General features: G+C 59.0%; 87 protein-coding genes and 35 pseudogenes (2 of these 122 cut by a window edge). 53 read left to right on the plus strand and 69 right to left on the minus strand.

Annotation, left to right across the window (positions count from 1 at the left end; genetic code table 11):
• From ACKWRH_RS45485 to ACKWRH_RS45495, 3 genes and pseudogenes are all read left to right on the plus strand, one after another.
• On the plus strand, window positions 1–1,728 hold the 3' portion of the coding sequence (locus ACKWRH_RS45485) for a DEAD/DEAH box helicase (RefSeq protein WP_445222813.1). It extends 978 nt beyond the left edge of the window; 1,728 of the gene's 2,706 nt are visible here — the last part of the coding sequence; its start codon lies off the left edge, out of view; its stop codon occupies window positions 1,726–1,728.
• Window positions 1,729–1,731: 3 nt separating this feature from the next.
• A complete protein-coding gene (locus ACKWRH_RS45490) occupies window positions 1,732–2,643 on the plus strand; it encodes an SWIM zinc finger family protein (protein WP_445222814.1) in 912 nt (303 codons plus the stop codon).
• A gap of 3 nt (window positions 2,644–2,646) precedes the next feature.
• A pseudogene (locus ACKWRH_RS45495) lies at window positions 2,647–2,751 on the plus strand (IS66 family transposase); the annotation flags it as partial.
• Here ACKWRH_RS45495 and ACKWRH_RS45500 read toward each other — a convergent pair.
• On the minus strand, window positions 2,747–4,417 hold the full coding sequence (locus ACKWRH_RS45500) for a recombinase family protein (RefSeq protein ID WP_445222815.1): 1,671 nt from the start codon (window positions 4,415–4,417) through the stop codon (window positions 2,747–2,749). The pseudogene ACKWRH_RS45495 and the gene ACKWRH_RS45500 sit on opposite strands and share 5 nt — an antisense overlap.
• A gap of 511 nt (window positions 4,418–4,928) precedes the next feature.
• Between ACKWRH_RS45500 and ACKWRH_RS45505 the strand changes: the two genes are divergently transcribed.
• Both ACKWRH_RS45505 and ACKWRH_RS45510 read left to right on the plus strand, forming a co-directional pair.
• Window positions 4,929–5,696, plus strand: a complete 768-nt coding sequence (locus ACKWRH_RS45505) for a recombinase family protein (protein ID WP_445222816.1) — start codon at window positions 4,929–4,931, stop codon at window positions 5,694–5,696.
• A 13-nt stretch (window positions 5,697–5,709) separates the two neighbouring features.
• Complete coding sequence (locus ACKWRH_RS45510) at window positions 5,710–6,864, plus strand: zinc ribbon domain-containing protein (RefSeq protein WP_445222817.1); 1,155 nt, start codon at window positions 5,710–5,712, stop codon at window positions 6,862–6,864.
• A 17-nt stretch (window positions 6,865–6,881) separates the two neighbouring features.
• Here the strand turns inward: ACKWRH_RS45510 and ACKWRH_RS45515 are convergent.
• Window positions 6,882–7,085 (minus strand): annotated as a pseudogene (locus ACKWRH_RS45515) (recombinase family protein); the annotation flags it as partial.
• Window positions 7,084–8,179 (minus strand): IS630 family transposase gene (locus ACKWRH_RS45520; protein WP_445222818.1). Its coding sequence is split into 2 segments (ribosomal slippage): window positions 7,084–7,134 and window positions 7,136–8,179, totalling 1,095 coding nucleotides; the frame shifts between segments, so codons are not numbered across the junction. The pseudogene ACKWRH_RS45515 and the gene ACKWRH_RS45520, both read right to left, overlap by 2 nt.
• Before the next feature lie 38 nt (window positions 8,180–8,217).
• Between ACKWRH_RS45520 and ACKWRH_RS45525 the strand changes: the two genes are divergently transcribed.
• Window positions 8,218–8,502 (plus strand): LexA family protein, encoded by a 285-nt coding sequence (locus ACKWRH_RS45525; protein WP_445222819.1) that lies wholly within the window; start codon window positions 8,218–8,220, stop codon window positions 8,500–8,502.
• Window positions 8,503–8,536: 34 nt separating this feature from the next.
• On the opposite strand, the pseudogene ACKWRH_RS45530 reads toward ACKWRH_RS45525, so the two are convergent.
• Window positions 8,537–8,800 (minus strand): annotated as a pseudogene (locus ACKWRH_RS45530) (hypothetical protein); the annotation flags it as partial.
• 106 nt (window positions 8,801–8,906) lie between these two features.
• Here ACKWRH_RS45530 and tnpA point away from each other — a divergent pair.
• From tnpA to tnpC, 3 genes and pseudogenes are all read left to right on the plus strand, one after another.
• A complete protein-coding gene (gene tnpA / locus ACKWRH_RS45535) occupies window positions 8,907–9,329 on the plus strand; it encodes an IS66-like element accessory protein TnpA (protein WP_445222820.1) in 423 nt (140 codons plus the stop codon).
• The gene (gene tnpB / locus ACKWRH_RS45540) at window positions 9,323–9,640 is read left to right on the plus strand and encodes an IS66 family insertion sequence element accessory protein TnpB (protein ID WP_445222821.1); all 318 of its coding nucleotides are present in this window, start codon (window positions 9,323–9,325) and stop codon (window positions 9,638–9,640) included. Before tnpA ends, tnpB begins: the two co-directional genes overlap by 7 nt.
• A gap of 51 nt (window positions 9,641–9,691) precedes the next feature.
• A pseudogene (tnpC, locus tag ACKWRH_RS45545) lies at window positions 9,692–11,110 on the plus strand (IS66 family transposase); the annotation flags it as partial.
• A gap of 271 nt (window positions 11,111–11,381) precedes the next feature.
• On the opposite strand, the gene ACKWRH_RS45550 reads toward tnpC, so the two are convergent.
• Window positions 11,382–12,395, minus strand: a complete 1,014-nt coding sequence (locus ACKWRH_RS45550; RefSeq protein WP_445222741.1) for an IS110 family transposase — start codon at window positions 12,393–12,395, stop codon at window positions 11,382–11,384.
• 72 nt (window positions 12,396–12,467) lie between these two features.
• Here ACKWRH_RS45550 and ACKWRH_RS45555 point away from each other — a divergent pair.
• Both ACKWRH_RS45555 and ACKWRH_RS45560 read left to right on the plus strand, forming a co-directional pair.
• A pseudogene (locus ACKWRH_RS45555) lies at window positions 12,468–12,620 on the plus strand (transposase domain-containing protein); the annotation flags it as partial.
• Window positions 12,617–13,057, plus strand: a complete 441-nt coding sequence (locus ACKWRH_RS45560; protein WP_445222822.1) for a plasmid pRiA4b ORF-3 family protein — start codon at window positions 12,617–12,619, stop codon at window positions 13,055–13,057. The pseudogene ACKWRH_RS45555 and the gene ACKWRH_RS45560, both read left to right, overlap by 4 nt.
• 90 nt (window positions 13,058–13,147) lie before the next feature.
• On the opposite strand, the gene ACKWRH_RS45565 is transcribed toward ACKWRH_RS45560, so the two are convergent.
• Window positions 13,148–14,247, minus strand: a protein-coding gene (locus ACKWRH_RS45565) for an IS3 family transposase (protein WP_439372663.1) whose coding sequence is annotated in 2 segments (ribosomal slippage) — window positions 13,148–13,995 and window positions 13,995–14,247 — 1,101 coding nt in all. Because the reading frame shifts where the segments join, the coding sequence is not laid out codon by codon here.
• A gap of 73 nt (window positions 14,248–14,320) precedes the next feature.
• On the opposite strand from ACKWRH_RS45565, the pseudogene ACKWRH_RS45570 reads away from it, so the two are divergent.
• A pseudogene (locus ACKWRH_RS45570) lies at window positions 14,321–15,350 on the plus strand (IS3 family transposase); the annotation flags it as partial.
• Window positions 15,351–15,545: 195 nt separating this feature from the next.
• Here ACKWRH_RS45570 and ACKWRH_RS45575 read toward each other — a convergent pair.
• The 9 genes and pseudogenes from ACKWRH_RS45575 to ACKWRH_RS45615 form a co-directional block, all read right to left on the minus strand.
• Window positions 15,546–16,169, minus strand: a complete 624-nt coding sequence (locus tag ACKWRH_RS45575) for a phosphatase domain-containing protein (RefSeq protein ID WP_445222823.1) — start codon at window positions 16,167–16,169, stop codon at window positions 15,546–15,548.
• A gap of 778 nt (window positions 16,170–16,947) precedes the next feature.
• A complete protein-coding gene (locus ACKWRH_RS45580) occupies window positions 16,948–18,243 on the minus strand; it encodes a hypothetical protein (protein WP_445222824.1) in 1,296 nt (431 codons plus the stop codon).
• Between the two features lie 384 nt (window positions 18,244–18,627).
• The gene (locus ACKWRH_RS45585; RefSeq protein ID WP_445222825.1) at window positions 18,628–18,951 is read right to left on the minus strand and encodes a hypothetical protein; all 324 of its coding nucleotides are present in this window, start codon (window positions 18,949–18,951) and stop codon (window positions 18,628–18,630) included.
• Window positions 18,952–19,022: 71 nt separating this feature from the next.
• On the minus strand, window positions 19,023–19,175 hold the full coding sequence (locus tag ACKWRH_RS45590) for a ribbon-helix-helix protein, CopG family (RefSeq protein WP_445222826.1): 153 nt from the start codon (window positions 19,173–19,175) through the stop codon (window positions 19,023–19,025).
• Between the two features lie 67 nt (window positions 19,176–19,242).
• A pseudogene (locus ACKWRH_RS45595) lies at window positions 19,243–19,880 on the minus strand (transposase); the annotation flags it as partial.
• 15 nt (window positions 19,881–19,895) lie between these two features.
• Window positions 19,896–20,339, minus strand: a complete 444-nt coding sequence (locus ACKWRH_RS45600) for a helix-turn-helix domain-containing protein (RefSeq protein ID WP_445222827.1) — start codon at window positions 20,337–20,339, stop codon at window positions 19,896–19,898.
• Entirely contained in the window at window positions 20,315–21,889 is a 1,575-nt protein-coding gene (locus ACKWRH_RS45605) for an alpha,alpha-trehalose-phosphate synthase (UDP-forming) (protein ID WP_445222828.1), read from the minus strand. The genes ACKWRH_RS45600 and ACKWRH_RS45605 overlap by 25 nt, the downstream gene beginning before the upstream one ends.
• Window positions 21,890–21,958: 69 nt before the next feature.
• Window positions 21,959–22,348 (minus strand): hypothetical protein, encoded by a 390-nt coding sequence (locus ACKWRH_RS45610; protein WP_445222829.1) that lies wholly within the window; start codon window positions 22,346–22,348, stop codon window positions 21,959–21,961.
• A gap of 9 nt (window positions 22,349–22,357) precedes the next feature.
• Window positions 22,358–22,972 carry a hypothetical protein gene (locus ACKWRH_RS45615; RefSeq protein WP_445222830.1) on the minus strand — a complete coding sequence of 205 codons (615 nt, stop codon included), beginning with the start codon at window positions 22,970–22,972 and terminating at the stop codon, window positions 22,358–22,360.
• 851 nt (window positions 22,973–23,823) lie between these two features.
• Between ACKWRH_RS45615 and ACKWRH_RS45620 the strand changes: the two are divergent.
• The 3 genes and pseudogenes from ACKWRH_RS45620 to ACKWRH_RS45630 all read left to right on the plus strand — a co-directional run.
• Window positions 23,824–24,500: pseudogene (locus tag ACKWRH_RS45620) on the plus strand (IS3 family transposase); the annotation flags it as partial.
• A gap of 658 nt (window positions 24,501–25,158) precedes the next feature.
• Window positions 25,159–26,688 carry a group II intron reverse transcriptase/maturase gene (gene ltrA, locus ACKWRH_RS45625; RefSeq protein ID WP_445222706.1) on the plus strand — a complete coding sequence of 510 codons (1,530 nt, stop codon included), beginning with the start codon at window positions 25,159–25,161 and terminating at the stop codon, window positions 26,686–26,688.
• Between the two features lie 64 nt (window positions 26,689–26,752).
• Window positions 26,753–27,220 (plus strand): annotated as a pseudogene (locus ACKWRH_RS45630) (transposase); the annotation flags it as partial.
• A 264-nt stretch (window positions 27,221–27,484) separates the two neighbouring features.
• Here ACKWRH_RS45630 and ACKWRH_RS45635 read toward each other — a convergent pair.
• Window positions 27,485–27,769 carry a LexA family protein gene (locus ACKWRH_RS45635; protein ID WP_445222819.1) on the minus strand — a complete coding sequence of 95 codons (285 nt, stop codon included), beginning with the start codon at window positions 27,767–27,769 and terminating at the stop codon, window positions 27,485–27,487.
• 38 nt (window positions 27,770–27,807) lie between these two features.
• Between ACKWRH_RS45635 and ACKWRH_RS45640 the strand changes: the two genes are divergently transcribed.
• Window positions 27,808–28,903 (plus strand): IS630 family transposase gene (locus tag ACKWRH_RS45640; protein ID WP_445222818.1). Its coding sequence is split into 2 segments (ribosomal slippage): window positions 27,808–28,851 and window positions 28,853–28,903, totalling 1,095 coding nucleotides; the frame shifts between segments, so codons are not numbered across the junction.
• 355 nt (window positions 28,904–29,258) lie between these two features.
• On the opposite strand, the gene ACKWRH_RS45645 is transcribed toward ACKWRH_RS45640, so the two are convergent.
• The 5 genes from ACKWRH_RS45645 to ACKWRH_RS45665 all read right to left on the minus strand — a co-directional run bounded on the left by ACKWRH_RS45645 (window position 29,259) and on the right by ACKWRH_RS45665 (window position 31,819).
• Window positions 29,259–29,867: a hypothetical protein gene (locus tag ACKWRH_RS45645; RefSeq protein ID WP_445222831.1), complete on the minus strand. Its 609-nt coding sequence runs from the start codon at window positions 29,865–29,867 to the stop codon at window positions 29,259–29,261.
• 54 nt (window positions 29,868–29,921) lie between these two features.
• Entirely contained in the window at window positions 29,922–30,113 is a 192-nt protein-coding gene (locus tag ACKWRH_RS45650; RefSeq protein WP_445222832.1) for a hypothetical protein, read from the minus strand.
• 123 nt (window positions 30,114–30,236) lie between these two features.
• Window positions 30,237–31,031, minus strand: a complete 795-nt coding sequence (locus ACKWRH_RS45655; RefSeq protein WP_445222833.1) for a hypothetical protein — start codon at window positions 31,029–31,031, stop codon at window positions 30,237–30,239.
• Window positions 31,024–31,542: a SycD/LcrH family type III secretion system chaperone gene (locus ACKWRH_RS45660; protein WP_445222834.1), complete on the minus strand. Its 519-nt coding sequence runs from the start codon at window positions 31,540–31,542 to the stop codon at window positions 31,024–31,026. Before ACKWRH_RS45660 ends, ACKWRH_RS45655 begins: the two co-directional genes overlap by 8 nt.
• Before the next feature lies 1 nt (window position 31,543).
• A complete protein-coding gene (locus tag ACKWRH_RS45665) occupies window positions 31,544–31,819 on the minus strand; it encodes a hypothetical protein (protein WP_445222835.1) in 276 nt (91 codons plus the stop codon).
• Window positions 31,820–33,147: 1,328 nt separating this feature from the next.
• Here ACKWRH_RS45665 and ACKWRH_RS45670 point away from each other — a divergent pair.
• The 6 genes from ACKWRH_RS45670 to sctO all read left to right on the plus strand — a co-directional run bounded on the left by ACKWRH_RS45670 (window position 33,148) and on the right by sctO (window position 37,478).
• Window positions 33,148–33,591: an EscI/YscI/HrpB family type III secretion system inner rod protein gene (locus ACKWRH_RS45670; RefSeq protein ID WP_445222836.1), complete on the plus strand. Its 444-nt coding sequence runs from the start codon at window positions 33,148–33,150 to the stop codon at window positions 33,589–33,591.
• Between the two features lie 16 nt (window positions 33,592–33,607).
• Window positions 33,608–34,441, plus strand: a complete 834-nt coding sequence (gene sctJ / locus ACKWRH_RS45675; RefSeq protein WP_445222837.1) for a type III secretion system inner membrane ring lipoprotein SctJ — start codon at window positions 33,608–33,610, stop codon at window positions 34,439–34,441.
• A 19-nt stretch (window positions 34,442–34,460) separates the two neighbouring features.
• Window positions 34,461–35,093 carry a hypothetical protein gene (locus ACKWRH_RS45680; RefSeq protein WP_445222838.1) on the plus strand — a complete coding sequence of 211 codons (633 nt, stop codon included), beginning with the start codon at window positions 34,461–34,463 and terminating at the stop codon, window positions 35,091–35,093.
• Window positions 35,072–35,686: a FliH/SctL family protein gene (locus tag ACKWRH_RS45685; protein WP_445222839.1), complete on the plus strand. Its 615-nt coding sequence runs from the start codon at window positions 35,072–35,074 to the stop codon at window positions 35,684–35,686. Before ACKWRH_RS45680 ends, ACKWRH_RS45685 begins: the two co-directional genes overlap by 22 nt.
• Window positions 35,687–35,790: 104 nt before the next feature.
• Window positions 35,791–37,056 carry a type III secretion system ATPase SctN gene (gene sctN / locus ACKWRH_RS45690; protein WP_445222890.1) on the plus strand — a complete coding sequence of 422 codons (1,266 nt, stop codon included), beginning with the start codon at window positions 35,791–35,793 and terminating at the stop codon, window positions 37,054–37,056.
• Window positions 37,044–37,478 carry a type III secretion system stalk subunit SctO gene (gene sctO, locus ACKWRH_RS45695; RefSeq protein WP_445222840.1) on the plus strand — a complete coding sequence of 145 codons (435 nt, stop codon included), beginning with the start codon at window positions 37,044–37,046 and terminating at the stop codon, window positions 37,476–37,478. Before sctN ends, sctO begins: the two co-directional genes overlap by 13 nt.
• Before the next feature lie 161 nt (window positions 37,479–37,639).
• On the opposite strand, the pseudogene ACKWRH_RS45700 reads toward sctO, so the two are convergent.
• A pseudogene (locus ACKWRH_RS45700) lies at window positions 37,640–38,083 on the minus strand (transposase family protein); the annotation flags it as partial.
• A gap of 90 nt (window positions 38,084–38,173) precedes the next feature.
• Between ACKWRH_RS45700 and ACKWRH_RS45705 the strand changes: the two are divergent.
• Window positions 38,174–39,311: pseudogene (locus ACKWRH_RS45705) on the plus strand (IS3 family transposase).
• Window positions 39,312–39,455: 144 nt separating this feature from the next.
• Here ACKWRH_RS45705 and ACKWRH_RS45710 read toward each other — a convergent pair.
• Window positions 39,456–40,210, minus strand: a pseudogene (locus ACKWRH_RS45710) (transposase); the annotation flags it as partial.
• Between the two features lie 93 nt (window positions 40,211–40,303).
• On the opposite strand from ACKWRH_RS45710, the gene ACKWRH_RS45715 reads away from it, so the two are divergent.
• Window positions 40,304–41,403 (plus strand): IS3 family transposase gene (locus ACKWRH_RS45715; RefSeq protein ID WP_439372663.1). Its coding sequence is split into 2 segments (ribosomal slippage): window positions 40,304–40,556 and window positions 40,556–41,403, totalling 1,101 coding nucleotides; the frame shifts between segments, so codons are not numbered across the junction.
• A gap of 205 nt (window positions 41,404–41,608) precedes the next feature.
• On the opposite strand, the gene ACKWRH_RS45720 is transcribed toward ACKWRH_RS45715, so the two are convergent.
• From ACKWRH_RS45720 to ACKWRH_RS45745, 6 genes and pseudogenes are all read right to left on the minus strand, one after another.
• Window positions 41,609–42,541, minus strand: coding sequence for a LysR family transcriptional regulator (locus ACKWRH_RS45720; protein WP_445222841.1), 933 nt, complete (start codon window positions 42,539–42,541; stop codon window positions 41,609–41,611).
• Window positions 42,542–42,726: 185 nt separating this feature from the next.
• Window positions 42,727–42,975, minus strand: a complete 249-nt coding sequence (locus ACKWRH_RS45725; RefSeq protein ID WP_445222842.1) for an EscF/YscF/HrpA family type III secretion system needle major subunit — start codon at window positions 42,973–42,975, stop codon at window positions 42,727–42,729.
• Window positions 42,976–43,197: 222 nt separating this feature from the next.
• Window positions 43,198–44,577, minus strand: a complete 1,380-nt coding sequence (locus ACKWRH_RS45730) for an FHA domain-containing protein (protein ID WP_445222843.1) — start codon at window positions 44,575–44,577, stop codon at window positions 43,198–43,200.
• Window positions 44,574–46,664, minus strand: coding sequence for a type III secretion system export apparatus subunit SctV (sctV, locus tag ACKWRH_RS45735; RefSeq protein WP_445222844.1), 2,091 nt, complete (start codon window positions 46,662–46,664; stop codon window positions 44,574–44,576). Before sctV ends, ACKWRH_RS45730 begins: the two co-directional genes overlap by 4 nt.
• Window positions 46,665–48,281: 1,617 nt before the next feature.
• A pseudogene (locus ACKWRH_RS45740) lies at window positions 48,282–48,749 on the minus strand (transposase); the annotation flags it as partial.
• 64 nt (window positions 48,750–48,813) lie between these two features.
• A pseudogene (locus ACKWRH_RS45745) lies at window positions 48,814–49,254 on the minus strand (group II intron maturase-specific domain-containing protein); the annotation flags it as partial.
• Between the two features lie 173 nt (window positions 49,255–49,427).
• Between ACKWRH_RS45745 and istA (ACKWRH_RS45750) the strand changes: the two are divergent.
• The 4 genes and pseudogenes from istA (ACKWRH_RS45750) to ACKWRH_RS45765 all read left to right on the plus strand — a co-directional run.
• Window positions 49,428–50,909 (plus strand): annotated as a pseudogene (gene istA, locus ACKWRH_RS45750) (IS21 family transposase); the annotation flags it as partial.
• Window positions 50,904–51,143 (plus strand): annotated as a pseudogene (locus ACKWRH_RS45755) (IS3 family transposase); the annotation flags it as partial. The pseudogenes istA (ACKWRH_RS45750) and ACKWRH_RS45755, both read left to right, overlap by 6 nt.
• 657 nt (window positions 51,144–51,800) lie before the next feature.
• Window positions 51,801–53,330 carry a group II intron reverse transcriptase/maturase gene (gene ltrA, locus ACKWRH_RS45760; RefSeq protein WP_445222706.1) on the plus strand — a complete coding sequence of 510 codons (1,530 nt, stop codon included), beginning with the start codon at window positions 51,801–51,803 and terminating at the stop codon, window positions 53,328–53,330.
• A gap of 67 nt (window positions 53,331–53,397) precedes the next feature.
• Window positions 53,398–53,946 (plus strand): annotated as a pseudogene (locus ACKWRH_RS45765) (transposase); the annotation flags it as partial.
• A gap of 124 nt (window positions 53,947–54,070) precedes the next feature.
• Here the strand turns inward: ACKWRH_RS45765 and sctU are convergent.
• The 6 genes from sctU to ACKWRH_RS45795 form a co-directional block, all read right to left on the minus strand.
• Window positions 54,071–55,129, minus strand: a complete 1,059-nt coding sequence (sctU, locus tag ACKWRH_RS45770) for a type III secretion system export apparatus subunit SctU (protein ID WP_445222845.1) — start codon at window positions 55,127–55,129, stop codon at window positions 54,071–54,073.
• A gap of 5 nt (window positions 55,130–55,134) precedes the next feature.
• The gene (sctT, locus tag ACKWRH_RS45775) at window positions 55,135–55,923 is read right to left on the minus strand and encodes a type III secretion system export apparatus subunit SctT (protein ID WP_445222846.1); all 789 of its coding nucleotides are present in this window, start codon (window positions 55,921–55,923) and stop codon (window positions 55,135–55,137) included.
• A gap of 104 nt (window positions 55,924–56,027) precedes the next feature.
• The gene (sctS, locus tag ACKWRH_RS45780) at window positions 56,028–56,288 is read right to left on the minus strand and encodes a type III secretion system export apparatus subunit SctS (RefSeq protein ID WP_445222847.1); all 261 of its coding nucleotides are present in this window, start codon (window positions 56,286–56,288) and stop codon (window positions 56,028–56,030) included.
• On the minus strand, window positions 56,285–56,947 hold the full coding sequence (gene sctR, locus ACKWRH_RS45785) for a type III secretion system export apparatus subunit SctR (protein ID WP_445222848.1): 663 nt from the start codon (window positions 56,945–56,947) through the stop codon (window positions 56,285–56,287). Before sctR ends, sctS begins: the two co-directional genes overlap by 4 nt.
• Window positions 56,944–57,930: a type III secretion system cytoplasmic ring protein SctQ gene (gene sctQ / locus ACKWRH_RS45790; protein WP_445222849.1), complete on the minus strand. Its 987-nt coding sequence runs from the start codon at window positions 57,928–57,930 to the stop codon at window positions 56,944–56,946. The genes sctR and sctQ overlap by 4 nt, the downstream gene beginning before the upstream one ends.
• Window positions 57,927–58,595, minus strand: a complete 669-nt coding sequence (locus ACKWRH_RS45795) for a hypothetical protein (RefSeq protein WP_445222850.1) — start codon at window positions 58,593–58,595, stop codon at window positions 57,927–57,929. The genes sctQ and ACKWRH_RS45795 overlap by 4 nt, the downstream gene beginning before the upstream one ends.
• 737 nt (window positions 58,596–59,332) lie before the next feature.
• On the opposite strand from ACKWRH_RS45795, the gene istA (ACKWRH_RS45800) reads away from it, so the two are divergent.
• From istA (ACKWRH_RS45800) to ACKWRH_RS45810, 3 genes are all read left to right on the plus strand, one after another.
• Window positions 59,333–60,865 carry an IS21 family transposase gene (istA, locus tag ACKWRH_RS45800; protein WP_445220984.1) on the plus strand — a complete coding sequence of 511 codons (1,533 nt, stop codon included), beginning with the start codon at window positions 59,333–59,335 and terminating at the stop codon, window positions 60,863–60,865.
• On the plus strand, window positions 60,862–61,704 hold the full coding sequence (istB, locus tag ACKWRH_RS45805) for an IS21-like element helper ATPase IstB (RefSeq protein ID WP_445219607.1): 843 nt from the start codon (window positions 60,862–60,864) through the stop codon (window positions 61,702–61,704). Before istA (ACKWRH_RS45800) ends, istB begins: the two co-directional genes overlap by 4 nt.
• 949 nt (window positions 61,705–62,653) lie before the next feature.
• A complete protein-coding gene (locus ACKWRH_RS45810; protein WP_445222851.1) occupies window positions 62,654–64,018 on the plus strand; it encodes a hypothetical protein in 1,365 nt (454 codons plus the stop codon).
• 287 nt (window positions 64,019–64,305) lie between these two features.
• Here ACKWRH_RS45810 and ACKWRH_RS45815 read toward each other — a convergent pair.
• From ACKWRH_RS45815 to ACKWRH_RS45825, 3 genes and pseudogenes are all read right to left on the minus strand, one after another.
• A pseudogene (locus tag ACKWRH_RS45815) lies at window positions 64,306–64,556 on the minus strand (integrase core domain-containing protein); the annotation flags it as partial.
• 279 nt (window positions 64,557–64,835) lie between these two features.
• Entirely contained in the window at window positions 64,836–65,207 is a 372-nt protein-coding gene (locus tag ACKWRH_RS45820) for a hypothetical protein (RefSeq protein ID WP_445222852.1), read from the minus strand.
• Between the two features lie 516 nt (window positions 65,208–65,723).
• The gene (locus tag ACKWRH_RS45825) at window positions 65,724–66,533 is read right to left on the minus strand and encodes an IS5 family transposase (RefSeq protein ID WP_445222853.1); all 810 of its coding nucleotides are present in this window, start codon (window positions 66,531–66,533) and stop codon (window positions 65,724–65,726) included.
• A gap of 105 nt (window positions 66,534–66,638) precedes the next feature.
• Here ACKWRH_RS45825 and ACKWRH_RS45830 point away from each other — a divergent pair.
• The 4 genes and pseudogenes from ACKWRH_RS45830 to ACKWRH_RS45845 form a co-directional block, all read left to right on the plus strand.
• Window positions 66,639–67,160, plus strand: a pseudogene (locus ACKWRH_RS45830) (transposase); the annotation flags it as partial.
• A gap of 594 nt (window positions 67,161–67,754) precedes the next feature.
• A pseudogene (locus ACKWRH_RS45835) lies at window positions 67,755–68,867 on the plus strand (FAD-dependent oxidoreductase); the annotation flags it as partial.
• A 336-nt stretch (window positions 68,868–69,203) separates the two neighbouring features.
• Window positions 69,204–70,537: pseudogene (locus tag ACKWRH_RS45840) on the plus strand (IS5 family transposase).
• 385 nt (window positions 70,538–70,922) lie between these two features.
• Window positions 70,923–71,288 carry a hypothetical protein gene (locus ACKWRH_RS45845; RefSeq protein ID WP_445222854.1) on the plus strand — a complete coding sequence of 122 codons (366 nt, stop codon included), beginning with the start codon at window positions 70,923–70,925 and terminating at the stop codon, window positions 71,286–71,288.
• Here ACKWRH_RS45845 and ACKWRH_RS45850 read toward each other — a convergent pair.
• From ACKWRH_RS45850 to ACKWRH_RS45860, 3 genes and pseudogenes are all read right to left on the minus strand, one after another.
• Window positions 71,280–71,849, minus strand: a complete 570-nt coding sequence (locus ACKWRH_RS45850) for a hypothetical protein (protein WP_445222855.1) — start codon at window positions 71,847–71,849, stop codon at window positions 71,280–71,282. The two genes, ACKWRH_RS45845 and ACKWRH_RS45850, sit on opposite strands and share 9 nt — an antisense overlap.
• A 229-nt stretch (window positions 71,850–72,078) precedes the next feature.
• Entirely contained in the window at window positions 72,079–72,921 is an 843-nt protein-coding gene (locus ACKWRH_RS45855; RefSeq protein ID WP_445222856.1) for an IS5 family transposase, read from the minus strand.
• A gap of 124 nt (window positions 72,922–73,045) precedes the next feature.
• A pseudogene (locus ACKWRH_RS45860) lies at window positions 73,046–73,461 on the minus strand (NEL-type E3 ubiquitin ligase domain-containing protein); the annotation flags it as partial.
• Window positions 73,462–73,522: 61 nt separating this feature from the next.
• Here ACKWRH_RS45860 and ACKWRH_RS45865 point away from each other — a divergent pair.
• Window positions 73,523–75,760, plus strand: coding sequence for a hypothetical protein (locus ACKWRH_RS45865; RefSeq protein WP_445222857.1), 2,238 nt, complete (start codon window positions 73,523–73,525; stop codon window positions 75,758–75,760).
• Between the two features lie 29 nt (window positions 75,761–75,789).
• Here ACKWRH_RS45865 and xopAG read toward each other — a convergent pair whose 3' ends face one another.
• The 3 genes and pseudogenes from xopAG to ACKWRH_RS45880 form a co-directional block, all read right to left on the minus strand.
• Entirely contained in the window at window positions 75,790–76,632 is an 843-nt protein-coding gene (gene xopAG / locus ACKWRH_RS45870; protein ID WP_445222858.1) for a XopAG/AvrGf1 family type III secretion system effector, read from the minus strand.
• Complete coding sequence (locus ACKWRH_RS45875; RefSeq protein ID WP_445222859.1) at window positions 76,568–77,125, minus strand: hypothetical protein; 558 nt, start codon at window positions 77,123–77,125, stop codon at window positions 76,568–76,570. Before ACKWRH_RS45875 ends, xopAG begins: the two co-directional genes overlap by 65 nt.
• Before the next feature lie 758 nt (window positions 77,126–77,883).
• A pseudogene (locus ACKWRH_RS45880) lies at window positions 77,884–78,229 on the minus strand (transposase); the annotation flags it as partial.
• Window positions 78,230–78,358: 129 nt separating this feature from the next.
• Here ACKWRH_RS45880 and ACKWRH_RS45885 point away from each other — a divergent pair.
• Window positions 78,359–78,517: a hypothetical protein gene (locus ACKWRH_RS45885; protein WP_445222860.1), complete on the plus strand. Its 159-nt coding sequence runs from the start codon at window positions 78,359–78,361 to the stop codon at window positions 78,515–78,517.
• A 118-nt stretch (window positions 78,518–78,635) separates the two neighbouring features.
• Here ACKWRH_RS45885 and ACKWRH_RS45890 read toward each other — a convergent pair.
• The 5 genes and pseudogenes from ACKWRH_RS45890 to ACKWRH_RS45910 form a co-directional block, all read right to left on the minus strand.
• Window positions 78,636–79,731, minus strand: a pseudogene (locus tag ACKWRH_RS45890) (hypothetical protein).
• 59 nt (window positions 79,732–79,790) lie between these two features.
• Window positions 79,791–80,052 (minus strand): annotated as a pseudogene (locus ACKWRH_RS45895) (Fic family protein); the annotation flags it as partial.
• Between the two features lie 147 nt (window positions 80,053–80,199).
• Window positions 80,200–81,337: pseudogene (locus ACKWRH_RS45900) on the minus strand (IS3 family transposase).
• A 54-nt stretch (window positions 81,338–81,391) separates the two neighbouring features.
• Window positions 81,392–81,535: a hypothetical protein gene (locus ACKWRH_RS45905; RefSeq protein ID WP_445222861.1), complete on the minus strand. Its 144-nt coding sequence runs from the start codon at window positions 81,533–81,535 to the stop codon at window positions 81,392–81,394.
• A gap of 557 nt (window positions 81,536–82,092) precedes the next feature.
• Entirely contained in the window at window positions 82,093–82,680 is a 588-nt protein-coding gene (locus tag ACKWRH_RS45910) for an ImmA/IrrE family metallo-endopeptidase (protein WP_445222862.1), read from the minus strand.
• On the opposite strand from ACKWRH_RS45910, the gene ACKWRH_RS45915 reads away from it, so the two are divergent.
• Window positions 82,597–82,995 (plus strand): group II intron maturase-specific domain-containing protein, encoded by a 399-nt coding sequence (locus tag ACKWRH_RS45915; protein WP_445222863.1) that lies wholly within the window; start codon window positions 82,597–82,599, stop codon window positions 82,993–82,995. The genes ACKWRH_RS45910 and ACKWRH_RS45915 overlap by 84 nt on opposite strands.
• 189 nt (window positions 82,996–83,184) lie before the next feature.
• Here the strand turns inward: ACKWRH_RS45915 and ACKWRH_RS45920 are convergent, their stop codons facing one another.
• The 5 genes from ACKWRH_RS45920 to ACKWRH_RS45940 all read right to left on the minus strand — a co-directional run bounded on the left by ACKWRH_RS45920 (window position 83,185) and on the right by ACKWRH_RS45940 (window position 88,822).
• A complete protein-coding gene (locus tag ACKWRH_RS45920) occupies window positions 83,185–85,086 on the minus strand; it encodes a secretin N-terminal domain-containing protein (RefSeq protein ID WP_445222864.1) in 1,902 nt (633 codons plus the stop codon).
• Window positions 85,087–85,471: 385 nt separating this feature from the next.
• Complete coding sequence (locus ACKWRH_RS45925) at window positions 85,472–86,008, minus strand: hypothetical protein (protein ID WP_445222865.1); 537 nt, start codon at window positions 86,006–86,008, stop codon at window positions 85,472–85,474.
• 54 nt (window positions 86,009–86,062) lie between these two features.
• Complete coding sequence (locus ACKWRH_RS45930) at window positions 86,063–87,136, minus strand: hypothetical protein (protein ID WP_445222866.1); 1,074 nt, start codon at window positions 87,134–87,136, stop codon at window positions 86,063–86,065.
• A gap of 44 nt (window positions 87,137–87,180) precedes the next feature.
• Window positions 87,181–88,311 carry a type III secretion system translocon subunit SctE gene (sctE, locus tag ACKWRH_RS45935; RefSeq protein WP_445222867.1) on the minus strand — a complete coding sequence of 377 codons (1,131 nt, stop codon included), beginning with the start codon at window positions 88,309–88,311 and terminating at the stop codon, window positions 87,181–87,183.
• Window positions 88,304–88,822 carry a SycD/LcrH family type III secretion system chaperone gene (locus ACKWRH_RS45940; RefSeq protein ID WP_445222868.1) on the minus strand — a complete coding sequence of 173 codons (519 nt, stop codon included), beginning with the start codon at window positions 88,820–88,822 and terminating at the stop codon, window positions 88,304–88,306. Before ACKWRH_RS45940 ends, sctE begins: the two co-directional genes overlap by 8 nt.
• Before the next feature lie 928 nt (window positions 88,823–89,750).
• Between ACKWRH_RS45940 and ACKWRH_RS45945 the strand changes: the two genes are divergently transcribed.
• The 9 genes and pseudogenes from ACKWRH_RS45945 to ACKWRH_RS45985 all read left to right on the plus strand — a co-directional run bounded on the left by ACKWRH_RS45945 (window position 89,751) and on the right by ACKWRH_RS45985 (window position 98,155).
• Window positions 89,751–89,876 (plus strand): hypothetical protein, encoded by a 126-nt coding sequence (locus ACKWRH_RS45945; RefSeq protein ID WP_445222869.1) that lies wholly within the window; start codon window positions 89,751–89,753, stop codon window positions 89,874–89,876.
• Between the two features lie 75 nt (window positions 89,877–89,951).
• Complete coding sequence (locus tag ACKWRH_RS45950; RefSeq protein ID WP_445222870.1) at window positions 89,952–91,127, plus strand: nitrilase-related carbon-nitrogen hydrolase; 1,176 nt, start codon at window positions 89,952–89,954, stop codon at window positions 91,125–91,127.
• Window positions 91,128–91,254: 127 nt separating this feature from the next.
• A pseudogene (locus ACKWRH_RS45955) lies at window positions 91,255–92,101 on the plus strand (helix-turn-helix domain-containing protein); the annotation flags it as partial.
• 657 nt (window positions 92,102–92,758) lie between these two features.
• A complete protein-coding gene (ltrA, locus tag ACKWRH_RS45960; protein ID WP_445222706.1) occupies window positions 92,759–94,288 on the plus strand; it encodes a group II intron reverse transcriptase/maturase in 1,530 nt (509 codons plus the stop codon).
• A gap of 64 nt (window positions 94,289–94,352) precedes the next feature.
• Window positions 94,353–94,820 (plus strand): annotated as a pseudogene (locus ACKWRH_RS45965) (transposase); the annotation flags it as partial.
• Window positions 94,759–95,325, plus strand: a complete 567-nt coding sequence (locus ACKWRH_RS45970; protein ID WP_445222871.1) for a group II intron maturase-specific domain-containing protein — start codon at window positions 94,759–94,761, stop codon at window positions 95,323–95,325. The pseudogene ACKWRH_RS45965 and the gene ACKWRH_RS45970, both read left to right, overlap by 62 nt.
• 67 nt (window positions 95,326–95,392) lie before the next feature.
• Window positions 95,393–95,935: pseudogene (locus ACKWRH_RS45975) on the plus strand (transposase); the annotation flags it as partial.
• Between the two features lie 74 nt (window positions 95,936–96,009).
• Window positions 96,010–96,713 (plus strand): annotated as a pseudogene (locus ACKWRH_RS45980) (IS3 family transposase); the annotation flags it as partial.
• Window positions 96,714–97,894: 1,181 nt separating this feature from the next.
• Entirely contained in the window at window positions 97,895–98,155 is a 261-nt protein-coding gene (locus tag ACKWRH_RS45985; protein WP_445222872.1) for a hypothetical protein, read from the plus strand.
• Between the two features lie 195 nt (window positions 98,156–98,350).
• Here the strand turns inward: ACKWRH_RS45985 and ACKWRH_RS45990 are convergent, their stop codons facing one another.
• Both ACKWRH_RS45990 and ACKWRH_RS45995 read right to left on the minus strand, forming a co-directional pair.
• Window positions 98,351–99,193: an IS5 family transposase gene (locus ACKWRH_RS45990; RefSeq protein WP_445222856.1), complete on the minus strand. Its 843-nt coding sequence runs from the start codon at window positions 99,191–99,193 to the stop codon at window positions 98,351–98,353.
• A 79-nt stretch (window positions 99,194–99,272) separates the two neighbouring features.
• Window positions 99,273–99,812, minus strand: a pseudogene (locus tag ACKWRH_RS45995) (transposase); the annotation flags it as partial.
• Between ACKWRH_RS45995 and ACKWRH_RS46000 the strand changes: the two are divergent.
• Window positions 99,787–99,969 carry a hypothetical protein gene (locus ACKWRH_RS46000; protein ID WP_445222896.1) on the plus strand — a complete coding sequence of 61 codons (183 nt, stop codon included), beginning with the start codon at window positions 99,787–99,789 and terminating at the stop codon, window positions 99,967–99,969. The pseudogene ACKWRH_RS45995 and the gene ACKWRH_RS46000 overlap by 26 nt on opposite strands.
• Window positions 99,970–100,250: 281 nt before the next feature.
• Here ACKWRH_RS46000 and ACKWRH_RS46005 read toward each other — a convergent pair.
• The 4 genes and pseudogenes from ACKWRH_RS46005 to ACKWRH_RS46020 all read right to left on the minus strand — a co-directional run.
• Window positions 100,251–101,087 (minus strand): annotated as a pseudogene (locus tag ACKWRH_RS46005) (ISNCY family transposase); the annotation flags it as partial.
• Between the two features lie 203 nt (window positions 101,088–101,290).
• Entirely contained in the window at window positions 101,291–101,581 is a 291-nt protein-coding gene (locus tag ACKWRH_RS46010) for a WGR domain-containing protein (RefSeq protein ID WP_445222873.1), read from the minus strand.
• Window positions 101,582–101,782: 201 nt separating this feature from the next.
• The gene (locus ACKWRH_RS46015) at window positions 101,783–102,046 is read right to left on the minus strand and encodes a hypothetical protein (RefSeq protein WP_445222874.1); all 264 of its coding nucleotides are present in this window, start codon (window positions 102,044–102,046) and stop codon (window positions 101,783–101,785) included.
• 93 nt (window positions 102,047–102,139) lie between these two features.
• Window positions 102,140–102,937 carry a type IV toxin-antitoxin system AbiEi family antitoxin domain-containing protein gene (locus ACKWRH_RS46020; RefSeq protein ID WP_445222875.1) on the minus strand — a complete coding sequence of 266 codons (798 nt, stop codon included), beginning with the start codon at window positions 102,935–102,937 and terminating at the stop codon, window positions 102,140–102,142.
• A 299-nt stretch (window positions 102,938–103,236) separates the two neighbouring features.
• Here ACKWRH_RS46020 and ACKWRH_RS46025 point away from each other — a divergent pair, with 299 nt between their 5' ends.
• A complete protein-coding gene (locus ACKWRH_RS46025; protein WP_445222876.1) occupies window positions 103,237–104,544 on the plus strand; it encodes a DUF2130 domain-containing protein in 1,308 nt (435 codons plus the stop codon).
• 292 nt (window positions 104,545–104,836) lie between these two features.
• Here ACKWRH_RS46025 and ACKWRH_RS46030 read toward each other — a convergent pair whose 3' ends face one another.
• Entirely contained in the window at window positions 104,837–105,709 is an 873-nt protein-coding gene (locus ACKWRH_RS46030) for a hypothetical protein (RefSeq protein WP_445222877.1), read from the minus strand.
• 69 nt (window positions 105,710–105,778) lie between these two features.
• On the minus strand, window positions 105,779–107,947 hold the full coding sequence (locus tag ACKWRH_RS46035) for a metallophosphoesterase (protein WP_445222878.1): 2,169 nt from the start codon (window positions 107,945–107,947) through the stop codon (window positions 105,779–105,781).
• An 81-nt stretch (window positions 107,948–108,028) separates the two neighbouring features.
• Here ACKWRH_RS46035 and acpS point away from each other — a divergent pair, with 81 nt between their 5' ends.
• The gene (gene acpS, locus ACKWRH_RS46040) at window positions 108,029–108,433 is read left to right on the plus strand and encodes a holo-ACP synthase (protein WP_254114072.1); all 405 of its coding nucleotides are present in this window, start codon (window positions 108,029–108,031) and stop codon (window positions 108,431–108,433) included.
• Here the strand turns inward: acpS and ACKWRH_RS46045 are convergent.
• The 6 genes from ACKWRH_RS46045 to ACKWRH_RS46070 form a co-directional block, all read right to left on the minus strand.
• Window positions 108,415–109,320, minus strand: coding sequence for a nucleoside triphosphate pyrophosphohydrolase family protein (locus ACKWRH_RS46045; protein WP_445222879.1), 906 nt, complete (start codon window positions 109,318–109,320; stop codon window positions 108,415–108,417). The two genes, acpS and ACKWRH_RS46045, sit on opposite strands and share 19 nt — an antisense overlap.
• Before the next feature lie 17 nt (window positions 109,321–109,337).
• Complete coding sequence (locus ACKWRH_RS46050) at window positions 109,338–110,402, minus strand: nucleotide kinase domain-containing protein (protein ID WP_254114070.1); 1,065 nt, start codon at window positions 110,400–110,402, stop codon at window positions 109,338–109,340.
• A gap of 86 nt (window positions 110,403–110,488) precedes the next feature.
• Window positions 110,489–111,340, minus strand: coding sequence for a thymidylate synthase (locus ACKWRH_RS46055; protein ID WP_445222880.1), 852 nt, complete (start codon window positions 111,338–111,340; stop codon window positions 110,489–110,491).
• Window positions 111,333–112,226: an ImmA/IrrE family metallo-endopeptidase gene (locus tag ACKWRH_RS46060; RefSeq protein WP_254114069.1), complete on the minus strand. Its 894-nt coding sequence runs from the start codon at window positions 112,224–112,226 to the stop codon at window positions 111,333–111,335. Before ACKWRH_RS46060 ends, ACKWRH_RS46055 begins: the two co-directional genes overlap by 8 nt.
• A gap of 8 nt (window positions 112,227–112,234) precedes the next feature.
• A complete protein-coding gene (locus tag ACKWRH_RS46065; protein ID WP_254114068.1) occupies window positions 112,235–112,600 on the minus strand; it encodes a helix-turn-helix domain-containing protein in 366 nt (121 codons plus the stop codon).
• A complete protein-coding gene (locus ACKWRH_RS46070) occupies window positions 112,597–112,902 on the minus strand; it encodes a hypothetical protein (RefSeq protein ID WP_254114067.1) in 306 nt (101 codons plus the stop codon). Before ACKWRH_RS46070 ends, ACKWRH_RS46065 begins: the two co-directional genes overlap by 4 nt.
• Before the next feature lie 173 nt (window positions 112,903–113,075).
• Here ACKWRH_RS46070 and ACKWRH_RS46075 point away from each other — a divergent pair.
• From ACKWRH_RS46075 to ACKWRH_RS46085, 3 pseudogenes are all read left to right on the plus strand, one after another.
• Window positions 113,076–113,406: pseudogene (locus ACKWRH_RS46075) on the plus strand (hypothetical protein).
• Window positions 113,399–113,515 (plus strand): annotated as a pseudogene (locus ACKWRH_RS46080) (type II toxin-antitoxin system HipA family toxin); the annotation flags it as partial. The pseudogenes ACKWRH_RS46075 and ACKWRH_RS46080, both read left to right, overlap by 8 nt.
• A gap of 1 nt (window position 113,516) precedes the next feature.
• Window positions 113,517–113,723, plus strand: a pseudogene (locus tag ACKWRH_RS46085) (winged helix-turn-helix transcriptional regulator); the annotation flags it as partial.
• Window positions 113,724–113,746: 23 nt separating this feature from the next.
• Here the strand turns inward: ACKWRH_RS46085 and ACKWRH_RS46090 are convergent.
• Window positions 113,747–115,343, minus strand: partial view of a caspase family protein gene (locus ACKWRH_RS46090; RefSeq protein WP_445222881.1) — the 3' portion only. Its footprint extends 1,043 nt past the window's final position; the window shows 1,597 of its 2,640 coding nt (coding positions 1,044–2,640); its start codon lies beyond the right edge, outside the window — the gene reads right to left on this strand; its stop codon occupies window positions 113,747–113,749.

The following is a 115,343-nucleotide window of genomic DNA, read 5'->3' on the forward strand; positions in this document are numbered from 1 at the left end:
TTGGCCTTCATCCGCGGCAAGTGGGTGGAGGTCGATCATGAACGACTGAATCGCACGCTTGAGCAATTTGAGGCCATCGAGTGCCGCGCCGCTGCCCATGGTCTTTCGTTCGGTGAGGCGATGCGCATGCTGGCTGGGGCTGGCATTGTCGGAGATGAGACTGCTGGACCAGCCGGCGTTGACTTGAGCCAGACCGTGGCCGGCCCCTGGTTGGCGGAGAAGCTGGCCTCCTTGCGCCATCCCGATCGGTTGTTGCGGGTCGGTCCCGGTCAAAATCTTCGGGGCACGCTGCGACCCTATCAGCAGTCGGGTGTGCAATGGCTCTATCTGCTGACGCAGCTCAAGCTTGGGGCCTGTCTTGCCGACGATATGGGGCTCGGCAAAACCATCCAGGTCTTGTCGCTGCTGCTGGTGCTCAAGAACGAGGCGAAGGAAAATTGCAAGCCGAGCCTGCTCGTAGCCCCCGCCTCTTTGTTAGCCAATTGGGCCGCGGAGATTGGTCGATTTGCGCCAAGCTTGAAAACAGTCGTGGTCCATCCATCGGCTGCCCCGTCCGAGAAACTGAACACATACAGTGCGGACGAATTCGCAGACGTCGATCTCGTAATCACAAGCTACGGCTTTCTGACGCGCACGCCTTGGCTAGAAGCTACACCGTGGCGGTTTGTGGTGCTCGATGAAGCACAGGCCATCAAGAACCAGGCTGCCAAGCAGACAAAATCGGTCAAGAGGCTCAAGGCAGAAATGCGCATTGCGCTGACCGGCACGCCCATCGAGAATCGGCTCGGTGACCTTTGGTCGATCTTTGACTTCATCAATCCTGGCTTGCTGGGATCGTCGAAGGAATTTTCGGCATTCGTCAAACGCCTCGCCGACCGGCCACATAACTCTTACGGTCCGCTCCGCGATCTGGTGCGCCCCTATATCCTGCGACGGCTGAAGACCGATAAGAGCATCATTGCCAACCTGCCCGACAAGACCGAGGTGAAAACCTTCTGCCCATTGAGCCGCAAGCAGGCGGCGCTTTATCAGCAAGCGGTGGCAGAGCTGGCCAGCCATCTCGAAGAGGTCGATGGAATAAAACGAAAAGGCATCGTCCTGGCTTTTCTCATGCGGTTGAAGCAGATCTGCAACCATCCATCGCAGTGGCTCGGGGACGGCCGGTGGTCCGAGCACGACAGCGGCAAGCTCGGGCGTCTGCGCGACATCGCGGAAGTGGTTGCTTCTCGGCAGGAAAAGGCACTTGTCTTCACCCAATTCAGGGAGACAACGGCGCCGCTTGCGGCGTTCCTCGGGTCCGTATTGGGAAGGCCCGGCCTTGTCCTGCATGGCGAGACGGAGGTTAAGAAACGTAAGGATCTGGTGCGCCAATTTCAGGAAGACGAAAACGTTCCGTTCTTCGTGCTCTCGGTCAAAGCAGGCGGCACCGGGCTCAATCTTACCGCAGCCTCGCACGTCATCCATTTCGACAGGTGGTGGAATCCGGCTGTCGAAAATCAAGCCACCGACCGTGCCTTCCGGATCGGACAGACCAAGAATGTACTCGTACATAAGTTCCTTTGTCGTGGCACCGTGGAAGAAAAGATCGACCAAATGATCGATTCAAAGAAACAATTGGCTGGGGATTTCCTCAACGGCGGAGCCGACATCCTGTTGACTGAGATGAGGGACGAGGAGTTTCTTAAACTCGTGGCTCTCGATCTGGGCGCCGCGATGAAGGAGGGGTGATGAATGAGCTACTACGAGTGGCGCCCTTACGTGCCGGTGGCCGAGAAGCGGCGGCAAGCTGAACGCAAGCTGGTCAAGCTCAAAAAACACGGGCGATCCGTTGCGCCCGTGAAGGTCGATGGCCGCACAATTGCCAAGAGCTTCTGGGGCAAGTCGTGGTGCGCTAACCTCGAGCGATACAGCGACTATGAGAACCGCTTGCCGCGCGGTCGAACCTATGTCCGAAACGGCTCTGTTATCGATCTGCAAATTGCCAAGGGCGAGATCTCGGCAATGGTAGCCGGGTCTGAGCTCTACCAAGTCACGATTGCCATTGCGCCAGTTACGCGGGGACGCTGGAAATCCATCTGTCAGGACTGCGCCGGCACCATCGATTCGCTGGTTGAACTCCTGCAGGGCCGCTTGGCGAAAGGCGTGATGGACCGGGTCTGTCGAGAGGGTGACGGCCTGTTTCCGTCGCCGACGGAAATCAAGCTGTCCTGCAGCTGTCCAGATTGGGCAGACATGTGCAAGCACGTTGCGGCAGCACTGTATGGCGTCGGCACCAGGCTAGATGAAAAGCCTCAGCTTCTTTTTGTGCTGCGTGATGTGGAGGAAACTGAAATGCTCGCCAGCGCTGGACAGGATTCTCCGCTAACAACGGCGCCCGGCGCGGCGAAGGTGCTTGATGAAAGCGATGTCGCCGCTCTATTCGGGCTGGAGATGGCCGAAACTCCCGATACCCCAAATCCTGCCTTCACAGTCCCAAAGCGTCCCCAACACTTCAAGGCGCAAAAAGGCAAGATAGCTGCCGGAAAGACCAAGCCAGCAGAGAAGACCGATGTCGCTTTACATCGTGCGACTCGGGCCAGTCCGGGAACGAAAAAGACAACCTGCGCAAGTGCCAAGAAACGGCGCACTCGGCGGCGACGATAGTACATCGTCGAACGCGCCATCAGGCCGAAAACAATTACGAGAAAAAATAGTCTCTTCGCGGGTAGCGACGAGGGCGCTTCATACTACCCATCTGTCTATCTCCTTATAACTCAAGGCATTTCTGGTTGGCGTCGCAAGAGGGCGGACTACGGCGCGATCGCCTGCGAGAGGCATCCTGGCGCACGTCCGGTCGCGTGAGATCAGATTGTTTGATGATCCATGTCGAACCCTTGCATAAATGCTCCGCGGGCAATCGTCCCTCAACGATCATGCGACGTATGGTTGATGGACTGACGTCGAGCATCTCCGCTGCTTCGATTAACGAGAGCTCGCCTCGATCCTGGCGTTCCCCCTCACGATAACGCGCGATCTCGCGCGTTCTGCGCAACGAACATACGCTCGTCCTCGTCCAGGACGCCCCGCGCGGGGTTGTTTTTCCGGAGCGATTGAGCAAGGCGGCGATCGCGTAGTCAGGCATTTGACGTGCGAGCGCGCGCACAAGATCAACTACTTCGGTGTCGGTCGTCCGACGCGTCACGCCGACACGGTTCTTCTTAACCTTCAAGCGGGTGTGATCGCCACCTTGCCAATGGATGACGAGGTCAAGATGCTCATTGTCCTGATCCACGTCGACGACGATTTCCGATAGCACTTTACGCAGGATCTTCTTTTTGATCTCCGACGTAACACCGGGGCGTTGCCAGGCTCTATTCAGATCGTCCCCGAGCTTAAGCAGCGCTTCGCGATCGCCGGCGCTGAGTCCAGGGGAAGGTGAACTGGTCAGGCCCTCGAGTTCGCGCTCAATTGTACGCGCAGCTTGGATGCGCTCGTTCCAGCGACGCTCAAGCTCACCAGCGACGTGACGATTGTCGGGGTCGACCGCGTCGTATTGACGATACGCCCGGTTCGCTTCGTACTGCGCCTGTTCCAGAGACCTTTGCAGCTGACGCAATTTTTCCGACTGTTCGGCGCCCTGAGTTTTCATTGCATTTAGCGCAGCCCCAACGCCAAGCGGTTGAAGCCGCTCCAGCACCTCTCTCGCCACCATCCGATCGAGGCGCATTCCACCGAAGCCAAGACAGGCTGCGACGGCCGCTTTGTTGAAGTCTCCGCGGCAGATATATCTCTGCGTGTCGCCGCCTCTACCAGAATACTGAACGTATAACCGCCGACCACATCGCGCGCAGCGCAGAAGCCCAGGGAGAAGTGCTTCGCCGCGTCGGACGGCTCCTCGACCCAGATAGCTCTTGCCGTTGGCATTGTCCGCAATGAGCCGCTGGTTTCGAACAAACTCATCCCAGGAGATATAGCCCTCGTGATGGTCGCGGAGCAGCACGTCCCAGACTTTCCAATCTCGTTGGGGATTTCGCTTCACCTTCTTCCGGCCGTTCTCAATCGTCGTCCGGACACCCCGTCGTCCGAACGCGTACGCACCGGCATAAACAGGGTTGGTGAGCATGTGATTCAAGGTCGTGTAGCTTGGTATGCGCCATTCGATTGTCGGATCGTTCGAACCTCCAACGGCGAAGGGTAGCGCGATCTTCTCTTGGGTCAACCAGAGCAAGATCTGCCGGATCGATTGCAACTCCACAAACTTCCTGAAGACGAGATCCAGCGCCTCGCGGACACGTACGTCCGGGTTTTTCTCGATTCGGTCATCTTTCGTCTTCACGTACCCGATGGCGACCGTCGTGAAGTGCTCGCCGCGCCGAGCCTTTTGTTTGACGGCTTCAACTGATCGCTGTCGAATGACGCTGAGCTCCAGCTCGCTCATCGTTCCCTTCATCCCCAAGAGCAATCGATCGTTGATCGACCGCGAACATACGACCACACAGCAGGATGCCCCCTATTCGGGAGCCATCTGATCGGTTGGAGCAGATTACCGTAACCGACCCGACCCATCCACTATACGGACGGCGCTTTGATTTGGTATCGGCCGGAAGCTCGCTCCGACCCGGCGGCTGCGTTCTCGTTCATTATCGCGACGGCATTTTGCTGAGAATTCGAGCTGCAGCAACCAACCTCTATGGCGAGCGGCTGTCTGTCCCGTCAAGCAAGCTTTCGCTCGAAAGCATTCGACACTTGCTCCGGCTTTCAAGGGACGTGGTGCCGAGGAGCTTGGCGAATCAGCCGACAAGTGATTCTTTAGGGCACGGCTCCGAATCACAATTCGCAAGCTCGCGTGGTTCGCTGGGAGGAGAGCCATGAGGTCGGATCTCGTGACGGGGAGCCACCTGTGTCGCAGAGCCGTAATTTACATTCGGCAGTCCACGCCTCATCAGGTGATGACCAACCAGGAAAGCCTGCGGCTGCAGTATGCACTGCGACAGCGAGCCACCGATCTCGGTTGGGATGATACCAACATTGACGTCGTTGATGCCGACCTCGGGTTGAGTGGATCGACAGCAGCGCATCGCGAGGGTTTCAAGGACGTTATCGCCCGCGTCACGTTGGGTGAAATCGGAATCGTTCTCTCCTACGAGGTGACGCGTCTCGCGCGCAACTGCTCTGATTGGTACCCGCTACTCGATCTTTGCGGCTACCGGCAATGCCTCATTGCGGATCGCGACGGCGTTTACGATCCTGGCTCAACCAATGGGCGCCTGTTACTCGGCCTAAAGGGCACAATCTCCGAAGTGGAGTTGCACACACTGCGCGGCCGTCTGACGGCGGGGCTGCGCGCCAAGGCCGAGCGCGGCGAGTTGACGTTGCTGTTACCGGCGGGTTTGGAACGTGACGCCAATGGCGTGGCATCGAAGGATCCAAGCAGGGAGGTGCAGCAGCGGATATCACTGGTTTTCACGACATTTCTGGAGGGCGGTTCGGTAGGCAAGGTCATCCGGTCATTCCGAGATCGTGCGCTCTTCATACCGCGGCGGGACCGGTTCGGCGATATTGCGTGGCGGACACCATCGGCCAGCATGATTTCCGGAATTTTGAGGAATCCGGCCTATGCTGGCGCTTTCGTCTATGGCCGTACCAAGTCCTGCCGCACGACCTATGCAAGTGGTAAACTAAAGACGGCCCGCTGCCCTCGATTGGGATGGCTTTGAGCGGATCCAGGCCATGTTGCGCGATAACCATGCCGAATACCAACGCAATCAAACGCGTGGCGTGCCCCGAGAGGGGGCAGCTATCTTGCAGGGCATCACCTGGTGCGGCCGGTGCGGCCACAAGATGTCGATACAATACAAGGGCGGGTCTCGCTACGTCTGCAATTCCCTGTTGAACCACCAAGGCAAGACGCTATGCCAGCATCTTCCCGCCGATCCAATCGACGCGCAGGTGGTGGCTGCATTCTTTGCAGCGATCGCTCCCGCTGAAGTGGAGGCCTGGAGGGGTGCGCTCAATGCGCGGCAGCAGACTGACGAAGCGCTTGATCGCGCCGAAGAACAGCAGGTTGAACGACTACGCTATCAGGCACTCCTGGCCGAACGACAGTATAATCGGGTCGATCCTGACAATCGCCTCATCGCCGCTGAGCTGGAGCGGCGATGGGAAAGAGCGCTACGCGAACTCCGGCAGGCTGAAGAGGCGCTGACCACCCGCCGGGCCACGAAGAGCAAATCAGCCATGTTGACCCCAGAGGAGCAGAATGAGTTTCTTGCGCTTGGTCCACACTTGCCTGAGCTCTGGCGGCGGGCTGGTGTGAGCCGGGCAGATAAGAAGCAGTTATTACGAACGCTGATTGATAAGGTTGTTCTCCACCGCGTCACGCGCGATCGAATCGCGGTCCGGATCGTCTGGTGTGGTGGCGAGATATCCGAATTGGAAGTCGAGCCGAGGGTCCATGCACTGCATGCTCTAACTCGAGGGACTGAGATGCAAGCAAGGATCCTTGAGCTGGCCCGCCAGGGTTTTGATGATGCCGAAATCGCCAATACCTTGACCCAGGAGGGGCACCGCTCACCGCGCCGAAATTATGTTCCAGCACGAACCGTTCAGATCGTGCGGCAGCGCTATCGCGTACTGCAGGACGGCGTCGCAACGCGTGCTCGTCACATTGCTGGCTGGCTGCCGGTGACCGCAATGGCAAAGCGTTTGGGAGTTTCGAGTTCTTGGATCAAGCGACGTATCCGCAGCGGCACCATTAATATCCAGCGCGATCCCTGGGACAAGCGATTCCTCTTTCCTGATACGGAAGCCAGCATTGTTGCGTTGCGAGAGCTTAAGGCAGGAGCTCGAGATCACCTCGTTTTCGACCCGAGAGCAAACAAATGAAGGTATCAACATGATCGATCGTAGACGCCATCTTCATCGACAATGAGCGTGCCGACCAAGCCGCAAAACTCCAACAACGTGTGCCAGTCTCGACCGTTTCGAGCGAGGCGGGAAGCCTCGATCGAAAACACCGCGCCGACACGGCCCTCGCAGATTAACGCCAACAACCGCTCAAATCCACGTCTTGCAACGCCGCCACCAGACTTGCCTAGTGGTTCATCACAGTGGTTTTGACTCTTTGGCGGCAGCTGGATAGGCGCGGCCGAGTTTGCGCGCGAGCTTTGTCGGTTGTGAACATCCATTTGATGCGGTCTCGCGTTTCATTTCGCTGCCGTTGCCATGCAGCGATCTCTTTTCGGAGCCTTTTGGGATCGTCGATGCGGCGGCCGAGACATTGGCGTTGTAGTACGCTGATCTCGCACTCGACCATGTTGAGCCAACTGGCGTGTTTCGGGGTGTAGTGGAATTCGAGGCGGCGCAGGATGCGGCGGGCCTCGGCAGGCGCAAATGCTTGATACAGCGCGCCGGCAGTATGGATCGACAGATTGTCCTGCACGACACGGATGCAGGGGGCATCGGGATAATGGACGTCGACGAGTTCGCGCATGCAGTACGCGTAGTCTACGGCAGCGCGGCGGTCTGTAACCTTGACGTTGCGCCAGCCGCGATGCGGATCGAAGGTGACGAAGAGATTGACGGTGCCGTTGCGGCGATATTCGTAGTCGTAGCGCTCGCGCTGTCCCGATTGGGCCGGGATCGGCTGACGCACCTGGCCGATCAGCTGGACGGGGGTCTCTTCAGCATAGAGGTCGAGCACGTCCTCCATGCGGGCGACGTATTCGCCGTCGACACGGGGAATGCACCACATGTCCCTGCGCCACGGCTTGAGGTCGTTGTCGGCCAGCCGGCGGCGCACGGTCTCGCCCGACAGGCTGTCGTGATCGGTGAGCTTGACCATTGCGTCGGCCAGCAGCGTCAGCGTCCAGCGTTTGCGGCCGGCCGGCGGCTTGGCGCATGCCGTCGCCACCAGCAGGGCCTCTTCCTTGCCTGTCAGCTTGCGTTCCGCGCCCGGCCGCGGCTCCTCGCTCAAGGCCCGCTCCAGATTGCCTTCTACGAAGCGGCGCTTGGTCCGGCCGACGGTGGAAAGGCTGACCCGGACGGTTCGGACAATCTCCGCGTCGCAGCTGCCGGCATCGGCCGCCAGCAAAATCTGCGCCCGTTTGAGTTTGCGGGCGGCATGTTTGCCGCCGCCGAGCATCGCCGTCAGTTCGTCCCGCTCGGCTTGGCTCAATTCGACCCGATAACGTACATTCATGCTTCGCCTCCTTGTCGGAGGCCGGGACGAATCCAGCGATGAGTCAAAAATCAGGCGCGCACTTGACCGAGAAGCAGGGTCACTATCTCGCTTTCATCCATACCTATTCGTACATGTTCGGACAGCCGCCCGCCGAGGCCGACATCCAGCGCCATTTCCGCGTCAGCCCGCCGTCAGTCCACCAGATGATCGTTACGCTCGAACGGAACGGCTTCATTCGCCGGCAGCCCGGCGTCGCGCGAAGCATTGAGATCCTCTTGCCACCTGAAAACTTGCCCATCCTCGAATGGCTCGGTATCAAAACGTCAAAATCACTGCGATGAACCACTAGTGCGCTCCGCTCACAGCGGGGCGCCACTACTCAATCACGTAGCCCAGCGCGCGATAACCCGTGCGTCGCTTCGCAGCCATCCGGGCCAGAACGGGGACTGCATTATCGATATAGTCGACGACCAACACATCTCTCTTACCATCACGGAGGCGATGGAGACGACCGACATACTGCGCCAGGGTTCCTTTCCAGGCGATCGGCATCGTCAGGAACAACGTATCGAGCCTGGCGTCATCGAAGCCTTCACCGATGTAGCGGCCTATCGCAAGGATCAGGCGCTCATCATCGTCAGCGGCATTCAATTGACCGTAAGCGTAGCGCCGAGGCCCTTTGGATTGTTTGTGCGGAGTCTTGAGAGCACCGTTAGAAGAGTCATCTTCTGGAAGGGTGCTCACAATGGACGACCATTCTGACGACATAAGACGACCGTTGTCACCGCGAATTGAAGTGTTCGCTGGCGCAGGTCGCAAGCGCTGGCCGGATGATTTGAAGGCACAGATTGCCGCGGAAAGCCTCGAGCCGGAGGCGGTTGTCACAGACGTCGCCCGTCGCCATGGCTGCCGGCCCCAGCAGGTGCATGACTGGCGGCGCAGGGCGCGTTTGGGCCAGTTGGTGCTGCTGGCTTCGGCGGAGACGCTGTCGTTCGTGCCGGTGCTGTCGGAATCGGCGCTACCGGCGTCCGCAGAGCCTGCCGGGTCGCCGGAAGCAGCCATTGTGACGGTTGAACTCCAGGGGGCACGAGTGGAGGTGCGAGGGACGCCTGGCCTTGCTGTGTTGAGTGATGTGTTCTTGGCGCTTCGACGGACACGTTCATGCTGACGCCGCCCGCGAGCCTTACGATTTACGTGGCGACGCAACCTGTGGACTTCAGAAAAGGTGCGGAGGGCTTGGCGCTGTTGGCGCAGGAGACGCTGGGCCATGACCCGATGAAGGGCGTGGCGGTGGTGTTCCGTGCGAAGCGCGCTGATCGGGTGAAGATTGTCGTCTGGGATGGCAGCGGCTTCAAATGGCCTCCCATCGTGGCCGGTGTGATGCGGATGAATGCCGCCCAGCTGTCCGCGCTTCTGGCCGGCATGGATTGGACGCGGATGCACGCGCCTCGAATCCCGCAGCCGAAAGCGCTTGCGTAAAGATACAAATCTTCGCTGCATCGGGGCGCGAAGCATGGCAGACTTGGGCCTATGAGTGATTTGCCTGATGAGCTGCCGAGCGATCCAGCCGAGCTGCGTGTCTTTGCCGCGGCTCTGCTGGATCGCTGCGCCAGGCTCGAGCGGTTGTTCAAGCTTGCGAAGGATGCGCAGTTCGGTCGATCGTCGGAAAAGCTGGACGCTGATCAGCTACAGCTTGTTCTGGAGGACATCGAAGAGGCCGTCGCGACTCTCGAAGCAGCTGAGGATCGCGCCAATCCCAGAGCCCGCGAGAAGAGAACTGCCAAGCGCAGAGCCAACCGTGGTCAGCTTCCGGAGCATTTGCCGCGCATCGTCGAAACCCTGCTGCCGGCTGCAACCTGCTGCCCGTGCTGCAAAGGCGATCTCGTTGAGATTGGTCACGATGAGAGCCAGAGGCTCGACGTCGTTCCGGTGCAATACAGGGTGATCGTCACCCGCCGGCCCAAGCTGGCCTGCCGCGCCTGTCATGGCATCGTCCTCCAGCACGCTGCGCCCGAGCGATTGATCAAGGGGGGATTGCCGACCGAGCGTCTCGTCGCGCATGTAATTGACGCCAAGTATCATTGGCATTTGCCGCTCTATCGTCAGGCGCAGATGCTGGCGACCCACGGTATCGCCATCGACCGTTCCACGCTCGCCTTCTGGGTCGGCTACGCCGCCCAGGAATTGAAGCCCTTGTGGCATCGTCTGCGCGAGCTTCTGCTCGCCTCTTCGAAGCTCTGTGCCGATGAGGCCCCCGCACCGGTGTTGGATCCGGGACGCGGCAGGACAAAAACCGGCTACTTCTGGGCGCTATCGCGCGATGACAGGCCGTGGGCCGGACCTGACCCACCTGGCGTGGTCTATGCCTATGCGCCGGGCCGTGGGGCCGTCCATGGCTTGCGCTTGCTCGAGGGCTATCGCGGCATCATCCATTGCGACGGCTATCAGGCTTACAAGACCATGACCCGAGAGACGCGTGCGGACGCCCTGTCCGGGACGCTCGCCTTCTACTGGTCGCATCTGAGGCGCCAGTTTGTGAAGATCGAGCGCGAGGCTGCTCCGGCGCCAGCTCCGGTTGCCCGCGAGGCTCTCGAGCGCATCGCCCAGCTTTACGCGATCGAGAAGACCCTCCGCGGCCGATCGGATGCCGAGCGCCGTGCTGGCAGGCAGGCGCATGCCCGACCTCTGGCTACAGCCTTGAAGCAGTGGTTTGAGGCCAAGCTTGATCACCTTGCACAGAAGAGCGACACGGCGAAGGCCCTGCGTTACGCGCTGCGTCATTGGGACGGCCTGACGCTCTACCTTGATGACGGGCGCATCGAGATGGACACGAATGCTGTCGAGCGTGCGATGCGGCCGATCAAGCTCAACGCCAAGAACTCCCTTTTTGTCGGTTGCGACGAGGGCGCCGAGAATTGGGCAGTTCTGGCTTCGCTAATCGAGACCTGTATGTGTGGATGGCTCCCGTGGTGCAAGGGTTTTGTTTGAGCAATGCGCGAAAAGTTGGCGGCTTGCATGTGTCCGGCCTACGTAAGAGGCGGCACGTTTGGCCGCCGGCCCAGATGAGATCCGCGGATCGGGTCCATAACAAACTGACGCGCTTAAGGCGCCTACAGGTCTACTGGGTGTCCCGATCTCGTCTATCACTGTCGCGTCATCTTCCCATTCAGCGCCGATGCACCACGACCGCCAGAACCCGGCTGGTCCTGGTGGCCGATACTTATGCCGTGCGGTAGGTCTCCTCTCGCGTCATCACTGCCCAGATGATCCTTGCCATTTTGTTGGCCAAGGCGACGGCAGCGAGTTTGATCGGCTTGCGAGCGATAATGCGCCCCAGCCAACTTTGAGCGAAGTTCTGCTTACCCCGCGACCAGCGTATCGTGGACATGGCGCCAATGACGAGGAGCCGGCGGATAGTGCGATCGCCCATCTTGGTGATGCGGCCCAACCGTTCTTTGCCACCGCTCGAGTTCTGACGTGGCACAAGGCCAAGCCATGCCGCGAAGTCGCGGCCTGATCGGAAACCGCGGATATCCGGCACTCCAGCTAATATCGCGCTGACGGTGATTGGGCCGACGCCCGGAACGCTGAGCAACCTGGCAGCTTCGGGTTCCGCACGGCAATGCCTTCGCATTTGAGCTTCGAGAGCATTGATCTGAGCAATTAAGGCGACGAGCTGGTCAGCCAGGATATTCAACGGTGCTCGTACCGTATCGGGGATCAGTGTCGCCGGATCGGATATCCTCTTGATGAGAGAACCGACGTGCTGAGGGCCTGCCGCTGCGATTACACCGAACTCCGCCATATGGCTCCGAATTGCGTTGATCAGCGAAACACGCTGCCGCGAAAGGAGTTCATGCGTGCGATGTGCCACCCGCGCCGCCTGTTGCGCCAATGACTTCAGGGGAGCGGAGCGAACCGCCGGTCGCGTCACCGCTTCGCAGATCGCAGCGGCGTCCGCAGCGTCGTTCTTTTGCCGCGCGACATAGGGCTTCACGTACGAAGCCGGAATCATCTTGGTGTCATGGCCAAGAGCGCGAATCTCGCGTGCCCAGTAATGCGATGATGCACATGCTTCCATGCCGACAACACAAGGCGGCAACTTGGCGAAAAAGCTCAGAACCTCCTCACGGCGAAGCTTCTTCTGGAGAACAGGGCGGCCCTTTGCATCCGCCCCATGAACCTGAAAAACACGCTTTGCCAAATCGAGCCCGACCGTCGTTACCTCGTTCATGGATGGCATCTCCTTTACGGCGATCACCGCGACCGCTTCTAGACTATGGCGCCGGAGGCGGGAGCCATCCACCTCATCAAGCTCAATGGCGTCAGTGCCGAGCACTGGCTCGCTGATGTTCTGGCGAAGCTCGTCAATGGTTGGCCTGCGGCGCGACTGGACGAACTGCTCCCTTGGGCGTCGATCTACACGATGCATGCACACGATCCGAGGCTGGCGGCATGAGCCTGAACACGACCGCGGTCCGGATCAAGGTGACCCTCAAGGACGTGAAACCAGAGGTGATGCGTCGCCTTGTCGTACCCGTCACTCTGCGCCTTGATCGGCTACATCTGACGCTTCAGGAGGCATTTGGCTGGACGAATAGCCACCTCTTCGAGTTCTTCGCTGGTGAGGTCCGTTGGGGGATTCCTGATCCCCACAACGATTACGGCCACCAGCCCATGGATGCCAGCAAAGCGCGGCTCTCCGATATCGTTCGCGAGACCGGCGCCAAGACGATCCATTATCTCTATGACTTCGGCGACAGCTGGGACCATGTGATCAAGCTCGAGAAATGGTTCGACAACACCACGACAGAGGGCCTGCCCCTCCTGCTCGAGGCAGCCGGTCGTTGTCCTCCGGAAGACGTCGGCGGTGCGCCGCATTTGACCTGCCACTGAATTGTCATCCAGCAGCGGTTAGAGTCTCGGGGTTTTTTGAAACGCTCCCCAAAACTAGGCCAGCTGGAGCTGGAATTTTCCGGGTTCGGCTCATGCCGGCGGGGGCGCCGATGAGCCATTCAACAGCGATATCGGCGCCTTGTTGCCAATCGCGCTGTGTGGGCGGACTTCGTTGTAGTCTCTACGCCAATCCTCCATTTTCTGCCGAGCGTCGTCAAGACCGAGGAACCAGTGCGTGTTCAGGCATTCGTTTCTGAACTTGCCGTTGAAGGATTCGATGAAGCTGTTGTCCGTCGGCTTGCCCGGCCTGGAGAAGTCGAGAACGACATTCTTCTGGTAAGCCCAGATGTCGAGATCGCGGGAGACGAACTCCGACCCCTGGTCGACGCGAATGGTCTTGGGGTAGCCGACGGTTTTGCACACGCGTTCCAAAGTCAGCACGACATCCTCGCCTCGATAGCTGAAGCGCGGATCGACGGCTGGAGAGAAGCGACTGAAGATATCGACAATGGTAAGCACACGAATCTTGCGACCGGTGGCGAGCTGGTCATGAACGAAGTCCATCGCCCAGGTCTCATTGATTTGACCTGCTTCCATCCTATCCTCGCGTAGCTTGGCCTTCACACGACGCTTCGGCGTTTTGTTGCGCAATTGCAGGCGCAACTCCCTGTAAAGGCGATAGACACGTTTGACGTTGACTGCCCAACCGTCACGTTGCAGCAGGACATGGACGCGGCGGTAGCCGTATCTCACCCGCGTCTCGCAGATGTCCTTGATCCGATTTTTGAGGGCGGCCTGGTCACCGCGCTTCGACTTGTAGACGTAAAGTGCGCGATCGATACGAAGGGTCGAACAGGCCCGCCTGATCGACACCTTCCAGTCACTCCGCACCTTGTCGACAAGCTCCCGCTTGCGGCCAGGCCTCAGAGCTTTTTTGAGAGCACGTCCTGCAGCATGGCCTTGTCCAAGGACAGGTCGGCGACAATCCGCTTCAGCTTGGCATTCTCCTCCTCAAGCTGGCGCAGTCGCTTCATCTCGGAGGGCATCAGCCCCGCATACTTCTTCTTCCAATTGAAATACGTCGCCTGACTGATCCCGGCCTTGCGGCAGACCTCCGCCACCGCCGCCCCATCTTCCGCCTGCTTCAAAACGAACGCGATCTGCGCTTCCGAAAACTTCGATGCCTTCATGGAACTCTCCTCGTCCCGGTGGGATCTTAATTGGAAAATTCCAGTTCAGACTGGCCTCATTTGGCGGGAGCAGGTCAATCCGAACCAGATCACGACCTGGAAGACCCAGCTTCTGGAAGGCGCCGCCGGCGTGTTTGGGCAGGACAAGGGATTGGCCGAGGCGCCGGTCGATTTGAAGGCGCTTCATGCCAAGATAGGCGAGCTTGCGTTGGAGAACGATTTTTTGTCCGGCGCGCTCACCAAGGCGGGGCTGCTGAGCGCAAAGCGATGATCGACCGCGACCATGATCTGCCTGTTGTGCGCCAGGCGAAGGTCCTGAACCTCGCCCGCAGCACGGTCTACTATGAACCTCGGCCGGTTTCGGCCGAGGACCTTGCCTTGATGCGTCGGCTCGATGAGCTGCACCTCGATTATCCTTTCGCGGGGGCACGCATGCTGCGATCGCTGTTGCGGCGTGAGGGCGCGCAGATTGGCCGCCGCCACGTCGCGACGCTGATGAAGCGCATGGGGATCGAGGCGATCTATCGTCGGCCGAATACGAGCAAGCCCGGGCTGGGCCACAAGATCTACCCGTATTTGTTGCGCGGATTGAAGATCGAGCGGCCGAACCAGGTCTGGGCCATGGACATCAGCTACGTTCCGATGCGGCGTGGCTTCGTCTACCTCGCCGCGGTCGTCGATGTGTTCAGCCGGCGGGTCCTGGCCCAACGCGTATCGATCACGATGGAGACGGTGTTCTGCGTCGAAGCGTCGAAGCGCTCCAGGAGGCGCTGGCGAAGCACGGCAGGCCCGAGATGTTCAACACGGATCAGGGCAGCCAGTTCACCAGCCTCGACTTCACCAGTGTGCTGCTGGACGCAAAGATTGCCATCAGCATGGACGGCAAGGGCGCCTGGCGCGACAACGTGTTCGTCGAGCGGCTCTGGCGCACGGTCAAATACGAGGAAGTCTACCTGCGCGCCTACGACAGCGTGTCCGAGGCGCGAGCATCGATCTCCAGATATCTGGCGTTCTACAATCAGGGACGCCCGCACTCGAGCCTTGACGAACGCACCCCCGACGAGGCCTACTTCGGCACGCAAGCGATGGTGATGGCCGCATGACCGTCGCCGACGATTTTGTCGTTGCTCTGGTCGGGCTACGCCCTCCCGACGCAACGACAAAATCGCAAAGCCCCGCATTCAGTGTAACCTGGCAGGAATCCACTTAATTTCCGCGGGGCACTGTCCAAACAACCGGGGCCAGCTCTCAATGGCCGTATCCGTCCGCAGCACAGTTTACGAGTCATAGACGCGGGATCATGCTCCTGATGCTTTCCAAGCTAACCATTCTGTCCAGGAAATCGCATCTACCTTCTCCAGAGGTTGTTCTTTTGTATACTGAAAAAAGGTGCTCATTAACTCTCTTTTCTCGTTCCGGAACACCTCCTTTGCAGCCTTGGTTGTTGTAGATTCGTCATGCCTTCTTAATCTTATTTGGCGCTCGATAATATGCTCACTCTGTACCTTGCCGGAATTCTGCAGCATGTCCGCCAAGACCATGAACAGCGTTGTGCGCCCCATGCCGCCCCGGCAATGAAAATGCAAATGAACATCACGCTTGTGACCAACTTTTCGCAACTCCGATACAAGTCTATCTATTTCATCATCAGTCGGACGCGCATGATCTGGGGTCGGAATGCGCAGATAAGCCGCCCCCTTTCTTTTGACGAGATCCTCTTCTGATTCTATTTTTGCTTCGCCGGAGTTGGGAATTTTTAATGGCGGCGCCGAAGAAGCCCTCCCTTTTGCGACGGTTCCGGATTCTATAATCATCCCAAAGGGAAATTTGGTCGGTAATTTTGCGAGCTTCTTTAATTCCTTCGCGGGAATAATGCCCGCCGGCTTTTCCACATTGCCCCAATTGTAATTGTCTGCAGCCAACCAAGATATGGGTTTCCCATTGACGAACCCATGAAACTCTTGCCTAGTATCTATAATTACGAGCAATTTTGGATGTGTCAGTTTGATTATTTCGTCTAGCTGTTCCTCCGAAAACTGTTCACTCCCAGACATGCTTAAACTGGAAATCCCGGTTAAATCGCATCCCCCCAACCCAGCTGTATCGGACGTAATGCGAAATCTAGTAGAGTCGATCTTGTCATATACAAGTTTCGGCGGGGTCTGGTCTGGTCTTTTCTTCGGTATTGTTGTCGGTGGAATTCTAAATGCCCGCTGTGACTCAGCGCCTGATGGGATTGTGGCGCTGCTTGGAAGGGAGCGACGAGATTCGCCGAGATCGGCATCTGACGGCCGCAGATGGTATGCGGCACAATTCCCGCCGATAGTCTTGCTGGGACCACACGTCATAGGTTTTTCCTTTGAATAGCAAGATTGCGCGATAGCGAGGTCGATTTCATATGCAGAAGCGTATGTTTTCCTTTGATGCGTGGCTCAGATTGTGGCGTTCACGCTGGCCGCCAGATCCCGCGGGACAGGTCGTATCGAAGAGGCCGTCATCTGCATTTCCCGGCGTACCCACTCGAGAGCATCGAGCACAGGTTGGCGTGCTTGTTGTTCGAGCGGAATTCCAGGACGCCCGGCGCCGCCGGCAGCATGACGCGGTCGTCATATTCGTGTTGAACGTTTGCGTGTTGATACTCTACGGGTCTTTTTGCGTCCGCCGCGGATGAAAACTCAGTGGCAGGCCATGTAGATGCCCTCACATTTGAGCAGTGCAAAAAGTTGACTTTGTTTGAGTTTCGAAAAGTTCAGTAAGGAGATCCGTTGCAGCACCCGCTCCGAATAAATGGGCAGCATCCTCTGTGAGCGGATCGGTAAGCACGCTTCGTACATCTTGCCCGGTATATTTGAGCGCGCTTTCCGCAACTTCTACCGCACTATGATGCCCTACGCCGATCTCCATCGCGCAAGCGCCGGCAACACGAGCGAGCCGTGCTGCCCATTCTTCTGCACTGAAATGGTCCATTGGGAGCGCAGAGCTAAGGCCTGCATTAATCGCATTCCAATGCGCATCAAGGGCTGCAGTGTATATGCCCTCGGCACGACCGCGCAGCATATCCCATACCATCAATATTTCACTGGGGGAGCCTGACATATGAGCAACGAGGGGTTCTTGGACGTTCAACAGCCGTGTTGCCTTGATAAGCATCGGCCTCCAAATGATCGGAGGAATTCGCATCTGTTCCGGCACGCCAAGCTTTTGGTCAATTTCGTCGCCAAGGTTGTAGAGACTTCGCCGTGTAGAAAAGGCGTCTATTCTTTTTCTTTCCCTTTTCTTATTCGGCCCCACGACTCCTGTTCCCGCGGAGATTTTTGCTATCCTTTCTAGAACTTCATCAGAGATGGGGGTGAGCTCCTCTTCAGCGATTAAGTCTGACAACCTACTAAGAAACACTTGCTTCTGTTCTGCAGACAACGAAAATGACGCGCTGCTTTTCTTAGAATCAGCGTAAAGGGCTCCGATATCACCTAGGAAGGATATAAAGGCCGTTCGGTCTATTGCGCTTGCACGGCTTGCTTCGCATCGCGCGTCATCAATCAGTCGCTCAAGAATTTCCATTAATACGTTCGGTGATTTTTCGGCAAGCAGGCAACCCGAGGAAACTAAGCGCGTCGACAATGTGGTTAATTCAGCACCTGTCAATTTCATCACAATGCGTAAGAGTGGCTCTGCTGCTTTCGCAATTTCCTGTCGAAACGCATCGCCTGGATGGTATAAAAGTTGTCTTGCTGCGGACGCTTGTTTGAAGGCCAAGCTGTTGGCATTGCCTTGGTCTGCGAGATCTGCGGGATAAACGAACTCTGCTCCCTCAAAACGCTTGAGTACAGATTGTGCGCTGCGTTCTTGTAACGTTGGCGACAGTGATGATGGCAACTGAGACTGCTCAACCGATGACGAGATTGTTGCATCATGAGAGGCTTCGTCGGGTAATTTACTTGCGCAGTGCAGTAAGAGAGGTTGAGTTGGGCGGATGTGGTGCATGGTTAAGGCCATTCTAGTTCTGTCTCAGCTTGTGCTGTGTAGCAGCCGCGATGTCTCGTTACGTTAAACGATGCCGACACTGCTGGTGAGCTGAGATCGATTTTCAGGTGGTGCTTGTCGCATTCCTCCACTCAGCCATAGCCGATAGTTTGGTAAAGGTCTCTGAAAGGCGGAACGTGTGCGGCGAAACAGGTAGCGACATTGGGCAGCGACGATTTCTCTCCTAAGTGCGTGACAAATAGAAGTCCGCTATGTCCCGGACAAATAGTTTTTCGTTATGAAGGAGTACTTCGTTGACCTTGCCCCATCGGGACGCCGTCCTTCTCAGGCATAATTCCGGGTCTATAACTCGCAAACAAGCTGTGCCTTGCCTCAATCTTGACCACGAAGCCGGGATTAGGCAGCCAGCTTGTTGCGGATCCCGAGATGCTTTTCAATCGTCGCGATGCGTTCGAGCGCGTGGTCGATCTCTATGCGATATCCCTCGATGTTCTCAACCTTTATTCTAAGGGCATCGAGATCGCGATGGACTTCGCGAAGCTCGCGTTCGATGCCGTTCGCCTGTTCGCGCAGGTCGGCAATCTCCTTCACGAGCCTGTTTTCAGCGCCTGCAATTGTGCCCTCCACACCGGCGAGACCGTCTGCGAGATCAGTCTTCGTCGCCATGTGCGCGATGATAAAATCGAGACTTTCCTGAACGCCATTCGGCTTCGCATTCATACTATACTTCTATCTTATCCTGCTTCACGACCTGCGCAACTGGAGTGCCGCACGCCGCATTGTGCGGACAGTCAGGAGCTGCAGTGCGAGCCAACTTCCCGACGCCGCAACGCTTCGCGAATTAACTCAGAGCGAGTCCGGCGCTCTCGCACTCTCACCCGCTCGATTTCAGCGAGCATCTCGGGTGGCAGAGAGACCGAAAATATTGACGTGGTGCGCGACATAATCGAAATCTAGCGTCCACACCTTTTTGATGCACGATAGGTGCTTGTGCCAAATCGGCAAAATATGACTCAGCTGCGAGCTATTCTCGTTTTCCGTACTAAGCGCCAGGTCGACGATCTGGCCGCGAACGTCGTCGGGAATGCGGTTCCAGACCCGATCCGGCCGCGATCGATGATCGGGCAGCGCCTCAACACCGCCGTCCCGATAACGATCGTACCTGCGATAGAACGTGGCTGGTGGGATACCGAGCTTCTCCAGCGTGCGCCTGGCCGGCAAGTGCGACTGCTCGACCAGCTTGATAATCTCGGCCTTCTCGGAGGCGGGATACCTCATGCCTCGTCCTCCCCATCCCCGTTCATGCTTTTTTTCAGCAGGCGGTTCTCCAGGGTCAGATCGGCCACGACCTCCTTCAGCGCTGCGGCCTCACGGCGCAGATCCTTGACCTCGCCGGAGGTCGCAGCACGGGCCGTGTCGCCAGCCAGGCGACGCTTGCCGGCTTCCACGAATTCCTTGGACCAACCGTAATACATCGAGGCGGCGATGCCTTCGCGGCGGCAGAGCTCGGAGATGTTCTCCTCGCCCCGCAGCCCCTCCAGCACAATACGGATCTTCTCTTCCGCAGAGTAATGCCGACGGGTCTGGCGCCGGATGTCCTTCAACACTTGTTCAGCCGCCGGCTTACGCGGCCCGGATTTCTGCTTCATCTTCGCTCCTGGTGGCTACGATGAACCAGAAATCCTCCTTCCGGAAAACCCTTCAATCTGTCTCAAGAGTGCTGACGGCGAACACGGATCTCGAGATATCGGACGACGCGATCGTCTGGCATCGGCTTCGCGGCACACAGCGTCTCGCTGCAGGTCGGCGAGCTGGATAATCCAGGGTGCCCCGCCGCACAGCTGCCGGGCCGGAAGAGTGCCACTGCTGATCATCCGATAGGCCGTCGTGCGGCTTACCCTCAGAATGTCGGCGGCTTCATCCAACGTCACTTCGGCGCGCTCGGCTCGTTCACCTTCGCGGTAGACAGGAATGCCGTTGGTGCTCCGGAGCCTGCAAACGTGGGATCGTGTCCAACTCGCACCATGTGCAGTCAGTTTGCCGGACCGGTTGAGGATCGCAGCAATTGCCGTGTCCGAAGTGATCAGCCGGAACGGTGACCCGGGCATTTGTCCAGCTCTCGAAGGTAGTCTGCTGACCAGCTATGGATTGTATATGCCTCGAGTTTATCCATCATCGATCGCCAGCGCTTCATACGATCCTTAAGCAGCATCTCGGCCGCCTTGGATATTGCAGCCGCGATATCTTCAGGGCGGGTTGGATCCACCAGCAGCGCCTCGTTCTCATTGAAGTCCTCAGCCGCCCCTGCAAACTTCGACAAGACCAGAACGCCGGGATTGTCCGGATCTTGTGCAGCAACATACTCTTTCGCCACCAGGTTCATGCCGTCAGCGAGCGGCGTCACGACACAAACATCGGCGGCGCGGTAAAGACGCGCGAGTGCAGCTTGACTGAGAGATTCGTTCATGTAGTGGATCGGGCTCCATTTTTCCGTGCCATGCTCGGCATTGACCCGATTGATCACTTTCTCGACGTCGTCCTTATACTTCTGATACTCTTCGACGTCGGCGCGCGATAAGGGGGCGATCTGCAAGAGGGAGATGCTGCGCGGCTTGGTCGCCAACACGTGATTGAAAGCTTCAACCCGCTTATCGATCCCTTTGGTATAATCGAGCCGGTCGACGCCGATCGCAAGCTTGAACCCCTTGAGCGTCTTCAGCAAAGACGAGATGTTTTCTTCCTCCTCTGCAGGCAGCTTTGTAGCAAGACGTTCTGCGAACTGCTTCGGATCGATGCCGATTGGAAACTTTTGAAGTCGCGTCTGGCGCCCCCCCTCCGAGGTCACGACGCCATCCTTGCTCTCCAGGCCGAAATGGGATTGGAGATAGGCCAAGAAATTGTTAAGATCCCTGTTTGTTTGAAAGCCGAGCAAATCGTACTCCAGCATCGACTTGATCAGTTCACGATGATGGGGCACTCGCTCTATCATGTCAGGCGTCGGCCACGGCGTATGTAGGAAAAAGCCGGTCGGCCGCTCGATGCCGAGTTTATGCAGATCGGCCCCGAGCGGAAGCAAATGATAATCATGCACCCAGAATGCGTCCCGATCCCGTAAGCCGAACGCCGCACGCGCCATAAAGTCGTTGATCTCGCGATAGCTGCCATAATCTCCTTCCCTGCCCGACATCCTATCGGGCAGGGAGTGCAATGCCGGCCACAACGTCGAATTCGAAAATCCTCGATAGTAGCCAGGATAGTGCTCGGCCGGCAGATCGAGCCTGGCCACATAGCCTTCACCAGTCTTCACGAGCGGCACGGGCCGCTCAATCCCATCACCCCGGTTGTCCGAGGAGCCCATCCAGACCGCGCCGGAACGTTCCACGACGGGCTCAAGGGCCGCAGCAAGGCCGCCAGTCTGGGGCTTATTTGGGTCGAAGAGCGCAACGCGGTTCGAGATGACGACAAGCTTCATGTTTGGTTGCTGAGCTACCGTATCGAAGCGATCCTCCGAGTCGCCTGAGACAACAGGATGGCAAGGGCCTGCACCGGCTTGTTGCTCCAGCTTCAGCGGCATTTCATCCAGGTGTAGGTCGAAGGCCCCATGGTCTGCATGTTGCTGAGGGACGTGTGATGTACCACCGAATTGAATTCGATCCATTTTATGTCCGCGGAATACCTTTACTCGTCAGAAGCAGCCACGAACCAAAACTCGACCGCTTTCTGGTTGTCAGAACACCCGCCGTAGCGCCGTCTCGCACCCGATAATTTGACAATACCGTCCCTGCTCAATCATCGTTGGCGTCCGGCCGTCAGTGCGCGCGCTTTTTAGGCGGCCCGAAACTCTTCTGGCTATCGACCGGTGCCAAAAATTGTTAGTCGCCGCATAGCCCTTTTGCTGCCGTGCCCCAGTCGTAGTGACCGCATCATCGTCCCATGTCGTGGAGGAAATGCCGAAGCTCGCCCCCAAAGATGGGATTTTCGCCTCCAGGTCGAGATACTCGCACACCACATCATTGTGGATGCGCACCGCATTCGTGATGGCTTCCTGTTCGACATGCCCTGTGCAATCAGGATGTTCGGCGGATTCCAGATTATCGATTTCGCGCGGAAATGACATGACGTCGTTTCATACACTGAGCGCGATTGCCGCGAGGAAGCTGTATAGAAAATAAAAGGTCAGGGCGTCCATCCATCGCACGTATTGCATCGGACTGCTGACCTTCGCGATGCGTTGTGCCATGTCGGCGGTCGGTTTCCCCGTCCTGATGCAGAGTTCGGCATATTCGGCAGGGAGACTGCAGACAATCTTCCGGAACATCGACCGCCAGCCGCATCCGCGCGGATCGCTCAAGATCGCCCTCAGCCAGAGATGGAATTGTGCAAGTCCGTTCGGCGATCCATGATACGCGCCGACCTCGCAGAAGTGCGCGTCCACTAGGAACATCCACGCGCTCCGAATCGATGAAGCAAGGAAGGCTTCGCGGTCCATACGGTAATACATCCGACCGATTATGTCGGCCGGGCCGAGGCTGCGCAGCATGGCTTCACCCTTGCCGCCGCGCCGGACGAGCGCATGACGGACCGCCCATCCCAGTACTTCCGTTTCTACGGACGTCGGTATTCGGATCCCGCAACTCCGGAAACGGATAGTGAAACGCTGGAAGAAGCAGCTTGCGGCCGAGCAGTGCGCTGTTGGGGAGGAGCCTGCTTTCGGGATTGCGAAATGTGCCGATTGATTCATGTGCGATCTCCGGGAAGTATCGTTGCTTCCGATACTGTCGCTTCTACGCTGGTGGCGAGCCCGCGTGGCAATGCCACATGTATAGGAGGCCGTTGTCGTCGTGCACAGGCCAGCGGCGCGCCCGAGCGACACGCGCCGCGTACGTGCGCATGCGCCTTGCTTGTCGCATGCAAATGCGCGGAACAGACAGACGAGATCTGTCGCCGCCGGCGGAACCGTCGTGGCCCAAATGCGGCGGACAGTACGACTCACACACCCGCGCGTCGGCGGACTGCCCACGATTGGAACATGACGCCCTTGTCCATCAGCAGCGCAGCAACTTCGCTCGGCCCGATCTCGTCGCTGGTCAAGATCGCGAACCACCACACCTCTTGATAGTCTAAGTCTTTGCATCGAACTAACGCGACACTCACTGCAACTACGAAGGAAGGTCTCCTTCGGCAGAGTCGGCGGCCTCCATCTCTCAATCTGCTCAGGACTGACGAGAATCAAATAAGATTTCGATATCGGGCCAGCCGATGAAATTATGTCTTTCAGTGGCCGCTGGTAGCGTAACAACACGCCGAGCGGATGGTGGCGGACATCTGCCTCGGTAAAAGGGGTGCGATTGGCCGTCAGTGAGGGCGCGCACCTCGCTCGCAATGACCCTGTGACCTGCCACTGACGTTTCATCTAGCAGCGGGTAGAGTCTCGGTTTTTTTCAGCGAGACCGAAGTTTGGACCACCCAGAACTAGAGTTTTGCGCTTCTTTCACGGTGGCGGGCAGAGCCGGCCCCGGAATTCTGCACAGGGCGATAAGTGGAGTTTCTGCCTGACAGCGGGCACGCTGTGCCTGCAAATCAGGAGCGACAATGAGCAGAAGAACGCGCCGGAACCACACACCCGCCTTCAAGGCGAAGGTGGCGCTCGCCGCCGTGAAGGGCGATCGAACGTTGGCTCAGCTTGCCGAGCAGTTCGACGTCCACCCCAATCAGATCACGACGTGGAAGGCTCAGCTTGAAAGCAAGGCCGCCGATGCGTTCGGTCCTGGCGGCGGCTCTGGAGCGGAGCAAGCAGCCGTCGACGTGAAGTCGCTGCACGCCAAGATCGGCGAACTGACGCTGGAGAACGATTTTTTAGAAGGAGCGCTCACCAAGGCGGGATTGCTGAGCGCAAAGCGATGATCGACCGTGAGCACGAGCTGCCGATCACCAGGCAGGCGGAGGCTTTGAACATCAGCCGCGGCAGCGTGTACTACCTGCCGCGGCCGGTGCCGGACGCCGACCTTGCGATCATGCAGCGCCTCGACCGGCTGCATCTGGAGTTCCCTTTTGCCGGCTCTCGCATGTTGCGAGGGCTGCTGGCTGCCGAGGGGTGCAAGATCGGCCGTCGGCATGTGAAGACGCTGATGCGGCGGATGGGGATAGAAGCGCTCTATCGCCGTCCACGGACGACAAAGCCCGAGCCGGGCCACAAGATCTACCCGTACCTGCTGCGCGGGATGGAGATCACGCGGCCGAACCAGGTGTGGGCGATGGACATCACCTACAGTGCGCCTCGCCCCACATTTGGGGAAGCGCGTATGACTGGAATGCAAAAGCGAAAGGAGGAAGAAAAAAAAATGACTTGTCCCCTGCTGTGAGGGGACACGAGCCCAAGCGGCGGTGACCTGTCGTCAACTGGCAGGGTGACGTAGCCCGCAGGTAAAGGGGATTGAGGCGAAGCCGTTAAGCCGAGATGGTCCCCGAGGCTGAAGTATTGGAAGGTTGAGGAACACGAACCGGTTCACCCGCATCTGAGGGCTGAAATGTCGCCTCCGCCTACACGGCTTAACAGGTGGAATGCTGATGATGTCGCCGGACAGATATGACGGCCGGCATCCGAACGCGAGCCCAGATGTAAGGACGCTCGCGAGGGGTCATGGGGAGAACGCAGCCAGACCATGGCATCGGCATCGACTTGCGGAAAGCAAGGGAAAAGACTGCGACCGGCAGCCTCACCAATACGATGACGTCCAGCATATGAACGAGGGAAGGCATGATGGAATACCCACGATGCTTTGTGTCGCAAGGGAGTTGACCCTGACGTCCACCATGCTGGCGGAGTTTCCGTAGTAGTCCGCGGCAGGGAAAGCCTGCCACATGGCGAAGGGGAACAGTTCAAACTGCTTGGAGTGCAAACTACCTGACCCAATGAGGTGAAGACCTTTGATAATCAGTGAAATGCAGCACAAGCTCGCGACATGGGCCGGGAGCGATCCGAACCGAAGGTTCGATCGCCTCCTTCGGCTGATTGCCAACCGGGAATGGCTTGCCGAGGCCGCTCGGATTGTTCTGGCGTCAAGTGGCGCACGAACACCGGGCATCGACGGAATAGATAAGCAACGACTGCAGGTCAGATTGGATCAGCATCTGGATGACCTGCGGAAAAGCCTGCTGGAGGAGAGTTATCGCCCCCAGCCGGTGAAGCGAATCTATATCCCGAAAACCAACGGCAAGCTACGCCCACTGGGCATTCCGACTCTGACGGATCGCATCGTCCAACGAGCCATGCTCATGGCCATGGAGCCAATCTGGGAAAGCGACTTCCATCGCCTATCCTATGGCTTCCGGCCTGAACGGAGCGTGCACCATGCCGTCCGCACCGTGAAGATACAGCTCCAGGATGGAGCCGACATGACGAGGGGCCGCTGGATCATCGAAGGTGATCTGGCAAGCTACTTCGACACGGTCCATCACCGGCTGCTTATCAGATGTGTGCGGCGACGAGTGCAGGACGGGCGGTTTGTTGATCTTCTCTGGCGGTTCCTGAAGGCAGGTCACATTGACCGTGACCTGTTTACAGCCTCCAGCGAGGGTGTTCCGCAAGGTGGCGTGCTGTCACCGCTCTTGTCCAACATCATGCTCCACGAGTTTGATGCGTGGCTGGAAGCGAAATACCTGAGCGACAAGGCTCGCAAGGACCGCTGGGCATGGAACTTCGGCATCAAGCTTGGCCGCCCGATCACGGTTCGAGAGAACCGGCAATGGAAGCCGGCGGTTGCTTATTGCCGATACGCTGACGACTTTGTCGTCATCGTAAAAGGGACCAAAGCTCAAGCAGAGGAAATCCGCGAAGAATGCCGCGCCTTTCTGGAAGGCAAGCTGAAGTTGACGCTGAATATGGAGAAAACCCATATCACTCACGTCAATGACGGCTTCGTCTTTCTGGGGCACAGGATCATTCGCAAGCGAGGGTCGCACGGGCGCATGTCCGTCGTCACAACGATACCCAAGGAAAAGGCGAAGGGGTTTGTTCGCAGGCTCACTGAAGCCCTTTCCGGCAATCATAGTGTCAGCACGGTCGACATGATCGCTGGCCTGAACCGTCAACTGGCGGGATGGGCAGCGTTCTATAAGTTCACCGACTTCACCGCGCACGTATTCCGGCGCATCGACCATGTCGTATTCTGGAAAATGGCGCACTGGCTGGGGCACAAATACCGGTCTCGCATCAAACCTTTGATGCGGAAATGGTACCGACCCCCGGAACCGGGCAAGGCGAAAACCTGGCTCGTGTTTGGTCGAAATGAACGCGGCGGGCCCCACGGAAAAGCACTTTACCGGCTTGTCTCAAGTCCGAAGGCGCAGTTCCGATGGCGCAATCCGGAGGAAAATCCCTACATCTTCCGAAAAGAAGCCCGCAGCACTGTCACCTCGCACTATCAGGATGTTGCTATGGCCATGGGCCAAGCTTGAACAGAGAGCCGTATGCGCTGAAAGGTGCACGTACGGTTCGGGGAGGAGAAGCGCGCTCGCGCTTCTTACTCCACTCCCGATGGCGCGCGGCTTCGTCTATTTGGCGGTTGTGCTCGACTGGTTCAGCCGCCGCGTGCTGTCGTGGCGCGTATCGATCACCATGGAGGCGGCGTTCTGTGTCGAGACGCTTCAGGATGCCCTGGCTCGTCACGGCAAGCCGGACGTCTTCAACACGGATCAGGGCTCGCAGTTCACCGGACAGGCTTTTACCGGCGCGCTCGCCGACAACGGCATTGCGATCAGCATGGACGGCAAGGGAGCCTGGCGGGACAACGTGTTTGTCGAACGGCTATGGCGCAGCGTCAAATACGAGGAGGTGTATCTGCGGGCCTATGACAGCGTCAGCGAGGCCCTCGCGTCGATCGGCCGATACCTCGACTTCTACAACGGTCGGCGCCCGCATTCGAGCCTTGACGGCGTCACCCCCGATCAAGCCTACTTCAACCCGCTGCCACTCCGCTTGGCAGCCTAATCTTGGCAGAGGCTCCACTTATCGACGCGGAAAATCTGTTCAGACAACCGGGACCAGCTCTGGCTGGTGGCGCCATCGCGGTTATGCAGCAAAATCGGCGGTCTGTTGCCGATTGCCCCATGCGGGCGTTCTCCTTCCACCGGACCCATTCCCTTTCGAAGGGTGTGGACTTTAAAAAAAGGAGGCGCTCGACCGGAACACGCTCGATGGCCGCGCCCTTTTCGTTGGTGAGGGCGAGAAAGCCATCTTGAACAACGTAGTGGTTCATCGCAGTGATTTTGACGTTTTGATACCGAGCCATTCGAGGATGGGCAAGTTTTCAGGTGGCAAGAGGATCTCAATGCTTCGCGCGACGCCGGGCTGCCGGCGAATGAAGCCGTTCCGTTCGAGCGTAACGATCATCTGGTGGACTGACGGCGGGCTGACGCGGAAATGGCGCTGGATGTCGGCCTCGGCGGGCGGCTGTCCGAACATGTACGAATAGGTATGGATGAAAGCGAGATAGTGACCCTGCTTCTCGGTCAAGTGCGCGCCTGATTTTTGACTCATCGCTGGATTCGTCCCGGCCTCCGACAAGGAGGCGAAGCATGAATGTACGTTATCGGGTCGAATTGAGCCAAGCCGAGCGGGACGAACTGACGGCGATGCTCGGCGGCGGCAAACATGCCGCCCGCAAACTCAAACGGGCGCAGATTTTGCTGGCGGCCGATGCCGGCAGCTGCGACGCGGAGATTGTCCGAACCGTCCGGGTCAGCCTTTCCACCGTCGGCCGGACCAAGCGCCGCTTCGTAGAAGGCAATCTGGAGCGGGCCTTGAGCGAGGAGCCGCGGCCGGGCGCGGAACGCAAGCTGACAGGCAAGGAAGAGGCCCTGCTGGTGGCGACGGCATGCGCCAAGCCGCCGGCCGGCCGCAAACGCTGGACGCTGACGCTGCTGGCCGACGCAATGGTCAAGCTCACCGATCACGACAGCCTGTCGGGCGAGACCGTGCGCCGCCGGCTGGCCGACAACGACCTCAAGCCGTGGCGCAGGGACATGTGGTGCATTCCCCGTGTCGACGGCGAATACGTCGCCCGCATGGAGGACGTGCTCGACCTCTATGCTGAAGAGACCCCCGTCCAGCTGATCGGCCAGGTGCGTCAGCCGATCCCGGCCCAATCGGGACAGCGCGAGCGCTACGACTACGAATATCGCCGCAACGGCACCGTCAATCTCTTCGTCACCTTCGATCCGCATCGCGGCTGGCGCAACGTCAAGGTTACAGACCGCCGCGCTGCCGTAGACTACGCGTACTGCATGCGCGAACTCGTCGACGTCCATTATCCCGATGCCCCCTGCATCCGTGTCGTGCAGGACAATCTGTCGATCCATACTGCCGGCGCGCTGTATCAAGCATTTGCGCCTGCCGAGGCCCGCCGCATCCTGCGCCGCCTCGAATTCCACTACACCCCGAAACACGCCAGTTGGCTCAACATGGTCGAGTGCGAGATCAGCGTACTACAACGCCAATGTCTCGGCCGCCGCATCGACGATCCCAAAAGGCTCCGAAAAGAGATCGCTGCATGGCAACGGCAGCGAAATGAAACGCGAGACCGCATCAAATGGATGTTCACAACCGACAAAGCTCGCGCGCAAACTCGGCCGCGCCTATCCAGCTGCCGCCAAAGAGTCAAAACCACTGTGATGAACCAGTAGTTGACCTTCTGCCATTTCGCCCGGATCAGTCGCGCACCCGCCTCTCACGCTCGCCTGCAGCCGTCGCGCCTAGCGCTTTTTCCTTCCGGCCGCCCTGCGCCGCTTCCGCCGATGAGGTGGCTCGTCCTCCTGTGATGAAGATCGACTTATCGTCAGAGCGACGTGGTCCGGATTTATGCTTCATCCTCGCTCCTGGTGGCTACGATGAACCAGAAATCCTCCCTCCGCAAAACCATTCAACTTGTCTCACAGACCCTGACGGCGAACACCGACGGCGTCGTCATCAGGAGCTTGGCTTGCGGATGGGACCTGGCGAGCTTCTGCACTACTCATGTTGCCATCTCTTAGCGAGTGTTACCAATGATGAGCTCCTTGATCTTTTGGTCTTTCGAAAGAAGGTTGGACATCAGTTCCGTAACCTGATTGAGCTTATCCAGCCCCCCCTGCAGATGAATCAACGCCACCTGCCCTTCGCTATTGGCGCTGTCAATCGCCGCCTTAAGATTATTGATGGCAGCGTCGAACTGCGATTGGACACCTTTCTTTTCGGCATTTTCCGTATCGGTGAGCATAAGCCTGAATTTGCCGCCTTCGACGCCCCACGTTACTTTCACCTTGTGGCCCTCTTTCGTATCCATGGGGATGCCGTGTGCCTGCATCCATTCGAAGACATCCTGGGTATAGCCTTGCGAATCGACGAAGGTGCCGTAGCCTTTGATCGTCTTTTCATCGGTAGGACGATTGGTACGCAAGGTAGCCAATGCCTTGTTCATATCTTTCAACAAATTGTTCCGCACCTGCATATCGTCGTATTCAGAGCGGATCTGATTTAGGTAGATGTCATGCCGCTCCATCAGGACCAGAATCATAATAGAGGACAACGACAGGCCACCGGCGGGGACATTTGCTACGGCCAAAGGGGAGGGCTGGTATCCAGACGGAGCCGTGATCATCACATACCCTTCTCAAGACTCAAGATTTTCCCATTTGAACGGCCCATATTGCGCTCAACCCATGTTGACGATTTTGCTTCTCGTCTCGGAATCGGCGCGACGGATTTCAGCAAGCTTGCCGAGAAAGTCTTGAATCAGCATCTCATAACTTGCCATGAATTCTCTTTCGCCCTCCATCCGGGCCTGTGCCTTAATGCTGGTGGCCTCCAGTTTCGCCTTCTCCTCCGCGTAATGCGTCACGCCCATACTCAGACCGGCTCCCGGGAGTTTACCGGCTTCCGTTGCTATCGTGGCAACGCTATTCCATCTCATCTTCCTGCTGGGCTGCTGTTTGTGCTTGGGCGACGCGCGTGAACTCAAGGGGACCCGTTACGCTAGGCTGAATGTCGAGTTCCCGCGGGTCACTAGGAGCATTGCCGTTGTCTGGTGATCCCCTCGAGGCCGTCGGCGGCGTCTCGATGTTGCTCGCCTCGCCCTGCTCTTGGCTGAGTCGCGCTTTGTCGCAGTTCTATTAGCAAAACCAGCACCTACGGTTAGCACCGAGATCACCAATACAATCCCACTCTTAATGGCCACGGCTAACGCTTTGGCCGCACCGTCTTCCGTTCCGTCTTTCATGAGACTCTTCGCAATTTCTTCGCCCATCTTATCGACGACCCCCGTCTCAATAAGTGTCGCTACTCCAACAGTCACTGCTGCTGCCGTAAGAGCAAGAGTACCGCCGGTGGCGACCGCCGCTATGACCGTCAGTCCGACGGCTAGCCATCCAACGAGCTTTATGATCCCGGAGCTCTTCTTCGATTCCGCCAATCTCTCCGCCGCTTCAATGATGCTTCTGCTGATCTTTTCATGCAGCAGCCTCTGCTGCTCACCCCAGTGTCGCGCATCCTGCATTCCGGCAACCACCAGTCCGTCCGTTATCTTGGTCTTCAGAGCCAAGGCAGTGCTAAGAAGGTCAATGGCGTCAAACGCGCGCGGCGGCGGTAAGCTCGGATTCGCATGCGAGGTGGCAGCGCCTCCGGAAACTCGTGGCGGCAAAAGGTTGACGTCCGTTCTGTGACCATCGGCTGAGAGCCCGGCAGCGGAGTCATTGAACGGAGGCGGTGCCTCCAGTTCGGGGAGTGTCGTTCTGATCGAAACCCTCATCAGGTTCAAACTACGCATTGTTGAACTCCGCTTCGGCTTTGAGCCGGCCCAGCATCATTCGCGCACGCCGGGCCAATGCCCTGTGCTCGGGCTTGCCGATACTTAGTGATAACGCATCCTCTAGCGCCTTGATAGCCTCTGCGGGCTGTTCGAGTTTAATGAAGCACTTCGCAGTACGAAGCGGAATCTCCAGATCCTCCCGGTTCAGGAGCGCGGCCAATCTATAGGCGTGCACAGCATTTTCTGTATTGCCAAGCATCTCGCTGGCAGCGGCCAGACCAAGCCAGAATCGTGCCTCGACATGCCGGTGTAAGCATAGAAAGCGAAAGAAGTTCAGTGCCTCCTCATACTTGCCGCACGAATAGTAGCGATGGCCGTACACATACATGGCCTCGAGCTCATCGTCTGTGATCCCAATGAAGGCAGCTAGGTCGGCGCGACCTGCCGCGAAGTCGATGGCGAACTGTACCAGCCGCCCGGCCTCAACCGCGTCCCCGACATTCAAGATCCCGCCTTCCGCCATCGTCATCTTATCGCTCTCCCAAACGTGTCTCGCTTGAGGCAGGGGCAAGGGATGTTGAATTGGACGCTTGCATAAGGTGATCTAAGGCTGAATGCTCGTGCGCATACGCTCGTCGAAATTGCTCATCCTGATCTTCGACGAATGCAGAAATTGAAGCGGCGCTGATCGTATTGTCGCTCTCCAGATGCGCGTCGCCTCTAAGTTGTTCGCGAGCCGTCCTCAACAAATCATCTATTTGCGCGATTGTTTGGCGCGCAGTCTCCATCGTTTCATCGAGCTCCATGAGTGCTCCTAAGGTCCCTATGCCGATGCAACTGTGGCGTTTGCAAGATCAGCCGGCGCAAGGCACGCACCAAACAAGCACTCTCGGAAGCGGTGCGGCGAGGCGACTGAAAGGACGTCGTTTGCCGATGATGCCATTTGCCAATCTTTTTTTGCTGACGGGGAATTTGCCCGCAGTGGGTCTGACGTCATCTCTGAGTTGCTACACGGATGAAACGTTGCACGCTTCACTACACGAGGCGGGGGAAGGCGCAAAATACTTGACCGCTATGGAGACATCGGCGTCCGTGATAGATCAGTGCGTCTCGGCGCCAGGGCCCAGTGAACCATCCAGGGGCGCATGGCGCTATCGGTCAGCTATTGAGTTAGATGGTGCAGAGGGCGCCGCCGAGCAGACGCTTATGTCTATGTCGTTACGTTAAGCGGCTCGCTCCGTGTGCCTCCTCCGAATGAGTGCACACCTGTGAGTAGGCTTGATGGCTTGCGGGGCGGAGGGCCATTCCCGGCTCGATGCGGTAACACTACAAGCTCATTGACGGCTGCTGAGCGGAAGGCCAGCCCGCGGCTCAAACTGTGGGACCGGGCGATGGGGCGCAGGCACATCCATGACCCATATGCATCCGATATGATTCCATTCCGGCATTATATTTGTGCCGAGCGGGCAGCAGCACTAGATTTCCGTGAGAGTTGACCGCTCGCAGTGGGCATGCCTTGACAGAGGATCGTATCGAATGCTGACCGTCGGGGGCAACGGCATCGGATCTGGTGCGATATGAGACCCTGGCCGCAAGATCTGTCAGCGGCACAGCGACTTCGGCTTGGGTTTGACCCCGCCTGTTTGCGTGTGAGGTAAACGACCAATTATGGATGTATATCGACAAACGACGGCTAACGCGGTCAGAAACAAGAGCTCGGCACAGATGCATCGAGCGTCTACTCCCGTGACATCCGACAGTTGCATCGGCCTCCAGCGATGCCTCGCTGAGGCGGCATTCTTGGCTTGTATTACAAACGACGTCGTGCGGGCAAGGCGGATTGCGAAGGGACTTGAGGTAATTGCACCAGGCAGTCGGGAGTGCGTCATTGCCTACGCGCTTGCCGATCTGACGGCAGGCGATATGGAGGCCGCGCTGGAACGCCTTCGTCCTCTTGCCTACGCGAATGACGCATATGGGATAGCGTTTCAGGCGCTGACTCTAGAGCTCGCTGGACACTCAAGCGAACGCGATGCGATACTGAGACGTCCGCCAAGCGGCGACCCCGCTGCCGACGGCCTTCTTACAGCGTTGGGCGCAACCGCGACGGCACACACTGCAGGAACGACATTTGATGAGCAGCGTGAGTAGTATTCTGCCGCAGGTAGGCACCACCATTTTGGCGACGGAGACGCCGCCCAGTTCGCCCAGATTGAATGTCTCGGCTGAGTCCGTCGAGGCGTTTCGTGCCGCACTTGAGCGACCTGTGCCGTCGCAATCAGGCGACGGAGCACTGATCGTGGCTGGCGATGGGCTGCCCGAACAGGAGCGCGGAGCGAGCGCGCCTCGCATATCCGATGGTATTCTTAGTGACATGGACGAACTGGACGGCAGCTTTGCCCAAACCATGGAAGCCGCTCGCACAGCCGTAGAAGGCATCAATTCGGGGCAGCTCCATTCCGCCGAGTGGCTGAATGTGCAGCTCGCGCTATCAGCTATGACCCTGAAGTACGACATTGCGGCCAAGGTGGTTGGAAGGGTTACCCAGAATCTCGACACTTTCCTGAAAAGCCAATGAACGACGATGGGCGGGCGTGGCATTTGCATTGAAGCAGACGGTAGCACTTGTCGCGCTATTCACGCTGGTGGGCTGCGGATCGACAATCGAGCTCTATCGCAACCTTTCGGCGCGCGAGGCTAACGAAATGCTTGCGTTGCTCATGCGTCAAGGCATTCCCGCCGAACGGACGACAGGCAACAGCGGCACGGCCTCCCTAGTGGTGCCAACAAACGACGTGCCCCGTGCAATGAAAGTATTGGATAGCGCCGGGTGGCCCCGCGATCGTTTCGCCGACATGGGCTCTCTCTTTAAGAAGGAAGGCATGATCTCATCGCCAACAGAGGAGCGCGCCCGCTACCTTTATGGTATTACGCAGGAACTGTCGCAGACTCTGTCCAATATCGATGGCGTGCTTAATGCCCGCGTCCATGCCGTCTTACCCGAAAACACGAATGACGATTGTAACCCGCCCCCTGCGTCAACTGCTGCTGTGCTTGTCCGTTACAGGCCTGACGCTCCGATCGATCAGATCGTTCCAAAGATCAAGGAGCTGGTCGCAAATAGCTTGATTGGGCTGTCCTACGATCGGGTTTCAGTTGCTCTTGTAGAGGCAAATCAGGACAATACCGGGCTGCGGCCAATGGATGCGGCAGCCTTGGCAACAGAAGGTAGCCACCCGTCCCACCTCTCAACATGGCTCGCAGGCGGCGCAGTGCTATCGCTAACCTGCAATGCTGCGCTCGCCGTTCTCCTGTGGCGGCGGCGCTTTAACCGAACAACCGGTATAGCAGATGATCAGATCAAGCGAAGCGAACAGTCCAACTATGGTCGCGACGAGCTCAGCGGGGATATCAGAAGAATGGCTTGATAAACCGTGGGCCGGAGCGATGATGCGCTGCATCGTCGATCCGGCCGCCGATCTCGACGTCACCATGGCAAGTGATTTGCCCGAATGGATTCCGTTGGACCTCGTTCAGGCGGACCCGTTCATCCGTGTCAAACTTGGACGATGGCTGCTCACCGCCCAAACTAAGGATGCACCCGCGATTGTTTCTGCTAGCCACGCACCACGAGCCCGGCTCGCATTTCTACCGGCGCCGGACGCCGTGCGCCTCATGTCCCTAGCCGGGGTCTGGACTGGTGTGCCCAGCCTCACCCGTTTTGTTCGGAAGGCCGACGTTGTCGCGGCACGCACCATCCTTGGAGCAGGGGCCTTCGCATTCGCTTCGCATGCTACACTGCTGCCGCGGCCGACCGTCGCATTAATGTCTGCAATCGGCGCTTCCGAGATGCCGACCGCGCCCAATGTTTTGCTCCAGTGCGGTGCGACGATGTTCGGACTTGCGATGGGTGACATCCCACAAGTGCTGCTAACCAGGCTACGCTTGCGCTACCCGGCACCGATCTGGATGGCGGTGGCGGATGCCTGCCGTAACGACGGTGCTGGCGATGATGCCTTTCGTGCAATGCGGCGCCTCCTTCGCATGACGATGCCAACATGGTCGCATTGGTTCAACTGACGTCCGGAACGGTCAGCATCCTCGGCCCAGGGCGAATCCTGCCGGCGGCGAGCGCTCAGGCGATAATGGATGCCGAGCAATTGCTCAGTCAGGCGCGGCGGGAGGGGGATGCGCTCGTTGATGCGGCGCGCGAGTCCGCGAATATGATTGAGACAGCGGCTAACGAGGCCGGCCTAGCAGCGGCGCAAGCAACGATCGAGCAACGTTTGATCGCAATCGCCGCGGCGTCTCTGCGGATTATGGAGCAGAGTAAAGAGCGGATCGTTGACATGGGCTTGCAGATCGCACGTCGGGTACTCGATACCATTGAACCGGATGAGGCGGCGGTGCAGATCGCGTTGCGCAGTCTGAAGTTCGTGGGCCATAGCGCTCTCATCCGGATGCGCGTGGCGCCGGCGCATGTCGAGATGGTTCGCAAACGGTTGGACGAGATGCTCCCGATGGCGACATCGCGCGCCGTGGTCGAGCTAATTGCTGACCCGCGCGTAAAAGATGCCGGGTGCATCCTTGAGACCGATGCTGGACTGGTTAACGCCACGATCGAAAGCCAGATGATGTCGATCGAAAACAGCCTACGCGGGCTAGTGAAGTAATGTCCGAGCCAGCCGAGCCGCCGACGGTAGTAAGCTCAATTTGCTACGACAACATCGACTGCTTCTTCCAGCTTGCTAACAGGGTGGTTGCGCAGACATCGACCATGCACGTCCGCGGTCGAGTCCTTCAGATCGTCGGAACGATCATCCGGGCGACTGCCCCTGGTGCCCGCATCGGCGATCTGTGCACACTCCGCAATCCGGAGAACAACTTCGAATTATCGGCAGAAATTGTCGGCGTTGAGCGCGACATCGCCATTCTGACACCGCTTGGGGAAATGCGGGGGCTTTCTACGCTCACCGAGGTAGTTCCGATAGGAGAGCCTCTGATGGTGCCCGCGGGCTCGACCCTACTCGGCCGGGTAATTGACGGTCTCGGCCACCCTCTCGACACACTCACCCATGGGCCCCTGCTTCCAGAAGCCCGCGTGCCGGTTCATAGTAAGGCCCCGGCTCCCTTGACCAGGCGCATCATCGATCGCGTTCTTCCGGTCGGTATACGGGCGATCGACGGCCTTTTGACGTGCGGGGAGGGCCAGCGAATAGGAATCTTTGCCGCGGCGGGCGGCGGCAAGAGTACACTGCTGTCGATGCTGGCGCGGAGCGCAGCGGCTGATGTGACAGTGATAGCGCTGATTGGCGAACGTGGCCGAGAGGTGCAGGAGTTCATCGAACACAATCTTGGCGCAGAAGCACGACAGAGATCGGTTCTCGTCGTTTCGACCTCCGATCGTTCCTGTATGGAGCGGGTGAAGGCGGCCTATGCGGCGACGGCAATTGCTGAATGGTATCGAGATCAAGGCCAGCGTGTTCTGCTTCTCATGGATTCGCTCACTCGCTTTGCGCGAGCGCAGAGGGAGATCGGTTTAGCGGCCGGTGAACCACCCACACGGCGTGGCTTTCCACCATCGGTGTTCGCGGCCCTGCCGGAGCTCGTGGAACGCGCCGGAAACAACGACCGCGGATCGATAACCGCGTTCTACACCGTGCTCGTAGAGGGCGATGATATGACCGAACCCGTAGCCGATGAAACCCGTTCCATCCTGGATGGACATATTGTGATCTCACGCACCTTGGCGATGTCGAACCACTATCCCGCTATTGACATTCTCACGAGTGTCAGCCGTGTGATGAGCACCATCGTGTCGACCCAGCATGAGACGTTGGCAGGTGCGCTGCGGGAGCTGTTAGCCAAATACCAAGAGGTGGAACTATTGATACGCGTCGGCGAATACAAGAAAGGAGCCGATTCATTGGCTGATACGGCTATCGCCAAGATAGACGATATACTCGCCTTCCTGCGACAACCGACAGATGAACAGAGTGACTTCGACACGATGCTTCATGAGCTTGCCGCGTGTCTGGCGTAACTCTCAAGGCCACACATCAACTGATCAAGTTGAGAGAATTGCGGCGTCGCCGTGCCGAAGACGCGCTTCGAGCGCGTCACTTAGCTCTCGACAATGCGACCGCGGATTTCGATGTGGCCCTGACAGAACTTCGTGCATGGCAGCAGGACTGGCCCCGTCGGGAAGACACGTTATACGATACACTGATCGGCGAAACTGTCGCTCTCAAAAACCTTGAGGAGATGAAGGCGGAGATCGTCTCACTGCGTGATCACGAACGACTGCTCAAAAGGCGTCTTGAGGAGACACGGACCAAAGTCGAGCAGGCCCAGCAGGCACGTGAGGAAGCGTACAACGCGGTGCGGGAGGCGCATTGGGAGTTCAACAAATGCAACACTTTGCTTCGAGCCTTGCAAGCCGGCTCTCTGATGGAGGAGGAATAGAGTCTCTAACTTTGTGTATCTCTCACGGAGGTTTTCAAAGGAGCGATCCGGCTGGTCAGCGACCTTTTCGACCTTATAGAACTGAACACCGTTTGCTGGCCAACCGGGCCGCCGTCCGAGTATCCTTTGCGCGTCGCCGATCGTGGCCTGAGCCCCAAAGATCATCCAGCGATGGGAAGAATCCTTTGGTCATTTGAGCCTGTGTCGCTCGGTGATGCAACGGGATGGGGCGCGGAGCCCTCGACACGGCGCAGCGTCCCGTCCCGTTGCATGTCGGGCGCTGTTAGCCTGGCGTAAGTTGATGGCGGCAGGTTGCCGATCCCGGTGTGCGGACGCACGGTGTTGTAATCGTCCTGCCATTCGGCAAGCAGCTCCCGAGCATGATCGATTGACGAGAACAGCGTCTCGTTCAACAGCTCGTCGCGCAGTCGTCCATTGAAGCTTTCCACGAAGGCATTTTGCTGCGGCTTGCCTGGCGCGATGTAATGCCACTCGATCCGGGTGAGCTGCGACCAACGCAGGATGGCCATGCTGGTGAGCTCGGTCCCATTGTCGCTGACGATCATCGTTGGGCGGCCTCGTCGGGCGATCGCGGCATCGAGCTCACAGAGCTGGCTCCGCAAATTCGGACAGTAGCTTGAGTGGATTTTCTGCCTGACAGCGGCGAGGCTTCTTGCCGCGAATCAGGAGCGAAGATGACGAAGAGGAGTCGCCGGACGCATTCTCCGGCATTCAAGGCGAAGGTCGCTTTGGCTGCCGTGAAGGGAGAGAAGACGCTGGCCGAGCTGGCGCAACAGTTTGATGTTCATCCGAACCAGATCACGACCTGGAAGACCCAGCTTCTGGAAGGCGCCGCCGGCGTGTTTGGGCAGGACAAGGGATTGGCCGAGGCGTCGGTCGATTTGAAGGCGCTTCATGCCAAGATAGGCGAGCTTGCGTTGGAGAACGATTTTTTGTCCGGCGCGCTCACCAAGGCGGGGCTGCTGAGCGCAAAGCGATGATCGACCGCGACCATGATCTGCCTGTTGTGCGCCAGGCGAAGGTCCTGAACCTCGCCCGCAGCACGGTCTACTATGAACCTCGGCCGGTTTCGGCCGAGGACCTTGCCTTGATGCGTCGGCTCGATGAGCTGCACCTCGATTATCCTTTCGCGGGGGCACGCATGCTGCGATCGCTGTTGCGGCGTGAGGGCGCGCAGATTGGCCGCCGCCACGTCGCGACGCTGATGAAGCGCATGGGGATCGAGGCGATCTATCGTCGGCCGAATACGAGCAAGCCCGGGCTGGGCCACAAGATCTACCCGTATTTGTTGCGCGGATTGAAGATCGAGCGGCCGAACCAGGTCTGGGCCATGGACATCAGCTACGTTCCGATGCGGCGTGGCTTCGTCTACCTCGCCGCGGTCGTCGATGTGTTCAGCCGGCGGGTCCTGGCCCAACGCGTATCGATCACGATGGAGACGGTGTTCTGCGTCGAAGCGTCGAAGCGCTCCAGGAGGCGCTGGCGAAGCACGGCAGGCCCGAGATGTTCAACACGGATCAGGGCAGCCAGTTCACCAGCCTCGACTTCACCAGTGTGCTGCTGGACGCAAAGATTGCCATCAGCATGGACGGCAAGGGCGCCTGGCGCGACAACGTGTTCGTCGAGCGGCTCTGGCGCACGGTCAAATACGAGGAAGTCTACCTGCGCGCCTACGACAGCGTGTCCGAGGCGCGAGCATCGATCTCCAGATATCTGGCGTTCTACAATCAGGGACGCCCGCACTCGAGCCTTGACGAACGCACCCCCGACGAGGCCTACTTCGGCACGCAAGCGATGGTGATGGCCGCATGACCGTCGCCGACGATTTTGTCGTTGCTCTGGTCGGGCTACGCCCTCCCGACGCAACGACAAAATCGCAAAGCCCCGCATTCAGTGTAACCTGGCAGGAATCCACTTAATTTCCGCGGGGCACTGTCCAAACAACCGGGGCCAGCTCTCACGACCCACCCGGATCCCCGACAACGACGTGTCGGCCACCAATGCGATGCATTCCCGGGTGAAGTCATCAACGACAGCCAGGATACGAAAGCGTCGGCTGTCGGTCAGCGTGTCGCTGACGAAATCCAGTGACCAGCGCTGGTTCGGTCCCTGCGGCAACTCCACTGGAACCCGTGTTCCGAGAGCTCTCTTACGTCCACCTCGACGGCGAACCTGCAGCCGCTCCTCGGCATACAGCCGCCTCAGCTTCTTGTGGTTGATAAGCACGCCTTCACTGCGGAGCATGAGAAGCAGACGGCGATAGCCAAAGCGCCGGCGTACCGACGCCAAATCGCGCAGGCGGACGCGAATGGTCGTATCGTCAGATCGAAGACTGAGATAGCGAACCGTGGACCGATCAGCCCCAATCACTTCACACGCCCGCCGCTGACTGACCTGAAAACTTGAACAAAGGTAAGCCACAGCCTGCCGTCTGGCGACGGGCGTCACCATTTTTTTGAATTGAGGTCCTTTAGCATGGCGTTATCGAGCATCGCCTCGGCCAACAGCTTCTTCAGCTTCGCATTCTCGTCGGCAAGGACCTTTAGGCGCCGAGCTTCTGATACGTCCAGGCCACCATACTTGGCCTTCCATTTGTAGAACGTCGCGCTGCTGATCCCGTGCTTGTGGCAAACATCTCCCGTCTTCGACCCCGCTTCCTGCTCCCGCAGGATCGCAATGATCCGCTCTTCCGTGAACCTCGACTGCTTCATCTCCGTCTCCCTCAACTGACCTGCTCCCGCCAAATGAGGCCAGTCTGAACTGGAATTTTCCAATTAAGATCCCACCGGGACGAGGAGAGTTCCATGAAGGCATCGAAGTTTTCGGAAGCGCAGATCGCGTTCGTTTTGAAGCAGGCGGAAGATGGGGCGGCGGTGGCGGAGGTCTGCCGCAAGGCCGGGATCAGTCAGGCGACGTATTTCAATTGGAAGAAGAAGTATGCGGGGCTGATGCCCTCCGAGATGAAGCGACTGCGCCAGCTTGAGGAGGAGAATGCCAAGCTGAAGCGGATTGTCGCCGACCTGTCCTTGGACAAGGCCATGCTGCAGGACGTGCTCTCAAAAAAGCTCTGAGGCCTGGCCGCAAGCGGGAGCTTGTCGACAAGGTGCGGAGTGACTGGAAGGTGTCGATCAGGCGGGCCTGTTCGACCCTTCGTATCGATCGCGCACTTTACGTCTACAAGTCGAAGCGCGGTGACCAGGCCGCCCTCAAAAATCGGATCAAGGACATCTGCGAGACGCGGGTGAGATACGGCTACCGCCGCGTCCATGTCCTGCTGCAACGTGACGGTTGGGCAGTCAACGTCAAACGTGTCTATCGCCTTTACAGGGAGTTGCGCCTGCAATTGCGCAACAAAACGCCGAAGCGTCGTGTGAAGGCCAAGCTACGCGAGGATAGGATGGAAGCAGGTCAAATCAATGAGACCTGGGCGATGGACTTCGTTCATGACCAGCTCGCCACCGGTCGCAAGATTCGTGTGCTTACCATTGTCGATATCTTCAGTCGCTTCTCTCCAGCCGTCGATCCGCGCTTCAGCTATCGAGGCGAGGATGTCGTGCTGACTTTGGAACGCGTGTGCAAAACCGTCGGCTACCCCAAGACCATTCGCGTCGACCAGGGGTCGGAGTTCGTCTCCCGCGATCTCGACATCTGGGCTTACCAGAAGAATGTCGTTCTCGACTTCTCCAGGCCGGGCAAGCCGACGGACAACAGCTTCATCGAATCCTTCAACGGCAAGTTCAGAAACGAATGCCTGAACACGCACTGGTTCCTCGGTCTTGACGACGCTCGGCAGAAAATGGAGGATTGGCGTAGAGACTACAACGAAGTCCGCCCACACAGCGCGATTGGCAACAAGGCGCCGATATCGCTGTTGAATGGCTCATCGGCGCCCCCGCCGGCATGAGCCGAACCCGGAAAATTCCAGCTCCAGCTGGCCTAGTTTTGGGGAGCGTTTCACAAGGTGACGGACTCTACCCAATTTTGGAGGAAGTTCAGGGGCTCAGGTCAATCGGTCTACACCGACTTGGCGCGAAAGTGCCACCTTGACTTGGCGAGGCTTCCAAACTGACCGCCGGCACTGCTAACAAGCTTTTCATCGTTATGGCTAGCTATGGCAATAAGCTGACATCCGCCATGAGCCCATTCTGACGCACATTTTCCACCTGCGCGACCAGCAAGCCGCTTACGGCTTCAGCGGCGGAGGAGAGGTCCCCGGCGGAGATGAGGCATGCTGTTACATGAATCGGTGGATCTATGACGATCGGCCTCAGATCTTCATGGCCTGGAAAATCCGAGACGTCGTCCTTGGGAATGATCGCATTGGCAATGCCGCCCTTGACGAACGAGAGCGCAGTAGCAAAGGTGTCGACCTCGACGATGCAGTTCGGGATCACGCCGGCTACTTCAAACGTTCGGTCCAATGCGTTGCGAACTGTGTTAGGCCGTGTCGGCAGGACAAGAGGAATTTCGGCCAGCCCCTCGAGCGAAACAAAGGACGCGACATCTTTTGAGTTGGGGGGACGGATCAAATGAAGTCGCTGATGAAACAGCGGCTGGCGGGCAAAGCCTTGGGTGGGCTCATCCTCGAACACGGCACAGATGTCGAGGGCGCGTGATGCGATGAGTGGCCTGATGCGGAGAAAGTCACCTGTAACTAGACGGAGGTGCACTTTTGGCAGCGCCGTCCGGCAAGCGTCGACAAACGCACAGCCAAACGATGCGGCGAGCACCGAGGACATGCCGAGCCTTACCAAACCTTCCGGCTCTCCTGTCGTGGAGCGGACGACGCTGGGCAGTTGTTCCACCTGCTGAAGGATGGACACGGCCTCACGATAAAGCACGTGGCCCTCGCGTGTCGGGCGAATGCCGCGTGCGCTGCGGTGCAATAGCGAGACGCCCAGCTCGGCTTCCAAGGCAGCAATCTGTTGACTTAAAGCCGGCTGCGCCACGTGGATTGTGGTCGCAGCCCGGGAAAAACTACCAGCATCCACGATGCTCATGAAATAGCGGAGGTGCCGGAGTTGTAAAAAGCTCGAAAACATCAAATTCCGCCTGAAGTCAACTATAGCCGGTTCTGCTTCTGGTTGGTGAGGCCTGTCGCACGCGCTGTCGGCAGTTGGCAATCCCGAGGTTTGGCGGGAAAACGCGCAGCACTAGAAACGAGCCCCGCACCAATGCGCTGCCGGCCGACAGAGGCGCCAAACTGAAGGGAGCTAACCTACACCGCTTAGGCAATGTTCCGGATAATGCCATTGAGAGCCTCGTGGACCACCTTGATAATCGCAGAATTCAAACTCAGGAGTGTAGTGTGCGTGTTCATTGAGAGCTGAAGCCGAAGCTGATCCATAGTGTCGTCCGGATTCATGGTTGCCATGTGCGCTCTCACGTTGCGTTCCGATGCCTCAACAGATCTACCAATAGATCCACTTATACTTCTGAAGTCCATTTTACCTGTCCAAACTAGAAGACGATCCATCGTGATGGTGCATCCACGTCGCGCGAACAACCTCTGTTGCGGCGTCTATTGCATCAAGTAAGCCCTGCAAAGCTTTGAAACGATCCCTCGTGACGCCAGCATTGATGTCACGCCTCAATGAGTCACGCCAGCTCTTGAAGTCTCTCTCAAGAGAGAACCTGTGTGTGCCATCGATGTCATCGAGTAGCCGTTTCTGCAGCTCAAGCACAAACACACTTTCACTCACCCCTGATCCTCCTCTTCAATCCATCCCGGTTTGCTCGCATAGAGAATACGCACTTCAGACTCTCCTATGCGCACGAGCATTCCTTCGCGATCAATGACAACGATCCTGCCGATGTGGTCGATATTGTCGCCAACTCTTAGGCGCGTACCGTTCTGAAGGACGATGAACGGAGTGCCGCCGAGGTGTACACCTCTCGCGGTCGGTAATACCATTAGCGAGCAATGCATCTCGAGCCGGATCCGGGGCGCGAACCTCTCCTCGAACCGGGAAGCAACGCTCTGCCATTCGTTGAGAGTAGGCGGGGTTAGCGTTCCCGAAACGATTACTGCGTCAGGCGTGGTTGAGATGCGAATTGAGCGGCGCAGTTCGCTTGTTGTCGCTGTCTCCAGAAAGGCGCGGGCGCGTTCTGGTGTTACGATCGCGTCATCAACCTTGCGTAGCCCCGGGATATCCTGCTGCAAGCGACGAAGAGCCGCTTCGACCTTTGCATTGCTCGAGGCGTATCCTGTTACTGATATCTCTCCGGCACCTCCCACGTGAATATTGCCCTCGATGTCGAGTCCGCGGATCACAGTCGCGGCGAGGTCAACAAGCTTGGCGTCCGGCAAAGTGGTCGGGGACGGTTGCTTGGATATGACGGCAGCTCCTTGCCCGACGTCGCGCGGTGGGATTCCAGGCTTAGTATCCTCTCTAGGTCGCAGGTCGCCGTCGATAACCAGCTTCTTGTCGGCGGACGTGATACTGACGTCGCGTGCGGTCAAATCGCGTAGGATACCTTTCGCGATTTTGATCTGCTCAGTACCCAGAACGGCGCCCGTGGTGAAAGAGGAAATCCGCGCTATCCCCATCCAAGTCCCATACATGATGAGCAGCAGGCCGCAAGCCACCACGCCGAGCCAAAACCGCCGGCGTATCGAGGCAATCGCAAGTCCTGTTTCTCGGCCGTCTAAGGCCAACGGTCTTTTGGAAGCGGAGGGGAGACGCTTCGCATTTCGCCTCTTGCGTTCGACCACAGAGTCTGCGTCGGGAAAGCTGCATCCGACCGGACCTATACTGAAGATCGTCCTCCCAACCTCGACCGGAGTGAAAGGATCGAGGACCGTCGAATTGTCTGCCACGCAATGCCGGCCGCCGATAAGCACGCCCGGTGCAAGCGCAGTAACCTGGATCCTTGTCTGCTCGATGACTATGCGAAGATGTGAACCAACTAGTTCCGGATCGGCGAAGGTGAGGTCATCGGTTTCATGGCTACCGATCAGCCAGACTCCCTCGTCCAGCGATGTCTCAGCACCCCGGTTGGGACCCGATAGCACGCGCAAGGCGAATTTGGTCTGATCATCTGTCAGAATATCCTGCTCTCTTTTCGCGTTCCTCATCGCAACGATATCCTTCCCAGTGGTTGCACAGAAGTCTCGGGGGTAAGCTCCTGATAGGAGAGCACTGGAATTCTGTGGAACTCGGCTTCGATAATCATACGGACATATCGACGTATATCCATCGACGTTAGCAGCACCGGCTTGTGCGGCTGCTGGTCGAAGTTGCCCGACACCTCTCGTACCTTGTCATTGATCTGACGTGTTGTCCGCACGTCGAGGGCGAGATAGCTGCCAGCAGACGTCTGCCGAATTGCATTCCGCACCGTATCTTCCACTTCCGGCGTGAGAATGTAGGCTGGTAGCAGGTTTATCCCGATACAGTATTGGAAACAGATTTGCCGTTTGAGCGCACAACGCACATGCTCGGTCAGCATGACGGTGTCCTTCTCATTTTGTGCCGATGCGACCAGTGCCGTGAGGATGGTGCGCATGTTACGCAACGAAACGTCTTCTGCGATCAGTCTCTGCAAGACCTCGGAAATCTTCTGCAGAGATGCTGAACGCAGCACCTCCTTTACGAGGTCTGGAAAGGGCGCTTCCATGCGGGTCAGAAGGCTTTTTGTTTCCTGGATGCCGATGAACTCGTCGGCGCGCCTGCGCAGAACGTGACTAACATGGTAGCCAAGTATCTGATTCGGTTCGAAGAATGGGATGCTGGCAGCTCGCAACGACTCACGATGTGCAGTGCCTACCCAGACTACCTCGATCTCAGGCAGAAAAGACCTGTCCAACACAAATGGAATGCCCATAGTCTCGAGGTTCTCAGGGGTATCGCGCGCCAAAACATGTTGTGACAACAGTCGTCCTTCACCATAAGGCATTTCATTCACCATGATGGTGTACGTTCCATCCTTGCAGCTGTCGTTGACCCGTACATTGATCTCTGGAAGAGGCACACCGAGATCAAGAAGGAGTGCCTGCCGCACGTTCGCCAACTCCTCATTTAATAGATTGCGCTGGATCATCGCCTGAACGTCGTGACCAATGTCGATCATCAGCGGTACGGTGAACGTGATGCCATCATCGGCTGTTCCGCTTCTCTCAGCCGGCTCGTCCGGTACCGTTAAGATACCTCTTCGGGTTGGCGAGCGACCCAATGTCCGAGATGAGGGCCGCCGAATGCGCTCCAGTTGCCAGCCACCGCCCCCAATCGCTACTGCCAGGATCATGAAGATCGCCATTGGAAAGCCTGGCACGAAAGAAAACAGGAGGAGAATGAATGATCCAACGATCAAGGCACGTGGCTGTGCGCTGACATCGGCGCCAATAGCATTGCCTAGATCCGCGCCTTTATCCTCATCATTGACTCTCGTGACGATGAAGCCTGCGGTGATCGCGGTGAAGAGAGCCGGTATCTGACTGACGAGCCCATCGCCGATGGTCAGAATTGCATAGACCTCGAGCGCCTGGTACAGTCCCATTCCCTTTTGAAGTGAACCAATCGTGATCCCGCCGACGATGTTCACAGCAATGCTGATCAAGCCCGCGATGGCGTCACCCTTGAGGAACTTCATGGCGCCGTCCATGGCACCATACAACTGACTCTCGCGCTCGATCGCAACGCGGCGCCGACGGGCCTCTAGGATATCAATGCTGCCGGCACGCAAGTCGCCATCAACGCTCATTTGTTTGCCCGGCATCGAATCCAGCGAGAAGCGTGCAGCGACCTCGGCCACTCGCTCAGATCCCTTGGTGACCACGACGAACTGCACAATTGTCATGATCAGGAAGGTGACCGCGCCCACTACGAGGTTGCCGGCCACCACGAAGTCGCCGAAGGTCTTGATGATCTGGCCAGCGTCCGCATGCAGCAAGATAGTGCGTGTCGCGGCGATACCAAGCGACAGGCGGAAGAGCGTCGTCAACAACAGCACCGACGGGAAAGAGACGAATGCGAGGGGTGATCTAATATAAACTGCCACCATCAGAAGGAGAGCTGAGATTCCTAGATTGAGGGCCTGCAGCACGTCCATAAGGACTGGCGGTAGTGGAATGATCATCAAGAAAATGATCGTGATCAACAGCGCCGCGAGAACAATATCATTGCGGCCGGTCGCGCCCGTCAAGATTTTCCCGAGACGGGTCACACTGGCCACCTATGCGGCTTGCCCTGTAGCACCGCGTCCGGCATTGGTGATCCGAACATCTGTTGACAGACCTCGCTTCGACCAACACCCGCAGCACCCAGAATCGGCGCTCTTTGTCGCGTGGCTGAAATTGCTTCTTGGCGTAGCGGTTTCGTTGCAATCTGCTGCTTACAGCAAACTCGGGATGGTGGCCATCCATACCGTAGAGGTATGCAAGAATCGATCGGTGCATCGCGCTTGTCGGGACTGATGGGCGGCTCTGCCATCGGAAGGGAATATCGAACAGAATCCGATTGCGCTCTGCATGATTGAACACGGCGAGCGCGTCGTGGATCACGATACGGCCAGGCTTCACAACATGCTTCTAGACTGAACAGACTCATGCGCCTCCCGTCAATTTCGCAACGCGGAGGCAACGCACTACGCGCGATCGGCGCCTCAGAAGTGTCGATCGCCGACTTCAGCTCGACGGTCGGTCGCTGTAGCAGTGCAACATGCGCAGCGAATGTGAAGACCTCTGCTCCGAGGACGGTGCTCGCTGCCGTAACATTGGCTTTCTGAAGTGGGCCGATGAGGCTGGGAGCACCAGTCCAGGCACCGGCGACGCACACGAGGCGCGTGGCGTCCGGCACCGGCGGAAATGCGGTCCGGATTCGTGGAGCGTGGCTAGCCCAAATACTCGCAGATGCGTCCTTACTCTGGCCGGGAAGCAACCATCGCCTGGGTTTGACACAGATGAACGGATCGTCTTGAACGAGGTCCAGCAGCATCCATTCCAGCCAATCACTTGCGATAGTGACATCGGGATCGACGGTCGGTTCTGCGGTGCAGCGCATTATTGCGCCTACGCACGGCCTATCAAGCCATTCATCCGAAATCGCCGTTGAGGTCGTCACACACTCCCAAGTGCCTGCCGCAATCACAAGAGTACCTTCGCAATCTGCTTCGCTCCGACGCCATCGTTTAAGATGCAAGCCAAGAATACCGCATCAGCGAGACCTGCGCCGCTGCAACATTCGGATGTGTATACGTAGAAGCCATGTATCTATGCGAAGCGCCTATACGGCATCAGATCCAACGCGCCGGACCACGACAGTAAGCATTTCGCTACGATCTCGTGCCGACTGGCAGGACCGCTTCAAACGATCGCCCTTTCAGATATCTAGTTCGGTCGTCTGCTCGGCGCAAATACAATGTCAGCATGGCGTCATATCGGCGGCATATGGTTAATAGTAAGGTCGACGCCCGGTTGGTACAATGATGGGTCGTATCCATTCGCACCGGCGAGACCGCGGTGAGTTGCGCAGTTGGTCGGGTTTGCGAGCTAGTAGCGCTGCACTGACGATTAAGAACGTCACGTAGTTGCCGATTGAGCCGGTCCCGCAAATCTGAACAGGGCGATAAGTGGAGTTTCTGCCTGACGGCGGGCAAGATTGCCCCGCGAAGCAGGAGAGACGATGAGCAGACGAGAGAGCTGGCCCCGGTTGTTTGGACAGCGCCCCGCGAAAATTAAGTGGATTCCTGCCGGGTTATGCTGAAGGCGGGGCTTTACGATTTTGCTGTGGCGTCGGGAGGGCGTAAGCCCGACCAGAGCCGCAGCAAAGTCGTTGGCGACGATCATACGGCCGTCACCATCGTTTGCGCGCCGAAGTAAGCCTCGTCGGGCGTGCGTTCGTCAAGGCTCGAGTGAGGACGTCCTCGGTTGTAGAACGCCAGATATTTGGAAATCGATGCTCGCGCCTCGAGCACGCTGTCGTAAGCACGCAGATAGACTTCCTCGTATTTGACAGTGCGCCACAGCCGCTCGACGAACACGTCGTCGCGCCAGGCACCCTTGCCGTCCATGCTGATGGCGATGTTCGCGTCCAGCAGCACGCCGGTGAAGTCGAGGCTGGTGAACTGGCTACCCTGATCCGTGTTGAAGATCTCGGGCCTGCCGTGCTTCGCCAACGCCTCCTGGAGCGCTTCGACGCAGAATATCGTCTCCATCGTGATCGATACGCGATGGACCAACACCCGTCGGCTGAACACATCGACGACCGCCGCGAGGTAGACGAATCCACGTCGCATCGGAAATGGAGTAAGAAGCGCATGAGCGCTTCTCCTCCCCGAACCGTACGGGCACCTTTCAGCGCATACGGCTCTCCGTTCAGGTCTGGCCCATGGCCATTGCGACATCCCGATATCGCGAGGTGATGGTCTTCCTGGGCTCCTCCCTGAAGATGTAGGGATTTGCTTCCGGGTTTCTCCATCGGAACTGCCCCTTTGGACTGGATACCAATCGGTGCAATGCTTTCCCGACACGATGGCCTCGTTCACTGACCCCGTGGACAAACCAGGTCTTGGCCTGCCTAGCGACTGGTGCTCGATACCAGCTCCGCATCAATGGCTTGATGCGGCTCCGATACTTTCTCGCTAGCCAGTGCGCCATTTTCCAGAACACGACATGATCGACGTGTCGGAACGTGGTCGCAGTGAAGTCTGTGTACTTGTAGAAAGCCGCCCAGCCCCGCAGTTGGCGGTTCAGGCGGTCCACCATATCGACCTTGGCAAGATCGTGGTCACCAGAGAGGGCCTTCGACAATCTTCGTGCGTGTTTCGCGGGATCGTGAGCACGGATTTCAGGGGATCGTGAGCAGAGATTTCAGACGATCGTGAGCAACGATTTCGCGGGATCGTGAGCAAGGTTTTCGGAGCCTTGCACCGCTTCGGCCGACAACTCAACCGGCTTAGGGATGGCCTCGTCGTTAACGAGGAAGCCCAATGCCTACCCAGAGATTGTCGATGCGCCGGATCAAAGAAGTTCTTCGGCTAAAACATGTTCAAGGTCTGCCGGAGCGGGCCATCGCGCGCAGCCTGGGCATCAGCAATGGCGTCGTGCATGGCGACCTGACCCGCGCCCGTGCTGCCGGGCTGAGCTGGCCGCTGCCGGGAGGAATGACCGATGAAGACCTGGAGCTTTTGCTTTTCCCGGCCCCGCGGCCTGCGTCGCAAAGCCCGCAGCGACCCGTTCCCGACTGGAGCTACGTCGATAAGGAGCTGCGCCGGCGCAATGTGACCCGCCGCCTGCTCTGGGAGGAGTACCGCGCCGGCAATCCCGACGGTTTCGGGTACACTTGGTTCTGCACGACCTACGAGGCCTGGAAGGGACGGGCCCGGCCGTCAATGCGGCAGACCCATCTGGGCGGCGAGAAGGTGTTCGTCGATTTCGCCGGCGATACCATCGACGTCATCGATTCCCGGACCGGGGAAGTGCAGCCGATGAAGCTGTTCGTCGCGGCGATGGGCGCTTCCAACTACACCTACGCCGAGGCCTGCCCGAGCGAGGGATTGACCGACTGGATCCGGGCGCACGTCAACCTGTTCGCCTTTCTGGGTGGGGCGCCGACGTTCGTGGCATGCGACAACCTCAAGGCCGCCGTCAGCAACCCCGACCGTTATGATCCCGGTCTCAATCGTACCTATGCCGAGATGGCGAGCCATTACGTTACGGCCATCCTCGCCGCACGGCCGCGGCGCCCAAAAGACAAGGCGAAGGTCGAGGTCGCGGTGCAAATCGCCCAGCGCTGGATTCTGGCGCGGCTGCGCAATCAGCGCTTCTTTTCCCGGGCCGAACTGAACGCCGCCATCAAAATACTCGTCGACGAACTCAATGCCCGTCAGATGCGTGGCTTTGGCTCCAGCCGGGCCGAACTATTTGCCGAACTCGACGCCCCCAAGCTCACCCCGCTGCCGAACCAGCCTTATGCCTTCGCACGCTGGAAGCGCTGCCGCGTCGCTCCCGACTATCACGTCGAGGTCGACGGCCACTGGTATTCCGCGCCCTATCGTCTGATCGGCGAACTGGTCGATGCCCGCATCGACGATCGGACGGTCGAACTCTTTCACAAGGGCGAGCGCATCGCCAGCCATGCCTGCGCCCCCAACCGGCGCGGACACACCACCATCGCCGACCACATGCCCAGCGCCCATCGCCGCTACGGCAAATGGACCCCCGCCGCGGTGATCGCCGCCGGCGAGCGGATCGGCCCTTCGACTGCAGCGTTCTTCCAGGCCGTGATCGAAGCCCGGCCTCATCCAGAACAGGGCTTTCGAACCTGCCTCGGCATTCTGGCGCTGGCCAAAAGCTACGGCGCCGAACGCGTCGACGCGGCCTGCCGGCGCGGCATCCTCATCAAGGCGCGCTCCGTCGCCTCCATCCGATCGATTCTCCAGAACGGTCTCGATCGCACTCTCTTCGACGATGTGCGGGGCCGGATCATTGATTTAGCGCTGGAGGTTCCGGAGCTGTCGCCGCGCGAACTGGCCGTGCGGTTCACCGACGAACGGAAGTATTTTGTCTCCGAGGCGTCGGTCTATCGGCTGCTGAAGGCGCATGACCTCATCACCAGCCCGGCTTATGTGGCGATCAAGGCAGCGAACGAGTTCAGGGACAAGACCACCGCCATCAACCAGCTCTGGCAGACCGACTTTACCTACCGTGCGCCTCGCCCCACATTTGGGGAAGCGCGTATGACTGGAATGCAAAAGCGAAAGGAGGAAGAAAAAAAATGACTTGTCCCCTGCTGTGAGGGGACACGAGCCCAAGCGGCGGTGACCTGTCGTCAACTGGCAGGGTGACGTAGCCCGCAGGTAAAGGGGATTGAGGCGAAGCCGTTAAGCCGAGATGGTCCCCGAGGCTGAAGTATTGGAAGGTTGAGGAACACGAACCGGTTCACCCGCATCTGAGGGCTGAAATGTCGCCTCCGCCTACACGGCTTAACAGGTGGAATGCTGATGATGTCGCCGGACAGATATGACGGCCGGCATCCGAACGCGAGCCCAGATGTAAGGACGCTCGCGAGGGGTCATGGGGAGAACGCAGCCAGACCATGGCATCGGCATCGACTTGCGGAAAGCAAGGGAAAAGACTGCGACCGGCAGCCTCACCAATACGATGACGTCCAGCATATGAACGAGGGAAGGCATGATGGAATACCCACGATGCTTTGTGTCGCAAGGGAGTTGACCCTGACGTCCACCATGCTGGCGGAGTTTCCGTAGTAGTCCGCGGCAGGGAAAGCCTGCCACATGGCGAAGGGGAACAGTTCAAACTGCTTGGAGTGCAAACTACCTGACCCAATGAGGTGAAGACCTTTGATAATCAGTGAAATGCAGCACAAGCTCGCGACATGGGCCGGGAGCGATCCGAACCGAAGGTTCGATCGCCTCCTTCGGCTGATTGCCAACCGGGAATGGCTTGCCGAGGCCGCTCGGATTGTTCTGGCGTCAAGTGGCGCACGAACACCGGGCATCGACGGAATAGATAAGCAACGACTGCAGGTCAGATTGGATCAGCATCTGGATGACCTGCGGAAAAGCCTGCTGGAGGAGAGTTATCGCCCCCAGCCGGTGAAGCGAATCTATATCCCGAAAACCAACGGCAAGCTACGCCCACTGGGCATTCCGACTCTGACGGATCGCATCGTCCAACGAGCCATGCTCATGGCCATGGAGCCAATCTGGGAAAGCGACTTCCATCGCCTATCCTATGGCTTCCGGCCTGAACGGAGCGTGCACCATGCCGTCCGCACCGTGAAGATACAGCTCCAGGATGGAGCCGACATGACGAGGGGCCGCTGGATCATCGAAGGTGATCTGGCAAGCTACTTCGACACGGTCCATCACCGGCTGCTTATCAGATGTGTGCGGCGACGAGTGCAGGACGGGCGGTTTGTTGATCTTCTCTGGCGGTTCCTGAAGGCAGGTCACATTGACCGTGACCTGTTTACAGCCTCCAGCGAGGGTGTTCCGCAAGGTGGCGTGCTGTCACCGCTCTTGTCCAACATCATGCTCCACGAGTTTGATGCGTGGCTGGAAGCGAAATACCTGAGCGACAAGGCTCGCAAGGACCGCTGGGCATGGAACTTCGGCATCAAGCTTGGCCGCCCGATCACGGTTCGAGAGAACCGGCAATGGAAGCCGGCGGTTGCTTATTGCCGATACGCTGACGACTTTGTCGTCATCGTAAAAGGGACCAAAGCTCAAGCAGAGGAAATCCGCGAAGAATGCCGCGCCTTTCTGGAAGGCAAGCTGAAGTTGACGCTGAATATGGAGAAAACCCATATCACTCACGTCAATGACGGCTTCGTCTTTCTGGGGCACAGGATCATTCGCAAGCGAGGGTCGCACGGGCGCATGTCCGTCGTCACAACGATACCCAAGGAAAAGGCGAAGGGGTTTGTTCGCAGGCTCACTGAAGCCCTTTCCGGCAATCATAGTGTCAGCACGGTCGACATGATCGCTGGCCTGAACCGTCAACTGGCGGGATGGGCAGCGTTCTATAAGTTCACCGACTTCACCGCGCACGTATTCCGGCGCATCGACCATGTCGTATTCTGGAAAATGGCGCACTGGCTGGGGCACAAATACCGGTCTCGCATCAAACCTTTGATGCGGAAATGGTACCGACCCCCGGAACCGGGCAAGGCGAAAACCTGGCTCGTGTTTGGTCGAAATGAACGCGGCGGGCCCCACGGAAAAGCACTTTACCGGCTTGTCTCAAGTCCGAAGGCGCAGTTCCGATGGCGCAATCCGGAGGAAAATCCCTACATCTTCCGAAAAGAAGCCCGCAGCACTGTCACCTCGCACTATCAGGATGTTGCTATGGCCATGGGCCAAGCTTGAACAGAGAGCCGTATGCGCTGAAAGGTGCACGTACGGTTCGGGGAGGAGAAGCGCGCTCGCGCTTCTTACTCCACTCAAGATCACCGGCTGGGGCTGGTACTACCTGTCGACCGTGCTCGATGACTTCTCGCGCTACATCGTGGCCTGGCGGCTTGGTCCCACGATGTGCGCCTCCGACGTCACGGCCACGCTCGACCAGGCGCTCGCGGCCTCCGGCCTTGACCATATCACCGTCGCGCACCGGCCGAGGCTTCTCAGCGACAATGGTTCGAGTTACGTCGCGGACGATCTGGCCAAGTGGCTCGACCAGAAGCGCATGCACCACGTGCGCGGTGCTCCGCATCATCCCCAGACCCAGGGAAAGATTGAGCGCTGGCATCAGACGCTGAAGAACCGCATTCTGCTCGACAATTACTACCTGCCTGGCGATCTCGAACGGCAGGTACGCGCCTTCGTCGAGCACTACAATCATGTCCGCTATCATGAGAGCATCGACAACCTCACACCTGCCGATGTCTACTTCGGCAGGGCCGAAGCGATCCTTACAGAACGCAAACGCATCAAGCTTGTCACTATCGCAAACCGCCGCTTGCAGCATCAGCTGCAGGCCGCTTAAACTCTAACCCCCGATGAGCCAGAGCCTCCCTTCTCGAAAAGCCTGATCAGTCTCAAATTATCTGACGACGGACACTCTCAGATGATCAACCGCGAATCCTCCAAGGCAATGCCCGGCGTCACAATCACAGCCGATAGGCCGTCTCAGCCGCCAGCTTTCCGAGCGCCCTAAGAACCGTCGCGAGAGGTTCGATCAGGTGCGACGGAATACACTCGTCCACCAAACCGTCCTCCAGCAGCGAGCGCGCCAATGGAATGTTTTTCATCACCGGCACACCGGCAGCATCCGCAGCATCAATCATTCGCTGCGCGATCAGATCGGTACCGATAGCATCAATTACTGGTAAGGGAGCCTGCCGCGGATCATAGTAAATCGCCACTGCAATATGCGTAGGATTGGTGATCAAGACGGTCGCTCTGCGTGCTTGGTCGATCGTGTTTTTGGCTAACAATTGCGAATGGAGTTGCCTGCGTCGGCCTTTGATCTGAGGGTCACCTTCTTCTTCCCTATACTCTCGTTTCACCTCGTCTTGCGACATCAAGTTCTTCCTCGTGAACTGCCATCGCTGAAACGCAAAGTCCGCAATTGCAACCACGAGATAGCTTGCCCCCACATATGCGGCGATAAAAAATAGAACGTTGCCTGTTACCGCGGTTAGGCATGATATCCCGCAGCTCGATGCCCACACGAGCGCAGCTACATCTTCTCGGAGCACCAATATTAGAACCAGGCCAAGCATCAATACCTTCACGATCGACTTGCCCAGCTCGACGAGATTTCGCAGCGAGACGATCCGTTTAATGTTCTCACTGGGACTGAGCCTCTTGAGCGACGGTGCGACTGCATCGGACGCATAACTGGGTCCGTTCTGCAGCAGGTCGGCGCCCACACCAATGATCAGCACGACGGAAAGGAAGGGCGCGACCATACTTTGTACTTCACGCATACAAGCTTCTAGGAGCTGACGAGCGACAACTAGGAAATCCCCTTCCAGAAACGATACAGGCAACAGAATCGTTGCCTCAAGCCGATCCATCATGCTGGGCAAAGAGGCGAAGAACAGGCTGAAGAACGCAATGGTCATTGCCGCGGATACGACTTCCTTACTCTGCGGCACTTGCCCTTTCTTACGCAGGTCTCGCAGCCGTTTGGGAGTCGGCTTTTCAGTTTTTGTACCCGTCATGACAGTCACTTGGTGATGCGGCTAAGAAACGCGATAGGCGAGGGCACGTGCTTGTCAGCGTTGGCCAAAACAATCGAGAGCGAAAGAAGCAGTAGCAGAAGACCGACTGCGCTCTTGACCGACATCGCGAGAAAGAAGACCTGCAGCTGCGGTGCAAACCGGCTAATCAGCGCCAACCCCAACTCGCTGAGGAACATGGCAACGATGGCGGGACCGGCGAGAAGCAACGTCAGCAGCATCACAAGGTCTGTGAGCCGCAGAACCTCCGTGACGAATGCCGGACCAAATGCAGGGTGAAAGCTCCACAGCGGCCAGATGGTATGGGAGCGATAGAGTGCCTCCAACATTCTGGAGAAACCACCGGTGACGAATAACCATGTGGTGTAAAGCTGAGCCAGGAAGGTCCCCAGCGGGGGGACCTGGTTGTCGCTCGCAGGATTCAAGAGGCTTGCCATCGTCCCACCCCTCTGGTTGTCAACGAATGTCCCCACGGCCTCCACACCCCACATAGTCGCGGCAACTGGCATGCCCAGCACGAACCCGAGCAAGAGCTCCTTGAGGCCCAGACCCAGAACCGGCGTCAGATCTGCGATATCGAGGTTGGCTGGCTTAGTTGCCCAAGCACGCCCCACTATCGGGAGCGTCAGTGCCATGATCACGCCGTTCCGCGCCAAGCCGGTCATGATGCGTCGTCTCAAAACGGGAACGACCAGCATTACGCCCGCTATGCGAGCCATCGCCAGCACAAGAACAACGAGGAAAGCACGCAGATCGGTCGGATCAAGTGGCGACATTGGAGTAGATCAGTCGAGATGATGGAGAGTGGAATCGTAGCGGACGCTCTTGGCGGTGCCGCGCAAAGAGAGACTCGAACACCCGCGCATATCCGGCCTCAAACTTATATCCCGCCGATCTTGTCGAAGATGTTCATCGTATATCGGCTAAGCTCCTCGAACCAACCCGCGGTGGCGACCAGTACCAGGCTCACGCAAGTCAGCTTCACTGCGAAGGGAAGTGTCTGTTCTTGAACTTGGGTCAGGGCCTGCACAACGCTTACGATCAGCCCGGCCGCCGTAGCCACAAGAACAGCGGGCATCGACAAGACGAGTGTCAATTTGAGCGCGGCAATGGCGGCGTAGGTGAGAGTGGCGGAATTCATGACGGTTGCCCAGCATAGGAAACGGCGAGGCCGTGGATTAGGCGCTGCCACCCGTTCACCGCAACGAATAAGAACAGCTTGCATGGCAGGGATATTGTCATTGGCGACACCATCATCATGCCCATCGCTAGAAGGATGTTCGAAACGACGAGGTCGACGACGATGAAGGGCAGGAACAACAAGAAGCCGATCTTGAAAGCATCTTCCAATTCGGATGTGACGAAGGCTGGGATCAAAATCAAATAGTCGCTGCCAGTTATGGCGGAGGCGTCCTCCTTACTCCACAATCCCCGCGTCGCATTGACAAAGAACTGTCGTTCCTGTTGCGTCGTGTTCTTCAAGAGAAACCGGCGAACTGGCTCAGCAGCGAGGATTATCGTTTCTCTTAGTTCGTGGAGATTTTGAGAAGCGATCGGCTTGTCGCGGACTGCTTCATAGGAACCCTTGGCCACTGGCTGCATGATGTAGACCGAGAGCAGGATGGCAACCGCATTGAGTGCCATGTTCGGCGGAATGTTTTGAACGCCAAGCGCATTGCGAATAAGCCCAAAGACAATGATGAGCTTCACGTAAGAGGTTACTGTAATCGCAACAAAGGGGATCGCCGCGATGGCGGCGATCAGGACGATCAGCGTAGAGGGATCAGGAAATCCGGTCATCGCCCTGCTCGTGGTAGGCGCAGGTCGAGCACGCGCACACCTGTCCGCTCGGCGATGCGCACCAGTTCACCGGTAGCGACGACCTGACCATTGACGCGTAAATTAACGTTGGTGGTGGCATCAAAGCCAAGATCCAGCACCTGGCCGACAGACAGTTCGCGAAGCTGCGTAAGGGGCATGGTCAGGCGCCCAACTTCGACATCAACCGCCAGGTTAATGCTGTCGAAGGTTTGCGGTGGGAGCGGATCGAGTCCATCCATTATACTGTCCACTACTGAGAGGATGGTAAGGCGGCCATTCATGAGCGAGGCGCGAAAGCGCGAACTGCCCGAAAGGCATAAAAGAATGGTCATGGTGCCATCATCGGCGACCGGCGGGGTGTCCAACAGGATGACATCGCCTCGCGCGAGTTGCTGCAGATCCGCGAGGATAAGGTCGATGCGGGCGATTAGCAGATCCAAAAAAAGGGGCAACTCATCGAGCTCGGCGCGCACGACCGGCAGCGTGGAGCAGCAGTCGGCAATCCATTCCAGGCCGTCACCATTGAATTCTACCAGACCGAGGAGGTCATTTGGACGGTCCAAGCGAAGGATTTTGATTGCATAAGGAAACGGTTCGGTGATCTCAGTCGATGACCAAATCGGCCGCTGACCGCACCATTGCTCTACCTCGATCGCGAGATCTCGGAGGACCACGTCGAACAGTAGTTCTCGCAGGCCGTCGTCCAGAGGCAGCGCGGTGATTTCTGGCCAATGTTTCACTGCGATAGGCGCAAGGAGCGTTGAGTCGAATGCGACGCGAATATCGTGGCCGCGCGGGCGCGTCACCCCCCAGTAGTAGTCCGCCGCAAGGCGCGGCAGCGCCGAATCGGACATGACAGCTTCCACTTTGATACCAGCGAGGGTGAAAGAAACCGGCAGACGGGTCGCAAGACGCGAAACGGCGGCAGCCTCGCGTGGGCCATAGCAGGGAAGATCGATCACGCGATCTTCTCAGCTATATAGTAGAGTATTGGCTCCAACCGCCGAGATCGTCGGCTGCTGTCGCGCCCACCACAAGCTGAGCTGTGGGCAATTACTAACATCACGATGCGCATTCCGATCCGATCGGACAAGTCGCGCGCAAATGCCTGGCCCTGTAACTGCAGGATGGGCCACAGATACTCGGATTCAATGCGTACTGTTAGCGTATCATTCCGGCCACTGATGGCCACACGTGCATTGCCGAACGGCTCACGGTTCAACATGATCTGGACTGCGGTATCCTCGACGTAGTCTCGGCCGCTCCAAAGACGATCAGCTATCGTCTCGGCTAACGCCACGAGCGTCACTGATGGTGAGCGCGTTTCAATCACTTGCGAATCTTTTACAGGATCCGGCGTGGCACCGGCGAGCGAGGCGCTAAGGAAGGAAGAGTACGTGGCGCGCTCGCTTTCTGCCGGATCATGCCGGTCATTGTCAAACTCTCTGCAGCCAGGTGCGCTCTCTGATGCCTCACAGACCTCTCGATTGGCCTTTTCGAACGTTAGCGAGAAGCGCGCGATATCCGAGCACTTCCGGCCCTGGGTCATCCCGGCTGGTGGGACGGGACGATCACGTGACATAACGGTCGGCATCGCAGCGCCTTTTGCTAGCGTGAGTCGTTGCATCGATCTACCTCCACTGACGTTGACAGGGCGACGTCGCCAGCACTTGTCAAGGCATGATATGAGTCGACACCTACGCGACCATAAGGGGAGATGTCCCCTCGATTGCAGAGCTGCCTCCACCTCTCAATCTGCTCAGGGCCGACTAGAATCAAATACAATCTCGATATCGGCCCAGCTGACAATGTTATGCCTTTCAGTAGGCGCTAGCGGCGTATAACGCGCCGGACGTTGATCGTGATGGTGGCGGCGGTTGGTCCCGGTAAAGGGGGCGGTTGGCGCCCGCGAGGGCAGGCGCAACGCTGGCACCTGCCCGCCTTCGCAGCAACTTGGCGTCGTCGGTCCGCGCTATCGCCGCTGCAAATGCTGCCCGCCAAGGCTTCCAGGGAACGGCGGGATCAGGTGCGCGATGCTCTCAGTCACGCGCGCTGTGACGCCCGACCATGCCTTCCGGCAATACGATGCCGGTGCTTTTGCGAACCGTCTAGTAGCGCGCGCGCCTGAAGCGCGCCGGAACATGGCGCTCGCTCAACCGGACGGAATCAAGGTGGGCGGCGGCGATCAAGGTGAGACCTTAGCGACAATCAGGATGAGACTGCGCCGATGGGGACGGACCGAAGGGAGGGCGTAGCCCGACCGGAGGACCGTCCCCATCGGCGCCGCGTTTTTCGGACCCGTCTGGCGGCCGGGTGCGGCTGGTGCAAGCTGTTGATTCGTCTCGACAAGAGGGAATCGATGCCTTGCCTGGCCTTCACATCACCGACCACCAGATGAGGCTGTACATGACCTACCGACTGACATTGTCCCCCGAGGCCGCCGCGGCCAAGGCGGGGTTCTCGAAAGCGAGCGCGTATCGGATCGAGAACGATTTGCGCCTGCCATCGCAGAAGAAGGCGCCGAGGGGCCGGCGACGGTCCGATCCGCTCGATCCCTATTGGGACGCCGAGATCGTTCCGATCCTGAAGGCTGCGCCCGGCATCCGCGTGATCGGCGTGCTCGACGAGCTGCGCCGCCGGCATCCCGACCTCAACCCCAACATCCGACGCACGCTGGAGCGGCGCATCAATGCCTGGCGGGCGCTCAACGGCCCTGAACAGGACGTGATCTTCCGCCAGGAGCACGAGCCCGGTCGTCTGGGTCTGTCCGACTTTACCGATACAAGCCCGCTCGGCATTGCCATCGCGGGTGAGGCGCTCGATCACCGGCTCTACCACTTCCGGCTGGCGTTCTCCGGCTTTGAGCATGCCCATGTCGTGCTCGGCGGAGAAAGCTTCGTCGCCCTGGCCGAGGGCTTGCAGAACGCCCTGTGGGCGCTCGGCGGCGTGCCGCGGGAGCATCGCAGCGACAGCCTGTCGGCAGCATTCCGCAATCTGGCGGCCGACGCGCGGGAGGATCTGACACAGCGCTACGCCGCGCTGATGGGCCACTACGGCATGGCGCCAACGCGCAACAATGCGGGCATCGCACACGAGAACGGCTCGATCGAGAGTGCGCACGGTCATCTCAAGCGAGCGCTGGAGGATGCGCTATTGCTGCGGGGCACGCGCGACTTCGCCAGTCTCGATGCCTACCGGGCTTTTGTCGACGAGATTGTCGGCCGGCGCAACGCCAACCTCGCCAAGCGGATCGCGCTCGAAAAGGAAGCACTAGTGCCACTGCCGAAAGGCCGCACGACCGACTTCGAGGAGAAGGTGATCCGGGTGACGTCGTCAGGCGGCTTCATCCTGCGGCGCGTGTTCTACACTGTGCCTTCAAGACTGATTGGCCATCGCCTGCGTGTGCGCATCTTCGACGACCGGCTCGAATGCTTCCTCGGCGTCACGCCGGTCGGGACGCTGCGGCGCGGGCGGCCTGTGTCGGAGAACCACGGCGGGCATGTCGTTGATTATCGGCACGTCATCCATGCCCTGCGGCGCAAGCCGATGGCGCTCGTCAATCTCGTCTATCGCGATCAGCTCTTCCCGCGCGCGGCTTACAAGCGCCTCTTCGAGACCTTGCGGGAGCATGGCGACGACCGGCGCGCCTGCAAGGTGACGGTCGAGCTTCTGGCCCTGGCCCATGAGCGAGCCTGCGAAGCCGAGCTCGCCGAGGCGATCGCGACCGCTCTCGATGCCGGACGGTTACCCGATCTTGCGGCATTGCGCGATCGCTTCCGACCCGAGGCGGCCTCGATCCCGAGTGTCGCCGTCAAGCTGGCGTCGCTCGACGTCTACGATGAGCTGGCCTCCGTCAGCATCGTGTCGGCCCACTCGAACCTGGGAGGAGCAGCATGACCGGCATAGCGACCTCAATCGATGCCGCCCGCGTCGAGCTGCTGCTCAATGAGTTGCGCCTGCCCGGCGTCAAGGCGATCTGGCCGAAGCTCGCCGCGCAGTCGGACAAGGAAGGCTGGCCCGCCGCCCGCTTCCTTGCGGCCCTTGCCGAGCACGAGGCAGCCGATCGCACCCGCCGCCGCATCGAACGACACATGGTGGAAGCGCGTTTGCCCGCCGGCAAGACGCTCGCCACGTTCGAGTTCGAGAGCGTGCCGATGCTGTCAAAGGCACAGGCGATGGCGCTCGCCGCCGGTGACGTCTGGTTGAAGACCGGCGCCAATCTGCTGCTGTTCGGTCCACCCGGCGGCGGCAAGACCCATCTCGGCGCAGCGATCGGCCTGGCTCTCGTCGAGGACGGTTGGCGCGTTCTCTTTGCACGCACCACTGATCTGGTGCAGCGGCTGCAGGTGGCCCGGCGCGAGCTGGCGCTGGAGTCCGCCATCGCCAAACTCGACCGCTACGACCTCCTGATCCTCGACGACATCACATATGTGAGCAAGGATCAGGCGGAGACCAGCGTACTGTTCGAGCTGATCGCCACCCGCTACGAGCGACGCTCGCTGCTGATCACGGCCAATCAGCCGTTCGGCGAGTGGGGCCGCATCTTCCCCGATCAGGCGATGACGCTGGCGGCGATCGATCGCCTGGTGCACCACGCCACGATCCTCGAGATGAACGTCGAGAGCTACCGTCGAAAAGTTGCTCTCGATCGCAGGCGCGGTCCAGGCCGGCCGCCGGTTCACGCCACTCCAAATGAACTCGAGAAGGCGGTGACTGACGCTGGCAATGCCGCTTGATTGTCGCGCAGCGTCAATCAAGCCTTGCCAAGCCCGCAGCCAGCGTCAATTATCTTCTGACTCGGCCGCCTCGTCTCATCTTGATTGACGCGCCGCTCTCATCCTGATTGTCGCGCCATATCAAGGGTAGACTCGCCATGCACGATGCGGAGACGCCAGCATTAATTGCCAAACCAGGTTCACTCGACGATCTTGTCTCACACCGCAAACCGATCTGGGATGGGTCGACGACGGACGCTCGCCTCAAGAAGTGCGTTGTGCGTACCCGTTCAGGCGTGTCCGGCTGACGACATTATGTTGGCAACTCGGCGAAGCGGTTCAGGTCATTGGCCTGGCAATGCGCATGGTTCGGCCCGATTCAAGCAGGGACTCCGCGGACTCTCTTTGGTGGCACTCCGCTTGCTAGAGCTCAAATCTCTGCCCGTCCATCGGCCTGTCGCACCTTCGATTTGCGACCTCATCGAGCTAAAGAGCCCCTGGCCAATTGGGGCACCGTCACCGTCACGACGATCTTGGCACGCTCTTTCGGCGGCAAGGGAGGGGACGAGGCTGGGGCGGCAAGCAGAGCGAGTTCGTCGAGATAGCCGCCATTCTAGCATTAGCTAGAGCGTGTGCATTCTCGCCTGTATCGGAGGTGAGTCATGGTAGGCATTGGCCCGATCGGGAGATCGCATATTGCAGAAGTTGAAGCGGCGAGCACCGGTTGGACGGGTAATCCGTGCACCGAGCCCGTTCTAGGCCGTGGAGAAGCTGGCCAAAGTAGCCAAACGTCCCGTTCTGTCCTTGAGCAGACGTCCCCATCAGTGGCCGGCGGAATAGGATTCGCAGAATGCTTGCGAAGAGATGAGCAGTTGGAGATCGTGCGGCGTCTCGGTACGGACGACCCCCACAGACGGCGCGCAACTTCGACGGCTTTATGCGTGCAAGCCACGAGGGCAGGGAGCTCGTGATGGAGACGTTTCGAGGCTTGAGTCTCGCAGGTAAGTTTGCTTCAGAATTGTCTGCGTCACTGAGCGCGAATGCTGCGGATATGACTCAACAAGACATCGCTGCACATGCTGGCATCTTGGGCCTTCTTTCGCCTGGGCGACGCAGTGCGCTCGTAAGCGCTGCCCTTCACATTGAAGAACCTTGGGGGCGAGCGGTCGCGATCGCCGGGCTGGGCGGGGGCGTTGAATATCTGCAACCGCTCGAGCGCTCGAACCTCGTAAACGCGATTTTCAGCCTTTTCGAACCTGCCGACAGAGCGATCGCGATTGCCGGAAGTCGGTCGGTTTGGGGGCACATACCCGTCCCGAATAACGGAATGGGATTGGCGTTGAAGCATCTGCGGCCGCAGGAGCGTTCAGCCCTCGTCGAGAACATTCGCTCGATGGGCACTTCACACTCTAGAGCGGTTGGGATTGGAGGGATGGCACCGGGGTTCGGGCACCTCGAACCGGAGGAGGTCGCCGACCTTATTCGGATGATCTACGACCCACAACACCCGAATACGCTGGGACGTGACGCAGCCGTGGCGATCTCCAGATTGGGGCCGGGGCTGAGAAATGTGACGGATGAGCAGGTTGCCCAAATTTTGAAGGTCATTTTCGACCCAAATCATGCCTCCGCTCCCACTACTTCACAGAGAGCTTGGGCAATGGCCGGCCTAGGGGCGGGGCTAGGACGGCTCAAATCGGACGAGCGCACCGAACTGTTCCGGATGATTTCAGATCCAACTCACCCGAGAGGCCTGAACAATCAATGGGAAGTCGGTTACGTGATCGCTGGCTGGGGTGTAGGATTGGAGCACCTTCAACCCAGCGAGCGCACCGAGCTCTTCCAGATGATTTCGGACCCCAATCACCGGAGAGCCTTGCCAGATCACGTCAAAGCGACTGCAATCTCCGGACTGGGGCCAGGGCTGAAGCATCTGCAACCCGCAGAGCGTACCAAACTTGTGAATATGGTCTGCGACCCAAATGACCAGAATGCTCTGACCGTTCACAGAGCTGAAGCGATTGAGGGGATGGGGAGAGGGATGGAGTGTCTAGAGTCAGGCCAGTGTTCAGCTCTCGTTTCTGCCGCACTCGCCTTTACCGAAATCCGCGATCAAGCCAAAGCGATCGGCGGGCTCGGGCAAGGGATGAGGTTCTTGAAACCAGACGAGCGCTCTCGCCTCGTTGTTGCGGCGGGTGAGCTTTGGAGAGCTCCGCACCTTTTTGCTCAGGTTCCATGGTGGGTGATGCGTAACCGGACTAGCGCGATCGCCGGGCTCGCAGCGGGACTCAAGACGTGGACGATGCAAGTCTTAGACTCTACGTCCGATCGTTGAGGAGGGATGGACAGCAGGCCGCCCCCGCCAGGGCAACGGTAGCGTCCGGACGCCTCGCTCAGAACAATCTATTAGGTCGAATAACTCACTATTGCGGCTGCAATTCGGCCGCAGCCAGAGTGTGACCCGACCAGCGGGAGGGGCTTGCCCCGCCGAGGCCCATTCACAAAATACTTGAAGACGAGCGCCTGACCAACGCGCAATGATCGTGCACTGTCCGTCGTCAGATAATTTGAGACTGATCAGGCTTTTCGAGAAGGGAGGCTCTGGCTCATCGGGGTTAGAGTTTAAGCGGCCTGCAGCTGATGCTGCAAGCGGCGGTTTGCGATAGTGACACGCTTGATGCGTTTGCGTTCTGCAAGGATCGCTTCGGCCCTGCCGAAGTAGACATCGGCAGGTGTGAGGTTGTCGATGCTCTCATGATAGCGGACATGATGTAGTGCTCGACGAAGGCGCGTACCTGCCGTTCGAGATCGCCAGGCAGGTAGTAATTGTCGAGCAGAATGCGGTTCTTCAGCGTCTGATGCCAGCGCTCAATCGGCTCGAGGGACAGCGCTTTTTCCAATCTCGTCTGGGGCCCCCAGATGGGCGGCCCTGTCGGTCAAGTAGGATGCGGCCATCGCCGTGTTGGTACCTGCGAGGGAGACCATCGCGGCGACATTTCCGGGGTCGATTTCTAACGCATTGTCCAACGGTCGAGCGGCGAAATTGACGTACGGACGCGATAGACCCCGCCACATTGGGGGCTCAACTTTCAGATGCCCGCTCGCGACGCGAGCCATCCAGATCTTCTCCGTCAGTTCGCGCCAGTGCTCGCTCAACCGTCACCTAAATTCGATTTCCTGGCGCAACATCTGGTTCCTGGCGCAACATCTGGAATGTATCCGAGTTGCACCTCGAGAGCCGCCAGGGCTTGGCGAGCTCCCTCTAAACGTGCGGTCGCCTCATCCAAGACCTGCCGCGCCTCATTCAATCGAACGACCGCTTTCGCACCGGCATCAAACAGCTTGGTCCGTATTGACGGAGGTCGATCCTCGAGAACTGCGCGCCGGAGCTCGGGCAGCACGTTCATGAGCGCTCGATGTGCGAGCGCTTGCACGGTTTCAGACTTCTCGGCAGCGGCAAGAGCCTCTCGGTAAAAATGCACCGCCTCGATGGCTTTCTCTTCAAGATGGAGATCGTCGCTCAATCACTCATTCTCGCTACTTGCATCGTGAAAATACCCGCCGTTTCTTCGGTCCTACAGACGCTGGCGGCCTGTGAGCTCGCGATGGATGGGGCATTCAGCTCACCGAGCTCACCCGCTCGCACCGCCGCGCTAGTAACGCTAATGCGCTAAGTCGCGGCCGCACAAAGAGCTTCATATCAGTGCTGCCAAGCCGCTTCGATCCGTCAAATTCATTACGATGATTCATCGACCTGCAACATCAACGAAGTCGAATACCTCGCCTCAGCGGCCTCACCGCGCGTTTCAAACAGATGACGCGGATCTCCATTTGAGAATTGAAGCATCGTACTCCTCGATGAACGGCTCCGAGGCCATTTGCAACTTCCTGTGATCGTACAACCTGACGCAACGTGCGCTTCAAGCCGTTTGTGCTCATGCTCAGGGTGATCCTGGACCGGAACACTGGCGGGGCGATTAGGTTCAACGGGCCCGATCGTACGCTGCAAAGATGATCTGAGGCCGGCAAACTAGAGGCTGTTAGGAACCAGCAGCGAGTTTAGCGACGTTCTTGAGCATGATGCATGCGAAGGCGATGAGGTGGATATCGGCGAGGGTCTGAGCGCATCGCTCGTAGTCTTTGACAAGTCTTCGGAAGCGTGTAGCCCACGCGAAGGATCGCTCGACGACCCATCGCCTTGGGAGCAGCACGAAGCCTCTTTTGGCCTCCGACAGCTTTATGACCTCCAGGGCAATGCCGTGTTCTGCAGCCGCCGCTGCAGGCTTGTCGCCTGTGTAGCCCTGGTCAACGAAGGCGACTTCGACGCTTTGACCAGTCTCTGCCTGAATCGCCTTGGCGATCCGGCCAATCTCGGCGCGATCGTCGGTGTTGGCGGGCGTTACATGCAGCGCCAGAAGATGGCCGAGCGTATCGACGGCCAGATGCAGCTTCGAACCTTTCTTGCGTTTGGCTCCGTCGTAGGCGCCGCGGGCGCCACTCTCGGGCGTCGAACGCAGAGTTCGACTGTCGATGATGGCGGCGGTCGGCTGCGCGGGTCGTCCAGCCGCAAGGCGCAGAATGACGCGCAGATCCTCGGCCAAGGCCTCAAAACAACCCGCGCGCAACCACCGCTGTGCCTGTTGATAAACGATCTCCCACGGCGGCAAATCGTTCGGCATCCAGCGCCAGGGCGCGCCGGTCTTCACGATGTAGCGCAGGCCGTTGAATACCTCGCGAAGCGCGTGCGTCCACTGCGAGGCGTCCTCAGGCAAAAGTGTCAGATAGGGCGCAACAAGCGCCCACTCGTCATCGGAAACGTCAGAAGGATAAGGCTCGCGGGGAATCGACATCCCGCAAACCTCAACATCTATGGTTAATCAGTTCCTAACAGCCTCAAGACCATTTTTGGCTAGCGTTTTTCGCACCGAGTCCCAGGCTGGGAGGAGCGAAGACCGATGAAGGCCTCGAAGTTTTCAGACGTCCAGAAGGCGTTCATTCTCAAGCAGGGCGCCGACGGCATGCCGGTTGCGGAGATTTGCCGCAAGGCCGGTATCACCCAGGCGACCTATTTCAATTGGAAGACCAAGTATGACTGGCTGCTGCCGACCGAGATGCGGCGGCTGAAGCAGCTTGAGGACGAGAACGTTAAGCTGAAGAAGCTGGTCGCCGATCTGTCGCTCGACAAGGAGATGCTGCAGGACGTGATCCGCCGTAAGCTGTGAAGCTTGGGCGGAAGCGCAAGCTGGTCGACGAACTCCGCAGCGAGTGGCAGGTCTCGATCCGCCGGACCTGTGCGGCGCTCGAGTTCGACAGATCGGCCCACCATTACAAATCGCATCGCTCCGGCCAGGCTGCCCTCGAACATCGGATCGAGGAGATCTGTCATGCACGCGTTCGCTACGGCTATCGCACGTGTCCACGTCCTGCTCCGCCGCGAGGGATGGCGCTACGGCCAGAACAAGACGCGTCGCGTGTTTGTGCTCTCACAAAATCTTGTCAGCTTTGATCTAACATCAACAAGCGCGCGATGCCCAGTAAAAACTGTAGTGCTTGCAGAAGCGACTTTCAGTTCGGCACGTCGCTTGCTTTGCTCAGACCACCATCACACCGCGACGACAGGACAATGCCGAGAATGCTGTGCTGCGATAGTGCGCGACTGCCGACTACTGCTTCCGGTCTTCGCACCGTTCTCTGCCGCAGCCCTACTCGCAGCGCGCTCGCGACCTCATTCGCGGCGTGGTCTTCGCGGAAGTACTGTTGGCCCTCTATAGCACTGGATGGCGGCGGTACTCGTCTGCGAATGCCGGAGCGCGACCGCATTTCACCGTTTGGCCCAGGCGGGTCGTGCGCCGCTCACTCTCAGACTATAGTAACTTCCGTCGTCAATAGCGCGGTGCTTCCTTTCTAGGGCTGCGGGTACGGCGGGTGATTCTTAGGCTCTGCTGCGGCTGTAGCGCGTCCACGAGAGGGCGTAGCCCTCAAAGGTGCGGTAGCGCGGCGGAGATCAATAGCCGCGCGTTGGACAGCGGAAGAGGGAGTTGAGGATGCGGGTTTGAGAAGTCGCCGTCGTCGGCCTGGGGCTGATAGGAAGCTCTGCGTTCCATTCGCTGGTGCGACGTGGGGCCGACGTGCTCGGATTCGACCCTCTTGTCTTGGGCGAGGCTCGCGGCTCGTCGCATGACTCGTGCCGAGTGTACCGACGCTTCAATTTCGAGAGCGCGGCTTACACGGACCTCAGTGATGCTGCCTTCAAGGGATGGCGGATGTTGGAGGCCGCCAGCGGACGGACAATCCTCATGCCGACTCGGGTACTCGAAGCAGGACCTCCCGGATCGAAGATGGTAGCCGACTCCCGCGCTGCCGCGCTGAAGGACGCCGTCCCCGGCCCCACAACGGGAGCGGAAGCAAACGCCGCATTTCCCGCGTTCCGGCTTCCCGAACACTGGGATGTGGCTGTCCAGGAAAGCGGCGGGATCCTGTTGGCCGAAGCTGCGATCCGCGCATTTCGCGAAGGAGCCGAGCACCGCATCATTCAGTCTCCCGCTCAAATCCGGCCGGTGGCCGCCGGCATCCGTATTGCAGCGCCTAAAGAGGTAATCTTGGCCGAGAGGGCCATCATCGCTGCTGGACCGTGGATTGCCGGGCTAGTCCCGGGAATCGCTCGACACTTAAAGATCACCCGACAAACAGTCGGGTGGTTCAAGCCGGCCAAACCCGAACTGGTGCGTTACGGTGAGTTCCCGGCGTTCATTATCGAAGGGAAGAAAGGAGTGGTATACGGCTTTCCCGATTTCGAGGGACGAGGTGTGAAGGCTGCACAGCACGACCATGGACCAGTCGTGGGCGCAGACGCTTGGCCCCCGCCGCCAACCGACGCAGAACTGGAGACTGTTGGATTGACACTCGCCGAATTGGTCCCCGGTGCGGCAGGCCCAATCGTCGAGCGCGATATCTGCCTCTACACGAACACGCTCCGAGCAGACCTGCGACCGGACGAGGGCAACGAATTCATCATCGATCGACTTCCGGCCGATCCCCGCATCTCGCCTTGCTCCGGTCACGGTGCCAAGTTCGCCAGCGCGATCGGTCCGATGCTCGCGCATATGGCGCTCGATGCGAAGCTGATAGGGCCGAAGGCATTCCAAATCGACCGGTTCAGCGGCGTCGAGCGGCCAAGCTCCTGAGATGTCAATTGACGACCAATTCTGGTATTTGTGCGCCGTCAGCGCCTGCGAGACAAATTGAGGTATTTTGCGGAGGGAGGATTTCTGGTTCATCGTAGCCACCAGGAGCGAAGATGAAACAGAAATCCGGACCGGGCGTAGCGCCGGCAGACCAAGTTCTAAAGTCGCCCGTGAAGAATTCGGAAGCGATTGATGCGTCGCTGTGATTTGACGCGAGCAAGTATTCGATTTTGCAAGAAAGCCGTGGGTAGGTGTTGGTTTTCTTGCGTTTTTGGATTCCGGATTTGGCGACTTCGTGATTCCTTTGACGGTGAGATTCGCTGTTGGGGAGAACCCATGAGCCAGCCGCGCGACGATCGTCAGGACGATCTGTTTCGTCCATCTCTGGAAAAAATCATCAACCTTCGCCATCCGCTGGTGCATCTCGCGGCGGAGATCGATTGGGACTTCCTGGCGGGACGCTTCAGTTCGGTCTGTCGCCTCGGGCCGGGGCAGCCACCGTTGCCGACACGATTGGTAGCCGGACTGTTCATCCTCAAGCACATGCACAATCTCTCTGACGAGGCGCTGTGCGACAGGTGGGTCGAGAACCCGTATTTTCAGTATTTCTGCGGCGAGGTGGTGTTCCGGCACGACCTGCCGTTCGATCGTTCGTCGCTGACCCGCTGGCGCCAGCGGCTGGGCGAGGAGCAGATCGCCGCGCTGTTGCAAGAAAGCCTCTCGGTGGCGCATCGAACTGGGGCGATCGAGACCAAGGATCTCGAGCGGGTCGTTGTGGACACCACCGTCCAGGAGAAGGCGATCGCGCATCCGAGCGATGCGCAGCTCATGCACCGGGCGATCGAGAAGCTGGTCGATTTGGCCAAACGCGAGGGCATCGAACTGCGCCAGAGCTATCTGCGCGTGGCCAAGCGCGCCCCCATCATGGCGGGGCGCTACACGCATGCCCACCAGTTCAAGCGCGCCCGGCGAGAGCTCAAATTCCTGCGCACCCGGCTTGGCCGCATCATCCGTGACATCCGACGCAAGATCGAGGGCGCCCCTGCGCTTGAGGATCGCTTTGGTCCGCTGCTCGATCTCGCCCACCGGGTTCGCCATCAAGAGCAGCGTCAGCGCGGTCCCAAGGTCTACTCGTTGCACGCCCCCGAGGTGGAGTGCATCGGCAAAGGCAAGGCCAGGGCACCCTACGAGTTTGGCTGCAAAGTCTCGATTGCCACGCCCGCCACCGCGCCCAAAGGCGGGCAGTTCGTGCTGCATGCCAAGGCCCTGCACGGCAATCCTATGACGGCCACACGCTCGGTCCCGTCATCGCCGATCTCGAAAAGCTCACAGGTGTCGCGGCGCGCCGCATCCACGGCGACAAGGGCTATCGCGGCCACAACTATCCCGACCGGTTCAAGGTCTGGATCAGCGGCCAGGTTCGCGGCGTCACCAAAGCGATCCGTCGCGAGATGCAGCGTCGGGCCGCCGTCGAGCCTGTGATCGGCCATCTCAAGGACGACCACCGAATGCGCCGCAACCATCTCAAGGGCCGCGACGGCGACCGCATCAACGCCGTTCTCGCCGCCGCCGGCTACAACTTCAGCCTGCTCCGCCACTGGTTCACGGAACTTTTACGCGTCTTGCTATGGATACTCTGTCGCCACCTCTCGCAACCACACCTTGCGTAAAAAACCGCTCAGAAACGTTCTTCACGAACGACTCTAAAGGATATTCGACGGCAGACCCGCCGCAGTTAGGCTGCTGCGTCGGATTTTGTAAGACCAGCGGGTCGATCTGGTTGGGGCGTTTTATCCGCTCCGAACGCCTGAGCTCGCCGGCGAAGCTTTGTCCCGTTGGTGATCCCAGTCCATTCCAGCCACCAGTAAAACGTTAGCGGCGGCGTGACTCGGCGCCCTATTTGTCGCGCGCCATAAACTGCCCCCGCATATTGCCTCAGATGACAAGGTTACGCCCGCTCCGAATACCTGACTTTCGTCGGCCTCATCCGTCTGGAGGACAGCTCGCGCCGACGTTCCGGAGGCGATCCGTTAATGTCGCAAGGCAGGCATTCGCGTGGTTATGATCACCGGCGATCACGCGATTACCGCGCGAAGCGTCGGTCGCACCGCGGGTTTGGACGGCAATGTGGCCAATGTTATTGAGGGACAGCATCTCGTGGAAATGATGGAGAACAATTGTGGCGACCTGCTTGGCGCGAGCATTTTCGCGCGCGTAAGTCCGACCGAGAAGCTGCCCGCCTACCAGGCGGTTGGTGATGCGTCCGCGTTACGGCAAGCTGATATCGGTGTAGCGATGGGGTTCCGCGACGCCGATGTGGGGCGGGAGGTCGCCGCCATGCTCCTGTTCGACGACGCATTTCCGCTAGTGGTGACTCAGATCGTGATTGTGGGAGCAGAACCAGCTCGTGCTTCATGTTGATGATGGTCCAGCCGTGTCCCGGAACAGATCGTTCGATCCCGTCGTCCTGTGCTTCTTCGGGCTGCATCGTTCCCGAAGTCCACAAGCGAATTTGCGGCCGGGGCGCTTATCGCTCCGATCCGTGAGAGCCTTGAGTGTCAGGTGAGACGAAGCCAGTTCATTCCAGGATCTCGCCACCTCATGCCATCTCTCTGGTCGTGTGGGCAAAAGCTGAAGCATCCTTTGCGCCTTGCGTGCAGCCGAGAAATTCCCGACGCGCTTAGCTTCTTCCAGGGTTTTGTGCAGCTTCGCTTCGAGTTTTTTCCATCCGCAACCGGTAGTTCTACCCTCGACGAAGTAATCGATGGTGATACGGAAGGTCAGAGCACGGTTTACGGCAGCTTGCAATTCCAACTCGGGTTGGTTCAACCATTGACGAAGAGCTTCGAGGTGCTCCGGCATGCTAAGCGATGGATCGTCGCCATCCTCGAATATCAAGAATGAGCCGAATGACGCGATATCGAGTTGCAGGTCCAGATCTTGCGCTTCTAGCCAACTGACGATTGCTTCTATTGGCGACATCACTTTGGCTCTCCTTCCTCAGGCCTTGCTTGCGCTTGGTGCCCTGACTAGGTAGTGCGCAGCGTGCGAGAGATTCGGCCTGAAGAACGTTGCACTGGTCAACTGCTAGAATTTGTAGGCCTCCGTGCCTACAGGAACTGTGACGGCTGCCCCGGATTTCAACAAGGTCGCTTTTACAATATAGTGAACAGCCATCGGCGGCTCTTACTTTCACCTTTAAGAGCCTGACTCAAAATTGCATTGCTGTATTTATCGCTGCGATGCGCCTTGTCATGAGTTGGACAGAGGCGAGGAAGAGCCAGGCAGTTGCGCTTTCGATGGTTCGCTCGAAGTCCTTGGCCAATCTGCGGTTGCGGCCGAGCCAGGCGAAGGTTCGTTCGACCGCCCAGCGGCGCGGAAGCACCTCGAAGCCCTGTGCGGCATCGGAGCGCTTGATGATCTCGACAGTCCACCGGCCGATCTTTTCCAGCACCGCCTTGAGCTTTTCGCCGGCATAGCCGCCATCGGCGAAGATATGGCGCAGCCAGGGGAAGCGGTAGCGAATGCTGCACAGGACATCTGGCGCGCCGTCGCGATCCTGGACGTCGGCAGCGTGAACGATCGCTCCGACCAGGAGCCCTTGGGTGTCGGTGACGATGTGGCGCTTTCGACCCTTGATCTTCTTTCCCGCGTCGTAGCCGCGAGGGCCGCCACTTTCCGTGGTCTTGACCGATTGGCTGTCGATCACGCCGGCCGTCGGCGAGGCCTCCCGGCCGATCGCCTCGCGCGCCAGCATCAGGAGTGCGTGGTTGATCGATTGCCACAATCCGTTGTCGCGCCACTGGTAGAAATAGTACTGCACCGTGGTCATTGGTGGAAACAGAGTGGGCGGCAGCATGCGCCACGGCAATCCGCCGCGCAGCAGATAGAGCACTGCCTCGACGATGTCGCGATAGCTCCATTTCGGGCGCCGCACGCGCTTGGCCCGCACAGGAAGCAACCTCTCCAGCACGCCCCATTCCGCATCCGTCAAGTCGCTTGGCAAACGCAGCTCCTCTCGGGCAAACTGTGCCCGGGTGATATCAGTCCACATTCTCGATCCCTTTGATGCTTCGCAACACCGATGGAATCAGAACTCGCTGATATCACTCAACTTATTTTTCGGTCGGACACTAAGAGCTGAGCTGCTGCCGGTTTTATGGACACCAAAACTAGACTAGCGCCAGCCGCTCGCGCAGCTTGACCTGATAGGCGAGAGAGACTTCGATCTCGTCGACAAAGCGGAGCGAGTTGACCTTCTCCCGGGCGATCTGCTCGAGCGTGTCCGGGCGGAATAGGACGCGGGCCTACTCGACGAGATCAGCAAGCCGATTGTCATAGGCGCCATCCTCGACGTCAGCATTCAGGCGTGCGGTCTGCATGCTGTTCCAGGTCAAAGTGATGCGATCCTCGCAGCTCTCGCTCGCCCCGAAGGCCAGCTGAAAGTACTGCTCGCGCAATTGCGGCCTGATCGCCGCCTGCTGCAGATCCTCGATCACGGCCCTGCCGGAACTGGGGATTGCCATAATTCACGGTGTCCCGCAGCCTGTCGAAGAAGCTTGCTTATTCCGGGGGCACCCGCCTCATCGGCGAAGTTCTACCAGGCGGCCACCATCGAGACAAGCTGCGCATTCTCGATTGTTTGGAGGTGAAATGTGACAGGCGTCGGCCGAGCTGGCAAATCGCACGTTGGGGCTGCAGAAGCCGACCACACATGGGGATCGAGCAGTTCGAGCCCGCAGACCGGTCGCGCCCCCGGCGAAGGTAGGCAAGCTTTCGAACCGATGCTGGAGCCGATGCGCACCGCACCTCAAGATAGAACGGCGCAGCTCCTGGACCTGCCACCAGCTTTCGGGGCGGCAGTCCCCATGTCCTTGAGTGGCGAGGAAATCGCAGCAGCGAAGCAAAAAATGCGCAGCCTGGTTGAGGACTTTGATGCTTCTAAAGATCCAGCCACACAAGCCCGGGACCCGTCGGAGGCGCAAGTCCTGATTGATCAAGTCATCAAGGCCGGCTCGGAGGCTCTAGACTATTACGCGAACCTCCCCCCGGATGTCGCGCGCAGGCTTCTTTCCAATAATCAGGCTCGCCGACTCCGCCACGAGACTCTCGCCGCAGGGAACGAATGCAACTCCGTGGCCACCCGGATTGTCTACGACCTGGAAGCGAACAGAAGGAAAGCGACAGCAGTGCTCGACCAGATGCGAGCTTCCAACGCTCCGTCCGGCCAGCTGAGCCGAGCGGCATCCAGCGTGGCGAAGCACTATCTAGCCTGCATAGAGTGGTGGGGAAAGAAGGTTTCGCGCTCGGAACGTATGCAGTCGGTCTGCACGGCCACTGCCAACCTGCCAGGCACCACGCCCGAGATGCGAAAGGCCGAAGAGGTGGCACTTCGCCTGCAAACCGGCTGGGTGCTCAATACCCAGTGCATGTATCTGCAATCGCGGATTGCCCTGGCGCAACTGATGATCGAGTCGCAGGCGAGCAGGCTCGAACCAGCTGTGAACGACACCCTCATAGGTGAGAACGGCGAGGTGTGTCTGCTCGGAACGTTTATCAAGGACGTCTTTCCGGCATTTGTCTCAACGGCCCAAGCCGCTCTTTATAGCAACGGAGCGCCCCTCGACGCAGAGCACTGCACCGTTCTCGAAGGAGTCATGGAGCGGCTTTCGGAATTTGCGTCAGGAATGCACGGCATTGTTGCCAAGCTAAGGGATGCCCGAACGGGTGCCGACCTGCCATTGGAACTGTTGGACCAGATCGTGGAAGGTGCATGGGTCACCGCGGACGACGTCACGCGTCTTTTGGGAGCACAGCCAAACAGGCCAGTCCTGATTGAACCGCTGGCCTCTGCGACACCGGAAAACACCCGCCTAGGGGCTGAGGGCCAGCTAACGCGGAGGAAGGGAAAAGGCAAGCGCGCACCGGCCGCAAGCGAGGGGAGTTCAATGGCTGGGCTGGGTGAGCCGCAGCTCGCTAGGCCGGACGCTGCCGCGGCCCCGACAGCCAAGGTTGTCGTACTCTCGGACCACGGTACGAAGAAACTCGCAAGTGCAGAGGAGGTACGCGCGAGGGCATCGTCATCAGCGACGGGGCACCTGGAGATGTGGCAGGCTCCGCCCTCCAGGAAGGCACTGACGGGGCTACTCAAGCGATTGGACGAGCTACTGCAGTTCGATCTGCCGGCTCAGCAAAGCGCCGTCTCGCGAGCGCGCCAGATGAAGCCCGAGGACGCCGACCACGTCGTGAATCTAGCAGTTAAGCGCCTGCAGACGCAGGCCGCCGAGATTGAGGTCTGTGTAGCCGCGCTGGGGGAGCCTCGTCGACGTGGCCTACTCACGCCGGCGCAAGTGCCCGAAGTGCACGAAAAAATGGTCCGGCTCAAGGCGATCTTGTCCGAGGTTCAGGGACAGGCAAACGCATTGAACGCGCGAAAGGCGACGATCACGATGGATTGCATGAAGATATACGCGTTTCCGTCGCAGAAGTACCTAGAACAATTGCGGGCAGCCGAGGAACTTGCGTCCGTGGATGCACCGCGCGCGTTGAAGGGCGAGCCAGGGACGCTGTTCGAGATCAAGCTGCAGCCAAAGGCGCTGCGCAGTGGTGCGATGCCAAGCCCGATGTGGGTGCACATCCATACAAAGTGGCCAGCAGATGCCTGGCAGTTGAGAGCGCTGAGCGACGCCGACTTCGCCGCTTGCCACGTGAAGTCCGATGTACAGCGCGGCTACAATCGGCACTGGCAGAGCGCTCGAGCCGCGACGGGGCACGAGAACGTCGTGATCCACCGCGGTAAGCTCACGCCTGCGTTCTGTAAGTCGTTGTTGAGCATCGCCCATCGGTACCGCCCCTTCCCGAGGCGGAGCCCGCCAGATCAAACCATGCTGTAAGATTAAGTCGAAACTTCTACACCCTCATATCAGCAATCTTGCCTTGAGAGATTTTTGCCACCGTAGTACTCTTCCGCCGCCTTCCGGCAGACACCTGCGTAGAACTCATCCGCATCCTCAATCGTGTAACCTGCGCCTGCGAAGCAGCCGCGGGCTATTTCGTGGAGCGTGTGCCGGATTGAGCTCGTGTCGTCATACACGGCGTTCAGGCACGCTGCGATCACTATGACTTCCTCCTTTGACAGGCGCGGCTGACCACTCATCAAGCGCGCGTGGTTGATGCATGCGACCGCGTTGGCGCACGTGAACGAGTCACCCAATCCAGAGCAGTCCTCGAACCCATTGCCCTCCTCGTTCAACTTGAAGTGCGTGATAGGCAGGTATTTCATGTCCGCAATCTCCGGATCGTTCAGATCCTCGACTACCACGGGATCGTGACCCAACCGCATTTCCTGACGGCGGATGTCGAATTTGTGCAGCCGCTCCCCAACCAGGCTTTTATTGCGCTTCAGCGGGTTCTCGTTCGGATCTTCGAACATCAGAGTCGCGTCGAGCCTATCGGTTTCAGCTCGTGACAGGAAGCCATGTTCGGCCAGTGTCCGCATCACGACGTTCTCGGAATGGCCCCAATGCGCGTCCGCTGAATAGACTTGCCTAAAGTTTAGGATGGCCTGGCCGGCCGCAAACTGGGCCTCCTCGCCAAGCCCGCAGTCGTTGGCGAGCAGCGCCTCGAGCGTTTCGGTGCATCGCTTAAACGTTAGGCCCTTCTCGCCCTGGAAGGCATCTCGCCAATGTTTCGCGCCCTTGTTAATAAACGGGTGAGTGATCGACCTCGACGTGTAGCCGTAAGCGCCGGTCTCCTCGTTGAACACGCCCGTCAGCGCGTATTTTTTCTTCTGATCGTACAGCGGGCTCTTCGTCAGGTCTGGATCTTACCTGCGGCGGTTTATACTTGGCCACGCACTCTTCGTTGATGAGATGCCCCTTTATGCAGGCTAGGTTTAGAATGAGCGACTGGCGCGCCTGCGTTGAGTCCACCAGGCGGGCGACGTGCACGCGAGTTGCCGCCCGGTAGTCGATCATGGTTGCGAACTGGTTGTTGCCACAGGTACGGATTGGGTTGAGGGGATGCCCATTCAGACGCTGAGCTTCGGCGGCGGCGGCGTGATACCGTGTGTAATACTCCCTCGCGTTCGCCTGGGCTGTCCTGAGCCGTTCGTTGCTGGTGAAGCCCATTTTCCCGTCATGCAGCGAGGTGGTGGACAGGAAGAAGTCGTTAGAGACCTTGTTGTAGGCATAGCCTGCAGCCGCGAGGGCCAAACCGTACTTTACCGCGCGGGCAGGAAGGCTTGGTCCGTCTCCCATTCCGCCTTCTGTCGTTCGTTCCCCACCATACTCTCCCTCGCTGCCAGGCGGTGCAGGCTTCCTCGCACGTGGGATTGTCGTACTTCTGGAACGAAGCGCAGCAAGTGAATGACGAGCTTCGTCGATGGCAATCCTCATACTCTCGATCTCAGCCGGCCCGTCAAGGATCCTCCCGATAATCGCTGAAAAGCCGGCAAGTCGGTTATTGCCAATTCGCACCTTGCCACTCCTGGACAATGGTTCCACATCTCACTAGCAAACGCCGTGCCACGCGGCGTCGGCCCACTGAAGCTAGTGATTACGCTTTGAAACAAGTCGCTACGACCTCCCGCCGCGCATGTCCGTCAGCTTCTGTCTTCGCCTCCAGATTCCACATGCCTTGGTGTTTCGTGTTCGCATACGCGCATCCCGATGCTCGCCAAGCCGGTCATCGGGCCTGGAGCGTTGTTGAAGCCGGTGCTCCGCGCCGGCTCTCCATGTGGGCGCCAACGGGATCTCTCAGGTTTCCTGCTGCCCCCTCCTGCACCTTTGCCCTGCTCGGAAACCCCGGCCGAACCGGTGAGCCTGACCATAGCGGCTTTCCCAGTGCTGCCCCCGCACCCAACACGGCGAAGGCTTCAGCACGACCATGATTTCGAGGCTGCCACAGCGCTTCAGTACCCGCTGTCTACGCTTCACGAGTGACGTTGCATCGGATACGTTGAAGCAGACTGGTTGGCTGTCAATCTCAGATCCCCCTTGCAGACGGGGCGGGACATACGTTTTTTGAGCAGCCGGTTCTCCAGGGTGAGGTCGGCCACGACTTCCTTCAACGCGGCCGTCTCACGACGCAGATCCTTTACCTCACCGGAGGTTGCTGCACGCGCGGTATCGCCCGCCAGGCGGCGCTTTGCCAGCTTCGAGGAACTCCTTGGACCAGCCATAATACATCGAGGCAGCGATGCCTTCTCGGCGACAGAGCTCGGAGATGTTCTCCTCGCCCCGCAGTCCTTCCAGCACGATGCGGATCTTCTCTTCCGCCGAATATTGCCGGCGGGTCTGGCGGCGAATGTCCTTTAGTACTTGTTCTGCCGGCGCTTTGCCCGGTCCGGATTTCTGCTTCATCTTCGCTCCTGGTGGCTACGATGAACCAGAAATCCTCCCTCCGCAAAACCATTCAATTTGTCTCACAGGCCCTGACGGCGAACACCCAGTAGCGACGGGCTATATGAACACCTTCTCGAGAGAGGTCAATTGAAGGAAACGCCTCTCGACGAACTGGTTGCCGAGGCTATCGAAGAGGGCAGGAATGAACCCAATGATGAGATTCTCGACATGTTCGAGACCCTGCATGAACGGCTGGTGCGCGCCGCGAGCGCAGTCGCTGCCGAGATTGCGCGGCGCAGGCGGTGAAATCCCGGCGCGTGAGCGGTGAGTCGAGCAAGGCCGGCGCATCTTAGAATAGTGCAAAGGGTCCCCGTCCTATGGATTCGGCATTGGGAGGGATTTTCTGGCCGTCACCGATGTCCGATCAGAACCCGTAAGATCGCTCGGCCCAGCGCAGCAGCACGCGCGCATCCCGATCGGGTAAGACCACGCGCTGGTCACGCAGACCCTTGGTGATCACTTGACCAACCTCTGGCTCAACCCGATTACCATGTGTCATCAAAAAGAACCAGCCAAACGGGACGCCGACCTCACGGTCGATCGCTTCCACGCGATCCATCAGGATATGAACAGAGGCGTCGCCAGCGATGAGCCTCTCTTCCGGCAGATGCAGCGGGCGCGGCACGAATCCGATCTCGCGCGTGCCTTTATGGTCGTAGTCGTAAATGTCGAGCGCCCAGTGCGCGCAGACGCGCTCGACTGATGCACTTGATTCTTCCCAATCCTGGAAAAAGCGATTCTCCCGTGGCACGTACTCGAACCAGTCCGGCACCAATTCCAGGAACGGCGTCTCGGTCGTGCCCTCCCGCGTCACTTCCCGCACCACACGGCGTTCCATCTCTGGCCGCTGCGCCTCGCGTTTCTCGCGCTCAAGCCGGGCACGCCGCGTCAGGAAACTGCGGACATGGACGACGCTGCTGCCCGGGCGCCCAAGCATCCGATAGACCGGGCCGGCGATGACCTTGTCATCGGACATATCTCCGTGCGTGATCCATGACGGATCGAGCAACTCGTTCTTGCCCCAAGGGCGATAGCTCGGATTAACGATCGGCCCAGCGCGCGATTCGACTTCCCGACCGAGACGGATTTGCACATAGTCCGCCGCGCCCCGTCGGCGCGAAGGCATACACACTGTTGCCGTGCCATTCCGAAATCTGAAGATCGCTCTCGCGCAATCGCGTCCAGAGCGCGCCGATGTCGCCGTTGTCCTTCGCGAGCTCTGCTTCCATCCACGGTCGGTATTCTGCGATCCGTGTTCCGTCCGCGGCAATCACGGAGCGCGTGTCGCGCCAATACTGATCGTCGATGTTCACCGTTGAAAACGGGAATCGCGGAAACGCCTCTGTCAGCGTAACCGCCAGGGCCGCTTCGTCAGCTTCGGTCGGAAGACGCGCGAGGACCGCCTCGATCGTGGCGGGATCAGGCAGCCGTGCTGGAATATTCTCCGGAACTTCACCCATGCTCTGATCCTATCATTCTGGCCGGCGAGTTCTGCTTGTTTTTCTTCCAAGCAGACGTATCAAACCACCTTCGATGATCGCGCGAACGCGAGCAACGGTCCGATGTCATGGCCATCGGCGGCTTGAAGGGCGGCGACGTAGCGCGCCCGCAGCTCGCCGGACATCGGCAAGACTGCCGCCCCAGCTGAAGACCGCGCCGCCCAGCTTCTCGATCAGCAGATCCGCCATCAGACGTGCATGCCGGCCGTTGCCATTCGGAAACGGATAGATCGACACCAGCCGATGATGAAATCGGGCAGCGATCTCGTCGGCCGGATAGGTAGAGCTGGCCCCGGTTGTTTGGACAGCGCCCCGCGAAAATTAAGTGGATTCCTGCCGGGTTATGCTGAAGGCGGGGCTTTACGATTTTGCTGTGGCGTCGGGAGGGCGTAAGCCCGACCAGAGCCGCAGCAAAATCGTTGGCGACGATCATGCGGCCGTCACCATCGTTTGCGCGCCGAAGTAAGCCTCGTCGGGCGTGCGTTCGTCAAGGCTCGAGTGAGGACGTCCTCGGTTGTAGAACGCCAGATATTTGGAAATCGATGCTCGCGCCTCGAGCACGCTGTCGTAAGCACGCAGATAGACTTCCTCGTATTTGACAGTGCGCCACAGCCGCTCGACGAACACGTTGTCGCGCCAGGCACCCTTGCCGTCCATGCTGATGGCGATGTTCGCGTCCAGCAGCACGCCGGTGAAGTCGAGGCTGGTGAACTGGCTACCCTGATCCGTGTTGAAGATCTCGGGCCTGCCGTGCTTCGCCAACGCCTCCTGGAGCGCTTCGACGCAGAATATCGTCTCCATCGTGATCGATACGCGATGGACCAACACCCGTCGGCTGAACACATCGACGACCGCCGCGAGGTATACGAATCCACGTCGCATCGGAATGTAGCTGATGTCCATTGCCCAGATGCCCAGACCTGGTTCGGCCGCTCGATCTTCAATCCGCGCAATAGGTACGGGTAGATCTTGTGGCCCGGTGCGGGCTTGCTCGTGTTCGGACGGCGATAGATCGCCTCGATCCCCATGCGCTTCATCAGCGTCGCGACGTGGCGGCGGCCAATCTGCATGCCCTCACGCTGCAACAGCGATCGCAGCATGCGCGCCCCTGCGAAGGGATAATCGAGGTGCAGCTCATCGAGCCGGCGCATCAAGACAAGGTCCTCGGCCGAAACCGGCCGAGGTTCATAGTAAACCGTACTGCGGGCAAGGTTCAGGACCTTCGCCTGGCGCACGACAGACAGATCATGGTCGCGGTCGATCATCGCTTTGCGCTCAGCAGGCCCGCCTTGGTGAGCGCGCCGGACAAAAAATCGTTCTCCAACGCAAGCTCGCCGATCTTGGCATGTAACGCCTTCAAATCGACCGGCGCCTCGGCCGGTCCGTTGTCCTGCCCAAACACTCCGGCGGCGCCTTCCAGGAGTTGGGTCTTCCAGGTCGTGATCTGGTTCGGATGGACATCAAACAATTGCGCCAGCTCGGCCAACGTCTTCTCCCCCTTCACGGCCGCCAAAGCCACCTTTGCCTTGAATGCCGGAGAATGCGTCCGGCGACTCCTCTTCGTCATCTTCGCTCCTGATTCGCGGCAAGAAGCCTCGCCGCTCTCAGGCAGAAAATCCACTCAAGCTACTGTCCGAATTTGCGGAGCCAGCTCTGGTGTCATGCTCGACCCAACGTCATCGAACAGGACGGCGAGGTTGGACGCGATGCGATAGGCGGCGACGCCGATGTTGCGTTCGGTCTTGCGGTAGGCGCGCCGGCCCATTCCCAGACATCACCAAACATGCGCTCATGAAGTCTTCGCGCGAATCCATCATCGAGAAAATGCGGGACGGTCAGGCCGCGCCGGCGATGGGTGATCCAGGACTGGCGCAAGCCTTCACGCTCCGGGGGCGAAGGACGTTGCGTCATCGAGCTCCTGAAACAGGTTCGTCATGGCTGTTCCCAAAGATCGCGCTCGCGAAGTGTGTCGCGGATATAGGCGTCGATCCGCGCTTCGCGGTCGGCTTAGGATATCAGGAGCTACGGAAGGCAAAACTTCACCGTCGATAGAGATTCCATTGGTCGGCCGCGGTGCGGTCCTCGGCAGCGATGTCGGCGAGGCTGAGTCTGGGCAGACTGCGGCCCGTGCGGGTGACGATCACTCTGCCAGCTGCGTCCGGTCCCGATCGCCCGCGAGCCCAAGTCAACGCACAACGCTATCCACGCCTACTTGCGTTTTCTGCGGCCTGGCCAAGGCTTATTCCGTCGAGCTCGCGTAGGCCGTAGGCCTCCTCATCCCACCGTTTCCGCTCGGCTGAGGGTGACGGAAGTTCTTCATCGTCAAACCAAAGCAGGGTTAGAGTCTGGTCCCATTGTCCCAAGTGCCGGGCGTCTTCTCGGAGCGATCCATCGCGATCCCAGTTCTCGAACCATTGCTCCGGTTCTACTTCTTCCGGGCCGGACAGCCTTTCCCCGGCGCGAACCCGCGCGCTGTAGGAGTCGGCCGGCAACGGGGAACCGGCTTGATCCAAGCTTTAGCCTCGCGAAGATGGGCTGATCGGGCGCAATAGCGAACCCTGCCACCTTCGGAGAGGACGATGCGCATAATTCGCGAGAAAAGGTGGCGTGAAGCGTGAAGCGGGACGCCTCGAACTCGTCGGCTAAGGCGCCGATTGAGGCTAGCCGCATGTCAGCAGCGTCGACGCGGGGCTTAAACAGCTTGTAGGGAAGCAGCAGTTCGGCGGCGAATACGTCGCAGGCAACTTCGCCAGGCGGCCGCCGGGAGTAGCTCCAACTCGGATCGGAGTGATCGGCGCCGATTTCCAGGATGACGTGAGCCACTTCATGGCAGACGCTAAATCTCTGGCGTCTGGAATTGTGCGCGCAATTCACACAGATGTGGTACTTGCCGTTTTTGTCGTGAAACACCGAGTTCGGGACATCACACGCCGGACACGAGGTACCAATCTGGAAAGGATCATCAAAGACCTCTCGCCTTACCTCATCGGATGGCGCGGGTACTTTGGGTTCTGCCAGACTCCTCGCGTGCTCACAAACTTGGAAGCCTGGATTCGCCGGAGACTGCGAGTGTATCTCTGGCGACAATGGCAGAATGGGCACAAGCGATTCACGGAGCTTCGCCGCCTCGGCATCGCGAAGTTCGGCGCATCGGTTGCCGCCGGGGCTCTGGCGAATCTCCGGGCACCCGGCGGTCCAGCACGCCTTGCGCAACCACTTCTTTGACGCTCTCGGTCTCCCCCGAATACTGATTCCTGGGCCAGCTTAACTCAGTCGAACCGCCGTGGTACGGACCCGTATGCCGGGTGGTGTGGGAGGGGTGGCGTCGCGAGACGTCCCCCTATCCCGATCAATCGGTGATCACCATCGCCTGGAACGCGCAGACGTTCGACAGTACCTTGATGTACTGGGATCTCAAAGGGAATTCCCTGGTCTAGAACGGGCACCCGTGAGAGCCGGCGTCGCCGGCTTGCGCTGACCTTTCGCGGCTGGCTCGGGCGTGGGTAGTGGACTCGATCGTGGTCGGGGCGTTAATTGGCGACCAAGGTCGGGGGCCAGCGATTCGAACTTCTCCCGCAGTTCCTGAGTCAAAGCCCATGCCTCGGTGTCACTCTCAACCACCCGAGGATTGAGTAACACCAACAGCTCGGTTCGGTCCTCGATCTTTTCCGTGCTCTGGAATAGCTGCCCCAAAAGCGGAATGTTCATCAGCACGGGAGTCCCGGAATCGACTCGGTTGGTGCTATCTTGCATCAATCCGCCGATTGCTATCGTATCGCCGGTTTGGGTCGATACGGTGCTTTGCAGGCGGCGCACCGAAATGACCGGCGATTGGACATTGGTCAGGGTGTTTTTGTTCGCGGTGCTGACCTCTTGAAACGTATCGAGCGTCACACTACCGCCGGCGCCGATTCGAGGCGTAACAGCCAAAATTACCCCCGTGTCGCGCAGTTCCACGTCGCTCACGATTGACGAGCTCTGGCTTAGCGTGGATTGTGATGAGCGCGCTAGAATCGGGACTTGATCGCCGACCTGAATTGTCGCGGTTTGATTGTCAACCGCGAGAATGCGTGGCGCCGATACAACCTTGACGTCCCCAACCCCGCTCAGCGCGTGAAGCACAGCGTTGACCCCCATGCCGGGGAAAACATAGGACAAACCACCTTGTGGAACGGCACGCAAATCCAGTGAAGATAGAAGATAGTCCACGCCGTATCGCAGGCGATCGCTCAACCGCACCTCCGCGACAATGGCTTGGATGAGAACCTGCCGAGGCTTGACGTCAAGCCGGCGAACTGCGGTCTCGATCATTTTGTCGTCTTGCGGTGCTGCCAGGATCACGAGCGCGTTTTGGCCGGGATCCGCCTGGATCCGAACTGGCGCCGATAGGCCGAGACTGACTGCGGAAACTACTGCTTCGTCCTTCGCCGTCGTTGTCAACGCGGCCGCCTCTGATCCTGCGTCCGGAACGCTTGGCAGATGGAGAGGAAGACTCGATCGATTGGACGCAGCTCCAACTGATAACTTCCCAAATTCTCCCGCGGGCTGCGAGCGAGGTCCGCCACTAGGTGGCTCAGCGCCAAAGATTCGTGCTAGCACCTGCGCCACTTCCGTAGCCCTTCGGTACTGCAGTGGACGTACGTGAATGCGTGCCGCAGCCTCAGAGGTTTTGTCCAGCTTGACGATTATTCGACGGACTTGCTGGAGCACGGTAGGGTCGTCTGCCACCACGAGAATGCCGTTCAACCGCTCAAGCCGCGCAAACCGAACGCGCCCTGCGTCTTGGCCATTCTGGCTGAACAAGAAACTGAGTTCTCGCTCGACTGCGGCCGGACTCGCCTGAGACAGCGGGTACAGGGCAAATGACTTTTGATGCATGGCCTCAGTATCAAGTAAGCTGATGAGTTCGCGCACAGAACTCACGGAGCCGGGCGGTCCACTAATGGCGATGCCCCGTTCTCCGGGCGCGGGGATCAGACGGACGCTCTCCTCCACATTCGGTCGGATGACATTAACGAGATCGGCCGCCTTGACGTACTGCACAGGAATCACCTGAACATCGCTTCGCAGACCGTCGGCGAGGTCGGCCAAGCGCCCCACCCGAACTCCGTGGTCAACCACCGCCAGTCCGTAGCCGTACGGCGCCAGCGCTTGGTCGAGCAGTCTCGGCACATCACTCGCCGGGATCTTGCCAGAGGTACGGAGCGTCATCTTCCCCCCAACGCCGGAATCGATGATAACAGGCATGCCCATGATATCTCCCACGACGTCTTTCACAACTTGCCGAATGTCGGCATTTGTGTAGTCGAGGCTCACGCGCGTGCTGTCTGCAGTGACCGGCAGCCGCCTCTCCACCGCGGTGACCGGCTGAGCCGGCGGCTTTGTCAATAGTTCAAAGCCAGGTGCTTGCGGGCCCCGGGAAGCCAGGGAGGGTTCGGACGCATGCCAACCGAGGCTTGGCGAAGCCAGCAGAACGCCACGTTCCGCAAGGGAGTCGGATCCGGCACATCTAGTAAGAAGTAGACAAAGGACCGTCAGCAAAGTCTTTCGAGACAATGAGGAAGGACCGTTCGCGAGGAGAATGCGACATGTCCATTCAACTGTTCCGTTCGCCCGCACGAAAGCGTACTCACCCTCACGCTGAGAATCGGTGGGCGCAGAGATGACTGCTACATCCTGAACCGCGCATTGTTTCCGTCTCTTAGCGAGTGTTGCTAATGATGAGCTCCTTGATCTTTTGATCTTTCGAAAGAAGGTTGGACATCAGTTCTGTAACCTGATTGAGCTTATCAAGCCCCCCCTGCAGATGAATCAGCGCCACCTGCCCTTCGCTGTTGGCGCTGTCAATCGCCGCCTTGAGATTGTTGATGGCCGCGTCGAACTGCGACTGGAACCCTCTCTTGTCGCTATTTTCCGTCTCTATGGAGATGCCGTGTGCCAGCATCCAATCAAGAACATCCTGAGTAGTGCCCTGCGAATCAACGAAGGTTCCGTAGTCGTTTACCTTCTTTTCATCGGTCGGCCTGTTGGCGCGGAGGGTAGCCAATGCCTTGTTCATATCTTTCAACAAATTATTCCGCACCTGCATATCGTCGTATTCAGAGCGGACTTGATTTAGGTAGATGTCATACCGTTCCATCAGAACCAGGATCATAATAGACGACAACGACGGGCCGCCGGCGGGGACGTTTGCTACGGCCGAAGGGGAGGGCTGGTATCCAGACGGAGCCATGATCATCACATACTCTTCTCAAAACTCAATATTTGTCCATTCGAACGGCCCATATTGGGCTCAAGCCATGTTGACGATTCTGCTTCTCGTCTCGGAATCGGCGTGACGGATTTCAGCAAGCGTACCCAGAAAGTTCTGAATCACCATCTCATAACCTGCCATGAACGCCCTTTCGTCCTCCACCTGGGCCTGTGCCCTAATGCCGGCCGCTTCCAGTTTCGCCTTCTCCTCCAGGTAATGCGTTGCGCCCATATTCAGACCCGCTCCCGGGAGCTTGGCGGCTTCCGTTGCTATCGTGACCATGCCATTCCATCTCATCGCTTCCTGCTGGGCTGCTGTTTGTGCTTGGGCAACGCGCGTAAACTCAAGGGGACCCGTTGTGCTATCAGGCGGGGTATCGAGCTCCCGCGGGGCGTTAGGAGCATTGCCGTTGTCTGATGATCCTCTCCCGGCCGACGGCGACGTCTCGATGTTGCTCGGCTCGCCTTGCTCTTGGCTGAGTTGCGCTTTGCCCTTACGCGTATCGAAAAGCTGCGGCTCGCCTTCCGGTTGGTCGAAGTACTGCGCTTGGGTTGGAGGCTTGTTCGGGACTGGTGTCTCTAAAGTAGACTTCGGAAGCGGCGCCTGGATCTTCGCCTTGTACAGCTCGTCGAAACGCGTCTGAATCTGGCGAGCGCCCCTGAGGTTCACAGCCGCACCACCCATCGCGCCGCCAGAGGTGACTATGGCGCCAAACAACTGACAAAGTCCTGAATTCCGAAGTGCCGTGGCCGCGGCTTCCTGCGCTGCGACATTGGCTTTAAGCGCAGCCCACCCGTCCTGTCGCGCTGCCTTGCGAAACTCGCTATTGAGGCGGACAATGAGCGCGGCGACAGTTGACATGTCGACCCCGGCAGCGAAGTCCGTCAGCTTGGCCTGAATGTTTGAAAGCCTCTCTTGGGTGACAGATTCCTTGCGCCGCGGCGTGTTAAGCAAACTCCAATCCACCGGAAGAGTGATTGTGATCTCGCCGTTCAGCACGTTCCTGCCGTGGACTGTGGCAGGGATCGGCATCAAGGGAAGTTGGCGATGCGCGGTAGCGTCCAGCAAATCGCTGCCGCCAATGCCTCTTCTGTGTTCAATTGTAGCTACCATCACCACGGTCCTCCCCGATAGGTAAAGGCGACTCTAGCAAGTTGTTAGCTGAAGTGTCGCATGAGATCCGAGTTGGAGTAACTCTGGCCCTCAATGGCCTCGGCAACCTTCCGTGTGGTAGTCATCTTGTCGCGGAGCAACTGATTGATGAAGTCCACCTCATTGGACTGAAGCTCTCTCAATCTGGCAATGCCACTTCGGATCTCCAGCATTTCCGCCTGAGTGTCCGTTGCCTCCTTTTGCTGGACGCCGTTCGCGATGCCGGCGCTGGCCGCGCCCAGCGAAGCAACTGCTTCGCCGACTCGAGCGGCGGTCGAAATCCTCTGGCTGATCTGAACGACCTTGGCGGCGTTAGACGCTATCTCAGCTGCATCGCGAGCCGCTTGAGCAACGATCCTGCCGATGGCGGTCCCCACGGTGCCAGGACTAGCTGCGATCGTGGCAAGCCCTCGCAGGGCCGGGGCCGCCGCCTGACCAAAGCGGCTCCACATGGCTGTGGTCCGCGATCCATTCGCAGCCCCACTAGCAAAACCGGTACCTGCCGTTAGCACCGAAATCGCGAGCATAATGCCGATGGTAATGGCGATGGCTAACGTGTTGGCCGCACCGTCTTCCATTCCGTCTTTTATCAGACTCTTCGTTATTGCCTCGGTCATCTTATCGACGACCCCCGTCTCAACAAGTGTCGCTACTCCAACGGTCACGGCTGCTGCCGTAACAGCAAGAGTACCGCCGGTGGCGACCGCCGCTATGACCGTCAGTCCGACAGCTAGCCATCCAAAGAGCTTCATGATCCCAGAGCTCTTTTTCGATTCCGCCAATTTCTCCGCCGCGTCAATGATGCTTCTGCTGATCTTTTCATGCAGCAGCCTCTGCTGCTCACCCCAGTGTCGCGCATCCTGCATTCCGGCAACCACCAGTCCGTCCGTTATCTTGGTCTTCAGAGCCAAGGCAGTGCTAAGAAGGTCAATGGCGTCAAACGCGCGCGGCGGCGGTAAGCTCGGATTCGCATGCGAGGTGGCAGCGCCTCCGGAAACTCGTGGCGGCAAAAGGTTGACGTCCGTTCTGTGACCATCGGCTGAGAGCCCGGCAGCGGAGTCATTGAACGGAGGCGGTGCCTCCAGTTCGGGGAGTGTCGTTCTGATCGAAACCCTCATCAGGTTCAAACTACGCATTGTTGAACTCCGCTTCGGCTTTGAGCCGGCCCAGCATCATTAGCGCGCGCCGGGCCAATGCCCTGTGCTCGGGCTTGCCGATACTTAGTGATAACGCATCCTCTAGCGCCTTGATAGCCTCTGCGGGCTGTTCGAGTTTAATGAAGCACTTCGCAGTACGAAGCGGAATCTCCAGATCCTCCCGGTTCAGGAGCGCGGCCAATCTATAGGCGTGCACAGCATTTTCTGTATTGCCAAGCATCTCGCTGGCAGCGGCCAGACCAAGCCAGAATCGTGCCTCGACATGCCGGTGTAAGCATAGAAAGCGAAAGAAGTTCAGTGCCTCCTCATACTTGCCGCACGAATAGTAGCGATGGCCGTACACATACATGGCCTCGAGCTCATCGTCTGTGATCCCAATGAAGGCAGCTAGGTCGGCGCGACCTGCCGCGAAGTCGATGGCGAACTGTACCAGCCGCCCGGCCTCAACCGCGTCCCCGACATTCAAGATCCCGCCTTCCGCCATCGTCATCTTATCGCTCTCCCAAACGTATCTCGCTTGAGGCAGGGGCAAGGGATGTTGAATTGGACGCTTGCATAAGGTGATCTAAGGCTGAATGCTCGTGCGCATACGCTCGTCGAAATTGCTCATCCTGATCTTCGACGAATGCAGAAATTGAAGCGGAACTGATCGTATTGTCGCTCTCCAGATGCGCGTCGCCTCTAAGTTGTTCGCGAGCCGTCCTCAACAAATCATCTATTTGCGCGATTGTTTGGCGCGCAGTCTCCATCGTTTCATCGAGCTCCATGAGTGCTCCTAAGGTCCCTATGCCGATGCAACTGTGGCGTTTGCAAGATCAGCCGGCGCAAGGCACGCACCAAACAAGCACTCTCGGAAGCGGTGCGGCGAGGCGACTGAAAGGACGTCGTTTGCCGATGATGCCATTTGCCAATCTTTTTTTGCTGACGGGGAATTTGCCCGCAGTGGGTCTGACGTCATCTCTGAGTTGCTACACGGATGAAACGTTGCACGCTTCACTACACGAGGCGGGGGAAGGCGCAAAATACTTGACCGCTATGGAGACATCGGCGTCCGTGATGGATCGGTGCGTCTCGGCGCGAGGGCCCAGTGAACCATCCAGGGGCGTATGGCGCTTTCGGCCAGCTATTGAGTTGGCAGTGCAGAGGGCGCCCGTAATGCTATTTCCTTGCGGCTTCGCACGGGCTGCCGCAAGGAGCGGTCAATTTCTTTCGCACCGTTTTCGGAGTCGGCATCGCTTTGTGGATCGGGGCTGCGGCCAGCTTCGTCCTTGTCCACGCCGTGCTCTGGCAAAGCCGGCCGGGATGGGGGAGGGCGCTCTGTTTTGCGCTCGCAGCGATCCTAATGAGCTTGCCGCCCTTCGGCATCGTCGGATCGGCGCAGCCGATCACGGCGGCCGGCATTTGTTTTCGGGATGGGGATGGTGGGGACTGGGCGCGACCGCGCCATCCTGCTCACCATGACGACCGGAAAGTGGCCCGTTGCGGGAATCGTCGCGACCAGCATCTGGGCCTGGTCGGCCGCGCACTGGATCGCGCCGTCGTAACCAAACAGATGGGTTGGTCTCGATACCAAGCTTGGCAGCGTGCTCGGCCGGGCTCCGGACCTCGATCAAGCCCAGGTGCTTCTCCTGCGCCTGCGCGAAGTGGGCGCGGCTGGAACGCGCGTTGTCGTGCTCTCCGAGAGTGCGGCCGGACTGTGGACGCCGACCACAAGCGGCTTCTGGATGGACGGCCTTCCCGGCAACGACGTCACGCTGATCGCTGGTGCGGCGATCGTCGATCGCGAAGGCTATGACAATGTCATGATGGAGATCAGCGCCGGTCGTGCGCGCCGGCTCTATGGCGAACGCATGCCGGTCCCGGTCTCGATGTGGCAACCTTGGCTCGCATGGACGGGGCAGGGCGGTGGGGCCAGAGCCAGCTTCTTTGCCGATCCCATCGTCGAGTCCGCCGGCAGCCGCATCGCGCCCTTGATCTGTTACGAGCAACTGCTCGTCTGGTCCCGTCCTGCAGTCGACGCTCCAGTCGCCCGACGTGCTTGTCGCGATCGGCAACGATTGGTGGACCGCCGGAACCAACGTTCTCGCCATTCAGCGAGCCAACACCCAAGCCGTGGCGCGCCTGTTCGCCCTGCCGCTCGTGCTCGCGTTCAATACTTGAAGGGGATCAGCTTGATTGATGCTGCCACCATTCATCAATGCGCCGATCCGGGCTCGAGGCCCGCGATCGTCGAGAAATTCATCCGCGCGGTCGGGGCATCCGATACGCTCGCCGTCACCGTCCGGACCGGAAACCGCGTCATCCTGGTGACGCCGCCCAAGACTGCGGACGACGCCATGGAGCTGGTCCGCCGTTACGTTGGCCAGACGATGGTCCGCGTTGGCGTGAACCAATATCCAGCCGGGCTCGGTATCAACGACATTTCGGAAATCAAACCTGATCTGGTCGACACCTGCGCCGATATCAGGAGGGCCTTCCATACGACACCTTGGTTGAGGCCGTTTAGGAGGGGGCAGCGACAGCGCGCTTGGTCCTCTGACCGCGCCAGCCAGTCGGTCCAGCGTTCAAGAAGTCTAGTTGAACGTGTGAAGCCTGATCTTCAGGCTGCCGCTCAAAGATTTGCGTCGCGAGGCCGCCCCATGGCTGATCTTTCCCGCTGGCGTCCTTGCCTTTGGCGGAAAGCTGCCGCGCTACGAAGTCGGTGCGCCCCTTCAGGCGCGACGCGACGGCATTCGAAAAAGGGTGCGCGCGCAAAGTTCTTGAGTTCGATTTCCCAAGCTATGTGCGTTCGATAGGTGCCGCCGATTCTTCTTCGAGCACTGCAATCATGTCCGCTATTGTTCGCCGTCAGGGCCTGTGAGACAAATTGAATGGTTTTGCGGAGGGAGGATTTCTGGTTCATCGTAGCCACCAGGAGCGAAGATGAAGCAGAAATCCGGACCGGGCAAAGCGCCGGCAGAACAAGTGCTAAAGGACATTCGCCGCCAGACCCGCCGGCAATATTCGGCGGAAGAGAAGATCCGCATCGTGCTGGAAGGACTGCGGGGCGAGGAGAACATCTCGAGCTCTGTCGCCGAGAAGGCATCGCTGCCTCGATGTATTATGGCCGGTCCAAGGAGTTCCTCGAAGCTGGCAAGCGCCGCCTGGCGGGCGATACCGCGCGTGCAGCAACCTCCGGTGAGGTAAAGGATCTGCGTCGTGAGACGGCCGCGTTGAAGGAAGTCGTGGCCGACCTCACCCTGGAGAACCGGCTGCTCAAAAAAAGCATGAACGGCCCTTTCGGTGAATGCCTTGCATTCACCTGTCGGGTAAGAGATGGGGAGGACGAGGCATGAGATATCCCGCCTCCGAGAAGGCCGAGATCATCCAGTTGGTCGAGCAGTCGCATCTGCCGGCCAAGCGCACGCTAGACAAGCTCGGGATCCCACGCGCCACGTTTTATCGCTGGTATGATCGCTGCCGTGAGGGCGGCATTGAAGCGCTGGCCGATCATCGGTCCCGACCCGACCGGGTCTGGAATCGCATTCCCGACGATGTGCGGGGCCGGATCATTGATTTAGCGCTGGAGGTTCCGGAGCTGTCGCCGCGCGAACTGGCCGTGCGGTTCACCGACGAACGGAAGTATTTTGTCTCCGAGGCGTCGGTCTATCGGCTGCTGAAGGCGCATGACCTCATCACCAGCCCGGCTTATGTGGCGATCAAGGCAGCGAACGAGTTCAGGGACAAGACCACCGCCATCAACCAGCTCTGGCAGACCGACTTTACCTACCGTGCGCCTCGCCCCACATTTGGGGAAGCGCGTATGACTGGAATGCAAAAGCGAAAGGAGGAAGAAAAAAAATGACTTGTCCCCTGCTGTGAGGGGACACGAGCCCAAGCGGCGGTGACCTGTCGTCAACTGGCAGGGTGACGTAGCCCGCAGGTAAAGGGGATTGAGGCGAAGCCGTTAAGCCGAGATGGTCCCCGAGGCTGAAGTATTGGAAGGTTGAGGAACACGAACCGGTTCACCCGCATCTGAGGGCTGAAATGTCGCCTCCGCCTACACGGCTTAACAGGTGGAATGCTGATGATGTCGCCGGACAGATATGACGGCCGGCATCCGAACGCGAGCCCAGATGTAAGGACGCTCGCGAGGGGTCATGGGGAGAACGCAGCCAGACCATGGCATCGGCATCGACTTGCGGAAAGCAAGGGAAAAGACTGCGACCGGCAGCCTCACCAATACGATGACGTCCAGCATATGAACGAGGGAAGGCATGATGGAATACCCACGATGCTTTGTGTCGCAAGGGAGTTGACCCTGACGTCCACCATGCTGGCGGAGTTTCCGTAGTAGTCCGCGGCAGGGAAAGCCTGCCACATGGCGAAGGGGAACAGTTCAAACTGCTTGGAGTGCAAACTACCTGACCCAATGAGGTGAAGACCTTTGATAATCAGTGAAATGCAGCACAAGCTCGCGACATGGGCCGGGAGCGATCCGAACCGAAGGTTCGATCGCCTCCTTCGGCTGATTGCCAACCGGGAATGGCTTGCCGAGGCCGCTCGGATTGTTCTGGCGTCAAGTGGCGCACGAACACCGGGCATCGACGGAATAGATAAGCAACGACTGCAGGTCAGATTGGATCAGCATCTGGATGACCTGCGGAAAAGCCTGCTGGAGGAGAGTTATCGCCCCCAGCCGGTGAAGCGAATCTATATCCCGAAAACCAACGGCAAGCTACGCCCACTGGGCATTCCGACTCTGACGGATCGCATCGTCCAACGAGCCATGCTCATGGCCATGGAGCCAATCTGGGAAAGCGACTTCCATCGCCTATCCTATGGCTTCCGGCCTGAACGGAGCGTGCACCATGCCGTCCGCACCGTGAAGATACAGCTCCAGGATGGAGCCGACATGACGAGGGGCCGCTGGATCATCGAAGGTGATCTGGCAAGCTACTTCGACACGGTCCATCACCGGCTGCTTATCAGATGTGTGCGGCGACGAGTGCAGGACGGGCGGTTTGTTGATCTTCTCTGGCGGTTCCTGAAGGCAGGTCACATTGACCGTGACCTGTTTACAGCCTCCAGCGAGGGTGTTCCGCAAGGTGGCGTGCTGTCACCGCTCTTGTCCAACATCATGCTCCACGAGTTTGATGCGTGGCTGGAAGCGAAATACCTGAGCGACAAGGCTCGCAAGGACCGCTGGGCATGGAACTTCGGCATCAAGCTTGGCCGCCCGATCACGGTTCGAGAGAACCGGCAATGGAAGCCGGCGGTTGCTTATTGCCGATACGCTGACGACTTTGTCGTCATCGTAAAAGGGACCAAAGCTCAAGCAGAGGAAATCCGCGAAGAATGCCGCGCCTTTCTGGAAGGCAAGCTGAAGTTGACGCTGAATATGGAGAAAACCCATATCACTCACGTCAATGACGGCTTCGTCTTTCTGGGGCACAGGATCATTCGCAAGCGAGGGTCGCACGGGCGCATGTCCGTCGTCACAACGATACCCAAGGAAAAGGCGAAGGGGTTTGTTCGCAGGCTCACTGAAGCCCTTTCCGGCAATCATAGTGTCAGCACGGTCGACATGATCGCTGGCCTGAACCGTCAACTGGCGGGATGGGCAGCGTTCTATAAGTTCACCGACTTCACCGCGCACGTATTCCGGCGCATCGACCATGTCGTATTCTGGAAAATGGCGCACTGGCTGGGGCACAAATACCGGTCTCGCATCAAACCTTTGATGCGGAAATGGTACCGACCCCCGGAACCGGGCAAGGCGAAAACCTGGCTCGTGTTTGGTCGAAATGAACGCGGCGGGCCCCACGGAAAAGCACTTTACCGGCTTGTCTCAAGTCCGAAGGCGCAGTTCCGATGGCGCAATCCGGAGGAAAATCCCTACATCTTCCGAAAAGAAGCCCGCAGCACTGTCACCTCGCACTATCAGGATGTTGCTATGGCCATGGGCCAAGCTTGAACAGAGAGCCGTATGCGCTGAAAGGTGCACGTACGGTTCGGGGAGGAGAAGCGCGCTCGCGCTTCTTACTCCACTCCCGATGGCGCGCGGCTTCGTCTATTTGGCGGTTGTGCTCGACTGGTTCAGCCGCCGCGTGCTGTCGTGGCGCGTATCGATCACCATGGAGGCGGCGTTCTGTGTCGAGACGCTTCAGGATGCCCTGGCTCGTCACGGCAAGCCGGACGTCTTCAACACGGATCAGGGCTCGCAGTTCACCGGACAGGCTTTTACCGGCGCGCTCGCCGACAACGGCATTGCGATCAGCATGGACGGCAAGGGAGCCTGGCGGGACAACGTGTTTGTCGAACGGCTATGGCGCAGCGTCAAATACGAGGAGGTGTATCTGCGGGCCTATGACAGCGTCAGCGAGGCCCTCGCGTCGATCGGCCGATACCTCGACTTCTACAACGGTCGGCGCCCGCATTCGAGCCTTGACGGCGTCACCCCCGATCAAGCCTACTTCAACCCGCTGCCACTCCGCTTGGCAGCCTAATCTTGGCAGAGGCTCCACTTATCGACGCGGAAAATCTGTTCAGACAACCGGGACCAGCTCTGTTCGCAGGCTCACTGAAGCCCTTTCCGGCAATCATAGTGTCAGCACGGTCGACATGATCGCTGGCCTGAACCGTCAACTGGCGGGATGGGCAGCGTTCTATAAGTTCACCGACTTCACCGCGCACGTATTCCGGCGCATCGACCATGTCGTATTCTGGAAAATGGCGCACTGGCTGGGGCACAAATACCGGTCTCGCATCAAACCTTTGATGCGGAAATGGTACCGACCCCCGGAACCGGGCAAGGCGAAAACCTGGCTCGTGTTTGGTCGAAATGAACGCGGCGGGCCCCACGGAAAAGCACTTTACCGGCTTGTCTCAAGTCCGAAGGCGCAGTTCCGATGGCGCAATCCGGAGGAAAATCCCTACATCTTCCGAAAAGAAGCCCGCAGCACTGTCACCTCGCACTATCAGGATGTTGCTATGGCCATGGGCCAAGCTTGAACAGAGAGCCGTATGCGCTGAAAGGTGCACGTACGGTTCGGGGAGGAGAAGCGCGCTCGCGCTTCTTACTCCACTCAAGATCACCGGCTGGGGCTGGTACTACCTGTCGACCGTGCTCGATGACTTCTCGCGCTACATCGTGGCCTGGAGGCTTGGTCCCACGATGTACGCCTCCGACGTCACCGCCACGCTCGACCAGGCGCTCGCGGCCTCCGGCCTTGACCATATCACCGTCGCGCACCGGCCGAGGCTTCTCAGCGACAATGGTTCGAGTTACGTCGCGGACGATCTGGCCAAGTGGCTCGATCAAAAGGGCATGCAGCACGTGCGCGGTGCTCCGCATCAGACCCAGGGAAAGATTGAGCGCTGGCATCAGACTCTGAAGAACCGCATTCTGCTCGACAATTACTACCTGCCTGGCGATCTCGAACGGCAGGTACTCGCCTTCGTCGAGCACTACAATCATGTCCGCTATCATGAGAGCATCGACAACCTCACACCTGCCGATGTCTACTTCGGCAGGGCCGAAGCGATCCTTGCAGAACGCAAACGCATCAAGCTTGTCACTATCGCAAACCGCCGCTTGCAGCATCAGCTGCAGGCCGCTTAAACTCTAACCCCTGATGAGCCAGAGCCTCCCTTCTCGAAAAGCCCGATCAGTCTCAAATTATCTGACGACGGACACTGCACCTCGATTATCCCTTCGCAGGGGCGCGCATGCTGCGATCGCTGTTGCAGCGTGAGGGCATGCAGATTGGCCGCCGCCACGTCGCGACGCTGATGAAGCGCATGGGGATCGAGGCGATCTATCGCCGTCCGAACACGAGCAAGCCCGCACCGGGCCACAAGATCTACCCGTACCTATTGCGCGGATTGAAGATCGAGCGGCCGAACCAGGTCTGGGCATCTGGGCAATGGACATCAGCTACATTCCGATGCGACGTGGATTCGTATACCTCGCGGCGGTCGTCGATGTGTTCAGCCGACGGGTGTTGGTCCATCGCGTATCGATCACGATGGAGACGATATTCTGCGTCGAAGCGCTCCAGGAGGCGTTGGCGAAGCACGGCAGGCCCGAGATCTTCAACACGGATCAGGGTAGCCAGTTCACCAGCCTCGACTTCACCGGCGTGCTGCTGGACGCGAACATCGCCATCAGCATGGACGGCAAGGGTGCCTGGCGCGACAACGTGTTCGTCGAGCGGCTGTGGCGCACTGTCAAATACGAGGAAGTCTATCTGCGTGCTTACGACAGCGTGCTCGAGGCGCGAGCATCGATTTCCAAATATCTGGCGTTCTACAACCGAGGACGTCCTCACTCGAGCCTTGACGAACGCACGCCCGACGAGGCTTACTTCGGCGCGCAAACGATGGTGACGGCCGCATGATCGTCGCCAACGATTTTGCTGCGGCTCTGGTCGGGCTTACGCCCTCCCGATGTCTACTCAGGGCCGAAGCGATCCTTGCAGAACGCAGACGCATCAAGCTTGTCACTATCGCAAACCGCCGCTTGCAGCATCAGCTGCAGGCCGCTTAAACTCTAACCCCTGATGAGCCAGAGCCTCGCTTCTCGAAAGGCCTGATCAGTCTCAAATTATCTGACGACGGACAATCGTGCGTGAGGCAGCTCTTGTGGTCGAGGCTCCGGTCTGGTCTTCTTCAGATCGTACGAGACGACAAAATCCGGCATAGTAGTTGCTCTGCTCTGTGGCGCAGGCAGGCGGCAGCGCGGAGGTGACTCGGCGCTCGCTTAGTGGCCCCTTGAAAGCGCTCTCCCACCACGCGCCGCAAAAATTCGGTGGCCAGCCGTCGCCCTTGGATTAGCAGGGCTGACCACCCCGGCGCTTGGGGTGGTGCGTAACACGCGGAGCGCCATAAAATTGTATCGCGGAGGAGGCTGTATGGCACCTACCTGAATTAGTGACCGCCTAATCCAACCATTGGTCTATGCTGGGCCTTCAGGACTTGCAGATTTAGGAGCGACTAAAATTGGCTAAACGCGCGCGCATTCGCTGCGTCAACAAGACGAACAGAAAGAACCCTCACGCCGGTGAACTGATCGCTATACACGGCGATGAGATCGATCCAATCATCTCGCGCTCCCGGCGTCGCCGAGCGCCGCACGTCTGATGTCGCTCAACGATGTCGGATTGGTGACATGCACGTCCGACGAGCAGTGTGGCGCAGTGTCGAAGCGCACTATTTTGGTGCTCTTGCATTCTAGGTTCGTCTGGCACGCCGATTGCTGAGAGACGTATGGTTCTTGACCGGGAACTTCGCACCGGCGGCGCTTCACCGCCGTCCGTGCGTCTCTTCCGGAGGCCCGCAGATGATCTCGCGGGCTCGGCTCCAAAGCGCAAAGTTTCGTGCAGATCATGCCGTGATCCGTGAACAGGCTTTGCAGAATGCAATAGTGGTTCTCCGAGAATGGTCTGAGGAGAAGGCCGAAACGAGCGCCGGGCTTGCCGCGATCGCGGAGCTTATGGCGACCAAGCCGTCACCTAAGCCGTCTCAAAAACAAAAGCTCTCTTCATAGTCATAGGCTAGGACTGAGATGGCAGCAGGATGGATGGTTTCGATCGGCGTCGTCAAAGGGGACAAGGTTCGATATGTGACTTACGCCGTCGCAATCGCTGATCCGGCAGAAGCCGTGAAGGCCTCATTGGCTGCCAGCACGGGCGAAGTAGCGATCGCGAATTCCGAGCTTCGCGAAGCAGACTTGAAGGGCCTAGGATTAAAAGCCGGCGAGCTTGTGGCCGTATACGATGACCGGACTGATCCGCTGATGTCGCGCACGTGGCGTCCGATCGAACCGCACGACAAGAATTAGCAGGTACTTCACTCAATGGAGCGCCGGCTTGGGAGCTAGGGCTCGGGCGGCCTCGCCCCTTGGGCGGCCGAACAAAGAACTCGGACAAATGAACGCCGAGCGCATCGGCTGTCCGTCGTCGGATAATATGAGACTGATCGGAATTTTCGAGAAGGGAGCTTTGGCTCATCAGAGGTTAGAGTCTAAGAGCCTGACTCAAAATTGCATTGCTGTATTTATCGCTGCGATGCGCCTTGTCATGAGTTGGACAGAGGCGAGGAAGAGCCAGGCAGTTGCGCTTTCGATGGTTCGCTCGAAGTCCTTGGCCAATCTGCGGTTGCGGCCGAGCCAGGCGAAGGTTCGTTCGACCGCCCAGCGGCGCGGAAGCACCTCGAAGCCCTGTGCGGCATCGGAGCGCTTGATGATCTCGACAGTCCACCGGCCGATCTTTTCCAGCACCGCCTTGAGCTTTTCGCCGGCATAGCCGCCATCGGCGAAGATATGGCGCAGCCAGGGGAAGCGGTAGCGAATGCTGCACAGGACATCTGGCGCGCCGTCGCGATCCTGGACGTCGGCAGCGTGAACGATCGCTCCGACCAGGAGCCCTTGGGTGTCGGTGACGATGTGGCGCTTTCGACCCTTGATCTTCTTTCCCGCGTCGTAGCCGCGAGGGCCGCCACTTTCCGTGGTCTTGACCGATTGGCTGTCGATCACGCCGGCCGTCGGCGAGGCCTCCCGGCCGATCGCCTCGCGCGCCAGCATCAGGAGTGCGTGGTTGATCGATTGCCACAATCCGTTGTCGCGCCACTGGTAGAAATAGTACTGCACCGTGGTCATTGGTGGAAACAGAGTGGGCGGCAGCATGCGCCACGGCAATCCGCCGCGCAGCAGATAGAGCACTGCCTCGACGATGTCGCGATAGCTCCATTTCGGGCGCCGCACGCGCTTGGCCCGCACAGGAAGCAACCTCTCCAGCACGCCCCATTCCGCATCCGTCAAGTCGCTTGGCAAACGCAGCTCCTCTCGGGCAAACTGTGCCCGGGTGATATCAGTCCACATTCTCGATCCCTTTGATGCTTCGCAACACCGATGGAATCAGAACTCGCTGATATCACTCAACTTATTTTTCGGTCGGACACTAAGCTGCTCGCAATTGATGCTGCAAGCGGCGGTTTGCGATGGTGTTGCGCTTGATGCGTTTTCGCTCGGCGAGGATCGCCTCAGCCCTGCCGAAGTAGACATCGGCAGGCGTAAGGTTGTCGACGCTCTCGTTCGACGAAGGCGCGTATCTGCCGTTCGAGATCGCCGGGCAGGTAGTAGTTGTTGAGCAAAAGCGGTTCTTCAAGGTCTGGTGCCGGCGCTCGATATTTCCCTGGATTTGGGGATGATACGGAGCGCCGCGGACGTGTTGCATGCCCTTGTTTTCGAGCCAGCTGGCCAGATCGTATGCCACGTAACTCGAGCCATTGTCGCTTAGAAGCCTCGGCCGATGTGCCACGGTCGAGGCCAGAGGCTACGAGCCTGGTCGAGCGTGGCCGTGACATCGGCGGCAGCCATCGTGGGACCAAGCCGCCAAGCGACGATGTAGCGCCAGAAGTTCATCGAGCACGGTCGAGAGATAGTACCCACCCTATCCAGTCATCTTGAGGTAGGTGAAGTCGGTCAGCGAGTTCGAGGCCACACTCAAGCAGATGAAGGCCGATGCGTCCACGGCGGACGCGGCTTTAGAGAAGCTGAAGCACGCGGGTTGCGACTCCTGGTCAGTGCTGAGCGCCGCCTTGGCGGAATCCCGCAAAGCGTTCGATCAGGCCAACCAGGCGGTCTGGCATGCGTGAAAGGGCTCTGGCGCGAAGAGCTGAAGGTTGTCTGGTTCGCAGCTGGGCGGCGGCGATCAAGGTGAGACGAGGCGGCCGAGTCAGAAGATAATTGACGCTGGCTGCGGGCTTGGCAAGGCTTGATTGACGCGCCGCTCTCATCCTGATTGTCGCGCCATACGCAGCCGCCGCTTCAGGGGAGATGCGTAACAATCGTTCCTGAACGCTCAGGATGGCCGGATTGAAAAGATGGCGGTGCCCTGTGGCCGCAGCTCTTCATCGGGCATGACGCCGGCAGAAACGTTGCCGGCCTCGATGGCCGAGATTCCGGCCAGCCGCATCTCCTTCACCAGACGATCCTGCAGCGTTCCATTGGCACGTTCGAGGCGGCCTTTCGCCTGCGGAGCGTTGGCACAGATGATATCGATGTTGAGCTCGTGCAGCGCCCGGCCAAACTGGGTCATACCGTCACCCCCGGTCGCCCCGACCTTGTTCACCCGGAACGTCGCGTGCTTATCCGAGTAGAATGCGATCGGCTTGCCGTAGCGCTGCAAATAGGCGCGCGTCGCAGCAAAATAATCAAAAGTCGATTCCGTCTCTGCAAAGCGCAAGTGCATCAAACGGCTGGTCGCATCATCGATAAAGACGAGCAGGGTGCATTGTGGGCCGCGATCCTCGAACCACCAGTGTTCAGAGCCGTCGATCTGAATCAACTCGCCCACACAGTCGCGACGATGCCGCGGCTGGTAGACCCGTTTGAGCCGTTGCCGGCGATCCTGCCAGAGCCCGTCAGCCAGCATCCAGCGCCGTACCGTCTCAACACCAAAATGCAACCCATGCCGCTCCGCAAGCTTCTCGGCCGCCAACGTCGGGCCGAAGTCCCCGTAATTGGCCTTGATCAGCGCCATCGCTTCGGTCCGGACAACTGCCGGATACGCCCGATTGCTCGGTTTACCGCGCTTCTTGGAAATCAGCGCCGCAGGCCCGCCAGCGTGATACGCCTTGAGCAATCGGAACACCTGTCGCGTCGTCACGCCCATCAGCTGCGCCGCCTCGCTCGGTCGTATCCGCTCGGCCAGCAAATCCTTCAGCACGTGAACCCGGTCGATCTCCGTTCGGCTCATCGACAGCACCGTCATCACACCAAAACTCCCCAAGCCCTCATGGCCGGGACAGTGACATCTCTAATGAGGACAGGTGTGACCTTTCTAACGGTGGTCTACAGTGGTCTACAATTGTCATTCGCATAATATTGATTATGGAATACTTTTGCAATTCTTGGAATGCCGCCGAAGATGGCTTCGGATTACTTTGATATACTTGGATTGATATTTTGTCCAGATCAGCCCGCTTGCGGCGCGTCGCACGCCGGCTCCAAGCCCGAAAATTGCCGCTGGACGTAACCACGACGGGTTTTTCGTCTGAGCCAGGACTCAAGAGCCTCGACGGCCTGAACCCGCCCATCGAACAGATCGAGCCGCCTCTGGCCGCGCCCACCGAGACGGCCCCATTCACGCACCAAGGCGGTATCGCCAAACAGCGTCGGCTCGATCGTGAGCACATAGAACCGCGCCATGTTGCGCGCCGGATCGCGACGCTCGAGCACGAGGTATTGCACGGTGAGTTCGGACATGCGCCAGAATCGCAGTCGCCGAATCGACCGTCCAATTAAATAAATGAATCGATCATGGCCAACGATTCAAAAATTTCATGCAGGGAACGAGACAGTCGCGGTCAGGTTCGCGATAGGCAGTTGAGCTTAAGCCCGCAAGCTGGCGTACTCCCTGTAGATATCGTCTGAACGCGCGCTCGACGAAGATCCTCTCCTCCGACCTCAGGCATTGCGCAAGACTTCATCGAGTTGCACGACGAGCTTCGCCCGGTGCGCGACAGGAAGGTTGTCCAGATTGATCTGCTTCCAGCGCACCGCCGGCAGCTCCGACGCGCCAGGGACGCCCAGCAGGCTCCAATCCGGCTCGCCGCGCTTGAACCCTATGAGGAAGTCCTTGTGAGCTTGCGGCATTTTCCCCGCGAGTTCGCCGATCAGCGTCTCCCGGGCTTCGAGCAACTCGTCCAATGTTACTTCATCGGCGGTCATGCCCTCGAAGCCGTGCGTGAATTCGTGCTAGATGTCCTTGCGGCGACGAACGGGATCGTCTCGATCAACAAGGTCACTTGATGCCGATATTTTTCAGACGGGGGCATTGAGGTCGTCTGGGATGGTTATGAGATATTTGGTGTCGAGTTTGCCGCCCTTAACGAGCATGCGCTTTCCCGTGCCGAGATTGACTTTCGACTTGTCGATCTGTTTGAGCCAGGCATGCTGATGTCGCTCCGCCAACCAGAAGAACAGTCGTTTGACCTTGACGCTTTTGCAGTCGTCCAGAAGTGTTTGCAGCCGCCGCGGACTGAGGCTCCTCAGGCCTTCTGTCAGCGCATCGACCTGATGGAAGCTTTCGTGGCGGGGCAATTCGTCGAGCAGTTCGAGGAACGCACGTTCGGGCGTCGACACCGTGAGAGGCCAGTTGAATGATCCCGGTATTTCCCGCGTCGTCCCCGACTTTGGTTCGGGCAGGGTCCCGTGCGTTTTGAATAGACTTTGTGTGCTGTGAACGCGGAATTTCTGTTTGAGCGGAAGTTTGCCGAGCCAACCGGGAGCTGACCGCGTTCCGTATAGATGTATGGTCGAAGGACCCGTCTGTCTCAGGTAGTGACCGAAACCCTGCGCTTCGATGGCGGTACGTCCGCCAACGACGAGATCGGAGCCGAGCAGTCGCTGGAGTGAAACGACGACGCCCTGCCAGGAGAGTTCGCCGAGCGGGCGCTTGAAGGTTGCCCGCGCCGGCTGAACGAGCCAGCCGGCCGATACGTATTGGCTGCGCAAGCTGGTGGAGTATCCATGTCGTTCCATCCAGGCGGCATCGACCAGAAGTCCTTGCGGAAGGGTCCTGTCGAGCTTGTTTAGCTTTCTGTCGTTTTGCTTAGCCATACTAAGTAAATTAGCAATCTTTCAAACCACACCCAGGGTTTAAGATCTATCGATTTTCCGCAGCCTGACTAAGTAAAATCATCATAACACAAACTCAGTTTGACATTTTGTTCATATTTTGTTCTTATTTGGCTACCCTCGTGCGAGTCTGCTCGTGTAGACGGGTAGATCGACGTGTCGGTGGAAAACCCGCTGGCTAAGTCGAAATCGACGGGCACGTATGTGGACATTAAGTCGAGCGACATCGCAAATCGCGCACAGATCATGTTGAATCCGGTTGCAATGATGATGGGGAATTCATGAGTTTCAAAGCAACCGGCGCTTCGCACGAGGCAACCCTGCATTGCCCCAACTGCAATCACGAGATCCGGCTGACGGAGTCGTTGGCCGCTCCCCTCCTCGCTGAAACCCGCCAGCGCTTTCAACAGCAGCTGGCCAGCAAGGACGCAGAGATGGAGCGCAAGACCGAGACATTGCGGCTGGAACGCGAGCAGGTCGCTAAGGACCGCGAGCAAGTCCAGGACCTCGTTGCGAAGCGATTGACCGCCGAACGTGCCCAGCTGGTCGCGGCCGAGAGCAAGAAGGCGCGTGAGGCGGCCGCGGCCGAGCTGCAGACGAAGGACGCGGAAGCGGCGGAGCTGCGAGCCAACCTGCTTACCAACAACGCAAAGCTTGCCGAGGCCCAAAAGCAGCAAGCCGAATTGATGCGACAGCAGCGCGCACTTGAAGAGGAAAAGCGCGAACTCGACCTGACAATAGAGAAGCGCGTGCAGGCCTCAATCAATCAAGTCCAGATCAAGGCCAGGCAGGAAGCCGACGAGGCTGCACGCTTACGCGTTGCCGAGAAGGACCAGACCATCGAGTCGATGTCCAGAACGATCGAGGAGCTCAAGCGCAAGGCCGAGCAGGGATCACAGCAATCCCAAGGGGAAGTATTCGAGCTGGAGCTCGAAGAGCTTCTGCGCGGACGTTTTCCGAGCGACTCGATTGAGCCCATTGGAAAAGGTGAGCTCGGGGCAGACGTTGTTCAACAGGTGAATGGTGCTATTGGCCGATCTGCCGGCATCATCCTTTGGGAAACCAAACGCACCAAGGCATGGAGTGATGTGTGGCTCGCCAAGTTACGTGACGACCAGCGCCGTTCCGGCGCCGACGTCGCTCTGATCATCTCCCATGCGCTGCCGAAACATATCGAGCAATTTGATCTCGTCGACGGCGTATGGGTGGCTCATCCGCGTTGCGCATTGCCGGTCGCCGTGGCGCTCCGCCAGGGTCTGATCGACGTGAACAGCTCACGCCTCGTTCAGCAAGGCCAGCAGACCAAGATGGAGCAGGTCTATCACTACCTGACCGGCATGAAGTTTCGGCAGCGGGTCGAAGCTGTCGTCGAGAAATTCAACGATATGCGCGACGATTTGGACAAGGAGCGCAAGTTCATGGGCCGTCAGTGGGCCAAGCGCGAGACGCAGATCCTGGCCGTCGTGGAGTCGACGGTCGGCATGGTCGGCGATCTGCAGGCGATCGCCGGCAAGGCCATGCCGGAGATACCGAGCCTCGAAGTGCCGCGGCTTGAGGCCTTGGCGGAGTCTGAGCGGAGAGCGAGCTAATAGTTGGCAACGCCGCTGCGCATCCCTCCCCCCTAAGGCAGTTTGGGGAACGCGACGATATTCGCTGAGGGTGTTTTGCGTAAACGAGCTTGCGTCTGCAAAGCTTGCGAGGTCGGCAAACGAGCCAACGAGGCGCCCCACGGGCACGTGCGGCACCGGAAATCCCTCAACCAGGCTTTCATCTTCTCTTGCAAGCACTCACACCGGTAATAGTAGACGTGCTTGGGCGCCATGGGAAACCAGTTGGTCAGCGCATCCCTGGCCGCTACAGTTTTCCTGCGATGATTTCGGACTAAGATGAAGGGACAGATCGAGATCGCACTTCGTTTTCAATCTTCATGACGAAAGCCTTGATCAGATCAGCCGTATCCTGGACGTATCGTTTGGTGAAGACCTCCAGTCTCTGCCCGTCCCTGTCGATCCCATTCCGATGCACGCAGTCGTGTCTTTGCATGACCGCCTTAAAGAGGAGAGCTTTGTCCTTCGCGAGGCCAAGAATGCGTATGCCTAGCGCTGTGCTGTAAAGGAAATCCACCTTGGGCAAATTGTGGTATAGGATCGATCGCAGATATTCACGAACCTTGCTCTCGACGAGGCCCGGATCGCTCGCGATCTCCGCCAATGAAAATCGCTCCTTCGAAAGTTCTGCATCATTTGACATGAGGCGAGCCTTCGCCGTCCTGTCCGCAAGCACCGCCTTTGTCAGTGTGTCGCTGAGATATGCCTCAAGCGCCGTGACTTGGTGCGAGAAGATCATTCGATTGACGAGATGGGCGCCATTTTCACTGCCATAGTCCGCCAATAGATCGCCGGTATGGTGATACGAGTCCATGAAGATGGTGAAAGGATTGTCAGGTAGACTATAGTCAGCCCAAACATCCGGCTCCGGTTCGTGTTCGAGTCCATACTCGAAATCAGCCAAGAGTTCGTGCTCCCCGACGTCTGTTTGATTGTAGTTTTCGATCCCTGCTGGATATTCCCAGAGCGACCACGTGAGGCGCCCGAGCTCAGGATGTTTAACTAGCGCTTCATACCGGGTTTCGAGCCCCATCTGCCTTTCGTCTGCGCCGACAGCATCCCAATCTAGCTCGTCGCTTTCGACGTCGTAGATATCCCCTGTGTTCTTATGTCTGATGCGGGCGACGCCTCGAGAATAGACTTTCATTTGTAGCAATATCCTTCAAAGTCGCGATGGAGCGCTTGCCGCCTTGTGCTGTTTGCTACACAGCGCTCCCTACACGGTCCCCAGTCGAGTCTGCGTCAGTGCACGCAGCTCCGAGACTGATTCCAAAGCACTGGGCGCCCACCGATCAAACTCAGCCTTTGTGCGAGCGCCCTCCTCAAATCCCTCGTTGTCGCGCGCTAGCCGCCGCAAGACACGGGTGAAGTTCGTCAGAGTCTGATCCTCATCCTCGTTCACGACTTCTAAATACGAGGCCAGCAGCTTGAGACCTTCGATGGCGATCGGAAGGCCGTCGGGATTGTATTCCTTCGCGGTCGCCTCCAGGTCGGAGAGGGCCCTTTCCCATCCACGCACCGCATCACGCTGCTTCCCGTCGCGGACACTTCCATGTACCAAGGCGTTCGCCAACAAATGAAGCCGCTCGGGCGCTTGATCCAACCATCGGTCGATGATGGGCATCGCAACCTGCGTTGGCGACCGCGAATGGGTGCGTGCATCAGCCGAAATCGTCGTGATCCGCCCCGGTAAAAAGCCGAGAGCGGCGCAAATCTCCCACTGCAGGTGACGCATCTCTGCGATGTTGATCGGCCACCATCGCGCAAATTCCTGTGCCCTGTAGAACGCGATCACATCGACGGCGCGCTGCGAACCGCCGAGCTCTCGGCGCTTGAATTCCACCAAGCAGAATGAAGCGAACTCCTCGTCCGTCCCGTCATTCGTGAAATCCCGAAATGGATCAATCAAGATCGCGAGCGCACGCGTGCTCGCCTTGGCCTTGAGGAGCTTGATGACCCGCTCCACCTGGTTGATCTTTCCGCCATAGCGCCGGAGCCTAGTTCCATGCACAAAGGGCATCCGGTGCTCTAACCCGGATCGCTCGAGTTGCCACCATGACACGAGCTCCTTCAGCCAACGCCGACGCTCGGGGTCCTCCATTGGCTCCGGCAAGGGATAGTTTGAGGGAAGCGGCAGATCCTCGCTGGTCCCCACCGGCAAGTCGAGATGGACGATCAGCGTCCCGTTGGCAGCGTCGTTTGCAGCCGCTTCGCAAACGCGATCATAGACCTCGTTCAGATCGCTGCCTTGGATCATGACCGGGGCTCCCGGAACGATATCCGTCGACCAAATCCTGCGAACGATTGGAGACGGATCGCGGGAGTCCACACCGGCGCGTGGAATGGAGATAGGCTCAATCGCTACCGCCGGGCTGTTGGGCATGCCGGAGATTGTGATCAAGCGCGCCGCGTCTGACTCGCGTCCAGGCTCGAAGGTCGCACCGGAGACCACGAGTGTGCGGTGATCCTGATCCCCTTCCTGATTGTATATGTGCTCAAACTGGGCCGAATGCTCATGCTTGTGGCCGTGGAGCACAACAGCAATTCCGCGATCTCGCAAAAAGGCCCGGACCTGCTCCAAGTTCGACACGTCAGCAAATGGCTTCAACTCTTCACGCAGGCTTGGGGCGCGGAGATGATGATGGAGGAGCCCGATCCGAAGTTGGCGCCCGGCAGGCGGCTGTGGTGTTGTCTCGATTAGCTCGCGCAGGACCTCCAGTTGCTTGCCCGAGACACGCGCCATGTCGTAGCGCGCCATGTCATCGAGCTGGGCCCGCAGCTTGTCCGCCTTGGCAGGATCACCGCCAGCCGCAAGAGCGGGCAAATCCGCCCATACGCTCGCGAGGGGCTCCGGCAGAATCCGTGTGACGTGCGACCAATTGCTCGTATTGATCGGGAATACCGCCCAGAGCCCCTCCCCGCCTACAAGCCGATGAGGCCCACCATCGTTGATTGCCGAGTCCACGCCGTCCAGCCACGGCGTCACGCATCCCGCTTTCCGCCAGACATCGGTGAAGGCCTGGTAGCGAACCTGCGAACTCGGCGGACTATCGCGTGGAACATCGTGGTTGCCTGGTATCGCAACGATGTTCGCCGCGGTCACGCCCAGCGGCCCAAAGTGGCGGAGAAACAGATCGAAGAGAAGTTGATGCCCGCCAGGGCGTCCTCGATCTTGCGCGTCGCCCGAAAACAACACGCCGTCCAATTTCCGGTCGTTGCGCTTAAGACGCTCCGCAAGTCGACTGCACATCAGTTCGAGCGCAGATTCGCGCGTCTCTTGCTCGATTGCAGGGATATCGACCTTGTGATCGTCGCGCTCGAACGGCACCCCGGATTGCGCGAGATGAGCGTCGGTCAAGTGAAGAAACGTCGCGGAATTGGGCATGATCAGCTATAAATGAATGGCTAAGAGTGAGGGACATGGTCCCGCGAACGGGACCAGGCGATTTGGAGCTTGCAGACTGGCGTGAATGTCATCGGGCATGGAATCGATTTGGTCGAAGTCGCCGAATTGCGCCGGTGGATCGAAGACCCGCGCGATCCCTTGATACCACGCTGTTTCGTCCCAGCCGAACTTGAAGAGATCGGAGATGCGACCGATCGGATCGAACGCCTGGCTGGGCGGTTCGCCGCCAAAGAGGCGGTGCTCAAGGCACTCGGCACAGGATTTGGTGCGGGAGTCGCATTTACCGATATTGTGATTCACAGAGCTGCCGGCGCGCCACCGAATGTGCAGCTCACCGGCGGAGCGGCGAATGCCGCCGCGTCGCTGGGAGTGACCGCATGGCTGCTCAGCATCAGCCACGCTGGCGGAATGGCTATGGCGAGTGCTCTCGCGCTGGGCCCCGGCGCTCAAGCCGACGGCTCCTGAGCTGTGGGCGGCCCTTGAAAGGTAATCCGTCGCTCGTCGAGCTCGACAGCGATGCACCCACCCCGCGCGGCGACCACAGCCCGCCACACCTCGAATCCCTGGAGAATGGCCTGTTCCCACTCCCCAGTGGTGCATTGCCGCACCTCTAGATGGGACGTCATATCCTCGATCGTACGCAGAAGCTGAAAGTCGAGTGCAGCCACGCCTTCGAGGAAGCGATGGCGACGCGCATACTCGAATGCCAGCGCCGCCACGCCCTCCTCTATGACAGCGGCACGTCCGCCATCCTCAACTTCCTCCAGCAGCGGCCGACTTTTGCGCTTCCGCCGGAGCAAGGCGCGGGTGATGGGCGACCAACCCAAGACTGCGGCATAAGCGAAATGAAAGACGTCATGGAACCGATAGCCATCGGGATCATAAGCATTGTCGGTGAGTTCAGCGCCGAACGGCTTTCCGTCGATGACGACGCGCACCCGTTGACGATCCTCACCTTGAATATCGATGAGCTCAACTTCGAACCGACGTGGTAACCGTTCGTTCTCCGGGAGCTCTGCATCAAAGCTCAACGGCTTATCACGCTCAGTGGCCCAACGCTGCTTGACCTTCGCCAGGTTCGCGGTAGCGACGTCAGAAAGTGAGAGATCGAACTTACTCGCTACATTGGCGACGTACCAGAGCAAATCGCCCAGTTCCTCGGACACGCGCTCCTTGAAGAGCCGATGCGCTTCACCATCACGGAGATGCTTCTTATATTCGCTCAGAAGCTGGCCGGTCTCACCGGCGAGACCGAGCATGGGTACGACTAGCGAAGCGGCATCGTCAACGCCGTCGCGCGCGGGCACACGATCAGTGCCCAGCGCCTCCTTCTGATAGTTGTCGAAATCCATGCACGGCTCCTTCGGCGTCACCCCGCTGCAACGCGTTGCGACGCTGCAACACGAATCTTGTCGTTGAGCTTCCACTTGGGTGGATAAAACAGATCGATCGGCTCTGGGGTCGGTTCGAACTTCTGCTTGATGCGCACGCGGCCGGTCTTTCCTGCGACTTGCGGGTGCGCCACGCGGGCATACTTGTCGACCTCGCAAAATAAGTTCTGGCAGTCGATCAATTGCAGCCGGCGCCCCCAAAGCGATTGAAAATCGAGACCGAGCCGCTCGAACTCCTGCTCCTGCAAGTCGACCATCAACCGGATGAGTTCGGGCTCGTTCAAGCCGCCTGGATCGACGAAACACTTGCGCAGACCGTCGCGTGCGCCCGGCCCGGGCACCACGAAATCCATCTCGCTGAAATCGGTGAGTTCGCTATAGTTGATATCGGTAATAAACTGATAGGCGAGAAAGTCGCCGATCGTCGGATAGTCACGCAACTTCTCGAAGCCCTCCTGCATCGTCCTCGTCTGCGCCAACCGCTCGGCGAGCCGATCGGCCATCATGCGCTCGAGCAGCAATAGGTGGTTCTGATGCTTGGCCGTCCGCCCGAAGGCCCGGCTGCCTGGCGGCATGATGTAAGCGGCCGAGTAGATGCGACGGCCTGCCTGCATCGCTCGCGCCAGAACCGCGTCATAGGCAGCGAAGCGATAATCTTCGAAGGTGACCGGTCCGCACGCTTGCTCCAGAAGCTCCCACGTCTCAATCTTATTGAAGAGCTTGAACAGCAAGATGCGGAAGAAGACTTCGCGCGGCGACTTGGGCAAGTCGTCACGATAGATGACATTTCGGATCAGATATTGGCTGACGCGGTCGGACGCCCGATAAGCGTTCGTGAACTTGTAGATCGCCAGCACGGGATTGCTAGTCCACGGATGGGTTTCACCGAGTGCGCGGCGGAAGAATACCGCCTGCCGTTCGGCAGCGAAGCGCCAATAACTCTCATAGACCTCCGACACCTTGGCCGGCGCCAAGTGACGCAGCACGATCGGCGTTGGCACCGCCGACGGATTAGGCTGCCGCGCGACGATCGGCAGATCCATTGGCAGTGATGCAGAGGTTGCGCTTGGACGCGATTTCGGGGGACGACCGCGCGGACGTTTCGGCGCAGCTTTCGAAAACTTCGGACTCAATGCGTCACTCCCGCGGTCGCAGCAGCGACAGACACCCGCGCCATCGGCGCGACGGACGGCCCGACGAGGGCATGGGCGGCGGCGACCAGCGGTGCGAAATCCGTGTCGCTCTTGGTGATCCGCTCGAGCTTGGCGATCCCGACCATGACGTTCAGCCGCGCGAGCGGCATGCCCATCTCATGAGCCATGAACTCGCCGAGCTGAGCTAAGCCGAGGTAATTGCCGTAGGCTTTGTCGAATATTTGTTGGGTGGCATAAAAGGCGTTGGCGACGAGGCCAGCGGCGGTCGGTTCGAAGCTCACCTGCTGCAAGCAGGGAAAGCCCAACTGCGCGCTAGCGACGTGGTCACGGCCGGGATCGAAGGTGGTCGCTTGAAGCATCGAACGGCGCACGCCCGTCCTTGAATTGAACTGAGACAAAATCCACTCCAGTTGATTGCCGTCACAAGGGCCGCGCCCGTACATGACCATGCGCTCGAAATACAGGCCGCGGCCATTGGCTTTTCGGTTCATCGCCTGCCAGCGCGGAAATGTCGCACGATAGAGGGTAAAAAGGCGGGTCCGGTCGCCGCGCGACATCTCCCAGAGGCGCTGCGGAAAGATCGTGAACGCGACGTCGTCGACGACGAGCCGGCCCTTGCGCTTGAGCAGCCGATCAAGGGCTTGGCGCACCGCCGGATCTTCCGCAGCACCGTTTTGGTCGAAGCCGCTCAGGCTCAGCATCAATGGGGCGACCTCGGTGCCGGCTCCATCGAGCACTTGGAGAAGCAACCGCGCCCACGCGCGCGAGATATTGGTCTCATCGATTACCACCGGCGGCGGCGCTACCAGACTCTTGGCCTTACTCATCCGGGTCCTCCTCTAGATGGCGATACTGTGCGAGACCGATGTAGCCGTACGGTTGGTTCTTCTGGACCGGCGCCACGCGCACGAAGACCGCCCAGTCGCCAGCGCTGGCCTGGAATATCCCCGGCTTCGCTGCCCGGAACAGGCGGCCGACATCTAGATCACGCTCTAAGACAAGCCCGCCGCCCACGACCTCGGCGCCAGACGGCAGAAGAACCAGTGTCTTGACCTCCGCGTCCAGAGTAGGCGCGGCGCGATGGCGATCGGCGACGATCAGCGGGTCGGGCGTCAGGGCGCCGAGAATATCCGTGCGCAGCGCCTTGGGCGTGACCCGTTGCAGGGCGGCTGCGCGGCCGCGCGACAACATGCTCACGCCTGCCGAGAGGTGGGTCAGAAGCGTCGCGTAACCGACGCCGAACTCGCAGGCGATCGTAAACATCTGCACCGGCGTTGCCGTTTCCGGCGTCCAGCGCCGAACCGCGAAGGCACGACGCAGGCCGATGATGGGCATCAGAGTGAAACCCGCGAAAGTGTCAGCCAGAAACTCCTTTGGGTCCTCCCACGGATGCGCCTTCGCGTCCTCGCGCAGCTCGTCGATCGACGAGCCGTGGCCGAACACGTGATGACCGAGCTCATGCGCGCAATTGTAGGCGCGCCGCGGTAGCGGCCGTCGCGCCGATAGATGGATGCGCGGTGGAACGCCGCGCTGATACATCCCTTCCATGTTGATGTTGTTGAAGCGCACCGCCACCCCCAGCGTCTCGCACAGCCCGTAGATACAGATTGGGCCTGCTTGATCGAGCTTCGCCTGCGCCCGTGTGGCCGCGGCGGCCTGCATGGCTTGGGTCGCCAGGGCGCGGCGATTGAAGCTGGATTTGGTGGTGCGCATTACATTCATCAGCGATCGCCTCCGTTCGCGGTGGAATCGCTGCGCATGGCGGCTAACAGTTTGAGCAGGCGTTCCAGATCGTCGGGCTTGAGTTTGATGAGTTCGCGCGCGGCGAGTTCAAGTCGCGGGTCCTTGGCGTCGAGCGTCTCGGGCGCCTCGCCAAGCAGCCAAGCAACGCTAACGTCATAGATCTCGGCTAGCCGAGCGAGCTCATCGGCTGAGACGCGCCGGTTGCCGGCCTCCATCTCGCTGACAGAGGGGCGGTGCAACCCAAGCATCTTCGCGACGTGGCCTTGTGACAGACCAGCAAGCTTGCGCGCCTCTTTCAGACGCTCGGCGATTTGGCCCCGTTTGGCGGAATCGAGTTCCGTCATGCCGCTGCCGCTTCTTTCTTGCTTTGCTTCTCGAGCAGGGCGCAGACGAAAGCAGCGGTCTCGTCGATGGAGCGCGGGAGCTTCGTCGTCTCGTCGACGAAGATGTTCACGTCGTTCGGGATTGTCGCGCCGATCTCCGTGGCGAGGATCGTGGTCGCGACAGGCCAAACCTTGCTGTCGAATTTGGGCAGGCTCTCAACCGGCTTGATTGCACCGCTCAACGCTGGGCACTCCAAGCCACTATCAGCTTGAATCTGGCCGAGAACGGCGATCAGCTTGTCCTTAAGGGCAGCAGGGTCCATGGAAACCTCCTTGATCCGACACTTGGTAAGATATTCTTACGCTAACGATAGTTCAAGGGGTACTGCGCGGGCGGCGGCAGACCCCTATCTGGATGCTGGCCTCGCGCTCCAGCGCTAGAAATATGTACTCTTCGTGCTACATATTTGCCAAATCTGTAGTGCGAAGGTGCCAAATACAGCTCCCCCACAATCCTCCTGCCGCCTCCGGCGAGCCCTGCGCAAGCTCGGCGCGGACATTCACGATGCCCGTCGACGCCGACGGCTGCCGATGGCGGTCGTCGCCGAGCGCGCCTTCACGTCCCGCTCGACGCTGCAGAGGGGTCGAGGCCGGCGACACCAACGTCAGCATCGGCATCTATGCTGGCGTTCTCGCTCGGCCTGCTCGACGGCCTGATCAAGGTCGCCGACATCAGCAACGACGGCGTCGGTCAGGCGCTCGCCAGCGCCGAGTTGCCCAAGCATATCCACCTCAAACGCAAGATCGGAGCCTCACGCGATGGCTGACTTCGAGGTGCATATCGATCTCGGCGGCCGCACGCGCCGCATTGGACTGGCGAGGAGCAATCGCGCTCGCGGCTCGGAGACCATCCTCTTCGAATACGATGGCGCGTGGCGCTCAACTACGCGAGCTGGAGGCGGATGGCCTAGTATTGCGCACAGTCTTCGCCGAAGTGCCGCCGCGTGTCGAATATGACATTACGCCAAAGGCCCGCGCGCTCGGACCAGCGATGAAAGCCCTTACGGAGTGGTGGCAAAAGTATGGGAACACCGTACCGCCCAAACGCCGCGCCCCGCGCGGGCGGAAGCCAAAAAGCAGCTAAACTCGAGCCAGCCTTACGATTCGCTATCCCGTGAACAGTTGAGCACCGCGCGACGGCACTTTGCTTCTGGCAATCAATGCTTCTACCACGATCGAACCCAACGCTATGCGAAGTTCGGGTTCTTGAGAAGCGGCTCTCTTCATCCGCAGTTGCGCAACGAGGCGAGTAAACTCAGGCCAAGGCCGCGCAGCAAGATAGCCGACCATTATGGCTTGCTCGGTGTTGCGAGAACGAGAGTTGGTTACCAGCATGACCAACCGATGTTCCCAAAGTTCTACGAGCGCATCTGCCGGTGCCTCCCGTTCCTGCCGAACAAGCGCCGGCACTATCACATCTCGCTGCGCCGGGTTAGCCACGTGCGCACGCAGAATGGCCACATCCTCAGCGCCGAGCTGTCGATTGCTGCCGAATACCGCGAGAGCAGCGACCCATGGTCCTGGTCCTACCACGATCGTCATGCCAGGAGTCGGCCCCACGGCAACACTTGGATCGGCAGGTGTGTATGGTTTCGCCTTGGCGGCACGCTCTCGTACCTTCGCCAGCAAGCCCTCGGGATCGAGGCCTTGACGCCCCAGAGCGGCGTACATCTCAGCGGTCGACATCGACATTGGCGTCACCGAATTCGCGATGCGCTCAATAAGCGCCAGAGCGGGCGCTCGCTGATCCGCGGGAACTTGGCTCATTACATGCGCGAGAATTCGCGCGTGCTCGCTGTCCTCGAAATCGCTATCGGCCTTTCGCAGCCTCTCGCGCGCCGTAACCACGAGTTCGTCAATCACGTTGGCGGGCAACGCACGAGCGTCGCCGGCAGCGATCAAGAATCGTGTGTAATAGCTGTTAGGCACTGCTCCCGCAGATACAAATTCCGCAATGACACGCGCGACCAATTCCTTGGAGCGCTCGCTATCGTCAAGGCCGGCCATAATCGTCTCAAACGCCGGCCCCTGCTTAGGATCATCAGGAACTCCGTGGAAGCGTTGAAGCGCTTCAGTCGCAGCCAGTAAGCGCGACGTGGTATCGCCAACGACGCGGCTTAGGCCTTGACCAATCACTTCGGAGTAGCCTTGGCCCGACAAGGCCTGAAGAAGACTCCGATCCGACGGATCGAGAGCAGGAAGGCCCCGGTCAACCCGCGCCTTGGAAATCACGCCAAGAACGTCGGCGACCGCAACGCGAACCCGGTCACGCGCGCCACGGCCACGCTGCGCATCAGTATTGTGGATCAACCACTCCTGGGTCGCTTTCGCAAAACCAAGGAATGCAGGGAACGTCCTCACAGGATCGAGCGCCGCAGAGTATGCCAACGCCTCCGCATAACTGACCATATTGGCCTCGGTCAGGTCCAGAATTTCAAAGTCCATCTGGTTGACTGGGACGCGCGCGATCTCCCGGGAACGACGATCGCCACCCGGGACCCGCTCCAAGATCACGTCGAGGCTCTCCGGCCGACCATCACTCAACGCAAGCCAAGCAGCGCGCTCCACGTCCAAAGGGAAGGGCGACGCACTAAGCACTGGCGGCTGCCTCCCCGCGAGTGTGCCATATCTTGCCGCCGCAGCCGGATCGAGGCCCGCAAGCACCGCGTCAAACCAGCCACGCGAGCGATCGGTCCCCTCGTGC

The organism is Bradyrhizobium sp. Pa8 (assembly GCF_052588265.1).

What these genes read in the sequence shown, in the direction of transcription:
- ACKWRH_RS45560 (WP_445222822.1), top strand. Translation starts at nt 12,617, where the DNA reads ATGAGCCTGAACACGACCGCGGTCCGGATCAAGGTGACCCTCAAGGAC.
- sctT (WP_445222846.1), bottom strand. Translation starts at nt 55,923, where the DNA reads ATGTCGCCACTTGATCCGACCGATCTGCGTGCTTTCCTCGTTGTTCTT.
- ACKWRH_RS45925 (WP_445222865.1), bottom strand. Translation starts at nt 86,008, where the DNA reads ATGATCATGGCTCCGTCTGGATACCAGCCCTCCCCTTCGGCCGTAGCA.
- sctR (WP_445222848.1), bottom strand. Translation starts at nt 56,947, where the DNA reads ATGACCGGATTTCCTGATCCCTCTACGCTGATCGTCCTGATCGCCGCC.
- ACKWRH_RS45525 (WP_445222819.1), top strand. Translation starts at nt 8,218, where the DNA reads ATGAGTCAAAAATCAGGCGCGCACTTGACCGAGAAGCAGGGTCACTAT.
- ACKWRH_RS45930 (WP_445222866.1), bottom strand. Translation starts at nt 87,136, where the DNA reads ATGGTAGCTACAATTGAACACAGAAGAGGCATTGGCGGCAGCGATTTG.
- ACKWRH_RS45940 (WP_445222868.1), bottom strand. Translation starts at nt 88,822, where the DNA reads ATGACGATGGCGGAAGGCGGGATCTTGAATGTCGGGGACGCGGTTGAG.
- ACKWRH_RS45945 (WP_445222869.1), top strand. Translation starts at nt 89,751, where the DNA reads ATGGTGGGGACTGGGCGCGACCGCGCCATCCTGCTCACCATGACGACC.
- ACKWRH_RS45730 (WP_445222843.1), bottom strand. Translation starts at nt 44,577, where the DNA reads ATGAGGAACGCGAAAAGAGAGCAGGATATTCTGACAGATGATCAGACC.
- ACKWRH_RS45990 (WP_445222856.1), bottom strand. Translation starts at nt 99,193, where the DNA reads ATGTGGACTGATATCACCCGGGCACAGTTTGCCCGAGAGGAGCTGCGT.
- tnpA (WP_445222820.1), top strand. Translation starts at nt 8,907, where the DNA reads ATGGACGACCATTCTGACGACATAAGACGACCGTTGTCACCGCGAATT.
- ACKWRH_RS45875 (WP_445222859.1), bottom strand. Translation starts at nt 77,125, where the DNA reads ATGGGAGACGGACCAAGCCTTCCTGCCCGCGCGGTAAAGTACGGTTTG.
- ACKWRH_RS45655 (WP_445222833.1), bottom strand. Translation starts at nt 31,031, where the DNA reads ATGCGTAGTTTGAACCTGATGAGGGTTTCGATCAGAACGACACTCCCC.
- ACKWRH_RS45580 (WP_445222824.1), bottom strand. Translation starts at nt 18,243, where the DNA reads ATGGCCTTAACCATGCACCACATCCGCCCAACTCAACCTCTCTTACTG.
- ACKWRH_RS46055 (WP_445222880.1), bottom strand. Translation starts at nt 111,340, where the DNA reads ATGAGTAAGGCCAAGAGTCTGGTAGCGCCGCCGCCGGTGGTAATCGAT.
- ACKWRH_RS45810 (WP_445222851.1), top strand. Translation starts at nt 62,654, where the DNA reads ATGGAGACGTTTCGAGGCTTGAGTCTCGCAGGTAAGTTTGCTTCAGAA.
- ACKWRH_RS46035 (WP_445222878.1), bottom strand. Translation starts at nt 107,947, where the DNA reads ATGCCCAATTCCGCGACGTTTCTTCACTTGACCGACGCTCATCTCGCG.
- ACKWRH_RS45685 (WP_445222839.1), top strand. Translation starts at nt 35,072, where the DNA reads ATGGTCGCATTGGTTCAACTGACGTCCGGAACGGTCAGCATCCTCGGC.
- ACKWRH_RS45905 (WP_445222861.1), bottom strand. Translation starts at nt 81,535, where the DNA reads ATGGGCCGGCGCGCCTACCGCAAGACCGAACGCAACATCGGCGTCGCC.
- ACKWRH_RS45590 (WP_445222826.1), bottom strand. Translation starts at nt 19,175, where the DNA reads ATGTCGCGCACCACGTCAATATTTTCGGTCTCTCTGCCACCCGAGATG.
- ACKWRH_RS45635 (WP_445222819.1), bottom strand. Translation starts at nt 27,769, where the DNA reads ATGAGTCAAAAATCAGGCGCGCACTTGACCGAGAAGCAGGGTCACTAT.
- sctN (WP_445222890.1), top strand. Translation starts at nt 35,791, where the DNA reads ATGCACGTCCGCGGTCGAGTCCTTCAGATCGTCGGAACGATCATCCGG.
- ACKWRH_RS45660 (WP_445222834.1), bottom strand. Translation starts at nt 31,542, where the DNA reads ATGACGATGGCGGAAGGCGGGATCTTGAATGTCGGGGACGCGGTTGAG.
- ACKWRH_RS46045 (WP_445222879.1), bottom strand. Translation starts at nt 109,320, where the DNA reads ATGGATTTCGACAACTATCAGAAGGAGGCGCTGGGCACTGATCGTGTG.
- ACKWRH_RS45855 (WP_445222856.1), bottom strand. Translation starts at nt 72,921, where the DNA reads ATGTGGACTGATATCACCCGGGCACAGTTTGCCCGAGAGGAGCTGCGT.
- ACKWRH_RS45680 (WP_445222838.1), top strand. Translation starts at nt 34,461, where the DNA reads ATGATGCGCTGCATCGTCGATCCGGCCGCCGATCTCGACGTCACCATG.
- sctE (WP_445222867.1), bottom strand. Translation starts at nt 88,311, where the DNA reads ATGCGTAGTTTGAACCTGATGAGGGTTTCGATCAGAACGACACTCCCC.
- ACKWRH_RS45645 (WP_445222831.1), bottom strand. Translation starts at nt 29,867, where the DNA reads ATGATCACGGCTCCGTCTGGATACCAGCCCTCCCCTTTGGCCGTAGCA.
- ACKWRH_RS46065 (WP_254114068.1), bottom strand. Translation starts at nt 112,600, where the DNA reads ATGACGGAACTCGATTCCGCCAAACGGGGCCAAATCGCCGAGCGTCTG.
- ACKWRH_RS45725 (WP_445222842.1), bottom strand. Translation starts at nt 42,975, where the DNA reads ATGGATCGTCTTCTAGTTTGGACAGGTAAAATGGACTTCAGAAGTATA.
- ACKWRH_RS46030 (WP_445222877.1), bottom strand. Translation starts at nt 105,709, where the DNA reads ATGAAAGTCTATTCTCGAGGCGTCGCCCGCATCAGACATAAGAACACA.
- sctS (WP_445222847.1), bottom strand. Translation starts at nt 56,288, where the DNA reads ATGAATTCCGCCACTCTCACCTACGCCGCCATTGCCGCGCTCAAATTG.
- ACKWRH_RS45490 (WP_445222814.1), top strand. Translation starts at nt 1,732, where the DNA reads ATGAGCTACTACGAGTGGCGCCCTTACGTGCCGGTGGCCGAGAAGCGG.
- ACKWRH_RS45605 (WP_445222828.1), bottom strand. Translation starts at nt 21,889, where the DNA reads ATGGATCGAATTCAATTCGGTGGTACATCACACGTCCCTCAGCAACAT.
- sctU (WP_445222845.1), bottom strand. Translation starts at nt 55,129, where the DNA reads ATGACGGGTACAAAAACTGAAAAGCCGACTCCCAAACGGCTGCGAGAC.
- ACKWRH_RS45610 (WP_445222829.1), bottom strand. Translation starts at nt 22,348, where the DNA reads ATGTCATTTCCGCGCGAAATCGATAATCTGGAATCCGCCGAACATCCT.
- ACKWRH_RS45720 (WP_445222841.1), bottom strand. Translation starts at nt 42,541, where the DNA reads ATGTTTTCGAGCTTTTTACAACTCCGGCACCTCCGCTATTTCATGAGC.
- ACKWRH_RS45850 (WP_445222855.1), bottom strand. Translation starts at nt 71,849, where the DNA reads ATGTCGCCAATAGAAGCAATCGTCAGTTGGCTAGAAGCGCAAGATCTG.
- ACKWRH_RS45585 (WP_445222825.1), bottom strand. Translation starts at nt 18,951, where the DNA reads ATGAATGCGAAGCCGAATGGCGTTCAGGAAAGTCTCGATTTTATCATC.
- ACKWRH_RS46010 (WP_445222873.1), bottom strand. Translation starts at nt 101,581, where the DNA reads ATGTCCGAACTCACCGTGCAATACCTCGTGCTCGAGCGTCGCGATCCG.
- ACKWRH_RS45510 (WP_445222817.1), top strand. Translation starts at nt 5,710, where the DNA reads ATGTTGCGCGATAACCATGCCGAATACCAACGCAATCAAACGCGTGGC.
- ACKWRH_RS46015 (WP_445222874.1), bottom strand. Translation starts at nt 102,046, where the DNA reads ATGACCGCCGATGAAGTAACATTGGACGAGTTGCTCGAAGCCCGGGAG.
- tnpB (WP_445222821.1), top strand. Translation starts at nt 9,323, where the DNA reads ATGCTGACGCCGCCCGCGAGCCTTACGATTTACGTGGCGACGCAACCT.
- ACKWRH_RS46070 (WP_254114067.1), bottom strand. Translation starts at nt 112,902, where the DNA reads ATGGACCCTGCTGCCCTTAAGGACAAGCTGATCGCCGTTCTCGGCCAG.
- ACKWRH_RS46050 (WP_254114070.1), bottom strand. Translation starts at nt 110,402, where the DNA reads ATGGATCTGCCGATCGTCGCGCGGCAGCCTAATCCGTCGGCGGTGCCA.
- istB (WP_445219607.1), top strand. Translation starts at nt 60,862, where the DNA reads ATGACCGGCATAGCGACCTCAATCGATGCCGCCCGCGTCGAGCTGCTG.
- ACKWRH_RS45615 (WP_445222830.1), bottom strand. Translation starts at nt 22,972, where the DNA reads ATGAATCAATCGGCACATTTCGCAATCCCGAAAGCAGGCTCCTCCCCA.
- ACKWRH_RS45665 (WP_445222835.1), bottom strand. Translation starts at nt 31,819, where the DNA reads ATGGAGCTCGATGAAACGATGGAGACTGCGCGCCAAACAATCGCGCAA.
- ACKWRH_RS45915 (WP_445222863.1), top strand. Translation starts at nt 82,597, where the DNA reads ATGGCAGACGCTAAATCTCTGGCGTCTGGAATTGTGCGCGCAATTCAC.
- ACKWRH_RS45600 (WP_445222827.1), bottom strand. Translation starts at nt 20,339, where the DNA reads ATGCCCGGGTCACCGTTCCGGCTGATCACTTCGGACACGGCAATTGCT.
- ACKWRH_RS45500 (WP_445222815.1), bottom strand. Translation starts at nt 4,417, where the DNA reads ATGAGCGAGCTGGAGCTCAGCGTCATTCGACAGCGATCAGTTGAAGCC.
- ACKWRH_RS45505 (WP_445222816.1), top strand. Translation starts at nt 4,929, where the DNA reads ATGACCAACCAGGAAAGCCTGCGGCTGCAGTATGCACTGCGACAGCGA.
- ACKWRH_RS45550 (WP_445222741.1), bottom strand. Translation starts at nt 12,395, where the DNA reads ATGAACGAGGTAACGACGGTCGGGCTCGATTTGGCAAAGCGTGTTTTT.
- ACKWRH_RS46060 (WP_254114069.1), bottom strand. Translation starts at nt 112,226, where the DNA reads ATGCGCACCACCAAATCCAGCTTCAATCGCCGCGCCCTGGCGACCCAA.
- ACKWRH_RS46025 (WP_445222876.1), top strand. Translation starts at nt 103,237, where the DNA reads ATGAGTTTCAAAGCAACCGGCGCTTCGCACGAGGCAACCCTGCATTGC.
- ACKWRH_RS46020 (WP_445222875.1), bottom strand. Translation starts at nt 102,937, where the DNA reads ATGGCTAAGCAAAACGACAGAAAGCTAAACAAGCTCGACAGGACCCTT.
- ACKWRH_RS45985 (WP_445222872.1), top strand. Translation starts at nt 97,895, where the DNA reads ATGGTTTCGATCGGCGTCGTCAAAGGGGACAAGGTTCGATATGTGACT.
- ACKWRH_RS45670 (WP_445222836.1), top strand. Translation starts at nt 33,148, where the DNA reads ATGAGCAGCGTGAGTAGTATTCTGCCGCAGGTAGGCACCACCATTTTG.
- ACKWRH_RS45825 (WP_445222853.1), bottom strand. Translation starts at nt 66,533, where the DNA reads ATGTCGATTCCCCGCGAGCCTTATCCTTCTGACGTTTCCGATGACGAG.
- ACKWRH_RS45795 (WP_445222850.1), bottom strand. Translation starts at nt 58,595, where the DNA reads ATGCAACGACTCACGCTAGCAAAAGGCGCTGCGATGCCGACCGTTATG.
- ACKWRH_RS45650 (WP_445222832.1), bottom strand. Translation starts at nt 30,113, where the DNA reads ATGGGCGTGACGCATTACGCGGAGGAGAAGGCGAAACTGGAGGCCACC.